103 protein-coding genes and 1 riboswitch (1 of these 104 running past the window's edge) are annotated in these 115343 nt (G+C 46.5%); of the genes, 12 read left to right on the forward strand and 91 right to left on the reverse strand.

The genetic code is table 11. The features are described from left to right. Positions 1–270 precede the first annotated feature (270 nt). Together ISALK_RS07100 and ISALK_RS07105 are read left to right on the forward strand one after the other, a co-directional pair. Positions 271–1596, forward strand: coding sequence for a DUF1576 domain-containing protein (locus tag ISALK_RS07100; RefSeq protein WP_160720633.1), 1326 nt, complete (start codon positions 271–273; stop codon positions 1594–1596). 1 nt (position 1597) lies between these two features. After that, positions 1598–1939, forward strand: a complete 342-nt coding sequence (locus ISALK_RS07105; protein WP_160720635.1) for a hypothetical protein — start codon at positions 1598–1600, stop codon at positions 1937–1939. Between the two features lie 95 nt (positions 1940–2034). Here the strand turns inward: ISALK_RS07105 and ISALK_RS07110 are convergent, their stop codons facing one another. Further along, positions 2035–2748, reverse strand: coding sequence for a transglutaminase domain-containing protein (locus tag ISALK_RS07110; RefSeq protein ID WP_160720637.1), 714 nt, complete (start codon positions 2746–2748; stop codon positions 2035–2037). A gap of 316 nt (positions 2749–3064) precedes the next feature. Here ISALK_RS07110 and ISALK_RS07115 point away from each other — a divergent pair, with 316 nt between their 5' ends. The 6 genes from ISALK_RS07115 to ISALK_RS07140 all read left to right on the forward strand — a co-directional run bounded on the left by ISALK_RS07115 (position 3065) and on the right by ISALK_RS07140 (position 11751). Beyond that, entirely contained in the window at positions 3065–4243 is a 1179-nt protein-coding gene (locus ISALK_RS07115; RefSeq protein WP_160720639.1) for an acetyl-CoA C-acetyltransferase, read from the forward strand. 227 nt (positions 4244–4470) lie between these two features. Further along, positions 4471–5862 (forward strand): sigma-54 interaction domain-containing protein, encoded by a 1392-nt coding sequence (locus tag ISALK_RS07120; RefSeq protein ID WP_160720641.1) that lies wholly within the window; start codon positions 4471–4473, stop codon positions 5860–5862. A 461-nt stretch (positions 5863–6323) separates the two neighbouring features. Further along, positions 6324–7886: an acyl CoA:acetate/3-ketoacid CoA transferase gene (locus tag ISALK_RS07125; protein WP_160720643.1), complete on the forward strand. Its 1563-nt coding sequence runs from the start codon at positions 6324–6326 to the stop codon at positions 7884–7886. Between the two features lie 162 nt (positions 7887–8048). Beyond that, positions 8049–9332, forward strand: a complete 1284-nt coding sequence (locus ISALK_RS07130; protein WP_160720645.1) for a GntP family permease — start codon at positions 8049–8051, stop codon at positions 9330–9332. A gap of 394 nt (positions 9333–9726) precedes the next feature. Further along, positions 9727–10464, forward strand: a complete 738-nt coding sequence (gene fabG, locus ISALK_RS07135) for a 3-oxoacyl-[acyl-carrier-protein] reductase (RefSeq protein WP_160720648.1) — start codon at positions 9727–9729, stop codon at positions 10462–10464. A gap of 336 nt (positions 10465–10800) precedes the next feature. After that, positions 10801–11751: a nucleoside recognition family protein gene (locus ISALK_RS07140; protein WP_160720652.1), complete on the forward strand. Its 951-nt coding sequence runs from the start codon at positions 10801–10803 to the stop codon at positions 11749–11751. Between the two features lie 147 nt (positions 11752–11898). Here ISALK_RS07140 and ISALK_RS07145 read toward each other — a convergent pair whose 3' ends face one another. The 12 genes from ISALK_RS07145 to ISALK_RS07200 all read right to left on the reverse strand — a co-directional run bounded on the left by ISALK_RS07145 (position 11899) and on the right by ISALK_RS07200 (position 28835). Continuing rightward, on the reverse strand, positions 11899–12981 hold the full coding sequence (locus tag ISALK_RS07145) for a potassium channel family protein (protein ID WP_160720656.1): 1083 nt from the start codon (positions 12979–12981) through the stop codon (positions 11899–11901). A gap of 115 nt (positions 12982–13096) precedes the next feature. Beyond that, positions 13097–14347 (reverse strand): DUF1015 domain-containing protein, encoded by a 1251-nt coding sequence (locus ISALK_RS07150; protein WP_160720659.1) that lies wholly within the window; start codon positions 14345–14347, stop codon positions 13097–13099. 148 nt (positions 14348–14495) lie between these two features. Then, positions 14496–15410 (reverse strand): D-2-hydroxyacid dehydrogenase, encoded by a 915-nt coding sequence (locus tag ISALK_RS07155; RefSeq protein WP_160720661.1) that lies wholly within the window; start codon positions 15408–15410, stop codon positions 14496–14498. Positions 15411–15470: 60 nt separating this feature from the next. Next, entirely contained in the window at positions 15471–16541 is a 1071-nt protein-coding gene (locus ISALK_RS07160) for a pyridoxal-phosphate-dependent aminotransferase family protein (RefSeq protein ID WP_160720664.1), read from the reverse strand. Between the two features lie 276 nt (positions 16542–16817). After that, positions 16818–17543 (reverse strand): amino acid ABC transporter ATP-binding protein, encoded by a 726-nt coding sequence (locus tag ISALK_RS07165; RefSeq protein WP_160720946.1) that lies wholly within the window; start codon positions 17541–17543, stop codon positions 16818–16820. Between the two features lie 55 nt (positions 17544–17598). Continuing rightward, a complete protein-coding gene (locus tag ISALK_RS07170) occupies positions 17599–18288 on the reverse strand; it encodes an amino acid ABC transporter permease (protein ID WP_236660310.1) in 690 nt (229 codons plus the stop codon). An 11-nt stretch (positions 18289–18299) separates the two neighbouring features. Then, complete coding sequence (locus ISALK_RS07175) at positions 18300–19145, reverse strand: transporter substrate-binding domain-containing protein (RefSeq protein ID WP_160720668.1); 846 nt, start codon at positions 19143–19145, stop codon at positions 18300–18302. A 539-nt stretch (positions 19146–19684) separates the two neighbouring features. Continuing rightward, complete coding sequence (locus ISALK_RS07180; protein WP_160720671.1) at positions 19685–21256, reverse strand: GNAT family N-acetyltransferase; 1572 nt, start codon at positions 21254–21256, stop codon at positions 19685–19687. Positions 21257–21333: 77 nt separating this feature from the next. Next, on the reverse strand, positions 21334–22140 hold the full coding sequence (locus tag ISALK_RS07185; protein ID WP_160720675.1) for a transposase: 807 nt from the start codon (positions 22138–22140) through the stop codon (positions 21334–21336). A gap of 177 nt (positions 22141–22317) precedes the next feature. Beyond that, on the reverse strand, positions 22318–24555 hold the full coding sequence (locus ISALK_RS07190) for a methyl-accepting chemotaxis protein (RefSeq protein WP_160720677.1): 2238 nt from the start codon (positions 24553–24555) through the stop codon (positions 22318–22320). A 192-nt stretch (positions 24556–24747) separates the two neighbouring features. Further along, positions 24748–25383: a nitroreductase family protein gene (locus ISALK_RS07195; protein WP_160720680.1), complete on the reverse strand. Its 636-nt coding sequence runs from the start codon at positions 25381–25383 to the stop codon at positions 24748–24750. Positions 25384–26606: 1223 nt separating this feature from the next. Continuing rightward, the gene (locus tag ISALK_RS07200) at positions 26607–28835 is read right to left on the reverse strand and encodes a bifunctional diguanylate cyclase/phosphodiesterase (RefSeq protein ID WP_160720683.1); all 2229 of its coding nucleotides are present in this window, start codon (positions 28833–28835) and stop codon (positions 26607–26609) included. A 789-nt stretch (positions 28836–29624) separates the two neighbouring features. Between ISALK_RS07200 and ISALK_RS07205 the strand changes: the two genes are divergently transcribed. Continuing rightward, complete coding sequence (locus tag ISALK_RS07205) at positions 29625–31367, forward strand: ABC transporter ATP-binding protein (protein ID WP_236660311.1); 1743 nt, start codon at positions 29625–29627, stop codon at positions 31365–31367. A gap of 164 nt (positions 31368–31531) precedes the next feature. Here ISALK_RS07205 and ISALK_RS07210 read toward each other — a convergent pair whose 3' ends face one another. The 35 genes from ISALK_RS07210 to metK all read right to left on the reverse strand — a co-directional run bounded on the left by ISALK_RS07210 (position 31532) and on the right by metK (position 69462). Beyond that, positions 31532–33526, reverse strand: coding sequence for a bifunctional diguanylate cyclase/phosphohydrolase (locus ISALK_RS07210; RefSeq protein WP_160720686.1), 1995 nt, complete (start codon positions 33524–33526; stop codon positions 31532–31534). 166 nt (positions 33527–33692) lie between these two features. After that, complete coding sequence (locus ISALK_RS07215) at positions 33693–34010, reverse strand: flagellar protein FlaG (RefSeq protein ID WP_160720688.1); 318 nt, start codon at positions 34008–34010, stop codon at positions 33693–33695. Between the two features lie 64 nt (positions 34011–34074). Continuing rightward, complete coding sequence (locus ISALK_RS07220) at positions 34075–34437, reverse strand: DUF8042 domain-containing protein (protein WP_160720690.1); 363 nt, start codon at positions 34435–34437, stop codon at positions 34075–34077. A 32-nt stretch (positions 34438–34469) separates the two neighbouring features. Then, positions 34470–34784: a DUF4234 domain-containing protein gene (locus ISALK_RS07225; protein ID WP_201756866.1), complete on the reverse strand. Its 315-nt coding sequence runs from the start codon at positions 34782–34784 to the stop codon at positions 34470–34472. A gap of 309 nt (positions 34785–35093) precedes the next feature. Beyond that, entirely contained in the window at positions 35094–35282 is a 189-nt protein-coding gene (locus ISALK_RS07230; protein WP_160720694.1) for a YjfB family protein, read from the reverse strand. A 223-nt stretch (positions 35283–35505) separates the two neighbouring features. Further along, entirely contained in the window at positions 35506–36192 is a 687-nt protein-coding gene (locus ISALK_RS07235) for an MgtC/SapB family protein (RefSeq protein WP_160720696.1), read from the reverse strand. Between the two features lie 264 nt (positions 36193–36456). Continuing rightward, the gene (locus ISALK_RS07240) at positions 36457–36855 is read right to left on the reverse strand and encodes a DUF1667 domain-containing protein (protein ID WP_160720698.1); all 399 of its coding nucleotides are present in this window, start codon (positions 36853–36855) and stop codon (positions 36457–36459) included. Beyond that, a complete protein-coding gene (locus tag ISALK_RS07245; RefSeq protein ID WP_442786242.1) occupies positions 36855–38123 on the reverse strand; it encodes an NAD(P)/FAD-dependent oxidoreductase in 1269 nt (422 codons plus the stop codon). Before ISALK_RS07245 ends, ISALK_RS07240 begins: the two co-directional genes overlap by 1 nt. Positions 38124–38162: 39 nt before the next feature. Beyond that, positions 38163–39605 carry an NAD(P)/FAD-dependent oxidoreductase gene (locus ISALK_RS07250; RefSeq protein WP_160720702.1) on the reverse strand — a complete coding sequence of 481 codons (1443 nt, stop codon included), beginning with the start codon at positions 39603–39605 and terminating at the stop codon, positions 38163–38165. Between the two features lie 360 nt (positions 39606–39965). Then, complete coding sequence (locus ISALK_RS07255; protein ID WP_160720704.1) at positions 39966–40532, reverse strand: glycerol-3-phosphate responsive antiterminator; 567 nt, start codon at positions 40530–40532, stop codon at positions 39966–39968. Positions 40533–40612: 80 nt separating this feature from the next. Then, the gene (locus ISALK_RS07260) at positions 40613–41401 is read right to left on the reverse strand and encodes an HAD-IIA family hydrolase (protein ID WP_371723695.1); all 789 of its coding nucleotides are present in this window, start codon (positions 41399–41401) and stop codon (positions 40613–40615) included. Between the two features lie 237 nt (positions 41402–41638). Continuing rightward, positions 41639–42355, reverse strand: coding sequence for a glycerophosphodiester phosphodiesterase (locus ISALK_RS07265; RefSeq protein ID WP_160720706.1), 717 nt, complete (start codon positions 42353–42355; stop codon positions 41639–41641). A 335-nt stretch (positions 42356–42690) separates the two neighbouring features. Next, positions 42691–43974 (reverse strand): TRAP transporter large permease, encoded by a 1284-nt coding sequence (locus ISALK_RS07270; RefSeq protein WP_160720708.1) that lies wholly within the window; start codon positions 43972–43974, stop codon positions 42691–42693. A 109-nt stretch (positions 43975–44083) separates the two neighbouring features. Continuing rightward, entirely contained in the window at positions 44084–44596 is a 513-nt protein-coding gene (locus ISALK_RS07275) for a TRAP transporter small permease (protein ID WP_236660312.1), read from the reverse strand. Between the two features lie 98 nt (positions 44597–44694). Then, entirely contained in the window at positions 44695–45723 is a 1029-nt protein-coding gene (locus ISALK_RS07280; protein WP_245394411.1) for a C4-dicarboxylate TRAP transporter substrate-binding protein, read from the reverse strand. Positions 45724–46040: 317 nt separating this feature from the next. After that, on the reverse strand, positions 46041–46433 hold the full coding sequence (locus ISALK_RS07285) for a DUF8042 domain-containing protein (RefSeq protein ID WP_160720710.1): 393 nt from the start codon (positions 46431–46433) through the stop codon (positions 46041–46043). 288 nt (positions 46434–46721) lie between these two features. Then, on the reverse strand, positions 46722–48527 hold the full coding sequence (locus ISALK_RS07290; RefSeq protein WP_160720712.1) for a bifunctional diguanylate cyclase/phosphodiesterase: 1806 nt from the start codon (positions 48525–48527) through the stop codon (positions 46722–46724). 199 nt (positions 48528–48726) lie between these two features. Beyond that, complete coding sequence (locus ISALK_RS15055; RefSeq protein ID WP_236660313.1) at positions 48727–49146, reverse strand: cytochrome b5 domain-containing protein; 420 nt, start codon at positions 49144–49146, stop codon at positions 48727–48729. A 522-nt stretch (positions 49147–49668) separates the two neighbouring features. Next, entirely contained in the window at positions 49669–51909 is a 2241-nt protein-coding gene (locus ISALK_RS07300; RefSeq protein ID WP_160720714.1) for a sugar-transfer associated ATP-grasp domain-containing protein, read from the reverse strand. Between the two features lie 858 nt (positions 51910–52767). Then, positions 52768–53709: a flagellin Hag gene (gene hag / locus ISALK_RS07305; RefSeq protein WP_160720716.1), complete on the reverse strand. Its 942-nt coding sequence runs from the start codon at positions 53707–53709 to the stop codon at positions 52768–52770. Positions 53710–54066: 357 nt separating this feature from the next. Beyond that, a complete protein-coding gene (csrA, locus tag ISALK_RS07310; protein ID WP_160720718.1) occupies positions 54067–54291 on the reverse strand; it encodes a carbon storage regulator CsrA in 225 nt (74 codons plus the stop codon). Next, the gene (gene fliW, locus ISALK_RS07315) at positions 54291–54779 is read right to left on the reverse strand and encodes a flagellar assembly protein FliW (RefSeq protein WP_160720720.1); all 489 of its coding nucleotides are present in this window, start codon (positions 54777–54779) and stop codon (positions 54291–54293) included. Before fliW ends, csrA begins: the two co-directional genes overlap by 1 nt. A 105-nt stretch (positions 54780–54884) precedes the next feature. Further along, positions 54885–55448 carry a DUF6470 family protein gene (locus ISALK_RS07320; RefSeq protein ID WP_160720722.1) on the reverse strand — a complete coding sequence of 188 codons (564 nt, stop codon included), beginning with the start codon at positions 55446–55448 and terminating at the stop codon, positions 54885–54887. A 33-nt stretch (positions 55449–55481) separates the two neighbouring features. Continuing rightward, complete coding sequence (gene flgL, locus ISALK_RS07325; protein WP_160720724.1) at positions 55482–57143, reverse strand: flagellar hook-associated protein FlgL; 1662 nt, start codon at positions 57141–57143, stop codon at positions 55482–55484. A gap of 10 nt (positions 57144–57153) precedes the next feature. Continuing rightward, positions 57154–58722, reverse strand: a complete 1569-nt coding sequence (flgK, locus tag ISALK_RS07330; RefSeq protein WP_160720726.1) for a flagellar hook-associated protein FlgK — start codon at positions 58720–58722, stop codon at positions 57154–57156. A 17-nt stretch (positions 58723–58739) separates the two neighbouring features. Next, on the reverse strand, positions 58740–59243 hold the full coding sequence (locus ISALK_RS07335; protein WP_160720728.1) for a flagellar protein FlgN: 504 nt from the start codon (positions 59241–59243) through the stop codon (positions 58740–58742). 22 nt (positions 59244–59265) lie between these two features. Continuing rightward, entirely contained in the window at positions 59266–59559 is a 294-nt protein-coding gene (gene flgM / locus ISALK_RS07340; protein WP_160720730.1) for a flagellar biosynthesis anti-sigma factor FlgM, read from the reverse strand. 137 nt (positions 59560–59696) lie between these two features. After that, the gene (locus ISALK_RS07345) at positions 59697–60113 is read right to left on the reverse strand and encodes a TIGR03826 family flagellar region protein (RefSeq protein ID WP_160720732.1); all 417 of its coding nucleotides are present in this window, start codon (positions 60111–60113) and stop codon (positions 59697–59699) included. A 148-nt stretch (positions 60114–60261) separates the two neighbouring features. Beyond that, complete coding sequence (locus ISALK_RS15345; protein ID WP_160720734.1) at positions 60262–61221, reverse strand: ComFC family protein; 960 nt, start codon at positions 61219–61221, stop codon at positions 60262–60264. A gap of 125 nt (positions 61222–61346) precedes the next feature. After that, the gene (recD2, locus tag ISALK_RS07355) at positions 61347–63578 is read right to left on the reverse strand and encodes an SF1B family DNA helicase RecD2 (RefSeq protein ID WP_160720736.1); all 2232 of its coding nucleotides are present in this window, start codon (positions 63576–63578) and stop codon (positions 61347–61349) included. A 162-nt stretch (positions 63579–63740) separates the two neighbouring features. Beyond that, entirely contained in the window at positions 63741–64652 is a 912-nt protein-coding gene (gene cysK / locus ISALK_RS07360) for a cysteine synthase A (protein ID WP_160720740.1), read from the reverse strand. Positions 64653–64925: 273 nt separating this feature from the next. Beyond that, positions 64926–65942, reverse strand: coding sequence for an ABC transporter substrate-binding protein (locus tag ISALK_RS07365; protein WP_160720743.1), 1017 nt, complete (start codon positions 65940–65942; stop codon positions 64926–64928). A 240-nt stretch (positions 65943–66182) separates the two neighbouring features. Further along, positions 66183–66935 (reverse strand): ABC transporter permease, encoded by a 753-nt coding sequence (locus ISALK_RS07370; RefSeq protein WP_160720746.1) that lies wholly within the window; start codon positions 66933–66935, stop codon positions 66183–66185. Then, positions 66868–67755: an ABC transporter ATP-binding protein gene (locus ISALK_RS07375; protein ID WP_160720748.1), complete on the reverse strand. Its 888-nt coding sequence runs from the start codon at positions 67753–67755 to the stop codon at positions 66868–66870. Before ISALK_RS07375 ends, ISALK_RS07370 begins: the two co-directional genes overlap by 68 nt. Before the next feature lie 504 nt (positions 67756–68259). Beyond that, positions 68260–69462, reverse strand: a complete 1203-nt coding sequence (gene metK / locus ISALK_RS07380) for a methionine adenosyltransferase (protein ID WP_160720751.1) — start codon at positions 69460–69462, stop codon at positions 68260–68262. Positions 69463–69716: 254 nt separating this feature from the next. Next, positions 69717–69813, reverse strand: a riboswitch (SAM riboswitch). Positions 69814–70075: 262 nt separating this feature from the next. On the opposite strand from metK, the gene ISALK_RS07385 reads away from it, so the two are divergent. After that, positions 70076–70279 (forward strand): aspartyl-phosphate phosphatase Spo0E family protein, encoded by a 204-nt coding sequence (locus ISALK_RS07385; protein WP_160720754.1) that lies wholly within the window; start codon positions 70076–70078, stop codon positions 70277–70279. Between the two features lie 203 nt (positions 70280–70482). Here ISALK_RS07385 and ISALK_RS07390 read toward each other — a convergent pair whose 3' ends face one another. The 8 genes from ISALK_RS07390 to ISALK_RS07425 all read right to left on the reverse strand — a co-directional run bounded on the left by ISALK_RS07390 (position 70483) and on the right by ISALK_RS07425 (position 78388). Further along, complete coding sequence (locus tag ISALK_RS07390; protein WP_160720757.1) at positions 70483–71469, reverse strand: AEC family transporter; 987 nt, start codon at positions 71467–71469, stop codon at positions 70483–70485. 254 nt (positions 71470–71723) lie between these two features. Beyond that, the gene (gene fabZ / locus ISALK_RS07395) at positions 71724–72152 is read right to left on the reverse strand and encodes a 3-hydroxyacyl-ACP dehydratase FabZ (RefSeq protein WP_160720761.1); all 429 of its coding nucleotides are present in this window, start codon (positions 72150–72152) and stop codon (positions 71724–71726) included. A 16-nt stretch (positions 72153–72168) separates the two neighbouring features. Further along, the gene (locus tag ISALK_RS15545) at positions 72169–72567 is read right to left on the reverse strand and encodes a rod-binding protein (RefSeq protein ID WP_160720764.1); all 399 of its coding nucleotides are present in this window, start codon (positions 72565–72567) and stop codon (positions 72169–72171) included. Positions 72568–72606: 39 nt separating this feature from the next. Next, positions 72607–73404: a flagellar basal-body rod protein FlgG gene (flgG, locus tag ISALK_RS07405; protein ID WP_160720766.1), complete on the reverse strand. Its 798-nt coding sequence runs from the start codon at positions 73402–73404 to the stop codon at positions 72607–72609. Between the two features lie 397 nt (positions 73405–73801). Next, positions 73802–74887 (reverse strand): flagellar hook-basal body protein, encoded by a 1086-nt coding sequence (locus tag ISALK_RS07410; RefSeq protein ID WP_160720769.1) that lies wholly within the window; start codon positions 74885–74887, stop codon positions 73802–73804. A gap of 110 nt (positions 74888–74997) precedes the next feature. After that, the gene (locus ISALK_RS07415) at positions 74998–76026 is read right to left on the reverse strand and encodes a rod shape-determining protein (protein WP_160720772.1); all 1029 of its coding nucleotides are present in this window, start codon (positions 76024–76026) and stop codon (positions 74998–75000) included. 150 nt (positions 76027–76176) lie between these two features. Further along, a complete protein-coding gene (gene murA, locus ISALK_RS07420; protein ID WP_160720774.1) occupies positions 76177–77442 on the reverse strand; it encodes a UDP-N-acetylglucosamine 1-carboxyvinyltransferase in 1266 nt (421 codons plus the stop codon). A 379-nt stretch (positions 77443–77821) separates the two neighbouring features. After that, positions 77822–78388, reverse strand: a complete 567-nt coding sequence (locus tag ISALK_RS07425) for a DUF1694 domain-containing protein (protein ID WP_160720776.1) — start codon at positions 78386–78388, stop codon at positions 77822–77824. 187 nt (positions 78389–78575) lie between these two features. Here ISALK_RS07425 and ISALK_RS07430 point away from each other — a divergent pair, with 187 nt between their 5' ends. Further along, positions 78576–79004, forward strand: a complete 429-nt coding sequence (locus ISALK_RS07430) for a NusG domain II-containing protein (protein ID WP_236660314.1) — start codon at positions 78576–78578, stop codon at positions 79002–79004. 480 nt (positions 79005–79484) lie between these two features. On the opposite strand, the gene atpC is transcribed toward ISALK_RS07430, so the two are convergent. From atpC to kal, 26 genes are all read right to left on the reverse strand, one after another. Continuing rightward, positions 79485–79898, reverse strand: coding sequence for an ATP synthase F1 subunit epsilon (gene atpC, locus ISALK_RS07435; protein WP_160720778.1), 414 nt, complete (start codon positions 79896–79898; stop codon positions 79485–79487). Positions 79899–79906: 8 nt separating this feature from the next. Next, positions 79907–81301, reverse strand: coding sequence for a F0F1 ATP synthase subunit beta (atpD, locus tag ISALK_RS07440; RefSeq protein ID WP_160720780.1), 1395 nt, complete (start codon positions 81299–81301; stop codon positions 79907–79909). A 30-nt stretch (positions 81302–81331) separates the two neighbouring features. Beyond that, complete coding sequence (atpG, locus tag ISALK_RS07445; RefSeq protein WP_236660315.1) at positions 81332–82195, reverse strand: ATP synthase F1 subunit gamma; 864 nt, start codon at positions 82193–82195, stop codon at positions 81332–81334. A gap of 31 nt (positions 82196–82226) precedes the next feature. Beyond that, entirely contained in the window at positions 82227–83738 is a 1512-nt protein-coding gene (atpA, locus tag ISALK_RS07450) for a F0F1 ATP synthase subunit alpha (RefSeq protein ID WP_160720782.1), read from the reverse strand. Between the two features lie 18 nt (positions 83739–83756). Then, positions 83757–84299, reverse strand: a complete 543-nt coding sequence (locus ISALK_RS07455; protein ID WP_160720784.1) for a F0F1 ATP synthase subunit delta — start codon at positions 84297–84299, stop codon at positions 83757–83759. Further along, complete coding sequence (gene atpF / locus ISALK_RS07460; RefSeq protein WP_160720786.1) at positions 84287–84790, reverse strand: F0F1 ATP synthase subunit B; 504 nt, start codon at positions 84788–84790, stop codon at positions 84287–84289. The genes ISALK_RS07455 and atpF overlap by 13 nt, the downstream gene beginning before the upstream one ends. 59 nt (positions 84791–84849) lie before the next feature. After that, entirely contained in the window at positions 84850–85116 is a 267-nt protein-coding gene (gene atpE / locus ISALK_RS07465) for an ATP synthase F0 subunit C (protein WP_160720788.1), read from the reverse strand. A 287-nt stretch (positions 85117–85403) separates the two neighbouring features. After that, positions 85404–85949, reverse strand: coding sequence for an ATP synthase F0 subunit C (atpE, locus tag ISALK_RS07470; protein ID WP_236660316.1), 546 nt, complete (start codon positions 85947–85949; stop codon positions 85404–85406). A gap of 28 nt (positions 85950–85977) precedes the next feature. After that, positions 85978–86679, reverse strand: a complete 702-nt coding sequence (atpB, locus tag ISALK_RS07475) for a F0F1 ATP synthase subunit A (protein WP_160720790.1) — start codon at positions 86677–86679, stop codon at positions 85978–85980. Between the two features lie 24 nt (positions 86680–86703). Next, complete coding sequence (locus ISALK_RS07480) at positions 86704–87117, reverse strand: ATP synthase subunit I (protein WP_160720792.1); 414 nt, start codon at positions 87115–87117, stop codon at positions 86704–86706. Next, positions 87117–87383, reverse strand: a complete 267-nt coding sequence (locus ISALK_RS07485) for an AtpZ/AtpI family protein (RefSeq protein ID WP_160720794.1) — start codon at positions 87381–87383, stop codon at positions 87117–87119. Before ISALK_RS07485 ends, ISALK_RS07480 begins: the two co-directional genes overlap by 1 nt. A gap of 625 nt (positions 87384–88008) precedes the next feature. Beyond that, positions 88009–88479, reverse strand: a complete 471-nt coding sequence (locus tag ISALK_RS07490) for a deoxycytidylate deaminase (RefSeq protein ID WP_160720796.1) — start codon at positions 88477–88479, stop codon at positions 88009–88011. Positions 88480–88659: 180 nt separating this feature from the next. After that, positions 88660–89289, reverse strand: coding sequence for a uracil phosphoribosyltransferase (upp, locus tag ISALK_RS07495; RefSeq protein ID WP_160720798.1), 630 nt, complete (start codon positions 89287–89289; stop codon positions 88660–88662). 75 nt (positions 89290–89364) lie between these two features. Next, positions 89365–89820 carry a ribose 5-phosphate isomerase B gene (gene rpiB / locus ISALK_RS07500; protein WP_160720800.1) on the reverse strand — a complete coding sequence of 152 codons (456 nt, stop codon included), beginning with the start codon at positions 89818–89820 and terminating at the stop codon, positions 89365–89367. 51 nt (positions 89821–89871) lie between these two features. Further along, positions 89872–90402 carry a low molecular weight protein arginine phosphatase gene (locus ISALK_RS07505; protein ID WP_160720802.1) on the reverse strand — a complete coding sequence of 177 codons (531 nt, stop codon included), beginning with the start codon at positions 90400–90402 and terminating at the stop codon, positions 89872–89874. Further along, entirely contained in the window at positions 90399–91697 is a 1299-nt protein-coding gene (locus ISALK_RS07510) for an L-threonylcarbamoyladenylate synthase (protein ID WP_160720804.1), read from the reverse strand. The genes ISALK_RS07505 and ISALK_RS07510 overlap by 4 nt, the downstream gene beginning before the upstream one ends. A gap of 282 nt (positions 91698–91979) precedes the next feature. After that, positions 91980–93053: a peptide chain release factor 1 gene (prfA, locus tag ISALK_RS07515; protein ID WP_160720806.1), complete on the reverse strand. Its 1074-nt coding sequence runs from the start codon at positions 93051–93053 to the stop codon at positions 91980–91982. Between the two features lie 73 nt (positions 93054–93126). Further along, positions 93127–94056 carry a peptide chain release factor N(5)-glutamine methyltransferase gene (prmC, locus tag ISALK_RS07520; protein ID WP_160720808.1) on the reverse strand — a complete coding sequence of 310 codons (930 nt, stop codon included), beginning with the start codon at positions 94054–94056 and terminating at the stop codon, positions 93127–93129. A gap of 85 nt (positions 94057–94141) precedes the next feature. Next, a complete protein-coding gene (locus ISALK_RS07525) occupies positions 94142–94480 on the reverse strand; it encodes a DsrE family protein (RefSeq protein WP_160720810.1) in 339 nt (112 codons plus the stop codon). A gap of 221 nt (positions 94481–94701) precedes the next feature. Continuing rightward, on the reverse strand, positions 94702–95280 hold the full coding sequence (locus ISALK_RS07530) for a thymidine kinase (RefSeq protein ID WP_371723732.1): 579 nt from the start codon (positions 95278–95280) through the stop codon (positions 94702–94704). A gap of 108 nt (positions 95281–95388) precedes the next feature. Further along, positions 95389–95613, reverse strand: coding sequence for a 50S ribosomal protein L31 (rpmE, locus tag ISALK_RS07535; protein WP_160720814.1), 225 nt, complete (start codon positions 95611–95613; stop codon positions 95389–95391). Between the two features lie 135 nt (positions 95614–95748). After that, positions 95749–97407, reverse strand: coding sequence for a transcription termination factor Rho (gene rho / locus ISALK_RS07540; protein ID WP_160720816.1), 1659 nt, complete (start codon positions 97405–97407; stop codon positions 95749–95751). 111 nt (positions 97408–97518) lie between these two features. Next, positions 97519–98487 (reverse strand): class II fructose-bisphosphatase, encoded by a 969-nt coding sequence (glpX, locus tag ISALK_RS07545; protein WP_160720818.1) that lies wholly within the window; start codon positions 98485–98487, stop codon positions 97519–97521. A 663-nt stretch (positions 98488–99150) separates the two neighbouring features. Continuing rightward, on the reverse strand, positions 99151–99792 hold the full coding sequence (gene fsa, locus ISALK_RS07550; protein WP_160720820.1) for a fructose-6-phosphate aldolase: 642 nt from the start codon (positions 99790–99792) through the stop codon (positions 99151–99153). A 168-nt stretch (positions 99793–99960) separates the two neighbouring features. Further along, entirely contained in the window at positions 99961–100773 is an 813-nt protein-coding gene (gene kce, locus ISALK_RS07555) for a 3-keto-5-aminohexanoate cleavage enzyme (RefSeq protein ID WP_160720822.1), read from the reverse strand. Between the two features lie 153 nt (positions 100774–100926). Next, positions 100927–101307, reverse strand: a complete 381-nt coding sequence (gene kal / locus ISALK_RS07560) for a 3-aminobutyryl-CoA ammonia lyase (protein ID WP_160720824.1) — start codon at positions 101305–101307, stop codon at positions 100927–100929. A 474-nt stretch (positions 101308–101781) separates the two neighbouring features. Here kal and ISALK_RS07565 point away from each other — a divergent pair, with 474 nt between their 5' ends. Continuing rightward, a complete protein-coding gene (locus tag ISALK_RS07565) occupies positions 101782–103194 on the forward strand; it encodes a sodium-dependent transporter (RefSeq protein WP_160720826.1) in 1413 nt (470 codons plus the stop codon). 254 nt (positions 103195–103448) lie between these two features. Here the strand turns inward: ISALK_RS07565 and ISALK_RS07570 are convergent, their stop codons facing one another. The 9 genes from ISALK_RS07570 to ISALK_RS07610 form a co-directional block, all read right to left on the reverse strand. Beyond that, a complete protein-coding gene (locus ISALK_RS07570) occupies positions 103449–104777 on the reverse strand; it encodes a hypothetical protein (RefSeq protein ID WP_160720828.1) in 1329 nt (442 codons plus the stop codon). Positions 104778–105321: 544 nt separating this feature from the next. After that, positions 105322–106125, reverse strand: a complete 804-nt coding sequence (locus tag ISALK_RS07575) for a hypothetical protein (RefSeq protein ID WP_160720830.1) — start codon at positions 106123–106125, stop codon at positions 105322–105324. A gap of 220 nt (positions 106126–106345) precedes the next feature. Then, entirely contained in the window at positions 106346–107275 is a 930-nt protein-coding gene (locus ISALK_RS07580) for an N-acetylmuramoyl-L-alanine amidase family protein (RefSeq protein WP_160720832.1), read from the reverse strand. A gap of 178 nt (positions 107276–107453) precedes the next feature. Further along, on the reverse strand, positions 107454–108320 hold the full coding sequence (locus tag ISALK_RS07585) for a transposase (protein ID WP_160720834.1): 867 nt from the start codon (positions 108318–108320) through the stop codon (positions 107454–107456). 179 nt (positions 108321–108499) lie between these two features. Continuing rightward, positions 108500–109672, reverse strand: a complete 1173-nt coding sequence (gene iadA, locus ISALK_RS07590; RefSeq protein ID WP_160720836.1) for a beta-aspartyl-peptidase — start codon at positions 109670–109672, stop codon at positions 108500–108502. 189 nt (positions 109673–109861) lie between these two features. After that, on the reverse strand, positions 109862–110788 hold the full coding sequence (locus ISALK_RS07595; protein ID WP_160720838.1) for a pseudouridine-5'-phosphate glycosidase: 927 nt from the start codon (positions 110786–110788) through the stop codon (positions 109862–109864). 46 nt (positions 110789–110834) lie between these two features. Next, complete coding sequence (locus ISALK_RS07600) at positions 110835–112049, reverse strand: AbrB family transcriptional regulator (RefSeq protein WP_160720840.1); 1215 nt, start codon at positions 112047–112049, stop codon at positions 110835–110837. 256 nt (positions 112050–112305) lie between these two features. Further along, positions 112306–113277: a sensor domain-containing diguanylate cyclase gene (locus tag ISALK_RS07605; protein WP_160720842.1), complete on the reverse strand. Its 972-nt coding sequence runs from the start codon at positions 113275–113277 to the stop codon at positions 112306–112308. Between the two features lie 836 nt (positions 113278–114113). Continuing rightward, a protein-coding gene (locus ISALK_RS07610; RefSeq protein WP_160720844.1) for a uracil-xanthine permease family protein crosses the window boundary here: on the reverse strand, positions 114114–115343 show its 3' portion. It continues 60 nt past the right edge of the window; the window shows 1230 of its 1290 coding nt (coding positions 61–1290); its start codon lies off the right edge, out of view — the gene reads right to left on this strand; the stop codon is at positions 114114–114116.

A 115343-nucleotide genomic window follows, 5' to 3' on the forward strand; every position in this document is an offset into this window, starting at 1 on the left:
AAGAAATTTCACAAAACAGCTGCTAATAATACTCAAAAGTATGTAAGGTTAAATTAGACCTCTGGATTTGTAAGACTAAATTAGACAGTTTTATAAATAGGGGTCTAATTTACTTTTACAATTAAACTACGGCTTATAAAACCTTTTTTTCTCAAAGAATTATAGACAGCGCTTTATTTCATGATATAATTGTAATGAAATTCTGTACATCGATAAATCTGGAAAACCCATAGAATTGTTTGACAAATATTTCATAAAGGGTGATTACCATTGTCTAATTCCAGTGTAGTACATGCGGTCCGGGAAAATCTCTCGGAACCGAAAGAAGAATCACAAGAAGAAGTTGAGACCGTTATACCGGTCTCCGATGATACCAAATACTATGTTATCCTCGGTTATGCCATCGCCATTTTACTTTCAAGCCTGATATTTAACACCCCGATGGAAATCCTCCGAGGCATGCAGGCCATCATCGTGGCGCCCAGTATTCTGGTGTCGGACTATTTTGAAATTGCCAACATCGGCAGCGCTCTGTTTAACAGCGGCCTGTTAATGATTGTGGCCATCGGAATCGCAAGAAAAAACGAAGTAAACATGAACGGCCCCTTGATGGCGGCGATTTTAACCATCGGAGGTTTCGCTCTTTTTGGTAAAAACCTCTACAACATTCTACCGATTTTATTCGGCGTCTTTTTATACAGCCGGGTGCAAAAAGAGAAGTACAACAAGTTTATTCTTCCCGCGTTTTTCGGAACGGCCCTTGGACCCCTGGTCTCCCAGGTTTCCTTCGGCTATGACTTTCCCCTTATCCAGGGAATTTTACTGGCGGTGACCTTTGGAACCCTGGCAGGGTTCGTCCTTCCATCCCTGGCGGCCCACTTTGTTCGGTTTCATCAAGGGTTTAACCTTTATAATATCGGTTTCACCTGTGGAGTCACCGGAATGGTTTTTATGGCGGTATTTAGGGCCTTCGGCTATGACCACGAGGGCGTGCTTTTTGTATCCTCGGGGAACAACCCCGCATTTTCCCTTTATTTAGGCCTGCTGTTTACCTCTTTCATCGTGGTGGGGCTTTACTTCAATCGTTGGAGGTTTAAGGGATATAAAAATCTTTTAACCCATGCGGGACAACTGGTTACCGACTTTGTTACCATCAGCGGCTTCGGCATAACCATGATCAATATGGGAATCCTGGGACTGATCTCTACCTTATATGTGGTTATGGTAAACGGCGAGCTGAACGGCCCTATTATCGGTGGAATTTTTACCATTGTAGGCTTCGGGGCTTTCGGTAAACACACGAAAAACATTTTACCGATTTTTGTGGGAATCTACCTAGCCACCCTGTTTAATATCTGGGATGTGAATTCTACCGGCGCTTTGCTGGGAGCTTTATTCGGAACCACCTTAGCCCCTATCTCGGGACGCTTCGGCTGGCCCTACGGAGTGCTGGCAGGGTTCTTACACATGGCCATGGTCATGAACGTCGGCGCGGTTCACGGAGGGATGAACCTTTACAACAACGGATTCTCCGGAGGATTTGTGGCCGCTTTTCTTGTGGCGATTATTACATCATTAAAAAAGGAAGTGATTTAGGATGAATGAAGTTCAGCAAAAACTGATTCGGGTGTTAAATGAACTGCTGCATTATTATTTTGATCTGCATATGGAAGATATCTCAATTGAAATTCTTCAGGGAAAGACCGAATCCTCCATTATCATGTCCGGCTACCCCTCTATTGTGGACCGGGAGGAGTTAAAGGCCCTTTCGAAAAAACTGAACAAACCCCGCCAAGAGGAATTAGAGGAATACTATTGGAATCTGGTGGGCACCGTGGATTCCAGTGAGCAGATGAACCTGGTCAGTATGCTGATCGACTCCGCCAATGTGGAACTGGATAACGGAAAGCTTACCCTCCAAGTCTATCGAAGACATTAGAGCGACAGAAGAACGGCACAAAAAAGGCCGAAAATCCAAGGACATTCAGCTGTCTCCGGATTTTCGGGCTTTTCTTTGTTTTGTTGTGGTTTCGTCTAAGCTTCGTTCGTTTGGGTATTTTCCTCTGAACTCTCTCGGGACTCCTTCAAGGTTGCTTTTAGTTGATTACTGAAAACAAGAGCTTTGCCTCGAAATCTGTAAGCCCCCTGCTCTTTAGCTGTTACAAACGCGGATATAAACAGGGATAGGGGCGGTCCCATCAACAGCAGTCCCTTACGGTGGCCGGGCATGGCATCCCAAAATCCCGCTCTTAGCGTATCATAAGTATCTTGTAAACTCTCCCTCGGAATCTGCAGACTCACCCCTTCATCTCCCTGGACTAAAAACGCATTTTCCACGGATTCCATGGAGCTCTCTTCCTTCCCTTCGTAGGTGATCCAAAAATGACTCAGGGAAAAACTTCTTTCATAGGGGATATCCAGGGCCTCAAAAATAGAGGCCAAGACCACAAATCGGCTTTTGCAGTCTCCCCGCCCGCGGGCTAAGACTTCCTCTACCCGGGGAAAATAGAAAGGAACCCCGTAACTTTGCCAGTCGTACTGATAGGGTACGATTTCCCTAAGGACATACGCTTCAATCTCCCCCGGGGTTTCCGGCAACTCCTCCAACAAATGACTTACGGCATCGGGGTTAATGACAGGCTTTACTATTCTTGCACCGCTTACTCCTAAACGGTAAGGATTCGGATACAGTACGAATAATGTCCACAAACTTACGAAAACCACAACAACTGCAATCCTTTTCTTCATCTTGCATTCTCCTCGATGTATTTTTCTTTACTCTATATAATTATATCATTATAGTAGGTTTTATGAAATGATATCTTTTGTTATTTTTATAATTTTTTGACAAAATTTGATTTAAGAAACTTTCCCCGAAGTCATTAGGTTTTCTATTATTACCAAAAATTTTGTTTTTATTCTTTTTTTAAATCATTAATATCTGCCGGCGAAATGGGTATCAATAGAAAAGTTGATGTTTTACATTTGATTTTTGGCACAATATTTGCAAGAATATTCAATAGGAAGAAAATCATTAGAATATAATAAAAGGAGGAATTTGTTTATGAAAGAAGTTGTAATTGTCAGTGCCGTAAGAACCCCCATCGGAAATTTCGGAGGTGCCCTTAAGGGAGTGAGTGCTCCGGATCTAGGCTCCATCGCCATTAAGGAAGCTTTAAGCCGGGCCAAAGTGGCTCCGGATCTTGTAGACGAAGTATATATGGGTTGCATTCTGCAGGCCGGTCTAGGCCAGGGGGTTGCCCGACAGGCTTCGGTAAATGCCGGTATTCCCGTCGAAAAACCCGCTACAACCATTAACATGCTTTGCGGATCCGGTCTTCGAACCGTCTCCATGGCGGCCCAAACCATTTTAACCGGCGACAACGACATCGTGGTAGCCGGCGGAACGGAAAACATGTCCCAAGCCCCTTACGTATCGGATAAAACCCGTTGGGGAGCGAAAATGGGAGATATTAAAATGGTGGATACCATGATCAACGACGCCTTAACCGACTCCTTTAATCAGTACCATATGGGTGTGACCGCAGAAAACCTGGCAGCGAAATACGACATTACCCGGGACGAGCAGGACGCCTTTGCCGCCGCCTCACAAAACAAAGCGGAAAAAGCTCGTGCGGAAGGAAAGTTCAAGGAGGAAATTGTTCCCGTGACCATTCCTCAGCGTAAGAAAGACGACATCATCTTTGATGCCGATGAATTTATTAAGCCGGGAATTACGGCGGACAAACTTGGTAAGCTTCGACCGGCCTTTAAAAAAGACGGTAGCGTAACCGCAGGCAATGCCTCCGGAATCAATGACGGCGCCGCAGCGGTTGTGGTCATGTCTAAGGAAAAGGCTGACGAACTGGGTCTTACGCCCCTGGCAACCATCGTATCCTACGGTAACTCCGGTGTGGATCCTTCCATTATGGGCATCGGTCCCGTAAATGCAACCAAAAGTGCCCTGGAAAAAGGCAAGTTGACTCTGGAGGATATGGACCTGATTGAAGCCAACGAAGCCTTCGCAGCCCAAGCCTTAGCCGTGGGTAAAGAGCTTCAGTGGGTAGATGAAAAAGTCAACGTGAACGGCGGCGCCATCGCTCTGGGTCACCCGGTTGGCGCAAGCGGTGCAAGAATTCTTGTTACCCTGCTTCATGAAATGAAAAAACAAAAGAGCACCTACGGCCTGGCCACCCTTTGCATCGGTGGAGGCATGGGAACCAGCTTAATTGTAAAAATGTAGAATCTTCGGTAGCATTGTACAGTAACTGAACAAAGTTTTTACTAAATTGAAAAAGTTTGATATAATAAAGTGGATAGAGTTCTCTCTATCCGCTTTTTTATCGTTACTTGTTTCCTATCAGGGGTTTTAAGTTAAGTGTTTTTATTTACAATGAAACCGCTGCACATTCCATTACACTGCTATTTACAGTATGCAATACAAATATAAAAGATCACGAGGTGAGAATTATGAACACAGAATCATTCCAAAATCCCGATAAAGACCTTAACGAAATGCTGGATTTGTACCGTAATATTTTCAATCATATCTTTAACTGGGTAGTGGTTGTGGACACCGAGGGGTATGTCATCCTGCTAAACAAAGCCTACTGCGACTTTTTAGGGGTCAAACAGGAAGAAGCTCTGGGCAAACATGTAACCGAGGTCATTGAAAACACTCGGATGCACATCGTAGTGAAAAACCAGAGGGAAGAAATCGGTGAGTTTCAAAAAATCAAAGGAAACACCATGGTGGCCAATCGGATTCCCATTTTTAAAAACAACAAACTCATTGGCGCGGTGGGTACCGTGGTATTTAAGGATTTGGTGGAAATGGAATCCTACGTAAAACGTGTACGGGACATGGAAAAAGAACTTCAGTTTTATCAAGAAGAGTTTAAGAAAATGACCACAGGCTACACTTTAGAGGACATCATTGGCGACAGCCCGGAGATTGAGTACGTAAAAAAAATGATCCAAAAAGTTGCCAATACCAAGTCCAATGTTCTTTTAGAGGGCGAATCCGGCACAGGGAAAGAACTTGTGGCCCAGGCCATCCATCACCTAAGTCCCCGGGGAGATTTCCCCTTAATCAAAGTCAACTGCGCCGCCATTCCCGGCGAGCTTTTGGAATCGGAACTTTTCGGTTATGAACACGGAGCCTTTACAGGATCGAAAAAAGGGGGCAAGCTGGGAAAACTGGAAATGGCCAACAACAGTACGATTTTACTGGACGAAATCGGGGATATGCCAATAAATATGCAGGTAAAACTCCTCCGGGCCATTCAGGAAAAAGAAATTGAGCGTGTAGGGGGGGTTCGAAGCAAAAAGTTGGACTTTCGCATCATCGCCTCCAGTAATAAAAACTTGAAAGAGCTGGTGGCGAAGCAGCAGTTTCGAGAAGACCTGTATTACCGCTTGAACGTAGTGAAAATAACCCTTCCCCCCTTACGCAAACGAGACAGCGACATCGAAATCATTGCCCGATATTTAATTAAAAAGCTTTCCAAGGACCTGGGTCTCGGAGTTACCGAGGTAACCCCCAAAGCTCTGTGGGTGCTAAAGAAGTACAGCTGGCCGGGAAACATCCGCGAGCTTTCCAATGTCATTGAACGGGCACTGAATTTAATGGACAGCGAAGGAAGAATCGATACCGACCATCTTCCCCCTTATCTCCGGGAAAGTTCTTCGCCACTGGGATTGGACCAGGGCCTAGGCCTAAAGGAGCAGGTCCAAAAGGTGGAGCGGGATTCCATTAAACGAGCCTTGAATAAAACCAAACACAATAAATTAGAAGCCGCTAAAATACTGGGAATCAGCCGCACCAGTCTTTATAAGAAAATTGAAGAGTACGGTCTTTAACAGTTGCGTGTAAACATTTTGTTCATTGTTCATTTTGTTTACACGTTTTTTTGTTGTTTCTTTTACCCCTCCAAAGCCCTTGATCCGAAGGGATTTCCGGATTTGTTTTATTAATTTTCTGATAATTTCGGTATTTTGTGTTCACTTTCTGTTCATTCCGTTAATAATATTTCATAGTTTCCCGACGAATAATATTGAGTTGAGCAACATTTGGAAAGGAAAAGCTATCATTGTAATGATTTTTTTTCGAATTATATAAGATTTTCTTATTATTTAAACAGTTCCCATGAATCCTGGGGTTCTTGTTTTTTTATTTTTGTATTTTAGTCATTTTACTAATGTTTTTTGATTTTTCTCCTTTTTTTTTGATCAAAATTAAATATTGGCACGGCCCTTGCTTCTTATTATAATGTCAAACAATTCTACAATTAAATTATTAATAATTTTTAGGAGGTATATCAATGCCCAAATTTACAAGCGCAAAAGAAGCAGTATCTTGTATTGAGTCCAACTCCACCCTGGCAACCGCCGGATTTGTGGGGAATGCCGTGCCCGAAGAACTGGAAATTGCATTGGAAGAGCATTTTCTGGAAACCGGTCAACCCCAGAACCTGACCTTGGTTTACGCCGCGGGACAAGGGGACGGCAAAGAGCGGGGCCTAAACCATTTAGGTCACGAGGGACTGTTAAAACGAGTGGTTGGCGGCCACTGGGGTCTTGTTCCGAAGATCCAGAAGCTTGCCCTGGCGGATAAGGTGGAAGCCTATAACTTCCCCCAAGGAACCATCTCTCATTTATTTAGAGATATCGCCGCTAACAAACCGGGAACCATCACCAAGGTGGGGCTTAAAACCTTTGTGGACCCTCGATTGGATGGCGGTAAACTCAACGACTGCACCAAGGAGGATTTAGTGGAATTAATGGAAATCCACGGGGAAGAATACTTAATGTACAAAGCCTTTCCCATCGATTATGCCTTAATTCGAGGAACCTACGCCGATGAATACGGGAATGTCACCATGGAAAAAGAAGCCGGTTCCCTCGAAGTATTATCCATTGCACAAGCTGTTAAAAATTCCGGAGGAAAAGTCATTGTTCAAGTGGAGCAGGTAGTTAAAGGCGGTACCCTTGACCCTCGACTGGTAAAAGTACCCGGGATTTATACAGACTTCATTGTAGAGACGGTGGATATGAAAAATCATATGCAAACCTTCGCCGAGCAATACAATGAAAGTTATACAGGCAACATTCAGGTACCGGTGACCTCCGTAAAGCCTATGGCACTGGATCCACGTAAGATCATTGCAAGAAGAGCCGCTATGGAGTTGATTCCCCAAGCGATTGTAAACTTAGGAATCGGAATGCCTGAAGGGGTAGCCTCTGTGGCGAACGAAGAAGGTGTAGGGGAAGAAATGATCCTCACCGTAGAGCCCGGCCCGATTGGTGGAGTACCCGCAGGCGGTTTAAGCTTTGGGGCTGCAACCAATCCCCAGGCGATTATTGATCAGCCGAACCAATTTGACTTTTATGACGGCGGCGGACTGGACGTAGCCTTCCTAGGCCTTGCCCAGTGCGACCGAATCGGGAATATTAATGTAAGTAAGTTCGGACCCAAGATTGCCGGTGCCGGCGGCTTCATTAACATTACCCAGAATGCGAAAAAAGTTATTTTCTGCGGAACCTTTACCGCCGGTGGCTTCAAAGCCGAAGCAGCGGACGGAGAATTAAAGATTACCCAGGAAGGCAAAGCGAAAAAGTTTGTACAGGATGTAGAGCATGTTACCTTTAGCGGCGAGTTTGCCGTCGAGTCAAACCAGCCGGTGGTCTACATCACGGAACGAGCCGTCTTTGAACTGAAGGATGACGGCTTAGTACTGACAGAAATTGCACCGGGAGTAGACCTTCAAGAGGATATTCTTGCTTATATGGACTTTAAGCCGGTGATCGCAGAAGATCTGAAGGAAATGGACAGCCGGATTTTCAAGCCGGAAAAAATGAACTTAACACTTAGCAATACCCTGTAAATCAGTCCCGCCGGGGAAATTCATCTTCTCCGGCGGGGAAATTCCCACGATGTTTCTAAAGTTTTTATAGACACCTGTGTAAATTTATAAACTATCAAAGGATTTTTAATTTTTTAGGTCTAAATCCCATTAGACCGAACACAAACTTAAGGAGGAAAATTTATGATTGGTATTATTATTGGTCTTGCGTTACTCATGTTTTTAGCCTACAAAGGGCTCTCCATCATCTGGATTGCACCTCTTTGTGCCCTGGTGGTTGCAATTACCGGAGGCTTAGATTTATTACCGGCCTATACGGAAGCTTATATGGGCGGTTTTGTCGGATTTACTAAGTCCTGGTTCCCCGTATTTATGCTCGGTGCGGTTTTCGGAAAAGTCATGGAAGACTCCGGCGCGGCTCAGTCCGTTGCCCAGTGGTTAACCTCGAAATTCGGTAAAAAAGCGGCGATCTCCGCCGTAGTTGCCGGTTGTGCCGTATTAACCTTTGGTGGAATTTCTTTATTCGTAGTTGTATTTGCCATGTATCCCATCGCTCTTTCTCTCTTTAGAGAAGCGAATATCACTAGAAAATTGATCCCCGGTACCATCGCTCTTGGTTCCTTTACCTTTACCATGACAGCCATTCCCGGAACGCCTCAGATTCAAAACCTGATCCCCATGGAGTATTATGGAACTTCGGCAACGGCCGCTCCCATCATGGGAATTGTGGGTGCCATCATCATGTGCGGTGGAGGAATTTTCTTCCTGGAAATGCGAAGAAAGAAGTATAACGCCCTTGGAGATGTTTACGACGAACCCAAGGATAAGGCTCCGGAAATAGATCTTTCGAAACTTCCCAATCCGGCCCTTTCAGCACTGCCCCTGCTTACCGTTATTTCTTTACTGAATATTTTCGACTTAGACATTATCGTTGCTTTACTTGCAGGTATTTTATTAGGCGTAGCCTTGAATATCCCTCGAATTGAAAGCATTAAAACCACCTTAAACCAAGGAGCTTCCAGTTCCGTAATTGCGATTATCAACACTTCCGCTGCCGTTGGTTTCGGTACAGTGGTACGAGCGGTGCCGGGATTTGAAACCTTGACGGAGTTGGTAATGGGTATTCAAGGAAGTCCGTTGATTTCTCAAGCCGTATCCGTTAACATCCTTGCAGGAGCCACAGGTTCCGCCTCCGGTGGTATGGGCATTGCCCTGGCTGCCTTAGGCGATCAGTATCTACAAATTGCTCAAGCAACCGGTATTCCGCCGGAAGCCTTCCATAGAATTGCTTCCATGTCCTCCGGTGGACTGGATACCCTGCCTCATAACGGCGCGGTTCTTACCTTGCTTGCAGTAACTGCTATGACCCATAAGGATTCTTACAAGGAAATCTTTGTAGTAGGTTCTTTAATTCCTATCGCTGCTGTAATTGCCGGAATCATTTTAGGATCCATCGGATTGGTTTAGATTCTACCACCCTCCGTATGAAATACTGATTAGTTAACTATTATTATTTTGAAAGAAGGGTATAAACTATCCCAGGACACTATTTAATACAATCAGTATACTGGCAGGCATCCTTGACACCGGTAGACATAGCGACAGCATCCAGGTTTAGTAGACACCCGTAGACATAGCGACAGCATCCGATACAGTAAACATCCTCAGATCCGATACAGTAGTCACAGTAGAAATACAAATACAAAAATGACAACAGTTCTAAAGTAGGCAGCCCAGGGGGACGGTTCCCCTGGGAGCCTGATAAACTTTCCGGGCAAAAAAGATTTATTGCCCGTTGTAACGAGGTTGACAAAGGAGAACCGTCCTCTTTTGCCCAAATAATATTAGGAGGTATGTATTTATGAGATTAAAAGGAAAAGTAGCCATGGTAACAGGGTCCAGCCGAGGTATTGGAAACGCAGTTGCAAAGAAATATTTAGAAGAAGGGGCCAAAGTAGTCCTGATCGACCGCGATGAAGAAGGCGTTAAAAAGTCCATTGAAGAAATGAAGCAGTACGGCGATGCGGTAGGATACGCTATGGACGTAACTGACCGGGCTCGGGTTCAGGAAGTATTTGAAACCGTAGTAAAAGAGCACGGTACCCTGGACATCCTGGTAAACAATGCTGGAATTACACAAGATGCCCAGCTTTATAAGATGAAGGAAGAGCAGTGGGACGCAGTAATTAACGTAAACCTAAAAGGCGTATTCAATTGCGCTCAGGAAGCGGTAAAAATTATGCGTGACAAGAAAACCGGTTCCATTATTAACATCTCCTCCGTTGTAGGCCTTTACGGAAACTTCGGTCAGGTAAACTATGCCGCAACAAAATCCGGTGTCATCGGTATGACGAAGACTATGGCTAAAGAAGTTGGCCGAAAGAACGTTACGGTAAATGCTGTAGCTCCCGGATTCATTATGACGGAAATGACTCAAAAAATGCCCGACAATGTATTGGACATGATGCGTGAAAAAGCACCCCTAGGACGACTAGGTGAGCCTGAAGATATCGCAAATGCTTGCTTATTCTTAGCTTCCGACGAAGCTCGATTCGTAACGGGAACAGTGCTTTCTGTAGACGGCGGCGTAGTACTATAAGCCATCCCCTAAGATGAATCGGTTGAAACCTTTAACTATTGCATTTTACTAACCTTCAACCGAAAACCGATACAAACAACACAACAAGTTTATACAAATAATGCAACAAGTTTATACAGATAACGCAACAATTGGGCGGTTGCAATGAATGACCGCATTTCCAGGTAAAACATATGGAAAAGGCAAATAGATCCCCCTTCTATTTGCCTTTTAATTTGTCGGCTTTCATTTGTCGGTTTTTATTTGCCTCTTCTATTTGCCGCTTTTTATTGTATTTTGGGCAAATATTTGCTATATTAATAAAGATACGCAACGACTAGAAAAGGTGGTGCTCCCTTGCAACAGGTAATTGATATGATTTTAGATTCCGGTGCCCGAGGCATCGATTTATCCCTGTACTTAATAATGCCCATCATGGTAACCATGATGGCGATCATGAAGGTTTTGGAGGAAAAAAACGTTTTAAATAAAGTCGCCGTGGTTTTTTCCCCCCTGCTGCTGATTTTCGGTCTTCCGGGCCTGGGAGTTTTTGCCTTGATCCAAATTCTTTTTATTTCCTTCGCCGCCCCGGTGGCCACGTTGAAGGTTATGGAAATGCGCCCTTCTATCAGCGACGCCAGAATTGCTGCTACTTTGGCCGCGATTCTCGTTATGGCCCAGGCCAATGCCACCTTCCCCTTAGCGGCGGTGGGGCTAAACCTTCCGATCAATATCCTGACTTCTATTCCCGCAGGGCTTTTGGCAAGTTTTATTGCCTTTAAAATGTGTGTGAAGCTGGACCTCCACCATCCTGCAAAGGAAGATCCTTCCGAATCCGAGGAAGAGGAAGATACCGGAAAGCAAAAAAAGAAGTTCATTCCTCTGCTTTTCAAAGGCGGAGAAGAGGGACTACAAATCACATTGAAATCCATTCCGCCATTGATCCTGGCAATTTTAATGGTTAATATCTTTGAAATGGCAGGGATTATCGACATACTGGAAACGATTATGGCACCGCTCTTAACCCTAATCGGTATTCCAAGCATCGCGGTCCTTCCCATCGTTACCAAGTTTATCGCGGGGGGCACCGCCATGATGGCCATTATCCTGGATATTATGGAAGAAGGTCTGATGACCGTCTCGGAGTTAAACCGCATGGCGGGCTTTACCATGAATCCCCTGGATCCCGTGGGACTTGCGGTACTCATGGCCACAGGCCCCCGGGTGGCCAAGGTGGCGCGACCGGCGATAATCGCCGCAGTGATCGGTATTGTTTTTCGAGGATTCCTTCATATTCTCATTTTTTAGTTTAGCCGAAGGAATCATTCCCATCCCCCTTACAAACCCTATATGAGATTTTTTCCCCTTAAAAAAAACGGCTGACCTTAAAGGGTCGCCGTCTTTTTATTAAGTGTTTTACTTAATGAATTGAACTGAAACACGATCTTTGAGCCTTTACTCCTCCTGAGTTTCGCTTTCCTTCGCATTTTTTCGAGCATCCTCCAATCCTTTTAACGGGTCTCTTTTCCCGTCATCACAGGCAATCTCTCTTAACTCATTTACCTGATCTTCCTTACCAAGGACAATCATCGAGTCTCCCATTTCCAATATTTCATCGGAGCTGGGGTTCAGTCTCGGTTGAAATTCTCCGGTTTTTCGAATGGCCAATACAATTAACCCCGTCCGCTCAGGAATTTTCGCCTCTTTTAGACTCTGTCCCTTTAAACTGGAGCCTTCACAGATTACCACATCTTCCAAGTCCAGCACCACGTCCCCGGCATGGGTAATGATATCCAAAAAAGAAATAATAGAAGGCCGGATCACAAAGGAGGCCATACGCATCCCGCCGATCACATTAGGGGAGATGGTGTTATTGGCTCCTGCTTTTTTGAGTTTTTCTCGGGACGTGCTTTCCACCGACCTGGAAACAATATAAAGCTTGGGATTCATCTGTCTTGCGGTAAGCACAGCAAACACATTGGCAGAGTCCTTCGGTAGGCTTGAAACCAGGCCCTTGGCTTTATAAATCTGTGCTTTTTCCAAATCCTCTTCATGGGTTCCGTCTCCTTGAATCACCAGAACCCCTCGTTCTTCCAGTTCTTTTACGATCCGCTCCCTAATTTCGATGACTACAAAGTCCACTTTACTGTTTTCAAATTGTTTAATCACACTTTGTCCTGTTTCTCCTGCGCCGCAAAGTATGTAGTGATCTTTTAATTCTTTGATCTGTTTATCCATCTTCCGCCTCCTCCAGGATTCTTTAAATGTCCCCTCTAACAACAGGCCTACCGCAGAGGTCACAGCATAACCCACGGTACCGAGGCCCATAACAATGATCAGCATGGAAAAATATTTTGCCTGATCCGTCATCTCTCCCACTTCGGTATACCCTACCGTGGATATGGTTATTACCGTCATATACAGGGCGTCCACAAAGCTTACATCCAGTAACATCTGATAACCAATGGTCCCGAAGGTCAGCACCATCACAATTATAACAATAACAATCATCAGTTTTTGTTGTTCTTTTAAGAGCAATCAGCTCACCTCTTCTCCTGATTCATTCTAGTAATATTCTTACCACAAATCCCATGGATATAAACAAAAAGAAAGTGTACCACAGGGTCCGACCCCCTGGTACATTTTTGATTTATTACTCTTCCAGTAAATAAACGAATAAACCGCTTCTGAGTTTCGGCTCGAACCAGGTGGACTTCGGGGGCATTACTTCCCCGGCATCGGAAATGGCAAACAGGTCCTCAATCGGGGTGGGATACATGGAAAAGGCTACTTTCATATCTTCGTTGACCCGTTTTTCCAAGGCCTTCAATCCCCGGATCCCGCCGACAAAATCAATGCGCTTATCGGTTCTCGGATCTTCTATACCCAGTAGGGGCTTTAAGAGATTTTCCTGTAAAATACTGACGTCTAAACGCTTAATAGGATCCGAGTCATCTACAATGGCATCCTTCGCGGTAAGTTTGTACCACTGATTCTCCAGATACATTCCGAATTCGTGGAGTTTTTCCGGCCTGTAAGGCTCTTTGCCGGAGGATTTTTCCAGATCGAAATTCTCCTTGATTTTATCGAGGAACGCCTCCCGGCTATGGCCGTTTAGGTCTTTAACCACCCGGTTATAATCCATAATCAACAGCTCATCATGGGGGAAAATCACCGCCATCATGTAGTTAAAGGGTTCCTCTCCGGTGTAATCGGGATTCAGCTCCCGTCTTGAAAGCCCCACCTTGGTGGCGGAGGCCGTTCGGTGATGGCCATCGGCGATGTAGAGATTCGGGACCTGTTCAAATAGATCTTCCAGGGTCTCTACCACCCCTTTTTCATCCACCACCCACAATTGATGACGAATTTGATCCTCGGAAACAAAATCATACTCGGTATCATTTTTATCGATCCACTCTTCGATGATCTCGTTAATCTTATCTTGAGACCGATAGGCGAAAAATACAGGCTCGGTGTTGGCATTGGTTACATCAAAATGATTGATTCGATCCTCTTCTTTTTCCGGCCGGGTATGCTCATGCTTTTTGATCACATCACTCAGATAGTCGTCAATGGACGCTCTTGCTACGATTCCCGTCTGGGCTCTGCCATCCATAATTTGTCGGTAAATATAGTATTTCGGCTCCTGATCCTTCAACAGCACCCCCCGGCCCATCATGTCCATTAAGTTTTCTCTGGCTTTCGCGTATACTTGGTGGTCATAGGGACTGATATCTTCATCCAAATCAATTTCCGAACGACTGACATGCAAGAAACTGTTCGGTTTGTCCTTTGCCATCTCCGCTGCTTCCTCCCGGTTCATAACGTCATAGGGGAGAGCGGATACCTCCTCTACCTCCTCAGGCTTTGGTCTAACCGCCGCAAAGGGTTTTACTACTGCCATAAGATTCCCTCCTTTTATTCTTTGGATTTTCTTGAAATTTCCTAAGGATTCGCTTCAGATTCTTTTTTCATTCCTATCATATTCTTTTCCCATTCCCATCACATTCTTTTCCCATTATTTCCGATTCCCTCCGATCTCTCCGGAAATCCTACAGATCGAAAAATTCTTTTGCGATTTTGATAATCTCTTCCCCGATTTTTTCCTGGGCTTCCGTGGTGGCCGCGCCGATATGGGGACTGAGGGAGATCTTTTCATGATTGTAGATTTCCTCTTTTTCCAGAGGTTCGTCTTCAAAGACATCCAGGGCTGCCGCTGCAACTTTTCCGCTGTCCAACGCCTTTAACAGAGCATCCTCCGACAGCACGCCGCCTCTTGCGCAATTGATGACATAAACCCCGTCCTTCATCATATCAAAGGCCTTCTCATCGAGAATCGCCCCCACCTTAGGATTGTAGGGAGCATGGATACTGATAACATCTGCGTTTTTTAACAGCGCTTCCTTTGAAAGATACTGATAATGTTCATAGCCTTCCACGGGACCGGATCTTTTGGTATAAGCGACTTTCATCCCGATACCATAGGCTTTTTCCGCCGCAGCCCGGCCCATCCGACCGAAACCGATAATTCCCAGGGTCTTTCCTTCAAGCTCCATACCGGTGTATTGTTTTTTCATCCACTTTCCCTTCCGCATGGTCACATTGGACTGATGGAGATGTCTGGCAAGACTCAGCATATGTCCCAGAACCAGCTCTCCAACCGCGGTGGTACTGGCATCGGGAGTGTTTTTCACCGTTATGCCCTTCTCTTCTGCAAAAGCTTTATCTATATTATCAATCCCAACCCCTGCACGGATAATCAGTTTCAGCTTTCCGCTTTCTAAAGCGCTCTTTAGCACCTCTTTCCTTAACTTCGTAGCGGAACGGACAATAATCCCGTCGAAATCCTTGATTTTCTCCTTCAGCGCCTCAGGATCGTAGTGCTCTTCCGTCACCTCAATATTCAGATCCTTCAGGGCCTGTACCGATTGGTCGTCGATTTTGTCATTGGCTAGTATTTTAATCATCTAATTCGCCTCCGTTTTCCAGTGTGTTTGTCTGCTGTTTTTCCTTCTACCCCGTTGCCTTTACTCCATTAGCTCCTCGATAAGGGCTAACAGCTCTTTCACTTCCTCCATGGTAGTATCTGCCATGTGGGCAATTCTGAAGGTCTTTTCCTTTAAGTCTCCATATCCGTTAGAAATCGCATAACCCCGCTCTCCCAGCTTCCGGTTTAGCTCCTTCACATTGATGCCCCGGGTGTTCCTTACTGTGGTTAGCGTGTTGGATGCATAGGGTTCTTCCGCAAACAGTTCAAAATGTTCCTTCGCCCAAGAGCGTACATGATCCGCCATTTCCCGGTGGCGATTGAATCGGTTCTCCAGCCCCTCCCGGTTCAGGATCTTGTCCAATTGATAATCCAGGGCGTACATATGGGAAATTGACGGGGTGGATGGGTACTGGTAGTCCTTTTTCTGAATCGTATCATAAAGGCTCAGCAAATCTAGATAGAATCCCCGGTGTTCCACTTCCCTCGCCCGTTCCATCGCCTTTTTCGAGAAGGATGCAATCGCCATTCCCGGCGGCAGTCCCAGGCATTTTTGCGTTGAGGTGATGCCGATATCAACTCCCCATTCATCAAAGGGGATTTTCACGCCTCCCAGGGAGCTTACCGTATCCAGAGCAAAAACCACATCGGGATATTTTCTAATCACCTTGGATATTTCCTTTACGGGATTCATAATCCCTGTGGAAGTTTCATTATGGGTGATGGTGACCAGGTCATACTTCCCCGAAGCCAGGGCTTCCTCTACCATTTCCGGTGTGGTGTGTTTTCCCATGGGGGATTGGAATAAATCCGCCGGCACGTTGTTGCCCTTAGCCATCTTGTACCACCGATCCCCGAAGGCTCCGACGGAAAAAATCGCCGCCCGTTTTTTCGTGCAGGATTGGACCGCCCCTTCCATAAGTCCGCTTCCCGAAGTGGTGGAGAGTAAAATCTCCTCTTCGGTATACATTACCTTTCGCATTTTATCAGAAATTCGTCGTTGCAGCTCCGATGCGTCCTTGGTTCTATGGCCGATCATCTGGGTACCCATTTTTTCCAATACGTCCGGAGATACCGTTACCGGTCCCGGAATAAACAATTTCTTTTTCATTTGCTTTTCCTCCTTCTGTTTTTTGCTCGTCAGATTTTTGTTGGATTTTGTCTGCTTTCTGTATGTTATACCTACCGCGGGGAACCTTAACTCCTCCGTGGATAATAATCTAAATCTTCTAATAATCTTTATTTACCCATAAATGACTGTTTTAAAATATACTTTAGCAGTTCTTTTCAACGCCGGTACTCAAAAAGTGTACCAGGGGGTCGGACCCTGTGGTACAAAAAAAGTGTACCAAGGGGTCCGACCCCCTGGTACACTTTTTTTAACCTTTTAAAATTGTATTTCTCCGAGAAAAGCCTGTAACCTTGGGTTTTTCGGGTTTTCGAATAATTCCGACGGGGTTCCGGTCTCCTCAATAACACCGTCGTTTAAATAAATCACTTTATCCGCAACTTCCCGGGCAAAGCCCATTTCATGGGTGACGATGATCATCGTCATGCCGTCCTGGGCTAAGTCTTTCATAACGCCCAGCACCTCGCCCACCAGCTCCGGATCCAGGGCCGAAGTGGGCTCGTCGAAGAGCATGACCTTCGGCTCCATGGCCAGGGCTCGGGCGATGGCTACCCGCTGCTGCTGTCCTCCGGAGAGCATGGCGGGGTATTCCTCTTCCTTATCCGATAGGCCGACTTTTTCCAAAAGCTTTAATGCCAGCGCTCTGGCCTCTTCCTTTTCCATCCCCTTGACGGTAACCGGACCCTCCATCACATTTTCGATGGCGGTTTTATGGGGAAACAGATGAAAACGCTGAAATACCATTCCCACTTTTTGACGCATGGCATTGATAGCCTGAGGGGTCTCTTCCACCTTTTCCCCTTCGATCAGAATATCTCCTCGATTCTTTTTCTCCAGATAATTAATGCACCGTAGAAGGGTACTTTTTCCCGAACCGCTGGAGCCGATCATACAAACCACTTCCCCCTCCTCCACGGTCATGTTGATTCCCTTCAATACTTCCAGTTCTCCGAAGTATTTGTGAAGATTTTTCGTTTCAATCATGGGGGTGGACTTACTCGGGTTTTGATGCTGATCCCGGGTCCCCTTTTCTATAATTTTATCGCTCATATACTTTCAACCTCTTTTCTAATCTTAGCAGTGCTTTGCTCAGAATCGTTGTAATCAGCATGTAGTACAGTCCCGCCACAAAGAATATGGGCCAGGGATTAAAGGTTGCCGCTACAAACTGTCGCGTAAGCATTAAGGTCTCCGTAATGGTGATGGCACTGGCCAGGGATGAGTCTTTAATCGCAATGATAAACTGATTTCCCAAAGAGGGGACCGATCGTTTAAATGCCTGGGGCAAGGTGATCCGCTTCATGGCCTGCCATTTGTTCATCCCCAGAGAAATCGCCGCTTCCCGCTGGCCGCCGTCAATGGATTCGATGGCTCCACGGAAGATCTCGCTGATATAGGCCCCGCTGTGAAAAGCCAGACCGATGGCAGCGGAGATAAAAGGGGAAAAAGTGATTCCGATCTCCGGCAAAGCGTTGAAAATAAAGATCAACTGCAGCAGTAAGGGGGTTCCCCGTACAATGCTGATATACACATCGATGACTTTTTCCAGGGGTTTGATTTTCGTCATTTTAAACAAGGTGGCGGTCAGTCCGAAGACGGTTCCCAACACAATGGATAACACCGATAACTGCAAGGTCATCATAACCCCGGGAATAAAACGGGGGATATAGATAAAGACTACTTCAAAAAACTCCTGCATATTTTGTATGAACTCACTGATTAACTCCAAGTTCTGTCCTCCTATTGTTGATCTTCCAAGATATCAGTACCAAACCATTTTTCACTGATTTCTGAATAGGTTCCGTCAGCTTTGATGGTTTCTAAGGCTTCGTTTATGGCTTCCTGTAGATCATCGTCATCCTGACGAAGGGCAATGGCAATATCTTCCACGTACAGAGGATCTCCGATGGGCTTTAAGGGCATGTCATATTCATCGATGGCATTAAGACCGACCAATACCCCGGTAATCATCCCGTCGGCTCTTCCTTGATCCACGGCCCGCATATTGTCTACATCGCTTTCAAACTGTAGGATATCCCCTACATTGTCCACTTCTTCCGTTAAGTAATTGTGAAAGGTGGTTCCTGTTACAACGCCTACATCGGGATTGTCATAATCCGCTAAGTCTTCCTCCGTGGCATCTTCCAGTCCAAAGAACTGGGCACCGTCATAGTAATAGGGATCGGAGAAATTCACCTGTTCCAAACGATCCTCGGTGATCGCCATGGATCCGATGATACTGTCAAATCGTCCGTTGTTCAATCCGGTAATCAGTCCGTCCCAAGTCAAGGTTACGCCAACAGCCTCTACGCCCAATTCTTCGGCGATGGCTCCGGCAATATCAATATCAAACCCTACAAGTTCTCCTGTGTCGTCGATAAAGTTAAAGGGGGGATAGGCTCCCGTCATGGCAAAAGTGAATTCTCCCCGTTCCTGTATCGCCTCTAAGGTGCTTCCCTCCAGAACCTCTTCTGCTTCATCTCCTGATAGTTCCTCTCCTTCAACCACGTCTCCTTCTTCTTCACCGCATCCGATAAAAAACAGGGCGGATAAAATCATAATAAGTACCATTATTTTCTTTAACATTATAAAACCTCCTAGTTTTGTTTTTGAAAACTGATTTGAAAACTGATTTGAAAACTGATTTAAAAACCGTCGTAGCGGGTAGCGATCCCACTTTGCTACTTTTCGTTTGTGGCGGTTCTTTTTGCTACAGTTTTCTTGTGCGCTGTTATCTGCCGCGTTGCTTACTGCGTATTTCTAAGATTTTATTATATAAACACTTTACCCCGCTGCAGTATTTTCAGAAACAGATGCTATATATCATACCCTAAGTCGGAAGTTTTGGCAAGGGCTTATTTTTATATCCTGTTTCAAAATCCACTGTTTTTTGTATTCATTTTAATTATGTAAGTTTTACCTCCGAGCCCCTCACCACTCCCAAAATCATTATTTAACAAGGTTTTGCAGAGCACTTTCCCTTTGTCGGATCCTGATTATTCCTCTAGGTTTTTTAAATCAATTTATTAAAATCTTTGTTTTTCAGCCTGTTAAAAAAAACCATAACATTTTCAGCCGCTATCATTTGTGTACCAGGGGGTCGGACCCTGTGGTACACTTTTTTTCTAATCTAAAGTTCTATAAAACACGATTTCTTCGTCTTTGACCCTGAAACCTGCTTTTTGATACAACCTCAGGGCTTTTTCGTTTTCTCCCGCCACTAATAAAGATACCTTTTCATAACCCCTTGCTGCTAATTGCTGCTCTACCTCTTGCAACATCCATAGGCCCATGCCTTTTCCTCTGTATTTAGGCCGAATGCCGATATCAAAGAAGTAAGCGGTTTTTGTGTTGCTCTTTAATTGTACCGCAAGCCCTCCGGCCACTTCCCCCTCGCCCTTTTCTGTGTCTAAAAACCACATGCCTATCGAGGGATCTTTCAGGACCTCCTCCAGGGCCCCAGCCCCGGAGAGGTCATTAAAGCACTCCTGGGAAAGCACTTGATAGGCCTTCTCTCTTTCAGGGGTTGCTTTGGTCACCTCTACCATTTTCTCCACCCCTTGAGGCTTCCCGGCAATTTGCTCGCTGTTTTGCAACTGCTTTTCCATCTCCCAGGAATAAAGCCCCACTGAGAAACCCTGCTTCTCCAAAAATTTCACCCCGCCGGGTATCCGGTTTTTCCCGTAGGCCTCCAGCTTTTCGATGTTCTTTCCCCGGGCCCGGCGAATGCCTTCTTTGTAGAGTTTCGTGCCAAAGCCCCGGCGGCGCACCTTCGGATGGATGGCCACATTAAGATTCATCGCCCGGGAATCCTGGGTGTTGATCATCCCGGTAAAAACCCCTACCAAATCCCCTAAGTAATAACCCACCAAGATGATGTGTTCTCCATCTTCCAGAACTTTTCGGTACCAGCGGGAGTCTACCCCATAGCCCAAGTCATCCGCATCGTTCAGTATTTTTATGAGCTCTTGAAATGCCTCTTCATCCTCCAGGGTGATCCCTCGAAGGGTAAACTCTCCACGGCTTTCCTTTACGCCGGCGGGGGATTTACCAGGGTCCTCTTGATGCTGTATTCTAAGAGGCTGGAAACTTTCAATGTAAAAATCTTCATAGGTCTTTAGGGCTTCATTATTATATCCTGCAAAGCTGATCCGATTCTCCTTCGCCGCCTCATAGTCATTTGTTGAGTCTCCGATCAATAGCGTGGTTTTCTTATCATATTGATAGCTGGTCAAAATTCCATCAATTATTTCTTCCTTTACCCTGGGAGAGCCTTCAATGGTTTTAAAATAGGGGGTAAGCTTTAGTCGATTGCAAATATACTGCAGCTCCTTTTCATCGGCACCGGAAGCGATGTGTAAATGATAATTCCCGTGATGCTTTTTGATAAAGTTTACCGCATCCTCAATTAAGTATGCTTCGTTGTCCAGTTCCGTCCGCATTTGCTTTGAGAACCGCTCGGCATATTCCACTACGCTTTCTTCAGTGATCTCCTCTCCCAGGAGCTCCTCAAAGAAATAACGGATTTTCATATAGCGGCTCATCCCCCCATTCTCATGATGAAAGGCCACAAGCTTTTCCACTTTATCCTTCGGGTACTCACTAAACACCCGCCGAAGACCGTTCCCCTTGATATCCATGGAATTTAATATCACGCCGTCAAAATCGAAAATGATGGTGTCGAATTTTTCTAGCATTTTTAGTCCTCCTCATTTTTGTACCAGGGGGTCGGACCCTCTGGTACACTTTTTCTTCTCTAGGGATTTTTATTTTTTCAAGCCCTTTGCACCGTACTTCGGTGTATGCCTGTTAACCGGGCAATTTGGCGAATGGGCAAGCCCTCTTTTTTGAGCCTCGCTAAATAGTTCTTTCTCTGTATTTTATCAGAGTCCTTGATCACAGTACAACTGGGAATTCCAAATAGCGAGCAAATCAACAGTCCCGCCTCTTCATCGGTGAAAGGCCGCTCATACTCTTCTTCAATGTCCATGGGCTCATCCTCTTTCGGAATCGCTTCCACGTCCCGGTGAAACTCTTTAAAGCGTTCCAAGCCCAGCTGCCCCTCGATCGCAAATAAATCCAACATAAAGCCGGTTTCCGTTAGAAGTATCCCGTGATGAATCGGGGCCTTTCGATCCTCTGTGTACAGATATTCCCGGTAGCTGCTCCAGCGGTAGTCTTTACAGTGTACTTTGATTTTAGCCTTCACCGGATTTTGGTGGATGTAGCGAAGAACCGTCAGGAGATACCGTGCGTCATCAATGGGCTGGCTTCGATACCGTCCCTGAAAAAGGTGGCCTACCCGGTCGTATCGCCGGTTATACCAGTACACATAACTGGAACCGATACGCTTCATAACTACGCTTAACGGTTCGTCTTTCTCCTCGATCAGGATATGTACATGGTTATTCATAATACAGTAGGCATGGACCGCAAACCCGCTTTTCTCTTTTGCCTCTTGTAACACCTCTAAAAACCTTCGATAATCCAATTCATCGTGAAATATTACCTGTTTGTTGATACCCCTTAGGATGACGTGGTACATTCCTGTACTGCTTTTCCTCCTTAGACTTCTTGGCATATTCCTCCTCCTTTCATTTTTAAACCGCTTCTTGGGATAACGGAAAAAACGTTGAAAAGATTATGTAAAAACACCGGGGTTGAATGATAAAAAAGTGTACCAGGGGGTCCGACCCCCTGGTGCACTTTTTGCTTTTAGGAGTCTTTCCCTGATACACTTAATTTTACCATGGTTTAATTATATTTGGAAACGTTTTCCGCTTTTTAATAAACTTTGAGAGAGCCGGGTTAAATCCTCGGCGGTGGAGGCGATTTCCTGGGAGGAGGCGGTTAACTCTTCTGAGGAAGCCGCCACTTCCTCGGTAGCCTCGGCGTTGTCTCCCGCAACCTTTGCGACTTTCTCAACCCGCCGGTTCATTTCCTCCTTGGCATCGTCCATTACCCTTAGCTCTTGATTGACGCTGTCCATATAGGGCGGGATCGCCTGAATGCCTTCAATGATTTCTTTGAAGGTGCTCCGGGTGTTTTCCACCCGGCGGCCCTGCTCCTCGATGGAATCCTCCACCTTCGAGGAGGTGTTCTCCACCGCTTGGGTCTCCCGGTGGATCTCCTCCGTCAACCTTTGGATTTTCTCCGTGGACTGCCCCGAAGCCTCCGCAAGCTTTCGAACTTCCTCCGCCACTACGGCAAACCCGCGACCGGATTCTCCCGCCCGGGCCGCTTCAATAGCGGCGTTTAATGCCAGAAGATTCGTCTGATCAGAGATTCCCTGAATCATCTCAGAAATCCCCCGGATCTCCTCTACGGAGGCATTCAGGCTCCCGATTTTTTCCTTCACTTCCCCAAAGGCGGTCTTTACCGAAGTCAGCGAGGCTACGAGATGGTCCACCTCTTCCCTGCCGGCACCGGCTTTTCCCTCGGCTCCGTCGGTCTTGGCCTGCACTAAAGCGATGGCTTTTTCCACCCCTTCGGTGATCTTCTTAAAAGAGGCCAGGGTAGCTTCCATCTCTCCGGTGTCACTTCGCTGAGCATCCGCCCCTTCCGCCACTTGATTCATCGAGGAGGCAAGTTCCTCCGAGGAGGCGGACATTTGCTGAGAGGTCGCCGCTAAGGACTCGGAGCCTTCTCCAAGACGCCGGGCTCCCGAGAGCATTTCCTCAATCGTCTCTTTGATCGCTTTTTGCATGGCTTCTATGGACCGGGCAATCCCCCCGAACTCATCTCGCTTATTTAGGAATTTTTCCGGCACATGGTGATTAAAGTTTCCCTTTGCCAGCTGATCCAAATGATCCTTCGATCGTTTCACACTGTCAATCACATAGCGGGAGGTCATCACCAAAAGGCCTGCAATGATAAGAAACGCCACTATACCCACCAGGGCAATGTTCGTTACGTTATCCCTGATCCCGTGATTTACCCGTTCCATGGAAAGGGCAAGATTTAAGTAGCCTCCCATGCCCTCCACTTCATCCATTGGTAGAAAAATTTCATATCCCGGAGTGTCCTCTTCCCCATAGGTTATTTCCTGGGAATACACTCCCCGGGAGTTTAGCGCATCCGCCGGGACCGCTGTGGCAAGTTCTTCAGATCCCGCCGATGCTTCTGGCGCAACCTCGGCCTCCCCGTTGTCCGGACCGCCGTTGTCACCGTTATCACCGTCGTCACCTGCTCCGTCCTCCGAGCCCGCGACTTCTTCCTCAGCCTCTCCATTAGTATCCTCCGAGGCTATGTCCTCTCCGCTTCCTTGCTCATCAATCCCATCGGTATGGGCAAGAACAGCTCCCTCTTCATCAATGTAGGAAGCGTATAAAATATTCTCTTCTCTGCTTAAGCGCTCTAGGGTGCTCTCGATGGAAAAGCGCTCCGACAGCTCATATACCTGGTTCGCCGTGAGGCCGATCTGCACCGCTCCGCCGGCAGGAATGCTTATGTAACCAAATTTGTAATAATCGTCATCGGTAATTCCCTGACGCATTTCTTCCATTAACTCTCCACTGGGTTCCTCTTGCACCAAAAAGGATCCATGCTCCGGGGGCGCCTGTATTCCCAAGTTCTCTTCCACATGGGTGGTGTAAATCACTTCCCCGTCCTCGGAGATAATGTTGATCACCTCGATATCCAGCGCCTGGGCTAAATCCGAAAGATGTTCGTTGGATATCTCTTCAACATCCATTAAGGCAAGTCTTGCAGAGATTCGGATATGGTCTTCCAACATATCGTTAACCGTATCCATGGAATCCTCGGCCATGGCGATCTGGTGCTGGGCCTGGGTTCCTAAATCCAGTGCGTTTTCCCGGGTTTCTTCGATGAAGCTGTCCCGAATCACATAGGATGATGTTACGGTAATTCCTACGATGGCCAACAACACTAAAATCAGGGGAAGCACGGTTATTCGAAACCGAATGGAAACGCCCCCTTTCAGTCTACTTTTTGTTGCTTTTGAGTCCTTGCTTTTTTCCGGTGATTGTCTGTTCATCTTGTCCTCCTTGACTTTGTCTTTTTAATGTCAAATTACTCACAAGTCCCAGTATACCATATACTGTAGGAGGTACAAGTCTTTTCCTTTTAGTCGATATATTTGAAATCTTACCCTATATTTAGGCAATTCGAAGGATTCTTTATTGAAAAAGTGTACCAGGGGGTCCGACCCCCTGGTACACTTTTTTTCCTACTCGATTATATCCAAAACTTCCTCTAAGGGCTTTCTTTTCGGTGACCACAGCTCTTTTTCCTCGGGAACTCCCAGGGGTGTCATCGCCGCTAAATAATACCCTTCCTTTTGAAAGCCTACAACTTCCTGAATTTCCTCGGCCGCAAAGTTGGGCCCCGTCATCCAACAGGTACCGTAACCCAGATTCGCTGCGGCCAGCAACAGATTTTCCATGGCCGCCGCCACGTTCTGTATGCCGGGATTATGCTTTTCCAATTCCCGAATCTCTTCCTCCGATGCACCTTTTGCCCGAAGAAGATCCGCACCTGTCGTAGGGTACGGCCCGGCAAACACCAACACCGTCACCGGCGCCTTTGTGAAAAATGAATAAAAGGGCAGATACTTTAAAAATTCCTTGGATTTCTCCTCCGGCAGTCCGGCGACCAATTCCTTTCCTTTCTTTTCAATAGCCCTGCTCATTTTCTCGATGACCTCCCGGTTCTTTACCACGACAAAATGCCAGTTCTGTCGGTTTTTTCCGGAGGGGGCGTAGGTTGCGGCGTTAATGATCTCTTTAATGTCTTCATTGGGTACCGGTGCCTCCTTGAATTTTCGTACACTGTGTCTTTTGTAGATAAAATCTAAGGGTTCCATGTAAATCCTCCTTTGAATAAAGTCTTTTAGTGGACCGGCAAGGTCCCGACTGCATATTTTTCCTTTCTTTTTCCGGCCTTTTTCCACTCAAGGAACCAGGGCTGAGCAAGGAAACAATCGATGGCAATCATGGTTTTATAACGGTCTAGCTTTTCTATACCCGAAATTCCGCTACCGTAAAACAAAAACCACCCTTCTTTTGGAAAAGTGGTTTCTTTATAGCTTTCACCGAATGGTTATTTCTTTATTATGTGCCGCCGCTAGGATGTTTCCGTTCATTTCAATGGGCCTTACTTATAAATCATGTTTTAAAGCAATACCGGCAATGCTAAATTATATTGCTGAGGTTAGAAACACCACGGCGAAAAACATCACCCATGCTGCAGTCAATTTTCTCATATGGCAGTCCCTCCTTACAAAGTTCTTTTGAATACTAATCAATTTCTGTAATATTTCGGATTTTTAAGATCATTTAAATACTTGGATTTTTGACATTTTTGCATTTTGTATTACTGCGCTTTGCGTTTTGCGTACTACCCCTGTCTATCTGCGTTCTTGCCTATTACCGTATTTTCTATTGCAAGGTCTTCCTTCTCTTTGCTACGTATAGATATTGCCGTTGTTGTTTTTTTTGCTGTTGTTGTTGTCGCAGGCGCTGTCACTGCTGTTGCTTTCAAAGCCGTTTTCGCTGTCGTTGTTGTCAAAATATTTCATCGATTGTTAAACTTTTATCTAATTACAAAAATAATTATACCGAAAATCCCGGCAATTGTCAATTGAACTTGTCCATCTTTCCCTAGGAACCCCTACCTAAAAGCATAAAAAAAAGGGACTGCCTCTCTGTCCCTTCACGCTTATACTCCTACTCGCAATTTTCCAAAAGACCAGCTCCCGCCAGACTATACAGTTTTCAGCTTTCCTCCAGTGCTACAGTACTAACCCCTCTCCAATAGGGATTAGCAAGCGAGATGACAAAACTCCGTGCCGCTGTCATCCTCTGTCATCTGCTCTTCCCGCCTTTTCATCCTCCACCCAGCGCCATAATCCTAATCCCTCTCCAATAGGGATTAGCAAGCGGGATGACAAAAACTCCGTCCCGCTGTCATCCTTTTCATCTGCTCTTCCCGCCTTTTCGCTCTCCGCCCAGCGCCATAATCCTAACCCCTCTCCAAAAGGGATTAGCAAGCGGGATGACAAAAACTCCGTCCCGCTGTCATCCTCTGTTATCTATACTTTTCCATGATTTCCTCGCAGCGCTTCGGCAAGCGGGGTTTGGAGACCAGATATCCCTGGTAGTGGCTGCAGTCCAGTTCTTTAAGAGCCTCAAGATGCTCCCGGGTCTCCACCCCCTCCGCAATGATTCTAAGATTCAGGGCTTTGGCCATCTGGATGATGGTGGTGGTTACGGTGCGGGCGTTCTCATCAATCAACATATTTTGGATAAAGGACCGGTCAATCTTCAAGGTATCCACCGGAAAATTAGTAAAGTAGGATAGAGAGGAATAGCCGGTCCCGAAATCATCAATGGAGAAGGTCACGCCGATTTTTTTCAGCGCCGTCATCAACTCCACTTTCTGATCCGTGTGAATCATGGCTACGGTTTCGGTGATTTCTATATTTAGCAGCTTCGGATCCATCTGGCTCTCCTTGAGACTTTCCGATACGGTTTCAAGAATTTTCGAGTCCGCCATTTGCAGCGCGGAAAAATTCACCGCCATGATCAGGGAACCATAACCTTGTTCTATCCACTGCTGATTCTGTCTACAGGCCTCCGTTAATGTCCACTCTCCCAATTCAAAAATCAGTCCGCTTTTTTCCGCCAGATCAATAATCCGCGGCACGGAAACCCTGCCATACACCGGGTTTTTCCAGCGAAGAAGGGCCTCATGGCCGATTACGGTATCCCCCGCCACGGAAAGAATCGGCTGATACACCAGGTACAGCTCATTCTTGGCAATCGCATAAAAGAGGGCCTCTTCCATTTGCTGTTCTTCCAGGATTTCCTCCTTAAACCGTTTGTTATAGAACTCGAACCCGTTTCCTCCGGATCGTTTGACTTTTTGCTTTGCCACGGTCACTTCTTTGATCTCTTCTTGCAGTTCCGTTGTAGGATGGTTGATGGCGGTGATTCCAATGCTGGTTTTTAAACGGTACTGAACCCCTTTTAAGTAGATGGGATAATCATAAATATCCCGAAGCCTTTGCAACCGCTTCGTAAAATCCTTTTTGCTTTGGCTTTGCAGATACAAAATCATCTCGTCCCCGTAATAACGGCCGATGAGCTCTTCTTTTTTAATAAAATTATTCAAACGACCGGCTACAACCTGTAAGGCTTGATCTCCGGACCCCTGGCCGCCGATGCTGTCGATCCGCTTAAAATCATCGATGGAAACCAAAAGAAGGTAATGATTCCCCGGCCGATGTTTTTTCTTGAACATTTGTCTGAGTTCCACCACAAAACTGTTCTGATTGTACAGATCTGTTACAGGATCCCGAAAGGTTAACTGTTTAATTTGATTGAGCATGGTATTAAAGGCGGCACCTGTTTTTCCAAACTCATTAGGATAGTCTTCTTCCGCCTCCACACTGAGATTGCCCTCTGCGGCGCTTTCAAACACGGACTTCAAAGCCAGTACCGGTTTCGCTAAGGTGTCGGCATAGAAGTATGCAAAAATCGTTATTAACAGGATTCCAAAAAGCAGCATCCCCAGGATGTATTCTATAATGGCGTAATACTCTGCATAGGCCACATCCGCCGAAACACTCATCACCATTTTCCAACCCGGTCTTCCCTCGATCTCCGTATATACTCCAAGATACTTTTCCCCATCAGGATCGGTATACTCCAAAGAGCCGCCGTCCTTATCCAATACCTCCATCTGATGAGCCTCCTCCGGCATCCACCGGGATATATGATCTGCCAGGCCGATCTCCTCCGAGGGATGACTGACGACCATGCCCTCTTGATCAATGATATAGGCATAGCAAGATTCCTCGGTTTTTATACCTGCCAGCAAATCCTCAATAAAGGCCATGGACACCACCGCATTAACCAGTCCCACCTTCTCCCGGGACCCATTGTGAACACTGTAGGCAATGGTCATAATAGGAACATCCTCTTCTATGTAAGGACTGTGAAAGGGTTCTGACAGCACGTGAGATTCGTCGTATATAAAAATCCGTTCAAACTGCTCCTGATCGGAGATGTCGATAAAAGCGTCATAGGTGGTCCAGGCATTTCCCTGGGCATCGGAAACCGTCATGTTTCGAATCTTATCGGAGATCATCAGATGGGGCAGATACTCCCGAATTTCTTCCATATCCATGGACTGCACGGTCGGAGAGTTGGCCGCTACCTCGACAATATCTTCGATCCCCTTTAATTCTTTGGAAAGTTCATCGGCTCGAGCCTCCGCCACCTGCTGCTGGTTTTGCTGAATTAACTCCGGCATATAGGATAACTGTTGAAAAATTGTGTATCCAAGGATTCCAAAAAGAATCAGGGCAAAAAACATTAAAATAACGATCATCTGTGCTTTGATGGTTTTGATTTTGTTCCCCTCCTTTCTGGCTATCTTTTATGCCTTTATGTAGTCCCCGCTTTATCATGGATCCGACCTTAGCCAATCCGGTGTCGATCCGATACGGATTTTATCAATTGCTTATTTTGGATTGCAAAATATTTCAAATTATTACCTATTATATTGATTCGACATATTTTTTAAAATTCCTGCTTTGACTGAAGTATTTTTCAGGGTCTTTTTCACCCAATAGGCGATAAATTCTTTAGTCCTCCGAAATATTTTCTACCTTTTAGTAGGAATATTTGATATAATCGATATAGCCTTTTTCGATAACTTCGATAACTTAACAGCGTAACTACTGCTATAAAACCAGTATAACAAACGCTAGCGTTAAATGCGATGGATCTGCTGCGATTGAGCTGTGGCGGTCGTGCTGTGGCGATTGAGCTGTGGCAATCGTGCTGTGGCGATCGTGCCGTGGCGATATTGCTGTGGCGATTGAGCTGTGGCGGTCGAACTGTGGCGGTCGAGCTGTGGCTATCGTGCTGTGGCGGTCGAGCTGTGGCTATCGTGCTGTGGCGGTCGAACTGTGGCTATCGTGCTGTGGCGGTCGAACTGTGGCTATCGTGCTGTGGCGGTCGAACTGTGGCTATCGTGCTGTGGCGATAAAATGGTTGTGTTAAACACTCAGCCTAAATTTAAAGGAGGTAATAACCCTTGGTACTACGTAAATTTATTCGCTATTATAAACCCCATAAAAAGCTGTTTATTCTCAGCTTTAGCTGTTCCTTTTTTATGGCCATGCTGGATCTGATCTTTCCCTTTGTAGTCAGCCGAATGATCGACGACATTTTGCCCTCAAGAAACTTAGATCTGATTTTCATGGTGGCGGGAGGGATGCTGGTGGTCTATCTGCTCCGCTACATCCTACAGTACACCGTGGATTACTGGGGCCATGTGCTGGGCACCCGCATGGAGCACGATATGCGCCGGGATCTGTTTAACCATGTAAACCGGCTATCCTTTAACTACTTTGACAATACCAAAACCGGCCATGTGATGAGCCGATTGGTCAATGACCTCCACGAGATTTCCGAACTTGCCCACCACGGTCCCGAGGATATTTTCATCGCCTCGGTGACCCTCCTGGGATCCTTTATTATTCTATTGAACATTCACTGGCCCCTGGCCCTGATCACCTTCGCCATTGTACCGATTATGCTGATTTTTGCGGTGCTGAAAAACAAACGGATGCGACGGGCGTTTATGGAAATGCGGATAAAAATCGCCGATGTGAACGCCCAGGCCGAGGACAGTATCTCCGGCGTCCGGGTGGTGAAGTCCTTTGCCAATGAGCATTTTGAAGAAGAAAAATTCGCCGTGGGAAATAAAAACTTTAAGGATGCCCGGGAAGGGGCCTTTAAGGTGATGGCTGAATTTTTCGCCGGGATTCATTTGTTTTCCAATCTGATTCATCTGTCGGTGCTGGTTGCCGGTGGGATTTTCATCTATAACGGCCAGATGCAAACGGGACAGCTGGTGGGCTTTCTATTGTACGTGTCCATGTTTATGCAGCCCATCCGCCGGATTACCGCACTGATTGAGAACTACCAAAAAGGCATGTCCGGTTTTCAGCGATTCTTCGATACCCTTAAAATCAATCCCGATATCCAGGATAAAAAGGACGCCCTGGAGATGCAAAACGTTTACGGGGATATTGAATTTGACCGGGTAACCTTCAATTACGGCTCCGACCAAAAGGTCCTTGAAGATATCAACCTTCGAATCCGTCCTGGGGAAACCCTGGCCATTGTGGGAAGATCCGGCGGCGGAAAAACCACGCTTTGTAATCTGATTCCCCGGTTCTACGAAGTGGAAAAAGGGGCGATTACAATTGACGGCAAGGATATCCGGGAGTTTACCCAAAAATCTCTCCGGGAAAATATCGGCATCGTGCAGCAGGACGTGTTTTTATTCTCCGGAAGCGTCAAGGATAACATCACCTACGGAAACATCGAAGCCACCGAGGAGGAGATTATCGACGCCGCAAAAAAAGCCCATGCCTATGATTTTATTATGAATCTCCAAAGCGGCTTTAACACCTATATCGGCGAGCGAGGAGTCAAACTCTCCGGTGGACAGAAGCAGCGCCTGGCCATTGCCCGGATTTTCTTAAAGAATCCGGCGATTTTACTGCTGGACGAGGCCACCTCGGCCCTGGACAACGAGACGGAACGGATCATCCAAAAAGCCCTTCGGGAGCTGTCCAAGGACCGAACCACCATTGCCATCGCCCACCGCCTGTCCACCATTAAGGACGCCGACCGGATCATTGTTCTGACCGAAGAGGGGATTATCGAAGAAGGCTCCCACGATGCCTTGATGGCGAAAAACGGGGAGTACCGAAAGCTCTATGAGTCCCAGTTTCGAGAGGATTTCATTCCCAGTGTTACCGGGTAACCTTCCGAAATATGCAGTGCGTCGGAACAAAAATGTACCAAGGGGTCTGACCCTATGGTACATTTTTGCTTTGGCTCTCAGCAGTCTACTCCGTAAAAAAACTCCCTTCCCAGGGAGTTCTTTTACGCCAATAACAATGGATGTATAAGTAATTTTTCGACCGCTCAGCGCCGAGTATTTTCAATGAATAACCGGACCAGCTCCGGATCAAACTGACTGCCGGCGCAGCGTTGCAGCTCTTTAAGGGCTGCTTCTTTTGTTTTTGCGCCCCGGTAGGGTCGATCTGCGGTCATAGCCTCATAGGCATCGGCAATGTTGATGATACGGGATTCCAGTGGGATTTCTTCCTTTTTCAGACCCTGAGGATAGCCTTTTCCGTCCCAGCGTTCATGATGATAGAGAACTATTTCTGACATATCCGCATACTCCTCTAAGGATTTCAGTATTTGGTAACCGATCTCCGGATGCTGGCGCACCACTTCATACTCTTCCTCTGTGAGCTTATCAGCTTTATTCAAGATCTCCGGGGATACCATGACCTTTCCGATATCGTGTAGATAGGATACCCGCTTCAGCTTTTCCAAATCCCTAGGCTTCATCCCCAGGCTACGGCCGATTTTTCCCGTATACTCCCCGACTCTCAGGGAATGGATCTCCTCTTTTTTGTGTTTTTCCTCAATGCTTTGCAGGATCATGTCGATGGTTTCAGTGCGCAGGGCGCCCCCGTTTTGGCGTTTGTTTTTGTACATTCTTTTTTCCGCAATGCTTTTGATATTTCCCATCTGTTCCTGGACCTTTGTCTTTACCGCAAATCCCAGGGCAATGGAAACCATTACCGGCTCCATCTTTGCTTTGGAAATTTCTTCTTGAATCCTTTTTGCAATGTTATCTGCCTGCTCTTTTGAGGTTCTCGGAAGCAGGATGCTGAACTCGTCTCCCCCTACCCGGGCCACGGTGTCCTGTTCTCGGCAGTTGTTCTTTAGGATTTTCGCCACAAGCTTTAACAGCTCATCCCCTTTTTCATGACCGAAGGCGTCGTTGTTCAGTTTCAAACCGTTAAGATCCATATAAAAGTAGGCCAGGGGGAGATTTTCTTCCCGGTCCAGGTGTTTTTCCATGGATTCCATATATCGCCGGTTATACAGACCGGTTAAGTCGTCATGGATGCTTAAATACTCGATTTTTTTCTGCCGCCGGACATTCTCGGTGAAGTCGTTGATATAGCCATGCCATACCACACTGCCGTCGGCAAGCTTTTCCGGCCGGGCAGAGCCTTTTAGCCACCTTTCCCCTTTCGTTGGCAGTACCACCCGGTACTCCACCTCCCAGATGCTTAGCTGGGCAGCGGATTTTTCAATGGTTCCCTTCACCCGTTGGAAATCTTCGGGATGAATATGGGAAAACACCACCGGAGGATTCCTTCGAACCTCCTCAGGGCTGACTTCACAGAGTTCCTGAACCCCGTCACTGATAAAAAGAAATTCCAGCTCTCCTGCATTTTTCAGCCTTGCTTGAAAAAAAGCTCCCGGCACCTGTTGGGACAGCCTTGTAAAAAGACGGTTCTGCTCCGATAGCTGTTTTTCCACTTTTTGCCGCTCCAACACCATGCCTACCTGGTTGCTGAAGATCTCGGCGATCTCCTGTTGATCAAAACTCTCTCCCTCGCCCATAAACACCGTAAAGTCTCCAAGGGTTTTTTCCTTATTCATGATTTTAATGACCACGGTCTCGCCGATATTCAAACGCTTAGCGGCTTTTTTTACCAGGTTTCTGGAAAGGACGCCTCCCGCAAGGTCCGCCACAGAGGAAAAACGGGTGGTGGTTTTTCCCCGCATCTTTTGCTCCCGGGCCTCATCATGGTTCCATGTCATTCTTCCGCAGCAGAGCCCCGCCAGTTTCACCCCTAGCTGAATCAATTCTTCATCCCCGGCGATGGCCTCCGTGGTAAAGTTCTCTCCCCGATCATCATAGAGATTGAAGGCCGCAAACTTTCCCCGGGAGATTTCCAGGAAGTCCTCGGTGATTTTGGGGAAATCCAATTCTTTATTCTGCAGCTGTATAAAATCCCGGGAATAGGCCAGTACTTTTTCCAAGGATCTCTTTTTCGCCTCCAGGGCGCTGTTTTTTCCGTGATTTGAATCGTCATCTTTTCTGTTCATTATTTTCCTCCAGTAGTCATTCCCTTACAGTAATCATTCATCCCTTCAACAATTCCTTCAACATCATTTATCCCCATTGACGGTCCTCCGGTACAAATGCTTCTTTCTCCCAGGGAAAAATCATAAAATACCCGAAAAAGCACAAGCTAACCTGCGCTTCCGCCGGCTACACTTTCTGATCAAAAACATCTCCTAGGGTTCTTTCAATGCCCCTTTGCACCCGGATCCGCCGGTCCACTTCTGCATCGGATATGGCTTTATTCACCACGTCCCCGGTTTTGTTGTCCACCACATGGACCACGTTTTTCTTTAATTCTTTATTGTAAGTATACTGAATCCGGTGATTTTTCCGGAGACGATAGCCTTGATTCTCTTTTCCATCGTCCACCTGCTTCGGGGCAAGTTTTGGAATCTTTCCCCGGATCAACTCTTTGAGTCCCTGTTTATAACCATCATAAGACAACGGTTTATGGTCGATTTTCAAGATAAACCCCTCCCTTGTTATGGATCAGCCTTTAAATAATTATCGGCATTTTTTCTGAAGTTTTTTAGGGGGTTTCCAGGACTTTTTCCACGGCTTCCTTCCACCGGGCAAAGGCGGGCTCCAGTTCCAGATTGAAAAAATTAAAAAGCTTTTGTTTGGTGAACTGTCCCTGCTCTGTGATCAGTCTTTGCACTTTGTTCTCAAGCTTCTCTGTGGTCCGCTGCAGGATGGTTTTCCGTTTCGTATCCAGGGATTCCATCTCCGGTTCCAGGGCCAGCATCACGTTCTTATAGGGCATCACCACATCCAGCAGGGGCTCTAAGGTATCCTCCTTTTCTAAATACAGGAGTTTCTCTCCGATGCTGTAAAAAGCCTGTTCCATATTCTTCAGTAGATTCTCTATGTACCTTCTTACCTCTTCATTCATATTCATCCTCCTCCCGGAAAACTTCTGTTTTGTTATCGTAACCCATTTACCTGGCTTTGCATAATAAAGGGATTGATCCAGCTTAAGACAAACAGACTCAGCAAAAGATATAAAAGGGAAAAATCCTCCCCCCCCAGCTTCGCAATTCTCTTCCCTGCAAGAAACTGCCACACAATGTAGTAAATACCAAAGGTTATGATGGTTACAAAAAGATGCCCGAGACCGCCAAATCCTTCTCCCGTATGCTCTTTCAGTTCCGATTGAAAGGCCACATACCAATATATTTCATAAATTCCCAAGGTAATAATCGTTAATAAAATCATCATGCCGATTGATCTTTTTTTCATCACTCATCGCCTTCTTTCTCTTCTCTCGTATCAATGTAAAGATTATTGTTCGGTTATTTATCTGTTGCAAAAATATTCGAACAGAGGTTAACTCTAAAAACATGCTTTAATCCTACCATAATTTTTTGCTTTATCAAAATAATTTGGACCCTCGCTTTCTAAGTTCTGTTTTGCTTTGTTTTTTTATTAGCTTTTCATGATGTTTTTATCCTTTTTTTAAGCTGTACACATGATATTTTAATCCATTTTTCAAGCCGTACATCAGAAAAATGGCGCAGCCTTATCGGCCACACCATTTTGCTTTCTTCCCTAAAGCTGGATATCAATATTTCCTCCCACATGGGGATTTACCGACTGTTCCATGGTTTTTGAGGCGGAGTCCATCAGTTTTTCCAGTCCTCCCCCTTGGGTATCCATGGCCATCTTCATTACCGACGTGCTGACTTCATTTTGGAGTTTCATCTGACTGAGTCCCATTGATAGGGCTGCGATATCCATTGTTGATCCCTCCTTTTACTGCTGTGCGGACTACTGCTCGCTTTGTAGCAGGGTCCTTCCGCTGCAATTTTCATAGACTTTCAGGACTCTTTTTTGCGCCTTGGTTTCGCCTATACTTATATTATCGGCAGATTGGGTAATTTTTTCAACCGGTTTTCCTGGGTCTACCGAAAAAGTGTACCACTGGGTCCGACCCCCTGGTACACTTTTCTTTCCCTGTGTGCTAAAAATCACTTTCCCAGGATGCGTGGTTGATCCCGCGGATCGCCATGATTTCAATGAAGAAGCGATCATTAAAGAACTTTGAGGGGAGCTTCACCCGAAAACGGACCACAATATCCCGCTGATCCTCGGACAGGTCCTGGTCCGATACCACCCGGATATCCTTGATCACGATGTTGTATTTTCCCATAACCTGGCCCAGTTCTCCCAGGAGCCCCGGGCGCTCCTTGGCAAAGATCACCAGCTCTTTGTATTTTACTTTGAAGAGTCGGTTTTCCGTGGCATTCAGCCCTTTCAGGGTGAACAGTACGATTAAGGTGGTGGCGATCCCACCGGAGTAGTATCCGTTGCCGATGGCAAGGCCGATGCCGCCGCATACCCAAATGCTGGCGGCGGTGGTCAGACCGCTGATATTATTCCCGGTTCTAAGAATCGTTCCCGCCCCGAGAAAACCGATACCGCTTACCACCTGTGCTGCCAAACGGGCAGGGTCTCCCCCGTCACCTCCGGGGCCATAGCCCTGGAATCCGTACATGGAAATAATCATAATCAAGGTTGAGCCCAGGGTTACCAGCACATGGGTTCGAAGGCCGGCAGGACGATTGTTGACTTCCCGCTCCACCCCGACTACCCCTCCCGCCAATGCGGATAGGACCAGCCGTAAAATCAGTTCACCGGTACTTAACATATTCTTCTACCGCCTTTCCGTTGCGCTGATCTTGCTACAGAAGTTAGTGCTGAGATCCATGGTAATCCCGCTGTAAAGATCTCTATTAAGATTCACTACTGTTATCAGCAGTAATCTTTGCGCTACTATTTACACTAATTTACACTCATATTATACTCATGTTTATGCTATGCTTCCCGCTATGCTTTTGATGGAATTTGCCGTTATTAAGGTTCCTTTTGCTCTCGATGGCTTTTATACAAACCCTAAAGAGTACCGGTGATTTCAGCTGACTTTTTGAGATCGATAGGAGGATACCTCTTCCATACTTCGGGTGGCCACCAAATCCACTCCCGTATCTAATAGATTTTTGATGATGACCTGACCCACCGTTGCCGGTGCGTTGACCTCTACCCTATTGATCGCTTCCATGGCTTCCATCATCAGCTCCTTGGGGATGGCCCCCTTTGTGGTTACCGGCAGTCTCGGCAGACTCCCCTCGGTGATTTTCACCGTGGTGGTTAACACCCGGGTGGGGTTGGTCATCTCCTTCACGCCATAAACCTTCCCCCGAAGGCATTGATTGCCGCTGACGGTGTAACCCTCTTCCGACTGTCCGTCCTTAACAACCTCTATATGACAGCCCACAGGGCATACAATACAAATCATTTCTTTTTTATCCATTATGCACCCTCCTCTTGAACCAATTCAATGGTCAGATTTTCCATAGTGTTTCGGTCCATATTTTCAAAGTCCAGTACCAGGTTTTCCATCTCTCCGGGGGCCACGTGTCGTCGTTTAACACTTCGAAGCACTGTGTCTCCGCTTTTCGCCACCAGTTTTACGTTTTGATAGACGCCGTCCACCCGCATCATAAATTCCGTCTTACCCATAAGGTTCTCCGGTCGGATCTCCTGGGGCACCACATAGCGAACGCCGTTGATTCCCTGAACGGAAATCTTATTGTCACCATTTTGCAGTTTTCCCGCTACGTAGTTGGCGGCATTTCTTCCGGCCTTCCGGCTTTCCTCGGTGACCCAGTCCACCAAGTCATGAACATGGACCACGTTTCCACAGGCAAAAACGCCCTCCACGCTAGTCTCCATGGCTTCGTTTACCCGGGGCCCGGCGGTAAGGTTATCCAAGGTAATCCCGGCGGATTTTGACAATTCGTTTTCCGGGATGAGGCCCACGGAAAGAAGCAAAGTATCACATTCGAACCGCTTCTCCGTTCCGGGAATCGGCTTGTAGCGCTGATCCACCTGTGCGATGGTTACCGCCTCTACCCGGTCCTTTCCTTCAATATCCACCACGGTGTGCTGCAGATGAAGGGGGATATCATAATCCTCCAGGCACTGAACGATGTTTCGGTTCAGGCCTCCGGAAAAAGGCATCAGCTCCGCCACCCCTAAAACCTCGGCCCCTTCTAAGGTAAGCCTTCGCGCCATGATCAGGCCGATGTCCCCGGAGCCCAGAATCAGAACCCGTTTTCCGGTCATATACCCTTCCATGTTCACAAACCGTTGGGCGGTACCGGCGGTCATTACCCCCGCCGGCCGGGTTCCGGGAATCCGAATGGCTCCCCGGGTCCGTTCCCGGCATCCCATGGCGAGAATTACCGCCTTCGCCCGGATGTTTAAGATCCCCTCTTCCTGGTTCATGGCCCGAACAATTTTTTCATCGGAGACTTCCAGTACCATGGTATCCAGTTTGTATTCAATGCCCATATCCTTCAACTCTTGAATAAACCGCTCCGCATATTCCGGGCCGGTGAGCTCCTCTTTGAATACATGTAGGCCGAATCCGTTATGAATGCATTGCTGCAGGATCCCTCCCAGTTCCAGATCCCGCTCTAAAACCAGGATATCCTTCGCTCCGTTTTTCTTCGCTTCAATGGCCGCCGCAAGCCCCGCAGGCCCGCCGCCGATGACCACAATCTCATAATTTAACACGGTCATTCCTCCTTTTTGTCAACATTTTAAGATTTCCCTTTATTTCGTCTCCTCGGTTAACACGTAGGATCCTTTGCCGTCCTTTAGCACTTCGTTCATTTCCACGTCCAGCTCCCGGGCTAAAATTTCCATTACCCGGGGGGCGCAAAAGCCTCCCTGGCAGCGGCCGGATCCCGGTCTTGCCCGACGCTTCACCCCGTCTAAGGTCGTGGCTCCGGCATTTCGTTTGATCACGTCCACGATTTCTCCTTCGGTGATGTTTTCACACCGGCAGATGACCCGCCCGAAGGTGGAGTCCTTTTCAATTAGGGCTTTCTGTTCCTTAGTGCTGAGATCCATAAAGTGAATCGACGGTTTGCGTTTCGGCTGAAAGTCCGGTTTTTCTCTAAGAACTATCCCGGCAGTTTCTCCGGCCTCCGCTACCAGTTCCTCCACATATTCAGCGGTGGCCGGTGCCGCCGTCAGTCCCGGGGAATCGATTCCCGCCACATTGATAAAGTCCGGCTTCCCCTCAGCGGACTCAATGATAAAGTCCTTCGTGGCAACCTTCGCCCGAATTCCGCTAAAAGAGGTAATCACTTCCTGAAATCCGATTTGTTTTAAGGTTTCCCGGGCGTGATCGTTAATTGCGGTCAATCCGCTAAAGGTGGTCTGGGTCCCCTCTTTATCCTCTGCATCTTCGGCGGTAGGACCCAGCAACAGATTTCCGTGTACCGTGGGTAGGATTACCGTACCCTTCCCCGCTGCTGAGGGACAGCCGAATACCACGGTATTTACCATATCCCCCACGGATTTATCAAATAAATTGTACTCTCCCCGGTTCGGGATGATTTCAAAGCTTTTTTCGTTTACCATTTGATCGATCTGATCCGCATACACCCCGGCGCAGTTGATGACTAGTTTCGTGGTATACTCCTCGCCCCCCGCGGTTAAACGGTAACCTTGATCCCGCTGATCGATGGCGGTGACAGGGCTGTTCAGTCGTAGATCCACTCCATTTTCCACCCCGTTTTCCGCCAGGGCAATGGCCAGCTCCCAGGGGCCTACAATCCCTCCGGTTTTCGCATACAGGGCGCCCTGTACCTCATCGCTGAGATTTTCCTCCAAGGCCAGTACTTCCTCCCGTCGAAGAATCTCCATTTCCGGTACGCCGTTGGCGAGCCCCCGCTGGTATAGCTTCTGAAGCGTTGCCGCCTCTTCATCGTTAAAGGCGGTAACTAAGGACCCGATCCGCTTAAAGGGTACATCCAAATCCCTGCAGATGTTATCATACATGGCATTTCCCTTAACATTAAACTTCGCCTTCAGTGTTCCTTCCAAGGCGTCATATCCCGCATGGACAATGGCACTGTTGGCCTTCGTGGTTCCATTGGCCACGTCGTTTTCCTTATCCAGCAGTAAAATATTCAAGTCATACTTTGACAGTTCCCTTGCAATAAAGGTTCCGGTGATCCCGGCTCCAATAACGGTTATATCGTACATTGTGACTCCTCCTTTGATTTAATGATGCCATTAAAAAAACCGTGCAACAAAAACCTATGTTTTTCATAGATTCTGTGCACGGCTCTCCTGTTCTCGCCTGGGTTATTCAGTTTTAGTGCTGTTTTAAATACTCTTGTAAGTCCCTTTAGTACATACTCTTTTGCAGTCTATGCCGCTCATGCAGTTTATGCCCTTCCTGCAGTTCATGCCCTTCATACAGTTCATGTCCTTCCTGCAGTTCATGTCCTTCCTGCAGTTCATGAAATTTATCCCCTTCCTGCAGTTTATAAAAAGGGGTTTTGATACCATCCTTTTACTGTACAGGATTCTTGCAAAAGTGATTCTTGCAAAAGTGGTTTTCTATAAATCCCACAGACGGGCCTTCCCCGTGGATGCGGCAATGGCGCCGGCCTCCAGAGCTTCCATGATGTCCTGTTTCGTGCTGATTAAGCCTCCGGCGATGATCGGTATGGATAGCTCCTTCGTAATCCGCTTGATGATCGTAGGCATCACCCCGGGCATAACCTCGATCATATCCGGTTTATTGGCTTTCACACTGACCAGAGCGGTTTCATAGGATTTGTTATCGATCAGAAAAAAACGTTGAATCGTAAAGATGCCGCACTGTTTGGCGTGTTTAATATGACTGTTCCGGGTACTGATGATCCCATCGGGCTTCAGGGTGGTAGCCACATATTCCACAGCCTTCTGGTCCCGTCCGATCCCATCTAAAAAGTCCATATGAATGACGGCCAGTTTCCCCGAGTTTCGGATTTTTACCACCATCTCCTCCGCGTTCATGATATCGGCGCACATTAAAATAATCATGCCCACGTTGGAATTTACGGCGGCGTCCACATCTCCGATATTTTGCACCGCAGCGATTACCGGATTACTTTCGATGTGATTGTAGATGTTCTCCTTCATTTGATCATCCCTTTGTGAGTAAGTTTATATAAACATTATATCTTCCCTCGGGAAAAAAACAAGGGCCGGTGTACTGGACTTTACAGACCTTCCATCATTTCTTTTACCGAGGGGTAGGCGAAGGTTGCCCGAATGGGGCTTGCTCCGTAGTCCTCCTTTTTCGTCTCTCCGGAGAAAACGATGGCCGAGGCGATGCCGGCGTTGTTACCGGTTTGAACATCGGTGTATAATCGATCCCCCACCATAACCATATCCTCTTTCTCCCTACCGAATTTTAGAGCGACGCTCTCCACTACCTGTTTGTTGGGCTTTCCCATAACCTTCGGGGTCTTTCCCGTGGCCGCCTCAATCATCGCCGCCATGGCCCCGGCATCGGGCATAAACTCGTTGTTGGGCAGGGGGCAGACAAAGTCGGGATGGGTGGCAATGTAGTCCACGCCCCGGGCAATGTACTCGCAGGCGCCCCAGATCTTTTCATAGGTCAGGGTGGTATCGAAGCCCAGAACCACGTAGTCCACCTTCTTTTTTCGCTGTTTTTCGATCACAAATCCCGCCCGGATAAATTCCTCTTCCAGGGCCTCGGTTCCCAGAAGGTATACCCTGGCTCCCGGTTTTTCCTTTTCAAGATACAGGGTGGTAGCTTCCCCGGAGGTAAAGACCTCATCCTCCGTGGCTTCAATCCCCAGACCCCTGAGCTTTTTTACATAAGCTTTTGCACTTTTGGAAGAATTATTGGTCAGAAAAACGTAGTCCTTGCCCCGGCTTTTTAAGGCGGCTAAAAACTCCTTGGCCCCATCAATCAGTTCATCCCCTAAATAAATGGTTCCGTCCATATCTAAAAGAAACAGATTTTTCTCTTGTAAGGTCACGGTATTTGTCCTCCTTTTTCCGGTGAAACTTCCCCAGTGAAATTTTCCCAGTTGAATTTATTCGGTGAGACTTAATCGGTGCAACTTATTCGGTGCAACTTATTCACTGCAATTTATTCGGTGAAACTTATTTGGTGAAACTTAATTGGCGCGACTTTCCCATCGCAACTTTTTAATCGAAGTCTTTCCTCGGTCTTTTTCGAAAAACCACAGAGGATCCTGCCCCCTGTGGCTTCTTTATTTCAGATGCCTAATCATATACGAGGGATAATTGGTGATAATTCCGTCAACCCCTATTGCCTGTAGACGCGTAGCATGTTTCAGGTCATTTACTGTCCAGGAATACACCGCTAATCCCCTTTTTTTCGCGGCGGCCACAAGGTCTTTATCAATATAATCCTTGGACGGATGAAAACTCTTTATGTGCTTTCCATCATACTCTGTTTCGGGGAGTTCCGCAAGGTATCCCTCGAACATCATAGCCGAGTCCATCCCGCCACTGATCTCCATAAACTTTTTGATACGAAGATTGTTAAAGGAGGAAACCAGGGTGTTCTCCCTGCGCTTACAATCCTCAATTACCCGAAACACTTCCCTTTCTATCGGCCGATGATCATAGCCTTGAATTTTTATCTCCATGTTCAGCAGTAAGTCCTTGGGAAAGTGCCGGAAAACCTCCTTCAGGGTGGGGACCGTTTCCCCTTTAAACTCCGGGGAGAACCAGTTTCCTGCATCAAGCTCTTTAATCTCCTGCAACGTAAGGTTCTTTACCTCTCCGGTTCCGCTGGTAGTCCGGTCAACGGTCCAGTCATGGATTACCACAACCTCCCGGTCCTTCGTTAGCTGCACATCAAATTCAATTCCATCACATCCCTGCCGATAGGCAAGATCCATAGAGGCCAGGGTGTTTTCCGGGGCATAACCCGCGGCGCCTCGATGCCCGATAATTATCACAGTATCCATCCTCTCTGTTGCGATCATTAGTATTTCCATACCGTTTTTGCATACTTGTATTACACTGTAGCTTGTTACTACGACTTTATACTATTGTTTGCGTCACTATTTTACATTGTTAGTTTGCCCTACTATTTTGCATTGTCAATTTGCATTGTTATTTTGCACTGCTATTTTGCCTTACTATTTTGCCCTACTATTTTGCTCTACTATTTTGCGTCACTATTTTGCCCTACTATTTTGCGTCACTATTTTGCATTGTTAGTGTGCGTTACTATTTAGCATTGCCATTTTGCTTTATTGTTTTGCACTAATTTTTTCACACTACCGTCCCCTTAGTAAACCAGGTTTGGCAAGAACATTATCAGCCCCGGCCAGTAGGTCACAATAATCAAAGCGATGATCAAAGCAATAATAAAGGGGTAAATTTCCCTTATAAAATCCAGCAAAGGAATGTTGGTTATGCTACAGGTGGTAAACATCATGGACCCGAAGGGAGGGGTGATCCCGCCGATCATAATATTTACGATGACGATAACCCCAAAGTGAATGGGATCTACGCCCATGGGCACCACGACGGGTACCAATAACGGCGCTAAGATAATTAAGGCGGCGCCCCCTTCCAGGAACATTCCCAGGAAGAGCAGCAACACATTAATAACCATCAGCATCAAAATTTTGTTCTGGGTAATATCTAAGAGACCGGAAGATATGGCCTGGGGAATTTGCTCCCAACTCATATAATAACCGAAGACCGAAGCCGCTACAATAATCAGCATTACGGAACTGGTTCCATACACGGTGTCCTTAATGATTTGGGGAAAATGCTTGATTTTCAACTCCTTATAGATGAAAAAGCCCACCAAAGTACAGAAAAGCACCGCAATGGCTCCGGCTTCTGTGGGGGTGAACATGCCGATTCGAAGCCCTGCAATGATTCCGAAGGGCAAAAACAAGGCCCAGATCGATTCCACGAACTGCTTTAAAATCTCTAGGAGGGTTGCCCGCTTTGCCCGGGAGGGTTTATAATTTCTTCGTTTCGATATAATGCCAACGGTGAGCATTAATGCTGCCATCATAATCAGCGCGGGAACGTAGCCCGCAACAAACATTCTACCCACACTTACATTGGCAATCAGAGCATAAATAATCAGGTTGATTCCCGGGGGAATCACCGGTGCGATGGAGGAAGAAGCTGCGGTGATCGCCGCGGAAAAAGACCGGCTAAAACCTCTTTTCTCCATTTCCGGCACCATAATCTTTGACTGCATGGCCGCATCCGCATTGGCGGATCCGGAAATTCCTCCCATTAAGGTGGAGAGTACCACGTTTACCTGGGCCAAGCCTCCGGTAAGATGACCGGTTAACACATCCGCCATCTTCATCAGTTTGGAACTGATCCCCGAGTAATTCATAATCGTTCCCGCCATAATGAAAAAGGGAATGGCCAACAGGGGAAAGGAAGCCGTGCTGGTGATAAAGTTCTGTAAAATCAGATCCGGCGGACTCCCTGTGTTCATAAACACAAAGTAGCTAAGCGCCGCAGCCAGTAATGCGAAGGCAATGGGTATGCCGGTAAAGTATAATAAAAAAACTACTGCCACTGGTAAATAAGACATTTCTATAATCACTCCTACCTAAAGGTCTATTATACTAGCCAAGAGGACTCCCTCCTCAAAACCCCACTTCGAAATTCGAAAAATTAAGTGGTGTAAGTTGTGGGAGTCTTCATTTCAGATCAACACTCTCTATTTGCTCCAAGTCTTTGCTAACTTCCTCCTTCTTCATCACCATCTTGATATTCGATACCAAAAATATAAGGGAATGGATGGTCATAAGCCCAAAGCCTACTAATACCGCACTGCTGACATAGGCCGAAGAAATTCCCAGCACCGGGGTGGGCTTTCCGAAGGATTCCTGAACGAAAGTCAAGGATAAAAGGGTAATGTACCCGTTTATTATCAACATCATAAGATTCACAAAGGATCGAACATATTTTTTAACTTTCATCGGGGCCACCTTGGTTAAAAGATCGATCCCGATATGCATATTGTGTTTATAACAGGCACTGGCTCCGATAAAGACACTCCATACAAAACTATATGTAGCCACTTCCTCCGCCCAGTAAAATCCGGTGTTAAAAAAGTACCGCATAATCACTCTCGAAATAACGATTAAAATGGTAATACTAATAAAGGTTCCGCTTACAATTTCTTCAAAATTTCTAATAAACTTTTTCAAGCTCTTCACCACTCCTTAAAAAAGATAAAGCGGGAACTGTTTCAAGACCGCATACACAATTCCCACTTGTCTTTCAATCCTCCATTACCTCGGATTCTTTAGTTACCCTGTCGAATCTCTTCTAATTCCTCTTGAAGCATATCAAAGATTCCCGGTGTAAGTCCCGGAAACTCATCGTAGATATGAGCCGTCGCCTCTACAAAGGCTTCCGTATCCACTTCATTAAACTCCACACCATGACCCTCAAGCTCCGCTACCACATCCGCGTGCTCATTTTCAAGGATCTCCACCATTTCAACCGCACCGTAATCAAATTCCTCTTGAATAATTACCTGGTATTCTTCAGGAATGCTGTCCCACACATCTGTAGAGATGTATACGCCGGCGGCACCTAAAAAGTGTCGGGTTAAGGCCACGTTTTGTTTCACTTCGTAAATGCTGTTTCCGATATTGGTAAATTCCGATCCTTCAATACCGTCTACAACCCCTTGCTGCATAGCAGAGATGGTCTCTCCCCAAGGCAGAGGATCTGCAATCGCCCCCATGGCGTTTAAGGTATCTACGAACAGTTGACTTCCCGGCACTCGAATTCGAAGTCCTTCCAAGTCTTCCGGGGTTTCAATTACTTCGTCGGTAATAACGTTTCTAAATCCGAATACATAGTCCAAGGAAAGAATTTTAATGCCCTCTTCCTCCGCTTTTTCCTTCATATCCGCTACCAGTTCGGTATCCGTCATCTGCACATACTCATCATAGGAGTTATAAAGCATAGGCCCTACCATAGCGGTAAAGTCCGGTACATAATCTCCGATGTAGGAAGGGTCCTCTACGGAAATAAAGTCCGCTCCACGAACCACCTGCTCAACGCCGTCTTTGTACACCGCAATTTGACCTTGAGGGAAGGTTTGGATGTCAATGGCTCCATCGGTTTCCTCCCGAATTCGGTCCGCTACTAAATCCATGGATTTCGTTAACTGTTCTTCCGGGGAAAATACGTGACTCAGTCGTAAGGTCAGTTCAAAATCTTCCGCCTCGGCGGTTTCATCGTCGCCACACCCTACAAAAGCTAGCATTGCAACGATCATTACTACAATTCCTGCCAAAACTTTCTTGTTCCGTTTTTTCATTATCTTTCCTCCTTATAATTTGAATAAATCCTTTAATTCGCGCAAAAAAACATCAACTATAAAACACCAGAAGCAAAGCTCGCTGTGTGTTAATATAGTTGACACTCCGGATCTCCTGTCATAACTATAGGTATGTATGGGTTTTTCTGCACTAAAACAATAGTATCACAGGGGTATTATTAAGTAAAGGAGTTTATGCAATGTTAAGATATTTTAACAATACCCATCCATCCTTTGATTTGACTAAGTTTTAACGATGTCGGGCTAAGTTTCAACGATCTGCAAAAGTAGCTTTCAACAAGCCCTGGCCGCCGCCCTTAGGAGGCAGTCAGGGGTCGCAGATTTTCTTCCAGCTCCTCTTTCCACTGGATAAAGGCAGGATATAAAGAATCCTCCATCAATGCATGGGCCTCAGCGCCTTGGTTGTTTTCATACTCCTCCACCATTTCAGCGAAGGCTTCTTTCAGGCGGTCATGCTTTTTCATATATCCCGGGGCTTCCAGCTTATTCAACAGGGGCAGGATGGATTCCTCCACCCCTTCAAAGGCTTCGATTACGTTTCCGAGCATCCCGATGCAGGCCTCCGACTGTCCTTTCTGTAGCTTTTCCCGGGTGTAGTCCATTCCCTGCTCCATGGTGGATAGCAGTTCTAATACATGGTTCAATACGGCGATTTCTTCGTTGTTAAAGTTTTCAATTCGTGGGTCCATCAACACACCTGCTTTCTGAATTATTTGCCCTTCGTTTATCTTCCGGGTATAGGCTAGGCGGCTACCCTATTATAGGCACCGGGTTTATCCAGTTAATTAATACTTAGGGTTCCATAGCTAATGCATGCAACGGGTTTATATAGTAAATACATGGAGCGATACTATGCAGTCATTACATACACCGGGTTTATCCAGTCAATACAAATACTTGCTATCTGTTATAATTCTTGACAGTGGGAAATACTACGCTAATTCGGCCTTTCCCTATTTTAGTAGAAATCCACTCCATTACTGGGTTGTAGACAATGAGGTGTGACTCAAATACCTCCGTCCCCTTATGCTTTTCTCTGGACGGCCGTGGAGGTAGCCCTGGATGTAGTTGCAATGCATTTTTTCGAGGATCACCTGCTGGGTTTCCCGTTCCACCCCTTCGGCGATAACCTCGGTTTCCAGGTTATGGCAGAGGGTGATGATGGCCTTTACGATAAACTGCTGCCGTTCGCTGCAGTCGATGTCGTTGATAAAACTTCGGTCTAGCTTTACCCGATCAAAGGGAAGCTGATTCAGATAGTTTAGGGAGGAGTAGCCGGTGCCGAAATCGTCTAAGGCCAGGCGATATCCGAGGGCTTTTAGTTGCTCTAACACTTCCACCGCCCGATTCATGCAGTTCATCACCGCGGTTTCCGTGATTTCTAACTCGATTTCCTCGGGGAAAATTTCGTAGCGCCGACCCAAATCCCTCAGGGTCTCAATCAGGTTGATTTCGATCAATCCCCGTCCAGAAAGGTTAATGGAGATAAACTCCGGCATCACTTCTTCCTTTTTCCACTGAGCGCATTGCCGGTGGACCTCCTCTAATATCCAGCGTTCAATAGCCACAATTTGCTTTGACTCCTCGGCCACAGGAATGAACTCTCCCGGGGACACAAAGCCCCGAAAGGGATGGTTCCATCGAATGAGGGCCTCTAGGCCTTGAATCATACCCTGAGGAACCTCCACAATGGGCTGATAGACCATATGAAACTCCTCGTTCTCAATCCCTTTTTTGATCTGCTGCATCTGATCAATCAAGCGGTAAGCCTTTTCGCTCATCTCTTCCTTATAAAACATGCATTGATTTTTGCCGTTTTTCTTCGCACTATAAAGGGCAATGTTGGCCCGCTGAATTAAGGAATCATAATCCATACCATTCTTCGGATAAATGGCCACCCCCACCGTGCAGGTCAGGGACAGATCCTTTGCTCTTCCGAACTTGGTCTTTCCGAAGGTTTTAATATACCTTTGAATTTTTTCCCGAAGAACAGCCTCATTCCAGTAATTTTCCAGAATGATAACAAATTCATCGGCACTGACCCGGGCTACAAATACTTTAGACCCCAGCACTACCCGAAGAAAATCCGCCATCTCCCGAAGCACTTGATTGCCCTCTTCATAGCCTCGGGTGTTGTTAATGTAGCTGAAATGATCGATATCCACATAGATAAATGCAAGGGAGGTTTCCTCCCAACTTTCGTAGCCGTTTATGATGTCGGTAAAATGGTTTCTCGCCTTCTGTCCATTGGGGAGTTCTGTTAAGGCATCGTAATAAGCCATTTTAAAGAGCTTATCATTCAGCTCCACCTGCTGGGTGATATCCGTATGGGATCCTGCCAGTTGGATAATGTTCCCCTCTTCGTCGGTTTTTCCCACCCCCCGGCTGTAAATCCAGTGGTATTTATCATTCTTTCCCTTTATCCGGAAGGTGTTCTCATAAATCCCCTCGCCGTGTTTTAAAAAGCTTTCAATATTTTCATTTACCAAGGCAATGTCCTCGGGATGTATTAAATCCTTCCAACTGTCCACAGACTCCTCCCCCAGCTTGATTTCCTTAGGGATGATTTCCATATCCTGAAACGTCACCTGGTAAATATCTTTTTTCAAATCCCAAAACCATAAGCCATCCTTGGCTCCTTCTAGCATCATCTTAAATGCATGGTAATCCTTTACCCATTGTTTTTTCAAAGTATCTACGACCTTTCTGCCTTCGCCCCGGGGCTTATTGTGTTTTATACCGGCTGATTTCAAGGAACCTTTTGCAGTTTTCCATTTTATCACTTTCCATAACTCCAAGCAATGAAACGTCTAGCACATTTGCCTTTGAAAGGGAATCCAATCAGGTCTTAAATGTTATCAATTATTATCGACACTATCCGACAAAATCTTTAGCTTTTCGAAGAAATTCCTTCACGTTTAGGACACTTTCCCATAAAAAAAACCCCTTTTCAGAGGCCTTTTTCCTAACTGCAACTAATAACTACTCTTCAATTCTTCCGATGGCTTCAAAACGATCCAGCACACTTCTACCATGGGGAGAGTCACCCAATATCTCATCAGTTAAGTCTTGACCCGCCTGGTTGCCGTTATGATTTCCTCCCTCCCATCGAGGGGAATCCGTAACATCGTACACGATGCCCTCTACCAAAACATAGGCATTAGCGCCGTCCCGACCGTCATTATCCGACAGCTCTTCCAGGGTCATCACTGGAAGGTCTTCTTCCGCGGCCTCATCCTCCACAGCTTCATCCTCACCGGGTTCTTCTGCACCGTTTTCTTCTGCACCGTTTTCTTCTCCGTTCTCATATCCATACCCACCGTTATCACCATTTCCGCAAGCAGATAATACCAATACCATCATTAGTACCAATAATAAAACAATGATCCTTCTTTTTTTCATGGTAAACTCCTCCTTCGATTTATTCAATCAATAGTATTTTTTATATTTAATTGATATTTACCCCGAGGAAGGGATTTGTAACAGAGCCTTAAGTTTTATCTAGCAAAAACCTCGGGAGTCAACCATGATCCCTCTGCAATTTCCATAGCGGCCTTTGGCGGAAACTCCACCACCTTCCTTCCGGAGTCGGCCATAATAATCGAAAAACTTTTGGTCCCGGTTCTTCCCTCAGTTCCATAAGAAATCTGGGAATCCTAGTGGCTACCATTTTTTCTAAGGCGTCATGGTGTTTTGCACACTGGCCTTAGCAATGTTTCGGTTTCCGAAGCAGTTCGAGTTTTCCAAATTTCCTATTGCACTTTGGCAAAACTTTAGCATAATTAACTGCCTAAAAAAATCGGAAGTAAAAAAATCAAAGGAGTGATACAATGTCAAAGGGTGAAAATTCTATGATCATCCTTTTCTCGCTGGTTTTTCACATGTTCAAGTACGTCTTCTGTTATATTTCCAAAAACGTATTTCTTAATTATTTATATTTTCTTTCTTATTTTTCATGTATTCCAGTAATTCTTCTGTAAATTCTCCAAAAAAAGGTGTTTCAGACCTCATCTGATACGCCCATAAATTCCCCCAAAAGTTTAGTTCAAGAAAAATTGGTTGACCATCTACGCCAACAACGATATCCCAACAAATATAATCATGATGAAGGACCTCTTTATGTAGATCCCTAACAAACTTTTTAAATTGTTCATAATTAGGTACTTTTGCATGGTCAGCAAAACAGTAATTTGTTGTTGGATGATGGGTATAAACATTAGCTTTTTTATCCATAGCGTAATTTAAAAACTCCCCAGAATTACTAATACCACAACTCACTGCCCCAGAAGCATCATTATCCTTTATATCATTTCCTGCTCCAAATCGAGCAACTGTTAAAAGATTTTTTATTTCATGTTTCCATCGATAGGTTACCATTCTCAATGTATTCACAGAAGCTGGGTGGGGTTTCGCCATTACTGAATGCTGTTCAACTACTTCTTGAATAATAAAATCGGATCCCCATTCCTTTTCAATCTCTGCCATTTTTACGATTTTCCCTCCAAGATATATATGTCCACCTTGAATCACTAGTTTGGCTATCCCTATTCCATCGTTAGTAGTACTAGGCTTTATGATCAAATCTTTCTTAGAAGCTGTTACTATTTTATAAGCTTCTTCTTGGTCAAGGCAATTATTGCTAGCATCAAAGTATTTGCTACAAACCCTTTTTAATACATTTTTAGGGGACCGGGATGTGGGTATCAATTTATCATAGATGTTTTTATCTCTGTAACCAATGCTTTCCATTCCTTTATGGTTTGAAAGTGGTATAATTTCTCCTCTCATTATCCTATGAGGAATTAACCTAGGTTCTTTCTTCCCCGTAAGATTCATATAAGCTAGATGGAATCCAGGATCAATCTTTCTATTGTAATGTTTTTGCCAGTATTCCTTAACACCATTAACAAAAGCCTCATCTGTTTTATTTAGTAACCCTGCATTATAAAACTTTACATTAAGACGATCTTTAAGATTAACACCAAGCTTTTTAAATGCTTCTTCTTTTTCTGGATCTAGGTTGTCACATAATAAATCTGCTTCTATGGCTCTTTCCCTACCATTATTAGTAAAAAACGAGGTGAATACCTGCTTTGCCACTTCCCGAGTATACTTTTTACTCTTGACCATTCCCCACTTATTAATGTCTTTAATATCCACAACTTTTGGTGCATTTTTCTCATTCAACAAGTGACAACGTATTTTTTTATATCCTCCCACAGCAAGTGCCGCTACCCGGTGATGTCCTTCGCATACGACAAAACGATAATCTTCTTTTGATTTAAGCAAGTAGCCTTTGATATAATCATTGCTGAATGTCTCAGGATGATACCCTATTTCCTGTACTAGTTTATAGTGATTCCACAAACCCTCTCTCGTTACATCTCCGACCTTATCGGTACAGAGGCCAAAGAAAGGATATTCCCTTACTTTTATCTGATTATATCTTTTAGAAAATGCATAATCCCCCCAGGGCATACTAATCCAAGAGTGAGCTATCGGTTCTAAATTTTTCCTTATTTCTCCAAAGAGCACTTCTTGTAAATTCTTTGGTCGAAATAATCTGAAAAAATTGTATAGGGCTGATCCTATATATTTTGATTCCGGATTTTCGATCCTTTCTCTGATCGTTTCTATATAGGGGTTCCATCCTTTTTTACCATAGTTGAAATTATAAAAATCTACGCATTTATCAATCTCCACATCCAGAACCAAAGAGTCTTTTGTTGCCTCTTTTCCAACGGGATACTTGTTTACTGGCTCGTCTTCTTTATTTTCAAACGCCTTTACACGTGCGTTGAGTAGATCTTTCAGGCTTTTAATTGCAGTTTCCGCCTCATTCTTTTCTTTATTATTCCCGGTTAAATAGTAGGCTTTTGTGTAGAGATCTAATGCGTACAAGGATCTATCTTGTCCCTCTACTAAAAAAGCAAGGTTCATAACCATATCAAAGTTACCAGGATGTAATTCTATACCTTCCAACAGTATTTTTTCCGCCTTATCCTGTTCTCCTTGCCCAACCTTAATCATACTTTTAAGATTGAAAATATCCGGATCATCTTGTTGTGCTTCCTCATATTTTCGAAGTATTTTTTCGGCTTCCTTTATGTTTCCTTGATGAATAAATTTCAAAATGCCATCTTTAATTTTTCTTTCTCTTTCCATTTTTTCACCCCTAATAAATTTATTATGTAGATTCTAAACTTTTTAATGCACATTCCAATATTAAATCAGTTTCTGATACAAATTCTGTAAGTGTATATCAGGAAAATGAGGTCTGATCTCTTATATGTTACTATGTATTAAATATTCAATCATAATACGCTAAATATACCGACTGGATACCGATTAAAAAGCATTAACATCAAGACTAAGCTGTCGCTTACTTTCTCTTTCCGTTTATTGACCCACAAACCCAATAAAAAAAGGTATGCCCTTTTAAAAGCATTCAGCCTCAAAAAAATTCTAAGGACGAAGTGCATATAGGTCTAGATGAATTAGTTTGCTTATTCTTTTATTAATGGTCATCATATTTAAAAGAGCCAGAGGAAATAATCCCCTGACCCTTTTTTAGCTTTTTCACAATTAACTTAACCTAGGATGTATAAGCTAATCCGTTTAAAAGACTGATGTTTTTAATTAACCTAATAATTGAAGTACTGATTGAGGTGCTTGGTTTGCTTGCGGACCATCAAATAGCTTTCACTACTTGCCAGACTATATCTTCAACCGATGAATAATTCACCGCTTGTCGGGCACTTCGGACCACCTCTGATCCTATGGATTTCATAACCTAGCAAAATATAGTATTCCTCTTTGCCTTACGGTCGTATATCCTAGTCGTTGAACCTTCTCCAACCTTTCGGTACAGGAGCTTGGCTGCTGATTATCCAATCCACACTTTTTTTGACCTGTCACGTTTATTCTTTCGAATTCCGTTGTAGGAAGCATAGCTTTAGGAAGTTCCAGCAATTCACCCGATATCACTTAAGAGTTACCCCTTAAGGGACCCTTCAAATAATGCTACCCTAGTAATTGAAGTATAGACTGAGGGGCGTTATTCGCTTGAGCCAACATCGCATTAGAAGCTTGTTGTAGAATGTTTTGCTTGGTCATTTCCATCATTTCTTGGGCCATATCTACGTCTCTGATTCGAGATTCTGCTGCTTGTAAGTTCTCTCCAGCGTTATCTAAGTTTGAAATTGTGTGCTCTAGTCGATTTTGGTTGGCTCCAAGTTCGGATCGTTGAGAAGATACTTGTCCAATTGCATTATCAATTGCTTCTAGTTGGTTATCAAAATGCATCGCTTTAGGATCACCATCATCTTCAAATGCACGGAAATCACCATCTGTTACTTTAATATCATCAATTGAAAGTTCAAGGTCATCATCACCGTCATTTAACGTTCCCAGTGCTTCAGTGCTCATATTCCCAATATTTATTGCTAAGTTCTGATCTCCATTTGCACCAATTTGCAGAATCACTGATTCAGCGTCATCCTCTCCGATATTATCTCCTTCACTATCAAAGCCACCCACTGGAGCAAAAGTTCCATCCATCAAATTTTTGCCGTTGAATTCAGTACGTGCCGCGATACCATCTATCTCTTCTGTTAGTTCATTTATTTCATTCTGGATAGCTTCTAAATCAGCCTCTGCATTTGTCTCATTACCAGCTTGCACTGTTAATTCACGCATACGTTGTAGAATATTATGGGTTTCGTCAAGTGCACCCTCAGCGGTTTGAATCATAGAAATACCATCTTGAGAGTTTCTAGAAGCTTGGTTAAGTCCTCGAATTTGTCCTCTCATCTTTTCACTGATAGAAAGTCCCGCTGCGTCGTCTCCCGCTCGGTTGATTCGCATACCGGAAGATAGTTTTTCCATTGAGTTAGCACCTGCTTGTTGTGCATTACCCAACTGACGATGGGTGTTCATTGCCATTAGATTGTTATTAATTCTCATTTGTAATTCCTCCTTGAAATTTTTGTTTTTGGCATCCTTGCCAATTTGCTTGGATGTTTAGGCTCCCGCCCCTTGTAGGGTTTTACCGGTAAAAGATTGATGCCGAACCTATACCCTTGGGTAGGTGATACAGGGATGTTACTTTTTGTTTCTTCCTTAAGTACTTTGTGTTTTCCGTCTAGACGTAATGCTTTAAGAAATGAACTCTTCCACCCCGTGGCCATCGGTTGGGTAAGAGGTTTTTCCTTGCTTATTAATAATTATCGGTATAATCCCTAGGGACTTTAGGGGTAATGCTAATTTTTTTCGTAGTTTTTTACTATGTTGCTGATGTAGCTTCTTCAATGATCCCCTGTTTTACTTTTTAAACAGATCCTTCAGACTTTCTAAGTCCTTCCCATCACTGGCGGCCTCTTTGTTCTCGGCCTCAATTTCCATGTAAATTTCCTTACGGAAAATGTCTACGTCTCTGGGAGCGTCGATGCCGAGTTTCACTTTGCCGTCCTCAATGCCCAGGACCTTAATTTCTATATCCTTTCCCAGCATAATGCTTTCATCCAGCTTTCTTGTAAGAATTAACATTATACCCCTCCTTCGGATGCTTCTTTGGGGGATGCTTGGGCGTTATTTTGACTTTCCCTTAACTCCTTAAGCACTTGATGGCGCTTTCCGTAGGGGCTGTTCTCCAGGGCCACCTGCTTTCCCAGTTTTTCCTCGTTGTTGATCACAATCGGCGCCGAAAGGTTGGCGGTCATCTCCTCCACCTTTTCCGGTACCCGGACGATGGTCCAAAGGGAAATCTGCTCTTTATCCTCGATGTTCAGTTTCTCCAAAGCCCCCTTCGGTAAGTGAATGTCGTAGTCCGGTCGAAAAATAAAGGGGTTCATAATCACAAAGGCCAACTCCCCCTTCTTTACCGCCTGCAGCCAGTGAAAGGGTAAGTTCTCGTCAGGATTTTGAATGATGGTAAACTCCGTTTCCTCTTCAAAACCGGGGATGCCGTCGGGAAAGGTGATGATGTTTTCCTCATCTACTTCAATGGTTCCAAAGTGCTTGGTTTCTAGCTTCATGGTCTACCTCCTTAGTTTTCATACTTTCTATTTTATATCCCTTATTTCTGGTAATTAAACATGCTATTTCGGCGCTCATCTCAGGACTTCAGTTTCTTTACTGCCTTAGCCTATCAAACGATTCAGTCGCGCTCCGGTGTAGTTGACTTCGAAGTAGCCTTTTTCCAGCAGATAGGTTTGGTGGTTCCCCCGCTGAAACTGCATATTTAGGGGCTGGTTATTGGCGGAAACCGTTACCTCCCCCGCTTGCAGATTCACATCGGTCCGCCCCCGGTGTAGGTCCACCTTGACCATGGATTTTGGCATCAGTTCCACATTGTAGCCCCGCTCCTTATTAAACTTCTTTCCCTTGGCGATTTGTTCCACGGAGCCCCCTTTATGATGGTCCCGAAGCTGCTCCCCTTCCCGGACAATCCGGGCGGTTCCCCGAGCGGCAGCTTGCCGTCCTTTCCCGGCGTATTCATAGGCAAGGCCCATGGGGTTTTTGACGCCGATTTCTTCCTTGGGGGCGCTTTGATCTAATACCACGCTGGGCTGTTGAATATCCAACTCCAACCTCGGCTGACGGCTTTGGATGTCCACTCGTGGGCTGGGGTTTTGAATATTAAAATTTCCGATTTCGGAGTTGATCCCGATTTGGGATAGTTTAAAATCAATGGTTAGACTCATGTTTTCACCCTCTTAGAAAAAAGACTTTTTGAGTTACCTCAAAAAGTCGATTAGTGTTGGCTGAACAATCCTTGCCCCCACAGAAAGGGAGGCTCGGTATACGTTTTCTTCGTTCATTAGCTTGGTGATGGTCTCCGCCATATCCACGTCCTCCACATTGGAGAGCTGTTCCCGGAAATTGATGGTATCCGTCTCGATACGGTCCCGTACCAAGGTCCCCCGGTTTACCCGTGCCCCTAGGGTGGACCTTGCGGTTAAGGCCACATCCAAGAAGCGATCAAAGTCATCCAAATCTTCACTGAGGGCTTCCTGATTCCCCTCTAACAAATTTTTCTCTACCCGGTCCAGCATCTGCATCACCCCGGGCTTTTTCGGACTAGCGGAAAAAGCGATTTTCTTTTGGTAGCCCGTTTCTTTATTCTCCTGTAGGTTGTCGCTGCTTACCCCGGTGGTTTCAAAATTAAAGTTTTCCAATCGGTAAATGCGTTTCCCTTCGTATAGAAAGGAGTTTTCGTTACCGTTTAGGAAGTTTTCAATGTTTTCAGGATTGATATCCTCTTCGGCGCCGGGATTTGCCTTAAGCATTTGCTGTTGGATGAAGGCTTGGTTCATATCTTGAAGGCGGTCATTATGTTCTTCAGCATCCTCCTCGGACATTTCACTTGGGGCAGGGTTTGTTACAAGTTGAATGATCCCTTGAATATCCTCCATCGCACCAAAGGTCTCGCCTTTTGATAGATCCTCTAAATCCAAGTCCGGAATATCAAAAACAGTATACTGTTCCTCACCATCTTCATCTAACGATCGATAACCTAAAGTGCTTGTAAACGAAACAGGAGTTTGTTCTGCGTCTTCCGATAAATCACTTGTATCCGATATTTCTTCACCATTAACTATTGGGGTAAAATCTTCGCCGTCTTCATCAACAAAAGATCCCCCTTTGTATCTTATTTCATTACCAGCATCATCCTGTAAAGTGTTCCCCTCTCCATCTATAAAATTCGCCTCAGTGACCTCAATATTGAGTGTCATTCCCATTAATTCTACGGTCGATGCATTACCTTCTCCTAATTCCTCCGGCAAACTCATGGTCTCCGACCACTCCGTCAAGGCTCCCTGATCCTCAAACATCTCCAGCCCGGTGAGGTTAATGGGAATCGTCTCATTCATCCCGATGGCGTACTTGATTTGATCATCAATCAGTCCCGAATCCTCCAGGAGTTTTTGATGAACGGCATCGTTATAGGACCCGTCATCATTTAACAGGTGCTTGTCAATCTCTTTTCCTGAGAAAATATGTTTTCCCCCGTGGCTGGTATTTCCGAGGCCGATGATATGCTCTTTGATTTCACTGATTTCCTGTTGAATTTTCTTGGTCTCCGACTGGGTTAAGGATCCGTTGGCCGCCTGTACCGTCAGCTCTCTTGAACGCTGTAGGGCGTCTACGTATTGGTTGGCCACGGACTCCGTGGTGTTCATCCAGGATAGGGCGTCCTCGGCGGCGGAGTGGTTTTGGTCCAACTGCCGGGTATGAGATTTTAACTGCATGATCCGGGTGGTGCCGATGGGATCGTCGGAGGGTCGGTGAATTCGTTTCCCTGTGGCGATTTGGTTTTGTCGCTGATCCATGTTCATCAGATTTCGGTTCAGGTTTCGATTCATATTGTTGATCATCATATTATTGGTTATACGCATGGTTTCCCTCCTATCTTCCTACGGTGCCCAGTCTATTTATGACCACGTCCAACATTTCGTCCATAGTGGTCATCATTCTCGCCGAGGCGTTGTAGGCGTGTTGAAATTTAATCATATTGGACATTTCCTCATCCATGGAAACCCCCATAATGGATTCCCGTTTATAATCCAGCATGCCCACCAGGCCTTCCTGATTGTCCCGGTTTCGATTGGCTTCCTTGGCGTCCACACCCAGGTTTCCGATCAGGGCTTTCATAAAGTCCTCGGGTTTTCCCTCCTGAAACATTGTTCGGTCGTTTCGCATCTGTCCGATCTGCTCGGCGATGGAGGCGTCCCCCTGACTGCCGTCGAGAGAGGTGGCGATGCGGTTTAAGTCCTCGTCCACATCGGCGGATATGCTGATGTTTCGGGCGTTAATTTCTTTGTAGTTGACTTCTCCGTCCTCATAGAGATCAATGGAATTTTCATTATCCCGGGTAAACATTAAATAACCGGCGCCGTCCTCTTGAACGGGATTGCCGTTCTCATCCTCTAACACATCACTTCCCAGTCCGTACCCCCGGCTATGTAGTTCATTAACTTCCTTGGCGAAGGTTTGGGCGAAGGTGTTCAGTTCTTTCATATAGTAGGGATAGCCCTTCTCTCCGGCGCTGTCCCCATCCCGTAGGTCCACTAGGGCTTGCAGCTCCCCGCCCAAATCCCCGGTCAGCTCTTCTCTTCCCGCCCAGGTCAGTTGGGTAATGGGAATTTCCGCCTCGGGATTATCGCCATCGTAAATATCGGAGTAGGTCTCTTCGGTTTCAATGGCATAGGCTGTATCGTGGTCCACTAAGGGGCGTCCGTTGATCTCGATCATCATTTTCTTTCCCGCACCCTCTTCGCTGCCCACGATCTTTTCGGTGTACTCAGACACCCGGACATCCGCCAGTTTCGACAGTTCATCCAGCATTACGTTTCGATCGTCTCGAAGGTCATTGGCATTGGATCCGTCGGATTCCAGGGTATAGATCTGTTTGTTGAGCCGTGAAATTCCTTTGGTCAAATCATTGATCTCCGTTACCGTGTTGTTGATTTCATCATCGGTATTCCGGACGTTTTGCTCCATTTGACTGTACAGATGATTCAGAGTCTTGGTAAAGGCAATGGCCTCTTCCCGGACCTGGGCCCGTACGGTGATGTCGCTGTCCCCGGGATTTTTCGCCAGGGTATCCACGGCGTAGAAAAAGTCGTCCATCACCTCGGTAATCCCCGTATCCGAGGGCTCGTTTAGGATCATCTCCAGCATCTCCAGGCCTTCGGCTCGGGCCCCCCAGTAACCGAGATCCGTGTTTTCCTGACGGAGCTGATGGTCGATGAATTCGTTTCGGATTTGCTGGATTTCCTTGGTGTCCACCCCGGTACCCAGCATCCCCTGGCCCCCCTGCAGTTTCATGGAAATGCTGGAGCTTTGCTCCAGTCGTTGCCTAGAGTAGCCTTCGGTATTGGCATTGGCGATGTTATGTCCGGTAATATCTAAAGCCCGTTGGGAAGAAAAAAGTCCCGACCGGGCCGCGTTAAATCCTAGAAAGGTTGATCGCATGGTGATTCCTCGCTTTCTTAAATTTTCATATCCAGTATGCTTTTATTGGATTTGCTTCGCTCCGAGGCCTTTTCGGTGTAGTCGTTGTTTTGGGGCCCTTCCTGTTGAATGGAGGCAATCAGCTCTTTATTAAAATCGATGTACTCCAAACTCTTTTTGATCAGGGATTCGTTTTCCTCGTTGACTTCCTTCAGCGCTTTTATGGTGTCTAAAATCTCATCCCGAAGGCCGTCGATTTCCTTTCCTTCTTCCTCATCGATAAATAACAGGAGTTCCGAGACGTTATCCACTTCCCGAATGTTTAGCTCCTTGGAGGCGTTGGTGAAGATCGACCGGCGGATTTTTTCGAAGGTGCCCATATGCTTAATAAACACCTGCTCTTTTTGGGTCAGCGCTTCAATTTCCTTTACCTTTCCCTTAACAATGAGGTCCTGTTTTTCCTTGGAAAGCTTTAGGACCCCATCGTACATTTCCTTTTCTTTTATCAAACTCGCTTTTAACTGTTCTAAGGACTTTGCCAACGTTATTCACCTCAAAATGGATTTAGATTTTTTGATCGATTTTTCCCTGCCGGATCATTTTATCCAACACTTCCTTGCCGGAAACTTCATAGGAACCGGAGCGGATTTGTTCTTGATACTTGGTAACCTTATCTTCTCGAATGTCGGGAAGCTTTTGAAAGGCTTTCATGGCTACTTGAAAGTCCCGGGCTTTTTCCGAAAGTTCCAGTTGATCTTTTTTCTGGGTTACTTTTTCGCTCTTTTGGGTTTTATCGGTCTTTTGATTATCATATAGTTTTAAGGCTTTCATGACGTTGGGATTATTGTGTATTTTCATGAAAAAAACACCTCCACTTTCCCGAATTTTACGTTCTTACTACTACTATCGGTAGAGTGTTGGTGCTTCTTTAGTTTATTTGATAATTTTTAAGAAGTTTTTACTTCTCGATTCATAGCCTCGACTCTTAGCCTCGCCTAGTTTTTCTTATGGCGCTCGGCGGCAAACATCCGGTTGTTTTTTACTGCTTCCTTGGCTTTCTTTTCTTCCTTCTCCTTCGGGGTCAGGGCTTTTTGGAACCCTTTTTTGATGGCATCGGCGCATGCAGAGCAGTATCGTCCGCTGGTAATGGATACCCCGCACCGTTCACAGTCTAGGAAGGTGTTGTCCGATTCCCGAATTTCGATCCGGTCCTCCCGTAAAAACTGTAGAATTAAGCGTTCGCTGACACCGGTTTCCTCATGTACATCATTCACCGAAGCGCCCGGATGATCGTAGAGGTAATCCTTGACTTTTCGATAGGCCGCTTCGGGATCCTCTCGACACCTTGAGCAAAATTCGTTGCCGTCGTCGCCAAAAGCTCTGCCGCATTTTTTACAATTGATCAGATCCATGATGACTCCTCCATTCTTTTGTCCTTATTTTGAATAATCACGCTTCATGGGATGCCTTATTTCCTACCATCGTTTCATTGCTTCCATTGAGGGGTCTTGATTTATTTAGTTATATACCATTTGTTTCACCGATCTAAACAGTTAATCCTTATCCCAGTACCACCCGAGCGATGCTGATCATGGTGATCCGAGCCGATCCCTGCTTTTTTATAACCGCCGCAATGGATTTTGCCGTAGCTCCTGTAGTATATATATCGTCAATTAACAGAATATGATTAGCTTGGATTCGACTTTTTTCGATAAAAAAGGCGTCTTCCACGTTTTGTGATCGCTGGGATTTTGAGAGCTGATTCATGGTTTGGGTGTTTTTCACGCGGGATAGGGCTTTGCTGTCATAGGGAATTTGCAGTTCTTGGGAGAGATACTTCGCCAGTAGGTCCGCTTGGTTGTAGCCGCGACGGCGGAGGCGTTTTTTATGTAGAGGGACGCTTAAAATAAGATCAAAGTCCCGGTCATTTGCGGTAAGCTGTTGGAGTTTTTCCGCCATCATCATTGCGAAAATTCGGGCAAGATAGGTTTTATCGCTGTATTTAAAGGCGTAAATCGCCCCTTTGATCGGTTTTTCATAGAGGCACAGGGAAAGATTCCGGTCCAGAGGAGAATCTTCTATGCATTCGCCGCAGCGGTTCTTCGGTCGGGGCAGGGGGCGAAGGATTTCTTCTTCGTAATGAACGGTTTCTAAGAGACTCTCCTGCAGGGGAATGGAGCATTTTTCACAGTAGGGGGCCTCGATCCAGGGGATTTCGTCGATGCATTTCGGGCATAGGTAGGCTTCGAAGGAATGGCGGCCTTTATCCTCAGATAGGATTTTTCCGTCTTCTTCCTTTGCCATACTTCCCTCCGTTCCCAAACTTTTTACAGTTGGTAAACTTTCTTTCGCACTAAAACTTCCTTCCTTTGTCATACTTCCTTCCCTTTCCCAAAGGGGTCTTTTACAGATATGACAGGAGAGGTTCATGGGAAACAGCAACTCCATAAAGGCCTCCCGGTATCGATTGAATAGGGACTTCTCCCTTCCTGCTTTCTTCAACTCCTGGTTCTCAGCCACTACACCGACCTCCTGATCCTCTGTTTTTTTGTAAGGCCCTTTTATGGAGGCCTCGCCTATTTACAAACCCTTAGTCATTTACAAGTCTTTAGCCTTTTACAAGCCCTACCCTTTTTGTAGCTCCCTTACCCTTTTACGACCTCCCGGTACTTGGACAGCCTTCTGCCCAGGCCCGAGTGGCGGGTTATGATTTTATCGTTGTCAATCATCATTCTAAGAAACTTCTCCTCACCGATCAGGACCACCAGCTCCTTGGCTCGGGTGACGGCGGTGTAAAAGAGATTTCGGGTAAGAAGCATCGGCGGGCCCCAGGTGACGGGCATGACGATCACCGAGAACTCACTGCCCTGGGATTTATGCACGGTGGTGGCGTAGGCGAGATCCAACTCGTCCAGCTTCGTAAAGTCGTATACCACTTCTTTGTTGTCATCAAAGTGTACTTCAAGCTCCTCGCTTTCCCGGTCAATCCTTACGATGTATCCCATATCTCCGTTAAATACGCCTTCTCCTTTATACTCAAAGGCGCTAGAGTCGTGGTTGACCCACTTCAGGGAATAATTGTTTCGAATCTGCATCACCTTATCCCCCTCCCGAAAGATCTTATCCTTCATCTTCTTTTCCTTCTTCTCGCCCCGGGGCGGGTTCAGCTTTTGTTGCAGGGAGGTGTTCAGGTTCAGGGTTCCCACTTCCCCTTTTTTCATCGGGGTCAGCACTTGAATATCCGAGGTGGGGGAGTACTTGTAATGATTGGGCAGTCGGGACTTCACCACATCCAACAGGGTGTGCAGCACCTCTTCCTTCTCCCGTTTGGTGATAAAGAAAAAGTCCTTATCCTTTTTATTGAGCAGGGGATACTGTCCCTGGTTGATTTTATGGGCATTAACCACGATCATGCTCTCCTTGGCCTGGCGAAAGATTTCATTGAGTTTTACCACTTTCACCACGCCGCTGTCGATGATATCCCGAAGCACATTGCCGGGGCCTACCGAGGGGAGCTGATCAATATCTCCCACCAGAACTACCCGGGTGCCTTTTTGCACCGCTTTTAGGAAGCTGTTCATCAACGTGATATCAATCATCGAGGCCTCATCAATAATCAGCACGTCGGACTCTAGGGGATTGTCTTCATCCCGGTTAAACATCATGCCTAAGTTATCATCTTCGCTGTAGCCGATTTCCAGCAGTCGGTGGATGGTTTTCGCCTCCATCCCCGAGGTCTCGGTCATCCGCTTCGAGGCTCTTCCCGTGGGCGCCCCCAGAGTTACGGTCATCTCCAGTTTTTCAAAGAGTTTAATCAGGGTATTGAGGGTGGTGGTCTTTCCCGTACCGGGGCCTCCGGTGATGACCAGCATCCCGTTTTGAACCCCTTCCTTTACCGCCTCTTTTTGATTGCTGGCTAAATCGAGATCCTCTTCCTCTTCGATGTCGGCGATCTCTTCTTCAAGGTTAATGGTCACCTCTTCCAGCTCCGCTTCCGAGAGTTCAATCACCTTTTTCGCCACGCCGGTCTCTGCATAGTAATAGGCCATGGCGTAGACGATCAGCTCGTCATCCAGACGTTCCAGCTGCAGTTTTCCGTTTAAGGCCAGGGTTTCGATGGCGGCTTCGATCCGCTCCTCCTTCGACCCCAGTAGGCCCTTGGTCTCCCGCACCAGCTGCGCCTTTGGCGCATAAGTATGCCCCTCCATATGGATCCGGTTTAAGATATAATTCGTCCCCGCATGGAGGCGGTACTCCGAATCCCTTGCTATGCCCATAGAGCTTGCAATGCCGTCGGCCACTTTAAAGCCGATGCCGTAGATGTCCTCCGCCAGGCGGTAGGGATTCTCCTGAATCATGGGGATCGCCTGCTCCTTATATTTTTTATAGATCTTCACCGCCAGGTTCGGGGTGACGCCGTATTTCGACAGGAACAGAATAATTTCCCGGAGCTGATTCTGGGCCTTGAAGGACTCAATAATCTGCTGGGCCTTTTTCTTACCCACACCGGATACTTCCCGGAGACGCTCCGGCTCTTTTTCAATCACTTCTAAGGACTCGGTTCCGAACTGGTCCACAATCCGCTCCGCCATCTTTCGGCCGATCCCTTTGATTACGCCGGAGGCCAGGTAATGAAGAATACTATCCTCTGTCGTCGGGGCGGAAGGCCGGTATTCCTTGACTTCCAGTTGTTCTCCGTAGGTATCGTGAAATTTAATGTCGCCTTTTACCTTGACGTACTCCCCTTCTCTTACCGTGGGCAAATACCCCACCACGGTGATCTCTTCATCGTCGTTGGTCTCTAAGACCCCCACCGTATATCCGTTGGATTCATTTTGAAAAATTACGTCCCGCAGTCTTCCTTCCAGCTCTAACACAGCCTCACCCCCTGGTTTTTTATTATTTCATTATTATATCATGAAAACATTTGTACGTTAAGAGAAGATCAAGGATGAAAGATGACAGCGGGACGGAGTTTTTGTCATCCCCCAATTATTGGAGGGTGTCAAAAACTCCGTCCCGCTGTCATCTCTGTGTTCTTAAAACAGATCCATACTGAGGTAGCGCTCCCCGGTGTCGGGGAGCATGGCCAGGACCTTTTGATCCGGTCCCAGGGTATTCGCCTTCTCCAGGGCCATGTATACGGCTGCGCCGGCGGAGACCCCTGCAAGGATCCCCTCCTGCTGTCCCAGCTGTTTGGTGGTTTCAATAGCCTCTTCATCGGTGATGTGAAGAATTTCGTCGTAGATATTTCTATCCAGGGTTTCGGGAATGAATCCCGGGCCGGTGCCCACGATTTTATGGGGGCCCGGTTCCCCTCCGGCGATCACCGGGGAGGCCTTGGCCTCGACGACGTAGATTTTTAAATCCGGATAATGCTTACGAAGCACTTTTCCCGTACCGCTGATGGTCCCCCCGGTGCCGGCAGTAGCCACGAAAGCGTCCAAGCCTTCGGGAAAGTCCTCTAGAATTTCCTTCGCCGTGGTGGTTTCATGGATCTTCGGGTTATCGGGGTTTGCAAATTGATTCGGCATATAACTTCCCGGGATTTCCTCGAGGAGTTCCTTTGCCTTATCGATACTTCCGCTCATCCGCAGTTCCTCCGGGGTCAGGTGGACCTCGGCGCCGTAGGCCTTTAGGATGCTGATCCGCTCCTTCGTAGCGTTTCCCGGCATGATAATGATCAACCGGTAACCCTTTGCCGCCGCCACCATAGCCATACCGATCCCCGTATTTCCCGAGGTGGGCTCAATAATGGTCCCCTTCGGTTTTAAGTCTCCCCGCTTTTCCGCCTCCTCGATCATATTCAGGGCCGGCCGGTCCTTGATGGACCCCGAAGGGTTAAAGGACTCAACTTTTACATAAACCTTCGCCCCTTTCGGATTCGGCAGGTTTTGCAGTTGAACCACCGGGGTTTTTCCCACCAGCTCCGTAATGCTTTGATAAATCATAGAATTGCCTCCTTTTTTTCATTATCCGCTCTTGATGCCCAAGTTTTCTAAGAGCTTATCATTTCCACATTTCCATTTCCTGTTGATTTTAGCTGTATCATTCAAGAAAAAGGCCTTAAAGTGCCCTGTTACATTAAGCAGCCTTTAAGACCTTCCTCTCCTTGTCGCACTATGCTGTTATTTATACCCGGGAATTTTAGTATTAACGAGATTTACCGAGATTTTAATTCTGCCTTCGCTAAATGTCAGGGCTGTATGCTAACCGGTTACTGTTTACCGCTCCCAGAATATATCCTGAAGATCCCGGTCGCTGTCTACAAAGCCGAGATCCGTTAACAACTCCGCAAATTCCGTTACCACCTGCTGATCCAAATCCGGGGTGAAGACCACTCGGTTCAGTGAACTTTTCAGGGTATCAAATTCCAGCTCCTGATCCGTAATTCTTTTGATCTCTGATTGAAGGATTTCGATGCTTTCCTCTTCATTTTCATTCACAAAGGCTACACTCTCTTCATGGGCCTTTAGAAAGGCTTCTACAATATCAGGATTTTCTTCCACAAAGTCCCGTCGGGCGGCGATCACCGTTGCCGGCACTTCCCCTTCCCAGGGTACCTCGTCAAATTCCACAACGACTTCCCCTACTCCTTGGGCTTCCATCATGCTGGCCCAGGGTTCAGACACCAAAGCGCCGTCAATTTGCCCTTGCTCCATCATACCGATGTTTGTCGCCGGGCGTTGGGGAAGCCGTTTGACGGTTCCTCCGTTTTCCTCCACGGCCATTCCCTCTTCATCAAGCATTTTTCGAAGGAGTAAATCGTGGGTGCAACCGGTGGAGGCGGTGGCGATGGTAAGTCCCGCTAAATCTTCCGGCCCGTTATATTCCAGCCCTTCCCGAAGAACCAGCACATTTCCTGCATTCGTGGAGTTCCCAAGAATGACCACTTCTCCCCCCTGCAGGTACCGGTTCAGTACCGGTCCGGGGCCCACAAATCCAATATCAATTTGCCCCGTGGACAGGGAGTCCATAAATAAGGATCCGTTGGGAAAGGTCATTTCCTTTACGTTGTAATCTTCCAGTGCGTCTTGATAAATCCCTTCACTCATACCCACAATACCGCCGGCATGGGATAGATTGGGAAAGTATCCGATATTCACTTCTTCCTTCGAGGCGGCTCCGATCTCGCAACCGGCCAACACCCCTAGTAATAAAACTGCTATAATTCCGAGTAAAACTTTGTTTCTTACCGCTTTCTTTTTAAAGCTTGTGTTCTTGCCGTTTGCTTGAATCATGTTTTGCCTCCTTATCCTTTGGGATATATATTTTTTGTAGCATTGTTACCTTTATTAATGTGCTTCTTTCGCGTTTCAGTGTGCTTCTTTTGCGTTTTAGTGCGCCTCTTTTGCGTTTTAGTGCGCCTCTTTTGCGTTTTAGTGCGCCTCTTTCGGGGCTCATACTTATCCGGAGTGAAATCTGGTATTCATAGTGCCGGGGTAGATTTTTTCTAACGCATTGCTACGGATTCTGCTTTCCTATAGCAGTCCCCACTGCTGGTAAATTCGGTTCTCCAAGCGCTTAAAGACAAATCCGTCGGAGATCATTCCCGTTGCGGCGATGATAAACATGACCGCCATGACGGTACTCATATTACCCATGTCCCGGCCCCACATCAATACTTGCCCAAGACCTTGTCCCGTACCGATGATCTCCGCCGCCATCAGGGCTCTCCAGCAGAATGCCCAGGCGAGACGCATTCCCGTAATCATACTGGGAATGGCCGCCGGCAGGATCACTTTCGTAAAGATTTTCCCTCCCCCGAAGCCAAGGTTTCTTCCGCACTGAATCAGCACCGGGTCCACCCCTTTAATGCCGGCGGTGGTACTCATAATCATATTCCAAAGACCGCCGATCACGACCACAAAAATCATGGCCGCCTCTCCCATACTGAACCATAAAAGGGCTAAGGGGAGCCAAACGACACTGGGTACTGACTGCAGCGGTAGGATTACAACGCCCAGGGTTTCTTCCAGGGACTTAAACCGTCCCATCAATACCCCGATGATCGTTCCAAGAATCACTGCAATCACATATCCGATAAATAATCGTCGAAGGCTGTTCAGAAGCGCCGGCACATAGTTCCCTTCGCTAAAGCCTCGAATTAAAGTCTCTATCACCTGCACCGGTCCGGGAAACATAAAATCCGGCCAAATGCCGAGTCTAAATACCGTCTCCCATAGTATAATCAGGGCCGCTAAAAACGCCACTCGCTTCCACAGGGTAGCCATCGCCAAATTCCTCCTTCCTTCGTTTTTCAATTTCATCCTTTAGTGATTCCATGATGACTTTTTCCATCTCCACGAGATTGGGGTCCGTCACCTTTCTCGGATGAGCGTAGGGAATCGGGATATCTTTGATGATTTTCCCCGGCTGACTCCCCATAACCAGTACCCGGTCCGAAAGCTTGACCGCTTCCCGAATATTGTGGGTAACGAAGACGATGGTTTTTTTCGTATCCATCCAAATTCGCTGCAATTCTTCATGCAGGACCATTTTGGTCTGCTCATCCAATGCGGAGAAGGGCTCGTCCATTAACAGGACTTCCGGATCCATGGCAAGGCTTCTGGCAATGGATACCCGCTGTTTCATCCCTCCGGATAACTGGTGAGGAAATTTATCTCTGAATCGGTAAAGGTGGACTTTTTTCATCAGTTCCTCTACCCGCTCTTCTTTTTCTTCGTCGCTGAATTTATCTTTTTTTGATTTTTTACTCTTCCCATCCCCCAACCGATCTTGGGATTTTTTATCGGCTTTCACATTGGAAAGACCAAAGGCAATATTATCTTTCACATTGAGCCAGGGAAAAAGAGCTCCGCTTTGAAAGACCAGTATACGGTCCGTCCCGGGAGCTTTTACTTCCCGGTCCTTCATAAGGATCTTGCCGCCGCTCACGCTTTCCAGTCCCGCAATCATATGAATCAGGGTGGATTTTCCGCAACCGGAGGGACCGAGGATTGAGAGAAACTCCCCTTTATTTACGGTTATATTCAAGCCTTCCAGGACTTTTTCCTGTCCGAAACTTTTGTGCAGATTTTGAATCTCCAACATGTATATTCACCTCATTGAATGAATTCCTTGTTTAATCCCGACTAAATTTATAGGTTTAATTAATAAGTAAAACCATTGTAATGCACGAATCCCGATAAGTCAAGTATGAATTATATATTTTAATCCCGTGTTAATTACCCTGGTTTAGCAACAAAAAAAGGACAGCGGACGAAGAAAAAGGACAGCGGGACGGAGCAATTGTCTTCCCCCTATTTCTTCAGGGAAAACCCTTTCTCTGTCTCGCTGTCCTTGGCTCTTTTTATCTTTACCCATATTCACTATCTTCTATTTTACGATCACAGGTACTTTATACCGCGAGGATTTTGGGAAGACAACGTCTCTCTGCATCCTCTTCGGTGTTCTTTTGGAGGGGACAGTGAGTTCGTCTCCGTGTCCGCGGGCACTAGCGGACAATTACTCCGTCCCCGTGTCTTTCGCTGTTCTTTTTGCCGTTAGGCTATGATCCTAATTCCTTTCCGGAAGGGATTAGTAAGCGGCGGACAGTTACTCCGTCCCGCTGTCCTCTAAAGCCTTTTTCAGTATTTCCGCTTTGTCCGTACGTTCCCAGGGAAGGTCCAAATCGTCCCTTCCGAAGTGCCCGTAGGCTGCGGTTTGCTCATAGATTGGTTTTTTCAGGTCCAGGTTTTCGATGATGGCCCGGGGACGAAGATCAAAGTGCTCGGCGATCAGTTCTTCGATTCGGGATTCCGCAATCTTGCCGGTGCCGAAGGTCTCTACCATAATGGATACCGGGTTGGCTACACCAATGGCGTAGGCAATTTCGATTTCGCATTTATCCGCAAGGCCGGCGGCGACGATGTTTTTCGCCACGTAGCGGGCGGCGTAGCTTCCGGAACGGTCCACTTTGGTGGCGTCCTTCCCGGAGAAGGCACCGCCGCCGTGGCGGGAAAAGCCGCCGTAGGTGTCTACGATGATCTTCCGTCCTGTAAGGCCGGCATCTCCTAGAGGTCCGCCGATAACAAATCGCCCCGTGGGATTGATTAAAAACTTGGTGTTGTCATCTAAGAGTTCCACCGGCACCACTTTTCGTACAACATCCCGAATCAGGTCCTCGCGAATCTGCTTTAGGGGCACGTCTTCGTGATGCTGGGTGGAAACCACCACGGTATGAATTCTTTTGGGCTGATCGTCTTCATATTCCACCGTCACCTGGGTCTTTCCGTCGGGACGGAGGTAATTTAGCTTTCCGGTTTTACGAACCTCGGCTAAGCGTTTGGCCAGCTTATGGGATAGGGAAATCGGCAGGGGCATCAACTCTTCCGTTTCATTGGATGCGTATCCGAACATGATTCCCTGGTCTCCCGCCCCCATGGATTCATATAAATCTTCCTTGGTCAGGTTTTCCCGGTGCTCAAAAGCCTCGTTAACCCCCATGGCAATATCCGGGGATTGTTCGTCAATGGAGGTCAATACGGCGCAGGTTTCCGCATCAAATCCGTACTTCGCCCGGGTGTAGCCGATCCGTTCGATGGTTTTTCGAGCGATTTTCGGGATATCCACATAGCAGGTGGTGGTGATCTCCCCCATTAAAAGCACCAATCCCGTAGTCACCGCAACCTCGCAGGCCACCCGGGCCTCGGGGTCTTGCTTTAATATGGCGTCCAGTACCGCATCGGAAATTTGGTCACAAATTTTATCGGGATGCCCCTCCGTAACAGACTCCGATGTAAATAATCGTTTATACATAGTCTTCCTCCTCCTATGCCGTGCTTCTTAAGCGCAATCATTACTACCCTTTATACCGAAACACAGCCTTTTGAATTTTTATATGGATGCTTCAGATACCTTCCAGGGGATTATAGTTCTTTTCTCATATTTTTTTAACTTTTTTTCGACAATTTATACTACTTTTGTCTTATTCCCCAAGGAAATATTACCAAAATTCCCTGAGAAAAGTTTCCAAACATGAAAAAAGCCTCTTCTAAGAAGAGGGTCCACTCTCCTTATCTCCCAGAAATCATTCTGCAGGAATTAGCACCATACTTCTATGGTTGCCGGGTTTCAAAGGGCCTGTCCCTCCACCGCTCTGGATAAGGTAATCTTTTATGAAACTGTTTTACTATTATACCATAAACATTCCGTGGTTTCCAACTGATTTTGCATTTTTTCTAAGAATTGTTCTCATCCCGCCCCTGAAGTTTTGTCGAAAATTGTCAAATATTGAATGAACAGGAACCTTGACCGGAAAGTCTCCCTTGTGTATACTTAATACAAGAAATATTGTTATTAAATGGATAGGTATATTTATCAGGATGATTTCTATCCTTACAAGACGCAGCACCAAAAGGAGGCGCTTCCTTTGTTAAAGCATTTAGCAATTCCAACGAAAACCGGCATCGCAGAATTATCCACCAAGGATTTGAAGCTGGAAATCCGACGATTAAAAGTTGCCCTGCATCAATACTTAACCGAAAACGGAACAAAGGAAGAGGTTTATTTCCTTAGCTGCAGAATCGATGAATTGATTGTAGAGTATCAAAAAAGAACCCAACACTTAAATTAGTGCTTTTATTTGTCAACCTAACGCTCGGCGGTCCCGGGCGTTTTTTTATGCCCTTCTTTTCATCCTGCACCCAGCAACATACACGCCCTCAACCTAGCAGGATACAGGACCTCAGCCCAGTAGGATATAGACTCTCAGCCTAGCAGCATACAGGCCTTCAACCCAGTAGCATATAGACTCTCCATCCCGCAGGATACAGGACCTCAACCCAGTAACATATAGGCGATGATCGGAAGGGTCACCCCGGAACATAGAGTGGTAAAGAAAACCCCCTTTGCCGCAAAGTCCGCATCCCCTTCATACATTACCGCAAAAACCACGGCATTGGCCGCTGCGGGCATGGAGAATATCAGCACCGGCACCTTTAATAAAAAACCTTCCACCCCCAGCAGGGTTAAGAGACCGAATAAAAATGCAGGGATCAAAATCAGCCGCAGAAAGACCAATCCGTACAGGGCTTTTTCCCGGAATACACTGCCCAGGGCCACCCGGGAAAGATTGGCTCCGATGATTATCATGGCCAGGGGCGTGGTTGCCTCTCCCAGGATGTCCATGGATCGAAATAGGGGTCCGGGAATTTCTATGGACAGGAGGAACAGGGTAAAACCGGTGAAGGTCGCCACAATACCGGGGTTGATCAGGACTTTCAGCCGCCGGAGTTTTCCTTTAAAAGATTTCTCTTCCCCAGGGGAGGCGTCAAGGGGTCCCTTTCCGTCCTCGGAATCCCCGGAATTCTTTCGCGTCATCAGATAAACCCCCAGGCTCATCATTAAAAAGTTAAAGGGAATATTGAAAAGGGCGGTATAAAACACCCCTTCGTCTCCGAATATGGAGGCCATCACCGGATAGCCCATATAACCCACATTCCCAAAAATGATCAAAAATTGCAGGGCATTGGCCCTCGCCCCGGTAAAGCCACTGAATTTCACAATCCCATAGGAAAGGGCTATCATCAGGGCATACATACCGATGCCCACCAGAAACATGTAGGCGCTGTCCCACAAAACTTCCACGGAAAAGTCAAATTGCATGGATTTAATGATCATGGCGGGCAAGGTCACTTTAATCACAAAAACGCTTAAGGTTTTTACAAAGTGTTGATCCAAAAGCTTTAGACGGGATGCTCCCCAGCCCACGGCAATCAGAATAAAAAGCGATAGAATCTGATAGAAGGTTGTAAAAAAATCCATAATATCCCTCCCTTTCGGTTATATCATATCATATTTCTCCCCGGGATTCTTTCCAAAAAAAACTATAGACCCTTATAAAAAAGGCCTATAGAAGGAGGAGATAGGTCGTTCCTTATCAAAAAGTCTGTAGCTCGCTTGTTAAAAATTCCACTGTATATATTTTTACATATATAATCGTTATTTATAATTATAACATACTTTGAAAGCTTTTATCAGTTATAACAAGAAAAAATCTTTAAATTGACCGGATTTTTTTATCGATCCACCAGCGCAAAGGATAACTGACAGGAACAGGCTAATTCCCCCTCCACCATAGCTTTTCCTTCCGCTTTTCCGATGCCCCTTCGAAAGGAGGTGATCTCCACATGGAGCTCTAACACGTCTCCCGGAACCACTTGCCTTCGAAACTTACATTTATCAATGCCGGTAAATACTCCCAGCTTGTTTTGATCCCCTTCAATGGTGCAGGTAAGTCCCGCCACCTGGGCTAAGGCTTCCACCATGAGTACCCCGGGCATCAAGGGTTTTTCCGGAAAATGCCCTTGGAAAAATGGCTCATTGGCGGTCACGTTTTTAATGCCCACCGCTTTTTTCCCCGGCTCCAAATCCCGAATCTTATCCACCAGCAAAAAAGGATAGCGATGGGGCAGTACTTCTTTGATTTGTAAAATATCCAGTTCCATAAATTTTTCCTCCTTCTTACTCCTGATCTTTGTTGGCTTTTCTATCCCCTTCTAAGGGCGAGGTCTCCTGAACCGATGCCGCTGCATCATCATAGCCGTGTTGTTGACTCAATTGCTGATAAAGCTCCTTGGCAAGGCCGACACCCCCGTTTTGGGAGATGTCCTCCGCCATTTTTTCATCCTGCATTTCTTCGTAGATTCCCCGTCCGAAGCTTTTTTCCACCAGTCCTCCGTCGGGAACCGTGTTTCTCATATTCTTAAACATCATCGTTAAAAAGATGGCTTCAAAATCCTCCGTGGCCTTTTTCAGAGCCTCCTGCTCTCCCTGTTGGTCCTCGGCAGCCACATTTTGCAACCGCTTTTCAACGGATTTCGTCCCTTGATCCGGTATATAGGGTTGATAATTAATTTCCACTGCATCCCTCCGTTCCAAATCTTTCTTTACAGTTACTGCCTATCGTCGCATATTGTTGGCGATTCCCATCATCTCGTCGGAGGTCTGTACCGCCTTGGAGCTGGTTTCATAGGCCCGCTGGGCGGTGATCATCCGTGTCATTTCATCCACAGCCTGGACGTTGGAAGCCTCTAAAAAGCTTTGCCGAACCGAAAGTCCTTGAGGACCTTCCTGGACCGGGGCTTCTCCCCCCGAGGCCACTGTGGCGGCGTAGTTGTTTCCCCCTTGGGCCTCCAAGCCTTCAGGATTGATAAAGTCCACCAGTTTCAGGGTTGCCACGTCCACGGTAGCCCCGTTTTCATCCACACCCTGGATCAAGCCGTTTTCCTGAACGATGATTTCCCGGAGATCCCCGGGGATAAAGATCGGATCATCGTTTTCGTCCAGCACCGAATAACCGTTGGCGGTTACCAGTCGGTTCACATCCCCTTCGGCGCTGTACTTAAAGCTTCCGTCCCGGGTATATAACGGCTCTCCGTCCGGTGAGCCGATCCCGAAAAATCCCCGGCCGTCCAGGGCCAGATCAAAGGGATTTTCCGTTCGCTCCAAGGTTCCTTGGGTGAAAAAACGACTGACGGAGGAGGGGCGCACGCCGTGGCCCACTTCCAGTCCGTTGGGCTCCCCTTCCCCCGCTTCATTGACATTGGCGCCTCGCAGGTTGGCATAGAGCAAGTCCTTAAATTCCGCTTTTTGCCGTTTGTATCCCGTGGTGTTGATATTGGCCAGGTTGTTGGATATTACATCGATATTGGTTTGTTGGGATTTCATCCCCGTTGCTGCCGTCGATAGCGCTCTCATATTCCATCTCCTTCTCCTAATTTTTCTCGGTTTAGCTTTTCTATGTTTTTCTTTCTTTAGCTCTTTATCTAACGCAACTTTATCTAACGCGATTTTATCTAACGCGATTTTATCTAACGCATTTTATCTAGCGCGATTTTGTCTAACGCATTTTATCTAACGCGATTTTGTCTAACTCAATTTTATTAAACTTTTCTTTTGTCTAATCCATCTCATCAGCGGAACCTGCTATAGTAGAATGACCCACTGCAAGACTCTGTTTTCTGCGTACGCGGCGATCCTGCTTTCTGCGTACAAGACGACCCTGCTTTCTGTAAGCATAGCCACCTCGTTTACTGTAAGCACGGTGACCCCGCTTATTTTCCATCGGACAATATCATTTGCCGCACAATATCACCTACCGGGCAATATCGTTTACCGCCCGTTGCAGCAACTCGTCATAGGCGGATACCACCTTTTGATTGGACTCGAAATTCCTGAAGTTGGCAATCATCTCTGCCATCTCCCGCACCGTGTTTACGTTGGACCCCTCTAAATATCCCTGAAGGACCTTTCCTTCAAAGGCGGCAAGTTCAGGGTCCTCGGCTTCGTTCATGCGGTAATAATTGTCCTGAAACTTTTCGAGAAACTCCGGGTTTTCAATGTTCACCAAACTCAGCTGGTTTACCACGGCGTCCCCGATCATGACCTGACCCTCTTCGCCGATTAAAAATTCCTGGGCTCCCGGAGTGATAGGTCCTTCTTCCCCTTGGACCAGATGCCCCTCGGTGGTGACTAACTGCCCTTCATTGTTCAGGGTGAATCCTCCGTCCCGGGTATAAAGGGTTTCCCCCTCCTCAGTGGTGATCACGAAAAATCCTTCCCCGTCCAGGGCCATATGCATGGGGCTTTCCGTGTTTTCCAGTCCCCCTTGCAGGAAGTTGGTCTCTACTTTATCCAAACGAAGGCCGCTGTTGATGGTTCCGATCACATTGGGATTTCTCGGTTGGATCAGACTATCCTGAAGATCCCCGTTGACAAATAACTGTCCCTGTTCATCAATCTCCATGTTCTCCGGGGTCATGCCCTCAATTTGAATCCGCGCTCCGTTTTGATTTAATATGTAATTTCCATTGGCGGTGTTTAACTCCCCGTTCGGGCGGCGACTGAAGGTTCGAAGATGTCCTTCTTCGTCTACGGTAAACTGAACCGACCGGTTATAACTTCGGCCGAGCTCTCCTTCCACAGAGAAAAAATCCCCTTCCGTGGACAGGGTAACCACTCCGTTTTCCATTTCCACCTCCACGGTTTGATCCCGGCCCAGAGCCCGGTTGGGAAGTTCCCCGTTGATTTTATGAAGCAGTACCTCGGGAAAGGATTCGGAAATCATCGTGTCCCGTTTAAATCCTGTGGTGTTGACATTGGCCATATTGTTCGATGTTACGTCCATTTTCCGTTCGCTTACCTGCATGGATGAGGTTGCGGTATACAGTCCTCGAAACATAAAACGCCTCCTTAAAAAGACATAAGGGCACAGAGGGAAGGGCATATACATCCCTGTTACTCCTGTGCCCGGAATAATTCATTCCCTATATTTACTTATCGGCAAAAAACCTATCTTCTTTGAGCATGTTTTGAACTTTCCATACTGTCTTCCAATAAATGAATGGATTTTAGTGCCTGTCCCGTACCCTTGGCAACGGAGGAAATGGGCTCATCAGCTAAATGTACGGGGATTCCCGTGCGCTCGGCGATCAGTTTATCCAGTCCCCAAAGCATGGCGCCGCCTCCGGTCATCATAATTCCCTGGTTGGAAATATCCGCTGACAGTTCCGGTGGAGTTTTTTCCAGCACGGAGTGCACCGCATCCGCCATGTTTAGAATCGGCTCTTCTAAGGCAGAGAGCATTTCATTGGAGCTGACCTTTAGGGTAATGGGCAGACCGGTGACCAGGTTTCTTCCCCGGACATCCATGATCTTCTCCTTCGGCCGCTCATAGGCGCCCCCGATTTCGATTTTCATGGCCTCCGCCGTACGTTCACCGATCATAATGTTATGCTTTTTCCGCATATATCGGGTAATGGCGTCGTCCAACACGTCCCCGGCAACTTTAATAGAGGTGCTGGTTACAATTCCTCCCAGGGAGATCACAGCGATGTCTGTGGTTCCCCCGCCGATGTCCACGATCATATGTCCGTTGGGCTTGGCGATGTCCAGGCCGGCACCGATGGCTGCGGCAATGGGTTCTTCAATCAGGTAGGTCATGCGGCCGCCGGCTTCATTGGTGGCGTCAATTACCGCCCGTTTTTCCACCCCGGTTACCCCGCTGGGTACACAGACAATAATTCTCGGCTTAAAGAACCATCTTTTTCCGATGGTTTTTTGAATAAAATATTTTAACATTTTTTCCGTAATTTCATAATCAGAGATTACCCCGTCTTTTAGAGGACGGATGGCAACAATATTTCCCGGGGTTCTTCCCAGCATTCTTCTTGCCTCTTCCCCCACGGCCAACACTTTATTGGTGTACTTATCAATAGCCACAACGGAAGGTTCTTGTAGAACAATTCCCTTCCCTTTTACAAAAACCAAAACACTGGCGGTTCCTAAGTCAATCCCTATATCTGCTCCTAAACCAAACATCCGATATGTTCCTCCTCATAATATATATATTTCTCCCTGCTTTCATGCTCCCAGGTGTTTTTCTTCCTTACAATTCATTTCCTCAACTACTTATTATACACTTTTTTTCATGAAAAAGAAATAGAAGATCTTTGAAGTTTTAACCTTTTCTTAGGGTTTTGGTCGATAAGCCCGGTGGATATTGGCCCCTAAATCCGTGAATTTCTTTTCAATATCTACATACCCTCGATCAATGTGTTCGATATTTTCTATTTCCGTCGGCCCGTCGGCAATCAGTCCCGCTAAAATCAGTGCGGCTCCCGCCCGAAGATCCGAGGCTTTTACCTGGGCTCCCTGGAGGGGAATGCCCCCTTCAATTACGGCGCTGCGGCCCTCGATTTTAATCCTTGCCCCCATCCGTTTCAGTTCATTAACGTGCATAAAGCGATTTTCAAAAACCGTTTCCGTTACCATGGAGGTTCCCTTAATAGCGCACAGCAGGGCCATGAACTGGGACTGCATATCCGTTGGAAAACCGGGATAGGGCAGGGTTTTAATGTCCACAGGCTTTTTCTCTTTGTTTCCGATTACCCGGACCGTGGTACCGTTTTCGATTACTTCCGCATTGCTTTCCTTCAATTTTGCAATTACAGGACGAAGATGGTCCGTAATGATGTTTTCAATCACCACATCCCCTTCCGTAATAGCGGCGGCCACCATAAAGGTCCCCGCTTCAATGCGATCGGGAATAACCCGATGGGTAAGCTCTTTTAAGGTTTTTACCCCTTTGATTTTAATGGTATCCGTACCGGCTCCCCGAACGCTGCATCCCATTTTATTTAAAAAGTTCGCAAGGTCCGTAATCTCCGGTTCCTCCGCAGCGTTTTCGATGATGGTCTCTCCTTCAGCCAACACCGCGGCCATCATAATATTTTCCGTGGCACCCACACTGGGGAAATCCAGATAGATCTTGGCACCCTCCAGCTTTTCCGCCTTGGCCTCCACAAATCCGTGACCGATATGAATTTCCGCCCCTAAGGCTTTAAATCCTTTCAAATGGAGATCAATGGGTCGTGTTCCGATGGCGCAGCCTCCGGGCATGGAGATCCGGGCCTGACCGCAACGGGCCAGTAAGGGACCCATCACCAAAAAAGATGCCCGCATTTTTCGAACCAGGTCGTAGGGGGCTTCATGGCTGGTGATCTCCTTTGCGGTAATTCTCAGGGTACCTTCTTCCAGGGTTTCCACCGTGGCTCCTAAACTCTCCAGCACTTCCGAGATCACCCCTACGTCCTTTAACGGGGGTACGTCTTCGATCACCGAAGCCTGATCATTAAGTAATGATGCGGCTAAGATCGGCAACACCGCATTTTTTGCACCGCTTATTCTTACCTTCCCTTTTAAGGGAGCACTTTTCTCTACAATAATTTTCTCCAATATTCCGCCTCGCTTTCTACTCTTTGTGCTTTTCAGCTTACATTTTGTCTGTACTTCACAGTTTTCAATTTTCAATTTGCAATTTGCAATTTCACATACGCAAAATCGACACAAAGTTTCTCTGCGTCTTTTTTGGTGATTATTTTCAATAATTTATGTTGATCAAAGATTTACATTTGTAATGTCCTGTCCTTGAAATTACCAGAAATATACCTGTTACCATTTTATCAGTAAACCAAATTAATGCAAGTTTTTTTTTGCATGAAAACCGCAGTAAACTACGCAATTCCCGGAATTGAGGAAAATATGCCTAGATTATTTGCCGTTTTCGATTCCCGTCGTTTTCAGTGCTTATTCAGTTGCTTTCCTGCTGCTTTTCCTATTGCTTTTCCTGTTGCTTTTCATGTTCCTCTTCCGGCACTCCACAGGTTTTTCCCAGCAGCTTATCCATCAGTCCCAGCTTTTTAAAATCCCCCACCCGGTCGGGAGCCGCGTTTTCAAGTTCTTCGTAGCAGTCTTTGCACAGCTTTTTATGCTCCGCATGCTGAAATTTATCGGGGAGCAGTCTCAGTTTCACCCGGATGTTTTCCCGGTTCACCGCTTCCCGGCTGACCACCACAAGACCCATAGCCTCCTCCGCCTGGGTGTGAAAGGATTTATACTCCTTATTGTATTTCCGGGCAAGACCCATGTATTTTTTTGTCCAGGGGGAAGTCAGTTTATTGTGATTGACAATCAACCGGTGGGCCTTGGCATCTTGTAAAGCTTCCTCCGCCACGGCTACTCCTTCATCATAAAACACTTCTTCCGGAGACAGCGCCACAATCACCCGCTCCCGAAATTCTCCCAGATACACTTTTTTCTCTTCCCCTTTAATTATCGGCGGTCCGTAGATCCCCCGTTGCAGGGTTTGTTCCAGTTCAGATTTTTCATTTTTATCTTTCATGTTCTTCACCTCTATAATCTACGTATTGTTTTCTCTTTTTCGGTATCTAATTTAGTCTTGCTACTGATCACCGGCAGTCGATGACTTTCTTTCCTTGCCCTCATTTTCTACGAAATGCTTCTTGTTGTCAATTGCTTTTTTCTGCTGTATAATTGGAGGGATAGAGAAATCGTTTAGGAGGATTTTAATGAAAAAGCTGCTGAAAATGATGACCCGTTGGGATTTCATCTTAATTATATTGATCGTGGTTTTAAGTGCCGCCGCCACCTTTTCCATTCCCTGGTTGCTGGCGGGAGGCGACGGGGAGGCGGAAGTCGTGGTTACCCTTCGGGGAGAAGAGATTTACCGCTTTCCCTTAGTGGAGTCCGGCCACGAAGAAATCCCCTTTGATTTCGAAGTGGATGGACAACAGTACACCGGGGTCCTGGAGATGGAAGACGGTGCCGTGCGGCTGCAGCGCCTGCCCGAGGAGATTCTGCCCCTGGGGATTCACCGGGACATGGGCTGGATCAGCCGGGAGTATGAGGTGATTGTGGCCCTGCCCATTCAGATGACGGTGACCATTGAGACCACGGAACCGGAAGAGCATGAGGACTACGATATCATCGTACAATAGAACATATCGGCGGTCAGGGAACAGCGGCCCGTGGTTTTAGGGTCCAGCGACGATCAGGGTACAGTGACCCGTGGTGTTGGCGACACAGCGGCCCGTTATGTGAAGGTGTTCGCACACAGGGCTAGTGGTTTTAAAGGGCCCAGCGGCGATCAACGAACCCCGGTTCCCAGTGCCGACGGGGAAATGAGAAGGGATTGGAAAAAGCAAACGAAAAGGCAAAAGAAAAAGCATAAAAAAAAGCATAAGAAAAAGCGTAAGGAAAGAGGAACCCCCTCAAACCTTACGCTTTTTTATTACCTTGCGCTTTTTTATTACCTTGCGCTTTTTATTGCCTTACACTTTCTGTATGCTTGAAACTTTTTTATCTACGTTTTCACGCTATAATTTCCCCTCTTATTTTACAGGGGCTGTCGATATATAATCCTTTGAACAGGAAAAGCACCGCTTAATCTTCCTCGTTATCCTTCTTCCTGTTCTTATCTACTTTTTTCGCTTTGCCAACTCGATTCGATTGACTGCCTTTCCAAGGGAGACTTGGGCCCGGGTTTCATCCACTTCGTTTTTCTTTTGGGCCTCCAGTCGTTCCTTGGCCCGTTTTTTCGCCCGTTCCGCCCGGTCCAGGTCAATCTCTTCCGGCCACTCCGCCGCATCGGTGAGGAGAATGGCTTTGGAGTCGTCCACGGTTAAAATCCCCGGAGAGATGGTGGCTTCCTGCTCATTCTCATCTCCAAAGATCAGCTTGGCCCGCCCGATTTCCACCGGGGTCACCAAGGGGGTATGCTCATGAAGAACGGCAATATCTCCCGTGGTGGTTCGAACCACAAACTTCTCCACTTCGTCATCGAAAAAAATCCGGTTCGGCGTCACGATCTCTACCTGAAATTTCTTTGCCATACGATCACCTACGCTTCCTTGGCTTTTTCCACGGCTTCATCAATGGTTCCCACAAACAGGAAGGCGGATTCCGGTAATTCGTCATGCTTTCCTTCCAGAATTTCCTTAAATCCTCGGATGGTCTCCTTCAGGGATACATATTTACCGGGCATACCGGTAAACTGCTCCGCTACAAAGAAAGGCTGGGATAAGAACCGCTGAATCCGTCGGGCTCTGGATACCGTCACCTTATCCTCATCGGACAACTCATCCATTCCGAGAATGGCAATAATATCTTGCAGTTCTTTGTACCGCTGCAGGATTTCCTGTACCTGCCGGGCCACATCGTAGTGTTCCTGACCTACAATGGCCGGGTCCAGAATACGGGAGTTGGAGTCCAGCGGGTCCACCGCGGGATAAATTCCAAGCTCGGAAATTTGCCGGGACAGTACCGTGGTGGCGTCCAAGTGGGCAAAGGTTGTTGCCGGCGCCGGGTCCGTAAGGTCATCCGCCGGTACGTAAATCGCCTGAACCGAGGTAATGGAACCTTTTTTCGTGGAAGTGATCCGCTCTTGCAGCTCTCCCATCTCTGTGGCCAGGGTGGGCTGGTAACCTACGGCACTGGGCATACGTCCAAGGAGTGCCGACACTTCCATACCCGCTTGGGTAAATCGGAAGATATTATCAATAAACAGGAGTACATCCTGTCCTTCTTCGTCTCTAAAGTGCTCCGCCATGGTAAGTCCTGTAAGGCCTACCCGCATTCTTGCTCCCGGCGGCTCATTCATCTGACCGTACACCAGGGTGGTCTTGTCAATTACTCCGGATTCGATCATTTCGTAGTATAAGTCGTTTCCTTCCCGGGTACGCTCGCCTACCCCGGCAAAAACCGAAAGTCCACCATGCTCCGTGGCGATGTTGTTGATCAGCTCCATGATCAGAACGGTTTTTCCTACTCCCGCTCCTCCAAAGAGACCAACCTTACCACCCTTGGAATAGGGGGCGATTAAGTCTACTACTTTGATGCCCGTCTCAAAGATCTCCGTGGATGTGTCCTGATCTTCAAAGGCCGGGGCCTGTCGATGAATCGGAGAAGTTTTTTCCGTCTTCGCTTCCCCTTTTTCGTCTACGGTCTCTCCCAGTACATTAAAAATTCGTCCTAAGGTTCCGGTTCCAACGGGAACTCGAATAGGATTTCCTGTATTTTTTACTTCCATTCCCCGAACCAAACCTTCGGTTGCGGTCATGGCTACGGCTCTTACGGTGTCGTTCCCGATATGCTGGGCAACCTCCGCCGTAACAACCCGGTCCTTACCTTGGATAACCACTGCGCTCAGCAGTTCCGGCAGTTTGTCGCTTTGAAAGCGGATATCCACTACCGGTCCAATGACCTGGGTAAGAACCCCTTTGTTTTCTTCGGCCATACGATCCCTCCTCTTTTTCGTCTTTAGGTATTAATTTTGAGCTTCGGCGCCCCCTACGATCTCGGAGATCTCCTGGGTGATGCTCGCCTGTCTTGCCCGGTTATATTTCAGATTTAAATCATCGATCATTTCCTCCGCATTGTCCGTGGCGCTTTCCATGGCCACCCGTCTTGCCCCCTGCTCACTGGCCGAGGCTTCGATCAAGGCACCGTAGATCATACTCTCCACGTACTTCGGTATCAAATAGCTTAGCACCTCTTCCGGCGAGGGCTCATAGGTCATAACCTCATCCCGGTCCTCCTGGATCTCCTCGGGGATTTCCTTTTGGTCCAGGGGAAGCAGCTTAATCAGCTTCGGCTTATGGGTGATCGTAGAGACAAATTCCGTATATACCAGATTTACTTCATCGATCATTTCATTTTTATACAGTTCCATGGCAAGCTTTCCAATGCTTTTGGCATCGGAAAACATGGGTTTTTCCGAAATAGAGACGAACTCTCCATCTAGATCGTAGCCCCTCTTTCGAAAGAAGGTGACCCCTTTTTGCCCGATGGCGATTACGGATGCCTCCCGATCCTCCATATGATTCAAGGCTTTTTTGATGGCGTTGGTATTGTAACCGCCGCAAAGCCCCCGGTCTCCGGTAATGACGATGTATCCGGTCTTTTTCACTTCCCGTTGATCAATATAGGGATTTTGTAGTTCCTTGGTGTGGGGGAGAATGCCTTGGATGGCCTCTTCAATTTTTTCGAAGTAGGGTCGGTTTTCCTCCACCCGCTGTCTTGCCCGTCGAAGTTTTGCTGAAGATACCAACTCCATGGCCTTTGTAATCTGTTTGGTACTATCCACACTTTTTATTCTTCGCTTTATATCTTGCATTCCTGCTCCAGCCAAATCGATTCACCTCCTATTACAAAGACCGGGTTTATTCCTGGTTAAAATCCTTTTTAAACTCTTCAATGGCATCCTTCAGTTTGGCTTCCATTTCATTGGAAAGGGCGCCCTTTTCTCTAATTTCATTGCCCACTTCCGGATAAGTTTCCTTCATAAACTTCAGGTATCCCGCTTCGAATTCTTGAACTTTATTGATTTCAATATCCGTCAGATATTTTTTGGTTACGGCATAAATAATCAGCACTTGGTCTTCTACACTCATGGGCTGATATTGTCCTTGTTTTAGGACTTCCATGATTCGCTCTCCCTGAGAAAGTCGACTCTGGGTTTCCTGGTCCAGTTCGGAACCGAACTGAGCAAAGGCTGCAAGCTCCCGGTATTGGGCAAGCTCTAATCGAAGGGTACCCGCAACCTTCTTCATGCCTTTAATTTGAGCCGATCCCCCAACCCGTGATACGGAAATTCCGGGGTTTACCGCCGGTCGTACTCCCGAGTAGAAAAGCTCGGACTCAAGGAAAATCTGTCCGTCGGTAATGGAAATTACATTGGTGGGGATATAGGCCGATACGTCTCCCGCCTGGGTTTCAATAATCGGCAGGGCCGTTAGGGATCCGCCCCCTAAATCATCATTCAGTTTTGCTGCCCGTTCCAGCAGTCTACTGTGTAAGTAGAATACGTCTCCGGGATAGGCTTCCCGACCCGGTGGTCGTCTAAGCAGCAAAGACATGGCTCGGTAAGCCACCGCATGCTTGGATAAGTCATCATAAATGACCAGTACGTGCTTGCCGTTTTCCATAAACTCTTCACCCATGGCACAACCGGCGTAGGGGGCTAAGTATTGCAGCGGCGGCATTTCACTGGCGCTGGCGGAAACGATGGTGGTATACTCCATGGCACCGTTCTTTTCCAACACGTCTTGAATCTGGGCTACCGTGGATTTCTTCTGGCCGATGGCCACATATATACAGATTACATCCGTATCCTTCTGGTTGATAATGGTATCAATTCCGATGGCGGTTTTACCCGTCTGTCGGTCTCCGATGATGAGCTCCCGCTGTCCCCGTCCGATGGGAATCATGGAGTCAATGGATTTTAGTCCCGTTTGCAGTGGTTCTTCTACGGATTTTCTCGCAATAATTCCCGGGGCTACCCGTTCCACGTCCCGGTATTTATCGGTGTTAATAGGACCTTTCCCATCCAAGGGCTGTCCTAGGGAATTTACTACTCTTCCCAGCATGGCTTCTCCTACGGGAACTTCCACAATTCTTCCCGTACTTTTTACTGTGTCACCTTCTTTGATATGTTCGTCCGATCCTAAAAGCACACACCCAACGTTGTCTTCCTCTAAGTTTAGCGTCATGCCGAAAATTTCTCCCGGAAATTCCAGAAGCTCTCCCGCCATACACTTTTCCAAACCATGAATTCTAGCAATACCGTCTCCTACTTGGATGACGGTTCCTACATCCTTGGTTTCCAGTTGATCTTCATATCGTTGGATCTGTTCTTTTATGACTGAACTGATCTCTTCAGGTCTGAGACTCATGTTTCAATCACCCCTATCCTATATTATTACTTCTTTTAATCGGTCCTCGATCTCTGTCAGCCGTCTTTTCAGTGTTCCGTCAATGATCTTATCGCCCATTTGGATAAACACTCCACCGATAATCGATGGATCGACTTCATTGGCTAAGGATACCGTTTTTCCTGAAGTTTTCGTCAGTTTTTCCGTTAGTTCTGTGATTTGTTCCTTGGTCATGGAAACCGCCGTGGTTGCCACCGCTTGGATGGTGTTGTTGTTACGGGCCAGAAGTTTATGATACTCCTCGCTGATTTCCTTCAAGGCGCTGCTTCGGTTTTTATCCACTAATACATAGATAAAGTTTAAGGTCTCCTGGGTAAGGTGCTTTTCAAAGATGTTTTTCATGATCTCTTTTTTCTCCACCGGCTTGATCAGGGGAGATTTCAGGGCCTTAAACAGCTCTTCATGTTCCTCTAAGGCTTGGTTAACAAAGGAGAGTTCCTCTCCGGTTTTGTCTAAGGTTTTTCCTTCTAAGGCAACTTCAAACAATGCACTGGAATAACGCTTGGCAACTAATTCTTCCATTTAACATCCCCCACCTCGTTAATAAATTCTTGAATGTGGTTTTCATGGGATTTTTCGTCCAGTTCCTTTTCCAGTACCTTAGAAGCTGCAAGCATGGCGATGTTTGAGGTTTGATCCTTCAGTTCGTTGATCATCTTTTGTCGTTCCCGACTCATTTCCTTTTCCGCCCGATCCTTGATCTTTTCCGCTTCATCCCGGGCTTCCTTGATGATTTCCGATTTTCGGGATTCCCCGGACCGTGTGGCCTTTTGAATGATTTCGTTTCGCTCGTCCCGAATGTTTTGCATTTTGCTTTCGTATTGCTCCTTTAAGCGTCCCGCCTCTTCCCGGGTTTCTTCCGCTTCATCCAGGGCATTTTGTATCTTATTTTTCCGACCTTCCAGGTGATCCGTTACCGGCTTGAACAGGAAGTGCCGAAGAAGCAAAAATATGATTAAAAAGTTCACCAGATTAAAAAATAAACTTAAATTCAGTTCTACTAATCCCTGCATCTAAAATGCCTCCTTTCCACAAGAGTAGTTTGGGGGCGGGGCCCCCTTTTTGTCTACGATTAAAGCATTCCAAGTAATGGATTAACGAATAGTAGAACAAGGGCAATGATTAGACCATAGATTCCGGTTGTCTCCGCTACCGCGGCACCCAGTAACATGGTTCGTACGATATCTCCCTGTGCTTCCGGTTGTCGTCCAACACTTTCTGCCCCTTTACCGGCGGCATAACCCTGTCCGATTCCGGCTCCGATTCCTGCGATCATTGCAAGACCTGCTCCAATTGCTGATGCTGCCAATATTAACGCTTCACTAGTAATACCTTCCATGATTTCTTCCTCCTTTGATTTTATCGTTTTTTTTCTTGCCTTTCCTTGCTTGATGGTGCTTTTGCGTTGGTGCTTTTGCACCGCTGTTTTTGCAGTGCTGTTTTTGCACCGCTGTTTTTGCAGTGCTGTTTTTGCACCGCTGTTTTGCGTTAGTGCTTTGTTGCTGTTGCTTTTTTGCTTTATAAGCTTTTAATCGGCTTTTTCAGCCGTGAAACAGCATGTTTCTGATCCCCTGGGGCCTTTAGTTCTGTTGCCCTTGGGTCTTTGGGTCCTTGGGTCTTTGCCCCTTATACAAAGGGATTGATAAACATCAATACCAGGGCCACAATCAGGGCGTAAATCCCTGTGGTTTGTGCCACGGCCTGTCCAAGAAACATGGTCCGGACAATCGCAGGCTGAAGTTTCGGTCGTTTTCCTACGGCTTCCGTACCCTTAGATGCGGCGTATCCTTGGCCGATGCCTGCACCGATCCCGGCGATCATGGAAAGTCCTGCTCCGATGGCCGAGGCCGCCAGTACCAAACCGGTGCCTTCCACTCCGATTAACGGGTTCATAAATAATAATATCAATGCTACAACCAAAGCAAGTATTCCCGAGGTCTCCGCCACTGCTGATCCTAAAAGCATAACCAGGGTCGACTTTTTAGAGTTCTTCTGATTGTAACTCACAGCTTCGGCCCCTTTTCCTGCGGCCAGACCCTGACCGATTCCGGGACCAATTCCGGCGATCATGGCAAACCCTGCACCGATGGCGGAACCCGCCAGTATTAAGGCGTTTCGCTCAAAGGACATCAACCATTCTAAAAAATCAATAATGAAGTTACTGGATTCCAAATTTTCACCTCCTCAAAAGCTGTGAACCCTAATCCATAGCCATTCCTATAAATACCATCGTTAACATTACGAAAATAAAACTTTGCAGTACCCCGGCAAAAATATCAAAGTACGCATGAAGAAAAATCGGTACTCCTGCCTGGAAAATCGGAAAAGCATCTAAACCAATCATTCCACTCACTGCTGAAAGTCCTTGATAGGCCAGAGTCATAATAACCACCCCGCCGATGATGTTTCCGAATAAACGGAAGGATAAGGACACCGGGTTTGCGATTTCCCCAACAATATTCATCGGCAGCATCACGGGTATCGGTTCAGCAAAGCTTTTTAAGTACCCGCCGATCCCTTTTCGTTTCGAGCCGTAGTAATGGGTCATCACAAAGGTAAGAGCGGCCAGGGCAAAGGTCATGTTCAAATCCGCCGTCGGCGGTCGCACCCCCACCAGCCCGACAATATTGGCCACGGTTAAAAATAGAAACAGACTGCCCATATAAGGGGCGAAGGCCATCTTATCCTTTCCCATGGTTTGGGCAACGAGATCGTTGAGAGATTCCACAATCATTTCGATAACGTTTTGAGCACCCTTGGGTACATTGTCAAAATTGCGGACAAAGATGATGGAAAGCCCCACCAGTATCGCCCCGATGATCCATGTAATTACAATGGTTTCCGTAAAGGGTACTCCGCCGAATATCGGTATTTCAAACAAAATTCTTGATCCAAAATCCATGGTGTTCCTCCTTTCTTGAAGTAATTAATCTTTTTTTCTGATAAATACATTTCTTAAAAAAGCTTTATCTTCAAACAGCTGGGTCGCAAGGATTACCGGTTTAATCAGCAGCAATCCTATAATCGTCCCGAATGGATGCAAATGATCCGCTGTCAGGGAAGCATAAACCACAATTCCAATAATAATGTAGCGAAGAATGTAGCGGCTGACGGTAAATATTTGGGCCCTTCGCATAGACATGGTCACCGCTTTGTCCAGGGTAAGGTACAGCAGTCGCATGTTCAGCACCGCGATGACACTGCCGAAGATCAACCCTAGTATAAAGGGAAGCCGCTCTTCGATAAAAATACTGCCCAGGATAATGAACAGGATATTGCCGATAATCATTCCTTTGATAATTTTAATAAAGTCCTGCTTAATCTGTGCCCGGGGATCCATCAGTCATCACGTCCTTTTCGTTTCGGAAGATCCCTTGTGCCGATTTTGTAGAGATTTCGAAAAGCCGCCAGGGTTCCGATGACCACCATGATAAATAAAAACAGAGGACCGGTACCCAGACGTTCATCCAGCCATCTTCCGGCAAACAGGGTCAAGGCAATGGGGACGATCATGGCTACACCCAGGTATGTAAGCAGTGCTAAATTCTCGAAAATACTTTTCTTGTTTCCCATGGTCCACCCCGATTCAATAAATATACAATGCATCTAAAAAACATCCTCTCTATTATAACACAGAAACCCGGGTTTGTTTAAGGGATGTACGTTAAATAAATATCGAATTTATAATATTTAATTAATTTTTTTATTTAAACATTTTTTTATGTTCATTTTTACCGCGTTGTGTTCAACCTATTGACAGATGCTGGGTTGAAAAGTTTTTCTTTTTGGATTTGTTATTGTTAATTTATTAACCATTGTATATTCTTTAAGTTAACATTGCAACTTTTTTTACGAATTTCAATTTTTCTGTTATCTAAAGATGACAGCGGGACGGAGTTTTTGTCATCTTTTGTAGATGACAGCGGGACGGAGTTTTTGTCATCTTTTCGTGACGATACCGCCCCGGATGACAGCAGGACGGCAGGCTGCGTAAAAACGCTGATGTTATAATTATCAACAGCTATATATAGTTGAACATTAAATCATGGATTCAACATATAGTATGTAAAATTTGTAACAAAACAGTTTTTACGCAACCTGACGGAGTTTTTGTCATCTTTTCATGACGATACCGCCCCTACAGAAATACAAAAAAACCCGGGAATATCAGGACCTCCTTTCGGAAGGAACTCCCTTTATCCCGGGACTTAAGTTTTTCATAGTGGTACCGCTACTTCGCTGCCACACCTTTTTGCTCTAAATCTTCATAACGCTCCAAAACAATACCCGCTTCCGTGAACATATTATCCGACAAGCGATCGGGATAATCCCCTTTGAAAACCACTTTTTCAACCCCGGCATTGATAATCATTTTTGCACATACCACACAGGGTTTGTGGGTTACATATAAATGGGCCCCTTCGATTTTCACTCCATGCATTGCGGCCTGAATAATGGAATTTTGCTCCGCATGCAGTCCCCGACAGAGTTCATGACGCTCTCCCGAAGGCACATTCAAATCGTTTCTCATACAGCCGATTTCATTGCAGTGGCGAAGCCCCTTTGGGGAACCGTTATAGCCCGTGGCCAAAATCTTTTTGTTCAGGACTAAAAGTGCCCCCACCTGTCGTCGCATACAAGTGGACCTTCTTTTGACGGTTTCTGCGATATCCATATAATATTCATTCCAAGACGGTCTCATAATTTCACCTCTTATTTAAATTACCATAGTTTGCAGCGGGCTCCCGGAAGAAAGGTGACAGAGACTCCGCTCCGCTGTCATCCGTTGCGTCTAGCTCCCAGGAGGAGGATGACAAAAACTCCGTCCCCATGTCATCTTTCTTCCGGGAGGGAGATGACAAAAACTCCGTCCCGCTGTCATCTATTTGGTGCCGAAAAGTCGATCGCCGGCGTCGCCGAGGCCCGGTACAATGTAGGCGTGATCGTCTAATTTTTCGTCGATGGAAGCCACGTAAATGTCCACATCGGGATGGGTCTCTTTTAAAACTTCAATGCCTTCCGGGGAAGCAATCAGGCAGACAAATTTGATGTTCATGGCCCCTTTGTCCTTTAAAAATTTGATGGCGGCTTTGGCGGATCCACCGGTGGCAAGCATGGGATCCAAGACAATCAATTGCCGTTCGCTGACATCGGAAGGAAGCTTGCAGTAATACTCCACCGGCTCTAAGGTTTGGGGATCCCGGTAAAGACCTACATGACCTACCTTGGCCGCAGGGATCAGTTGAAGAATGCCGTCCACCATGCCGAGGCCTGCCCGTAGAATTGGAACAATGCCCAGTTTTCTTCCGGTTAAGGTTTTGGACATGGTTTTTCCCATAGGGGTTTCAATTTCAATGTCTCTTAGCTGTAAATCCCGGGTTACTTCATAACCCATTAACATGGACATTTCCCGTACCAGATCCCGAAAATCCTTGGATCCCGTCGTCACGTCCCTAAGAAAAGTTAATTTGTGTTGAATCAACGGATGATCTATTACCACCACTTTGCTCATAGTTATACCTCCAGAATTTGTGTTTTGGTTATTTGTTATTCCTTTTGTTACCTTTGCCTGCTTCTTTTTCTGATCTTAGTTTTCCTTTTCCACCTCTTTAATTTTATCCACCCGCTTTTTATGTCGACCGCCTTCAAATTCTGTATGCAGCCAGATATCCACGATCTCCTGGGCCAGTCCTTTTCCGACGACCCGCTCGCCCATGGCCAGGACATTGGTGTCGTTATGCTGCCGGGTGGCCTTTGCGGAAAAACAGTCATGCACCAGTCCGCAGCGGACTCCTTTTACTTTATTGGCAACGATGGATACGCCGATGCCGGTTCCGCAGATAACAATCCCTTTATCAAATTTGTGCTCTGCTACCGCCTTAGCCACAGGATAGGCAAAATCCGGATAGTCACAGGAAGATTTGTCATAGGTTCCGAAATCCTCCACTTGATAACCTTGGTGCTCTAGATGATTCTTGATAAACTCCTTTAGCTCGAATCCTCCATGATCACCGCCGATGGCAATTTTTTCACTCTTCGTCATTATTACACCTCCGCTTTTCATTTAAACCCTTCTTAGTATTATACCGAAGTTTTAGCATTTTTCTAGAATTTTTTCCAGCAAAAGCTCAATTTCTTCATAGATCTCCTGAAAACTCAGTTCATATACTTCCACGGAGCCTCCGTAGGGATCGCTGATATCCAAGATGTCATAAGTGTCTTCCACATTTTCACCGTCTTTGTCCTCTTCCTCCCGGTTCTCGGAACTTTCCTTGCAATCCGCGGTGTACTCCTTTAATGTGAATAGTTTGTCCCGGTAGTAACCGGCTTGCTTTCGGTCTTCGATCATTATTTTATGGCCTTCCGTCATGGTCAGGATTAAATCCGCTTCCTCTAACAACTGGTCGTCCACATAGGTGGCCCCGTTTTCATCCAGGGGGATGCCGCCGTTTTCCAAAGCAAATTGGGTCTCGATGGTGGGAGGTTCCCCTTCCTGAGCAAAGAGCCCCGCGGAGCTTACTTCAAAGTCCTGCCCACGCCCTTCTTCTTCCAGTAAATCCTTCAAAATCGCTTCCGCCATTACACTCCGGCAGGTGTTTCCCGTACATACAAACAGTATTTTCATGATCGATCCTCCTCATCCACATACAGTATGTTTTGTCCCGCAGCCTTGGATAAACGGTTCATAATAGCGTAACCTATCTCCCGGTCCTCTAAGGCTTCCGCTAAAATAATCCCTACATCGGTTTGATCAAAATCTCTGAGGATGGCAAAAAGGTTCGCCGCCATTTTCTCCACCCTTTTTTCACTGCCCAGGGTTCGGATGCAGGGTCCCTCCGGGAAACCCTTTTCTCTTGAAACCGTGGTCCCGCTTTCGCTGTTCTTTTCGGTATCTACAGGCTTGGTTTTTGCAGCAGAACTTTTACCATAAACCCCTTCGTAGTATTCCAAATTTTCATCCACTGTAATAATACCCACTTTTTCTCCCGATTCCCGGTAAGACTTTTCCAGTTCCTTGACCCTGTTTAACACATTTTTCCGCTTTCCCCGAAGAATCAACACCTTGGCCTTCGGGGCATAATGGGTGTACTTCATACCCGGGGACCGGACTTTTCCCGGGAAATCTCCCGACGCCTTTGAGGACTGTCCCCGGTCGATAACATCCAGATGCTGATCCCGGCGGATCGGGCCGATGACCTCCCGGATCATTTTCTGGGTGATGCCCCCGGGCCGAAGGAGCATCGGGGGTTCCACGGTCATATCAATGACCGTGGATTCTATGCCCACGGCGCAGCTGCCGCCGTCAATGATCCCGTGGATCTTTCCCTCCAGGTCCTCCCATACATGCTCGGCCCTGGTGGGGCTGGGCTTTCCCGAAGCATTGGCGCTGGGCGCCACTAAGGGAACGCCGCTGATTTCGATTAAGGCCTTGGCCACGGGATGGTCCGGCATGCGCAGGGCCACGGTGTCCCCCCCGGCGGTAACAATGTGGGGGATGATATCCCGTTTTTTGAAAATCATGGTCAAAGGCCCCGGCCAAAAGGCCTCCATCAGTTTGATCGCCTTTTCCGGGACCGACTGCACCAGTTCAAACACCTCTTCCATCCTTGTGATGTGAACGATCAACGGATTATCCGAAGGTCTTCCCTTGGCGGCGAAGATCTTTTCGATTCCTGCGGGGTCCAAGGCGCTGGCCCCCAGGCCGTACACGGTTTCCGTGGGAAAGGCCACCACCCCGGATTTTTCAATCATTTGCCCGAAGGGGTACAGTGCAAACAGCAAATCCTCCTTGGAACCGTGGGGATCCACCGTGGTCATTACCGTATGGATTTTTTCGGTCTCTTTCTCTACCTCTAGGGAATTATTAAATTTTTTTTGTTGCTTCATTTTTTTTTGTTGCTTCGAATTTTTCTGATCCATTTTTTTCACCCGATATCCATTTTTTTCTCCGGTGCATTTTTTTCACCTGATATCCATTTTTTCTCCGGTGCATTTTTTTCACCTGATATCCATTTTTTCTCCGGTGCATTTTTTTCACCTGATATCCATTTTTTCTCCGGTGCATTTTCCTCACCGGCAGGATTCCGTATTCTGCGCCGTCACCTTTTGGCTTTCCCAAGGCTTTCCGCCGCCGAGCCATGCCTTAAGTCGAAAAAATTCGCAAAAAAAGCTGAGGTTCTCTCAACTTTTTGAACTGCACGATTAGTCTTGTATTTCCTTTAGTTTCTCCGCTTGCTCCGAAGTACGAAGGGCATCGATCATCTCATAAATATCCCCGTCCATAAAAGCATCCAGTTTATAAATGGTTTTGTTAATTCGATGGTCCGTAATCCGTCCCTGGGGGAAGTTATAGGTTCGGATCCGATCGCTCCGGTCTCCCGATCCTACTTGGGATTTTCGATCCGCGGCGATTTCATCCTCCTGCTTTTGCACCATATCATCCAGCACCCGGGCCTTTAGAATCTTCAGGGCCTTGTCCTTGTTCTTCAGCTGGGACTTCTCATCCTGACAGGAAGAAACCACACCGGTGGGAATATGGGTAATACGAACCGCGGAATCCGTGGTGTTTACACTTTGTCCACCGTGACCGGAGGCCCTAAATACATCGATCCGCAGATCATTAGGGGAAATTTCCAACTCCACGTCATCCACTTCCGGCAGTACCGCCACCGTTGCCGCCGAGGTATGAATTCGTCCGCTGGACTCCGTTTCCGGAACCCGCTGTACCCGGTGACCGCCGCTTTCATATTTCATCAGGGAATAGGCTTCGCTCCCCTTTACCATAAATACCACTTCTTTATAACCGCCGGATTCCGATTCACTTAAATTCAAAATCTCCACTTTCCAGCCTTGACGCTCGGCAAATCGGGAGTACATTCGAAATAAGTCCCCGGCAAAGATGGCGGCTTCGTCCCCGCCGGCACCGGAACGGACTTCCACAATCACATTTTTCTCGTCGTTGGGATCCTTGGGAATCAGCATCATTTTCAGCTCTTCTTCCAAGGCTTCCTTTTGGGCTTCCAGATCTTTTATTTCTTCCTTGGCCATTTCCTTTAATTCTTCATCGGCCCCGCGATCATCAATGATCTCCTTGGCCTCCTCATAATCTTCCTTGACGGAAGTATATTCTTTATACTTGGTAATAATCGGCTCCAGACCTGCATGTTCCTTAACCAGTTTTTGCCATCTTTTCTGATCGTTAACCACCTCGGGGTCACTGATTATCTGGCCTAAATCCTCATATTTTTGTTTTACCGAATCTAACTTATCCAGCATTCTGCTTACACCTCATCCTTAAATTTGGCTTTTTCCAAAAGCCCGTATATTCACTACCTTTTATTATATCATATTAACGCTTGCCAATCACTACCCGATCCCGATTTTCTAAATCCTTCAGTATATAGGCCCCGGTAAAGCCCGCCTGTTCTACGATTCTTCTTACGCTGATGCCTTGGTCCCATCCGATTTCAAAAATAAGGTAGCCATCCTTCTTGAGATAGGCCGGGGCCTCTTCCGCAATCTTCCGGTAATAATACAGTCCCTGGTCCTTGGCAAACAGGGCCTCCTCCGGCTCATGATCCTTAACTTCCCTATCTAAGCCATCCTTCCCCTCATAGGGAATGTAGGGGGGATTGGATATAATCAGATCAAACTCTCGTTCTTCCGGTTTCAGCCCCCGGTTTACGGGCTCAAATAAACTTCCCCGGAAAAGCCCTAAGCGATGGGCCACTTGATGTTTTTCGGCATTAATTTCCGTGACGGTGAGAGGGGTATCGGAAACATCCGTCCCCACCATATATAAATTCTTTACATAATGCAGCAGACTTACGGCAATGGCACCGCTTCCCACACCGATATCCAGAGCTCGAAGCTCCCCGATCCGGGAGGCTTTTTCCACTTCCGTGATCTCCGCTTTTTGAAAGCCTTTTTTCTCTGCGATCTTTTTTAAAATTTCAATCCCGGCTTCCACCACTACTTCCGTATCTCCCCGGGGGATTAAGACCCCTTTTTCCACATGAAGCTCAAGGCCCATGAACTCTTTTTTCCCGGTGATATAATGCAGGGGCTCTTCCTTTTTTCGCCGTCGGATCCAGGATTTATAGGCCTCCAGCTGTTCCGGTTCCACTTCCCGTTCGGGATACACATGCAGTACTACCCGTTCGGCGTTCAATACCTCCATCAAAAGCACCTCGGCGTCAAGATCCGGGGTTCGAAGTTTGGTTTCCCGCAGTTGGCTTTTTCCCCATTGTAACAGTTCACCAATCCTTTGTTTTTCCATAAAAATACCCCTTTCCTTCTGAAAGATCGGCTGAAAAACCGATGGACACCGGCAATTTCATCGCAGCTGCTTTCCCAGCGCCTGTTTACATCGTAATCACACGATAACCTTCCTTAATATATCTGCTCATGGAGGGATGTCCTTTGATTTCTCCGGAAATCGGGATCCCCGTGGTTTCATTGTATTCTAAAACCCCCATCTTAGCGGAACAGGCCTTACAGATGGAATCGAACAGTCCCCGGTCCTTTGCCTGTTTGTATAGCTCATTTCCCGACTCTTCCAATTCCTTAAGGAGTTTCACCGCTTCTCCTTCCATAACGATTTTTGCCTCCATGTTTTGATCCGCCATATCCAAAGCATTGATTAACACATGGGCAAAACATAAAAGCTCTCCTTTAAAAGCGAAAAATACTACTTTTTCCATATACATTGCCTCCCTTTCATTCTATATAGATTCCCTACTGTTTCCTCTGCGTGGATCTTGGGTGGTTCTTGAGTGGTTCTTATCTGGATCTTGGGTGGTTCTTGAGTGGTTCTTGAGTGGTTCTTATCTGGATCTTGGATGATTCTTTTCCTGTTATTTACCCGTTTTTGGCGGTTCATTTTATAAATACCATTCTAAATGAATCTTAAACGTATACGGGCTTAATCCCGGAGTACTTCGTGGCATTTCCGGCACCGGGCTTCATAGCTTTCCTTGGCACCGACCAGCACTACGGGGTCCGAGGCTTTCGCCGGCCGTCCGTTGACGATTCGCTGGGTTCTGGTAGCGGGACGCTTACATTTCATACACACCGCCGTCAGCTTGGAGACGTGCTCCGCTACAGCCATGATCTCCGGCACGATATGAAAGGGCTTTCCTTTAAAGTCCATATCCAACCCCGATACGATGACCCGTTTGCCGGAGTCCGCAACTTCCTGACAAAATTCCACCACTTCCTTGGGAAAGAACTGGATTTCATCAATGGACATTACATCAAATTTTTCCTGTTGTACGATTTTTTTCATTTCCTCAATGGATTCCACCACAAAGCAGTCCGCTTCCTTGCCGTTATGGGAGACAATAGAGCTGCCGTTGTAACGGTTGTCAATCTTCGGCTTAAAGGAAAGGACCTTTAGCTCCGCAATTTTCGCCCGATTGATTCGCCGAATCAGCTCCTCGGTTTTTCCTGCATACATGGGCCCTACGATGACCTCTATACTTGCACTGTTGGCATATTCCATTACATCCACCATGTGTTTTCTCCCCCTGAATTATGTATTTAAGTAGCAAAAAATCAAGGCTAGAAGTGCTTTCCAACCTTGATTTATATTTGAGATTCAATTTTGTGTCTATTCTTCCTCTTTTTTCTCTTCGGTCTGAACACCGAATTTTTTGTTGAACTTCTCCACTCGTCCACCTTTTTCCAAGGACTTTTGCTTTCCGGTATAGAACGGATGACAAGCTGAACAGATTTCAACTTTGATCTCATCCTTTGTGGATTTAGTTGTAAAGTTGTTTCCGCAAGCACAGGATACGTCTACCGCTTTGTACTCTGGATGTATATCTTTTGCCATATATTTCACCTCTTTCTTCTTATTCGAATATTGCTTGAAAGTATTATGAAAATACTCAATTACGCATACTCCTGAGATTAACTACTACATTATAGCATAGTCCTTGGAGATATGGCAAGGATTAGATTCCGATATTTATTGCAATTTTTTACGGATCACCTGGACAAATTCCCGGTTGTTCTTGGTTTTCACCAGGGTGCTGATGATTTTTTCCGTGGTATCCTGAACACTGTTGCTGCTCATGGCCCGCCGGATACTGAACATGGCTTCCAATTCCTCGGGGGTAAGGAGTAAATCCTCCCGTCTCGTTCCCGATCGGTTGATATCCACCGCAGGAAATACCCGTTTTTCCGACAGTTTCCGGTCCAGATGCAGTTCCATATTCCCGGTTCCTTTAAATTCCTCGAAGATCACATCATCCATACGGCTACCGGTTTCCACCAAGGCAGTACCGATAATCGTCAGAGAGCCGCCTTCTTCTAAGTTTCTGGCGGCGCCGAAGAATTTTTTCGGCATATGCAGCGCTCCGGGGTCCAAACCTCCCGACAGGGTTCTTCCCGTTGGGGGAATGGTGAGGTTGTAGGCTCTCGCCAGCCGGGTGATGCTGTCCATTAAAATCACCACGTCTTTTTTCTGTTCCACCAAACGCTGGGCCCGATTCAGCACCATTTCCGCCACCTTGATATGATGACTGGGCAGCTCGTCAAAGGTGGAATACACCACTTCCCCGTCAATGGACCGCTTCATATCCGTTACCTCTTCCGGCCGTTCATCAATTAACAGCACGATGATTTCGCTTTCGGGATAGTTCATGGCCACGCTTTTGGCGATCTGTTTTAACAGGATGGTTTTCCCGGCCTTCGGCGGCGCCACGATCATGCCCCGCTGTCCTTTTCCGATGGGAGCGATCAAATCGATCAGCCGGGTGGCCAGTTGATTGCTGGCAAGCTCCAAATTGATACGCTTATTGGGATAAATCGGCGTTAGCTGATCAAAATCCCACCGTTTGTTGGCGATTTCCGGATCCAGGTCATTGATTTTTTTAACATATAACAAGGCGTTATACTTCTCCCCACTTTTGGCCTTCCGGGTGATCCCTGTGATTTTATCCCCGGTTCGCATTTTAAACCGGCGGATCTGGGAAGGGGAAATGTAAATATCGTCGTCGCTGGATAGATAATTATTCATACGTAAAAAACCATAGCCGTCCATATGAATGTCTAGGATACCGTTGGCAACATTCACTTCTTTATCCTGGGAAATTTCGCTTTGCAAATGGGTGGGGAGTCCTTCTTCTCGAGAGGTTTTTTCCTGTTTTTCCTTCGGGTTTACTGCCGGTTCATGGTCTGTTTCGTTGGTTTTTGCTGTGTTGGTTTTTGTTGCGGCGTTTGGAGTGTTGCTTGCGGTGCGATTTGTTGCCGTGTTTTTCGGTGCGGCGCTGCCTGCGGTTTTATTTGCACTGTCGCTTACGGTGTTGCTTGCAGTATTATTTGCGGTGCTTTTCGCTGTGGTGCCGCCTGCTGTGTTGTTTGTACTGTCGCTGTCGGTGCGATTTGTTGCCGTGCTCTTCGCTGTGGTCCCCCCTGCTGTCCCGCCTGTGGTGTTAATCCCACCGTCGCCATCGACGTTGCTTGCCGCGCTTTCCCCGGGTTTTTCCTCTTTTTCCAGGGGCTTTCCCTGTATAAGATCTACCAATTCATGCTTTTTATAACGGTAATAATTTTTGATCCCCAGGGTTTTGGCAATCTCCTTTAAATCCGTCAGTTTCTTTTTTTCCAGTTCTTTTACGTCCAATGTATTCCCGCTGTCAAAGGTTCTTTGGCAACGGAGTCCACCTCCTTTAAGGCTTAGAATGGAGATAGAGGAAGTTCGCCTCCCTCTATCCTTTAATAAATATAATCAATACTAATATGCATAATCCGGTTTGGTTCGGAGTTTATGGGTAGCTTCCACAAATCGGATGGTTCCCGTTTCCGAACGCATAACAATGGAGTGAGTTTTTGCAGTGTCATCTCCGGCATATACCACACCTTTTAGCATATCCCCATGGGTGATTCCCGTGGCAACAAAATAGGCTTCGTTTCCTTTTACCAGATCGTCCATATACAGCACCTGATCCGTATCAAGGCCCAATCGGTCGCATTGCTGTTTTTGCTCTTCCGTGGAACAAACCAGTTTTCCTTGGATCTCTCCACCCATACACTTCATGGCAGCTGCGGTGATGACCCCTTCCGGAGCCCCGCCGACTCCCATTAAGATATCCACGCCGGTACCTTCAACGGCTGTGGCTAAGGCGCTGGCAATATCCCCGTCCTGAAACAGCTTGACTCGGGCGCCGGCATCGATGCACTGTTGAATCAGATCCTTATGTCTTGGCCGGTCAATCACCGTTACGGTTAGATCCTCAATACTTTTGTTTAAGGCTTTGGCCACATTTTGGAGATTCTTTTCCACAGGCCAGTTGATGTCGATCTTTCCCCGGGCTTTGGGCCCTACTGCAATTTTATCCATATAATAGGATGGGGCATTTAACAGACATCCCTTGGGCGCCATAGCAATAACCGCAATGGCATTGGGGGTACCGTTGGCCACAGAGGTGGTGCCTTCCACAGGATCCACGGCAATATCCACTTCCATATCCGCTTCTTCCCAGGCCCCCACTTGCTCTCCGATGTAGAGCATGGGGGCTTCATCCTTTTCCCCTTCTCCAATGATTACCGTCCCTTTGATATCGATGGTATCAAACATCTTTCGCATGCCGTCCACACCGGCCTGATCCGCCGCTTCCTTATCCCTTCGTCCCATCCATCGGGCAGCTCCTAACGCCGCACCTTCGGTTACTCTCACAAGATTGATTGCTAAATTACGATCCATTTATAACACTCCTCTGCTTTGGTAAATTCCCTTAGAATTTTGATCTTCTGTATGTAAAACCCTGTTGCCCGGCGGACACTTACTTTCCTCATTATAGCCCTTTTTTCGTTGAAAATCAAGGAATATGTCAGTTCCATTTCCAATGTACCATACTATTTGCCATAGATCTTTAATTAGGATAGGTCTTAGTGTGGAATCAGCTATAACATAAGGAGAAGCTCTTCGGGAAAATGCTTGAAGCAAGCTCCCTGAAAAGCTCTCAGTGCAAAACCCTGCAAAGGTAGAGGTTCCTCAGCACGAAATCGACCCTTTTTAGCACGAAATCGATCCCCCTTAGCATGAAATCGATCCTCCTTAGCATAATGAAGCTTTACAGCGCAAACTGCAGAGAGGCAGGGCCCCTCTGCAGTTTGTTTCTCTCAGTTTTCGCTTTTTCACTGGCTTTTTCACTGGCTTTTCACTGGCTTTTTCGCCGACTTTTTCAATGGCTTTTTCAATGGCTTTTTCAATGGCTTTTCACTGGCTTTTTCGCCGACTTCTCTGTGCCACTAGCTTGTTTGCCTTTGCAGGCTTATTTGCGCTGGCCAGCGTAGTTGCCTTCACTGGATTTTATACCTTAAGCAACTTTCTTTTTTTGCTGACTTTCCCTTTGATTTTCCCTTTTTAAAAAGCTTCATTCCAATCCGCTAGAAATTTTTCAATCCCGATATCCGTTAAGGGGTGATCCGTCATCATTTTCAAAACCTTAAAGGGCACCGTGGACACATGGGACCCCGCTAAGGCGGCATCGGTCACATGTAGCGGATGACGAATGCTTGCGGCGATGGTTTGGGTGTCGTATCCATGGATATTAAAAATACTGATGATCTCCTCTACAAGATCCATCCCCGTACTTCCGATATCATCCACCCGTCCTAGGAAGGGACTGACATAAGTGGCCCCCGCTTTGGCGGCAAGCAGGGCCTGGTTTGCAGAGAATACCAGGGTTACATTTACTTTAATTCCCTTTTCCGAGAAGATTTTGGTAGCCTTCAGCCCCTCCTTGGTCATGGGAACCTTCACCACAATATTATCATGGATTTTTGCCAGTTCCTCTCCTTCTTCCACCATCTTTTCCGCATCCAGGGCGATGACCTCGGCACTGATGGGACCGTCTACAATCTCTACAATCTCTTTGATGACCTCTTGAAAATCCCGGCCTTCCTTGGCAATCAGCGAGGGATTTGTGGTTACCCCGTCTAAAATTCCCCAACTGGCCGCTTCTTTAATTTCGTCAATATTTGCGGTATCAATAAATAGCTTCATTTTTTTGCCTCCTTGGTACTTTTTTTACTACGGTTTTTTGCTGCAGTTTTTTACTACGATTTTTTGCCGCGGTTTTTGTTACGGTATTAGCTACGGTTTTTTATTGCTGTTTTTGCTACGGTTTTTGCTACGGTATTAGCTACTGTTTTTTTACTACGGTTTTTGCTGCTATTTCAGTCCCAGGATCTCCCGAGCTTCCTCGGGGGTAGCCACTTCCCGGCCCAACTCCTTGGCAATCCTTACGATCCGTTCCACCAGCTCCGCATTGGATTTTGCCAGCACCCCTTTTTCATAATAGACGTTGTCTTCAAAACCAACCCGTACATGGCCGCCGAGAATAATGGCCAGGGTGGCCAAAGGCAGCTCGTGTCGACCGATTCCCGCCACCGTCCAGGTGGAGCCTTCCGGAATTTTATCCGCCATAAACATCAGATCCTCGGGATTTCCCGGTGCCGCCCCGGGGACCCCTAAAACAAAATCAAAATGAAGGGGCTCCTTTAGCAGTCCTTTTTTTAACAGCTTTTTGGCATTTTCAATCATACCCCGCTCAAAGATCTCCAGCTCCGGCTTTACACCCAGCTCCTGCATTCTTTTTGCGAACTTTTCCATGTACTCTTCGGTATTCATAAAAACATCAGGCCCGAAATTTGCGGTACCGCAGCTCAGGGTCGCCATCTCCGGCTTTAACTCCACCGGTTGCAGACGTTCTTCCGGACTGTGCCACACCGCACCCCCGGTGGAGGGCTGAAATATCACATCGCATTTTTCCTCGAGCTTTTCCTTGATCCGACCATAGGTGTCCTTATCCTGGGTCGGGGAGCCGTCGGCTTCCCTTGCATGCACGTGGACAATGGACGCTCCACTTTTATAGCACTGATAAGCGTCCTCGGCAATTTCCTCGGGGGAGATGGCCAGGGCCGGTTGAATATCCTTGGTTACCTCCGCTCCGGTGATCGCCGCGGTAATGATTAATTTTTCCATAATAATCGACCTCCTTCTTTTGCTATTCATCTTCGTTCTTATTCTCATTTTTTATGTTTTGTTCTTATTTCTTATTAATTTCCTATTAGTTTATTTCTTATTAATTTCCGCTTATTTCTTATTAATTTCCGCTTATTTCTTATTAATTTCCCCTTATTTACGCTGTTTATCCTTAGGTACCACACAGGTTCCCCTAGCTTCGCATACGATTTCCGGAGTCTCCAACACATCACAGGCGGAGTCATTGATATCCGGTCGCGGATGTATCACTTTTTTTGCGGTGAACTTCATCTTCCGGGAACTGTTACCGGTTTCAACGATTTCCCCTTCCGCTTCAATATAGTCCCCGGCATACACCGGCGCCTTAAATTCCACGCTTTCATAGGCTACAAACAGACCTTCATCCCCATCGTTACGGATCAATAGTTCCGTGGCCACATCTCCGAAAAACTCCAGCATTTTGGCTCCGTCCACTAAGTTCCCGCCGTAATGGGCGTCATTGGCTCCCATGCGTACTCGAATCATTGCTTTCATTGTTCAAAACCCCTTTCATTAATTAGTTTATTCTTTCTGCTTTCATTATAGGCTATTTTACAGGGAAGTGCCACCATGGAAAAGGGAATTTTTCTTCCAGGCAGAAGTTATTTCTTTCTTTTCGTTAATAAATTCACACAATTGACGGCGCTTTTAAAATATTGCAGGATGTTTTTCTCATGGCACCCTTATTCTTTCCCGGCAACTCTTCGATCTAGGTATTTTTGTTCATATTAATTATTTTTTCAGTCTCAATAAAGTAAATAATCTATTAATATTCCTTGATTTATAGGACCTTAATAGGGTATAATCATATAAATCCCATTAAGTTTACTGATTTTACAGATTCTTTAAACATTTGAATCTGCAGTATCATTTAGAAAGGATTTTAGGAGGTGATCAGAAAACAAATATATGTAAAAGTTTTGTCGGTTTTCGGCAAAAATCTAATTTTATAAGGAGGGAACAAATTTTATGGAAGTAAAACGAGAAAATTGGGGCTCCCGCGTCGGTTTTGTATTAGCCGCAGCAGGATCCGCCGTAGGACTGGGAAACATTTGGCGTTTTCCGTATCTCACCGGTGAAAACGGTGGTAGTGCATTTATTCTTATCTACTTGATGTTCATTGTATTAATCGGGGTCAACGTTATGATTGCAGAGTTTGCCCTGGGTCGTAGTACCGGCCTTGCGGCTGTAGGAGCCATTAAAACCTACTCCCATCGATTCACCTTTGTTGGTGCCATGGGAGTACTGTCTGCATTCTTAATCATGGGCTTTTATCCCGTAGTTGGAGGATGGTCCCTGGCCTATGTTCTGGAATCGGTTACCGGCCTTTATGCCCAAAGTCCCGAGGCCATTGATGAAACCTTCGGTGCCTTTATCACCGGAGCCACCCAGCCACTGTTCTGGATGCTTATTTTCTTAGCAATGAACATCCTGATTGTTGCCAAGGGTATTAAAGGCGGAATTGAAAAAGCCGCGAAGGTGCTAATGCCTACATTATTCATTCTTTTAATATTCATCGCATTTCGAAGTGTTACTCTTGACGGCGCAGGGGATGGATTGGCTTTCCTTTTCCAGCCGGACTTTTCCCAAGTAACCGGTCAAACTTTCTTAGCCGCTTTGGGACAAGCCTTTTTCTCCCTTAGTTTAGGAATGGGAGCCATGATCACCTACGGTTCTTACCTAAGTAAGAAAGAAACCCTTCCAGGAAACGCAGGGATTGTTACTGCACTGGATGTTGGAGTTGCACTCCTTGCTGGTGTTGCAATGTTCCCGGCACTTTTCGCCTTCGGTCTTGAACCTGCACAGGGACCTGGACTGGTATTCGTTGTAATCCCCATGGTTTTTGCTGAAATGGGCGGACTGGGTACACTGTTTGGACTTCTCTTCTTCGTTGCGTTATCCGTGGCAGCGCTAACCTCTTCCGTATCCTTAATGGAGGTTGTAGTTTCCTATTTAATTGACCAACGGGATGTGCAGCGTAAGAAAGCAGTATACGGAACCGGTATTGTAATGGCTTTAATGTCGATTCTCGCCTCTTTATCCATGGGCGTATTCGATCCGCTACCAGTGTTTGAAGTCGGCTTCTTCGACTTATTCGATATCCTGTCCGACAAGGTATTCCTTGGTCTTGGTGGAATGTTCATCGCCATCGTTACCGGTTGGATTGTGGATAAGGAAGTTCTCAGAAAAGAGCTTACCAATGACGGAACCACAAAGTTCGGATTATTTGAAGCTTGGCACTTCCTGATCAAATGGATTATTCCACCGGCAATCTTTATCGTTGCCATCTTTGGAATTATCGACATCGAGCAAACCACAGTTATGCTCTTTGGTATTGCCATCGTTGCAGTATTGGCGATCTTCTCGAAAAAGCTTCACTAAGAAAGCCTATCATTCCGGGGGCGGTTTCCCCCGGGGGAATATAAAAAAAGCAGCGGTTCCGGGATGTCCCGGAACCGCTGCTTTTTTTATGGCTTTCACGGCTTTAGCCTTAGCTTTAGCTCCAAAAAAGTGTACCAGGGGGTCGGACCCCCTGGTACACTTTTAAAGAGTTTTTTGATAAAATAGAATATTTTAGACCACGTTTTATCCTAAAGGCAATTCGTGTAACCTTCAGCATAAAAGGGTGACTAAACTTATGCAACGCCTGACATGCCCAGGACTTTTCTTTTCGCCACAAATAAGAAGCTGCACTCCACCATCTCGGCGATGACCATGGCGCTGGCCCCGATCAAGGCCGGGTTCCGGGGTCCGATAAAGGTTCCCAGGAGCACCGTAAGGACCAAGGTGACAAGGTTCACCATCTTACCTACACTGACAAACTTTGTGCTTTGTCGCTTCATAAACAGTCCCCACAGGTACTGGCGAATCACAAAGAAGATCGGCAGCGCCGCCATAATTTTTAATACATCCGCCGCCATGGTGCTGACCACCTCACTGGTTCCCACAACCTCACTTAATACAAAATGCCCCAAAGGGGTAAACCCTAGGACTCCGATGATTAAGGAAAGACTGCCTCCAATCACTGCGGCAAATCGTTTTACTGATTGATAGCGCTCGGGATGATCTTTTTCCTTCAAAAAGTTGATCGGCACCTGATGAAACATCATCAAGGGGGCTAGAGCCAACACGCCGACGGACCAGCCCACCGCAAAAGCGGATATGGCAATTTCCGGTGCCACGGTTCGGGCGAGACCCGCATTGATAATCGGTCTTGCGGCAGTTCGAAGGGCGGCGGTTAAAAGCAGAGGTATAAAAAACATCATAATCAGACGATTATTCATCTCTTGCCGTCCCTCTTCGAGGTCTCCATTCTTTTGGCTTCGCTCTTCAACGGCCTTTGGAATATCTCTTTGACTTCGATTCATGATAATCGTAACCGTACTGGCTTCAATGAACAGGGCGATGGCAAATATTCCCGGGGCATAATAGGATCCCGGTAAAAAAGTGAAGTAATCCGCCAAGAGCACCATAATTGCCACAAAGATTACCCGGATAAAGGTTCCGATGGTAACCACGGGAGTCATCCTGAGTTTTATGGCTACCCCTTGATAAAAGTCCCTAATCGAGACAAATAAGGGGAAAAACACCAGGATTTTCAGCATGGTTTCCGCTTCGTCCAGTACCGCTCCTTCTACACCGATTAAGGTGTTCATAATCCAACGGGAGAGCCCCGTAAAGGCAAAGATAACAAACAGCCCGACGATTAAAAAGCCCATCAAGGCCACAAAGCGTCGAACTTTGTAATAACTTTTTGCGTCAGTGGTCAAAGAGGTGACCGTATGTTTGATCATAGATACCGGATTTTGAATCATTTGCAAAATACTTTTGGTTACGGCAAAGGCGGAAATTAAAACCTCGGGATTTGGAAACCGGGCCAAAGCCGCATTAAATAAAGAATGGGTCAAGGCAATCATCGCCTGGGTGGCGCCTAAGGGCAGGAAAAATTTCAACTGCTCCATCATAGGAATGCCGTTTTCCTCTCGGACCCGGGCTTTTTCTCTGGACTCTTCCCGTCTAACCGATATATTATCGATAGTATCAACATCCTTTCTGTTGTTACTGTGTTTCTTACAGCTGAAACTGCAGTGAAACTGCACAATTTGATTCTATCTAAATGGAGAGCGTCCCCCACTTCAGTGCGGAAATTTTCAACCAAGATGGAGCTGCAAAACTTATGCGGAGCAGGCAGTTTACGGTGTAGCCGGTATAGCAACTGTCCTTCTCCGCTGATGTAAAGCCCATTGGTTTTTTATCCCCATACAATACTTCGCCAATCTAAATAGTTTCTAAAATTATTATACCACAAAGTCTTTCGCCTTTCAAAGGATTTTAAAAAACGCTCCAAAGAGGTAAGCCTCTCTAAAGCGTTTCGAGATAAAATTGCTTATCTGAATGGCACTGCTGAGGTTTGCTGAGGTTTGCTGCATTTTTCCCCGGTCCTCCCGGTCCCAAACCCCAAACCCCAAGGAACCCTTTCCTAATTCTTAAGAAAACTACTTTTCGTTCTTAGGAAAAACTTCCGTATCGATCTCGCCGGTCCATATACAGATCTACGAAAACCATGGTAGCGATCACCGAGAGTACCAGCAGCAACAGTAAGCTGATAATCCAGCCTGCCGCTCCGAAGGTGTTGATGATCCACTGATACAGAAAGGATAGATCCACAGCCACATTGACTCCTGCTTCCTGTCCGTTCCCTACTGCCCCGGCGGGATCCAGTAAATCCCCCGCGGTGATGAAACCGGCAAAAATATTCAAGCCCAGAACCACCCAGAAGTTGGCTTTCACAAAGGAAATACTGTCTCCATAGGCGCTGGCCACATCAATATCATCCACCACCAGAATCGTATCCCAAAGGGTAACAAACACCAGGGCCACGGCTAAGGCAATCGTTGCAAGGATAATTAAAAAAACACTTCCGGTCCTTGCCAAAACATAAACCAGGGGAACAAAAACCAGCAGCACACAAACGATCAGAAACATGCTTCCCCCAAAAACTTTGAACCCGAAATGTTTCATTCCTTCAAAGTAATCTGCCACTTCCACCGGCTCCTCTTCATCGGGATCGTAGACTTTCTTGATCATATAGATTTTTCCTGCCAGCATAAAAGATGCCACAAGCCCCATAATCGCCACCAGGGAAATTATTGTGAACAAGCTTGTCCGAGGCCCTCCCAGAGCCCCGCCGAAGGTCATAATCAGCAGCATCCCCGTCAACAGCACTTCCATTACCCCGGCAAATAATAATATCCGGTTGTTGAATAATATCTTAAAACTGTCTCCTATGTACTGAAATAATCCTTTTTGCATGCCCTACCGCCCCCTGTAGTTTTTATATCCTGTACATTGTATCATAATTTTTTATTTATTGACAATTCTATTTGATGGCAGGATGACAGGGATGACAGCGGGACGGAGTTTTTGTCATCTCTCAACTTTTTCGAGGCACAATCCCTCCTGGAAAACAAAGGCGGAAACCGGTGCGATCCACCCTGCTCAAAGCATAAGTAAAGAAACCAGTGGCGATGCACTACATTCCTTTTTCACTGTGATCTACTAGGAACTTATATACCGTATCCGCGATAGCTTCTGCCCGTTGCTGCTGCGTAATCGGATCAATGATTCCTTCCAACTCCTCTAAATTGGTCATAAATCCTGCCTCAACCAAAACTGCCGGATGCACACTCCGTCTTGCTACAAAATAAGGGGCATCAATGGCTCCGCGATTCCATAATCCGGTCTCGGCCAAAGCCTCCGCTAATTCTTCTGCTAAAATCCCGCTGAGCACCGCTTCTTCAGAAGGGTTTTCTTCAAAGGGTTCTAAAGAATCATGGGTGGGATTGGAGAATGCTTCATTTCCCTCAGCATCGTAGTAGACATAGTTTTTCCGCCCTTCCTCATTCCCCACTTCTCCGATCAATTCATAGACCTGTTCTCCATCCTCCGTACGTAAATAGGCGCTGTCTACAGAAATCAGCGGTCGATAAGTACTGTAAAACACGGTAACCCCTCTTGCTTCTGCATGTATACTGCCATCGTGATGAATGCTCAGGAACAAATCCGCCTCCATCCCGTTGGCGATTTTCATACGCTTTGAAAGACTTAAATCATAATCCTCGGAGTAGTGCCGGGTATACTCCAGGGTGATTCCCCGATCCTCCAGTTCCTTTGCAACTTTTTCCGTCAGTTGATTGTTCAGATCCTTCTCATCATATCCAAAGGCCTGTCTCCCAGTCTCCGTGCCGCCATGTCCTGGATCCAGGATCACCACGAAATCTCTTTTCTCTTGATCCTCTTCTCCGGCTCCCCCGATTACATTTTCCGCCCCCTTGCCAACATCTTCTTCCACTATGATCGGAGCTGCCACACTTTCTTCCTCCCCCTGGCATCCCACACCAAATACTATCATCAATCCCAAGATCATAATCCCTATCCATCGAACTCCCAGTGTTTTTTTCATTTTCTTCGCTCCATTTCTTATTGGTGAGTAACAAGGATGACAGCGGGACGGAGTTTTTGTCATCTTTTTGGAAACTGTCCGCCTCAATATCTCCGTTAATTTTCATAGGTACAACATCCAGGACCCAGATTCTAAAAAACACCTCTAAAAAGATCTCAAAATAACCCCTAGAAACCTTCTATTTAAGAGCTTTTTGAATCACACCTCTTCCAATCCCCAAGGCCTTTTCCATTTGCCGGATACTGGCTCCCGTTTCTTCCTTGAATTTTTTAATCCTGGCATTCCTGTCGGTTATGGAAATCCCCTGCAACTCCTGAAATCTCCGATTGCATTCCATGAAATTTTTGATTCCTTTTTCCGTGATCCTCTTCTTATCGATGAAATCCATGCATGGATCCTCCAAGGATTCCTGATGAAATCGCCGATATTCCTCTTTATTGGAAAATCGATGCCACAAAGGATTGTCGTCGAAGTCATCATCCACGTATACGGGGTTTTTTCTGAGATACTCGCCGTAGCTGCTCCAGGGATAGTCTCCAATTTCATTTACCAGCCCGGCCTTCAAAGGATTCTGATGGATGTAGCGAAAAACCGTATACAGATAGCCTTGATCATTTACCGCTTCGCTTTTGAACCGCCCTTGAAACAAGTGTCCCACCCGGTCATGGGTGGAATTGTGGTACTTTGCATAGCCAACGTTGATCCGCCTTACGGTGTTTCCGATCTCTTCGCCCCCCTCTTTCAATAGGAGATGGACGTGATTTTGCATCATACAGTAGGCCAGGACCTTCCCGTCACTTTTTGCTTTAGCTCTTTGCAGTTGAATCAGAAACTGCTTATGATCTTGATTCTGCAGGAATATGAAGCGTTTGTCAATACCTCTCATCATAATATGGTAAATTCCGGTACTGCTTTTCACTCTGGCATTTCTTGGCACACCGATCCCCTCCTTGGTTTGTTTGGAGATTGCGTTTTCCCAATCTCTGTTGGTCTCTCCCATCCAATGGGCTGTTTTCTGTAACCGTTGAATTTGGATAGATGACAAAAACTCCGTCCCGCCGTCACCTCAAACGTTGAATTTGGGTAGATGACAAAAACTCCGTCCCGCTGTCATCTGCCTCTTAATTATAATATGATTTAAGAGAAAAAAGGTCGCCGGGGAAGCGACATCGAATAAAAAAACACCCTAGAGAATGAATCTCTAGAGTGCCAGCTTCTGTTAACCTACTTTTCAAAGGTTCCTTTAATTGCAATTTCTTTTTCCCGGATCATCACTTGGTTCATGGCGATGACGGTGTCAATTTCCAGGGATTCATGATCCAAAAGAACCAAATCCCCGTCGAAACCTTTTTTGATTTCTCCTTTGTTTTTAAGCTTAAGAATGGTTGCAGGGTTTTTCGTAATGACGGCCAGGGCCGTGGCAAGGTCTAAGCCTTCGCTGAGCACTGCGTCCCGCACCTCTTCATACAACGAGGTTACTCGGCCCACTTGCAGTCCGATGTAATTCCCCTGCCGGTCAAAATCCGGAAGGCTTCCCTGCCCGTCGGAGCTAAAGGTGATCTGCTCCAGTTTGATTCCCAATTTCAGGGCTCTTACCAAGGCCTTGGAGCACTTCCTTTCTCCCTCTTCCAAAAACCTCTTCGTTGTGGAGGTGGTAAAATCCATTAGTCCCCCTTTTTTTCCGTAGGCGATGGCCTTTTGAAACAGCTCCTCATCCCGGTTCATATGGGTGGGAAGAAACTGAGTCGGCGGGATTTCCGTTTTGTCGATGATTTTTTCAAGATACTCCAGCCCCCGCTCTCCGCTTCCGAGATGGATATTGACCACACCGGCTTTTCCCGACAGGATGCCGCCGACCCGGGCCTCCGCCGTCAGCCTTTCCAGCTCTTCTATTGTTGGCTGAGAGGACCGGTGGTCCGACAGGGCGATTTCTCCGACGCCGATGATTTTATCGATCAGAATCAAATCCTCCTGGATGGATCCCGTGGTGGTTCGAACCGGCACTTGATAGGAGCCGGTATAGCAGTAGGCGGAGACTCCTTCTTCTTCGAGGCCCCGGGCTTTGGCTATTAGGGATTTCATATCCCGGGTAAACCCGTCGGTTCCAAGACAACCCACCACGGTGGTTACACCGCCTTTGGTTATATCCGTCAGCATAATTTCCGGGGTCCGGGTTTTAAATCCCCCTTCTCCGCCGCCTCCCAACAGATGTACATGGGAGTCGATAAATCCCGGCACAACCTTCTTTTCGGTAGCATCAATCACTTTGACCTCCAGGCCCTCGGGGGTCGGAATGCTCTTTCCAATCATGGCGATTTTTGTGCCCGCAAGTAAAATATCCTGCTTTCCTAAGTAATCCGGTCCGTAAACTTCTCCGTTTTTTATCAGGGTTAGCATTTTCTCACTCCATTTCCTAAATAGTTTTAACGTTGCTATACTAAAGTGTCAGAGGCGCCATCAGGCGGCAGAAAAGATGACCGGGCTGACAGCGGGACGGCAGATGACAGGAGATGACAGCGGGACGGAGTTTTTGTCATCTTTTTATTTTTAGATGACAAAAACTCCGTCCCGCTGTCATCCCATCCTTTAGCGGTACAAAATATCATTCAATTCCTTGGCCAGGGCGGCGCCGACTTTGGCGTTATTATACAGCAGGGCCCCGTTGCTTTTAATCCAGGCGTCCCCTACATTGCTTTTGATCCGGTTATGAAGATAAGCGGTCCAGGCCTTTCCCTGAATGTTCTCCTTTTTACCTTCCATGAAGCCTTCCTCCACGCTGCGGTCGATCAGGTCCTGGTCCAGAGCGTCCTCTATCGGAATCGGATTCGCCGCCACGACACCCCCCTTTAAGCCCAGGGCCCATTTAAATTTAATGGCCAGGGCCAGCTCCTTCTCGTCTTCCACGAAAGTGTTTACGCCGTAGCCGCTTTTTGCGGTGTAAAAAGCGGGAAACTCCGAAGTTCCGTAGCCGATTACCGGCACCCCTTTGCTCTCCAGGACCTCTAAGGTTCGACCGATGTCCTGGGTAGGTTTTACCCCGGCGCAGACCACGGCCACGTTGGTCCGGCTCAGCTCCTCTAAGTCAGCGGAAACATCGAAGGTGGTTTCCGCGCCGCAGTGCACCCCGCCGATGGCGCCGGTGACGAAGACTTTGATCTTTGCCAGGTCCGCCAGCACCATGGTGGCGGCCACAGTGGTGGCGCCGTGCTCTTCCCGAGCAAGGATCATCGGGATGTCCCGGCGGCTGGCTTTTTTAATCTCCCGGGACTCTCCCAAAAACTCCAGCTCTTCTTTGGTGAGGCCGATTTTAATTCGCCCCTTGATAATCGCTATGGTTGCAGGTACCGCCCCCTGGGATTCGATAATCCCTCCTACTTTTTTTACAATCTCTATATTCTCCGGGTACGGGAGATTATGGGAAAGGATGGTGGATTCCAAGGCCACCACAGGCTTCCCGTCCAATAAAGCATTTTTTACATCCTTTGCGTATTCCAAATATCGATCAATTCTCATCAAATCACCCTTTCAACCCATGGTATTTTCTCTATACTTACCCCGACTAACCCATTAAAATCATAAAAGCAAAGGGAACCACCAACTTAATCGACATGATCCGACCCAGATGAAGCATCGACACGATAAAGGGGTTTTTATCATATTTGATCGCCAGGGTACTCATCACCGTAAAGCCTGCCGGCGCCGCGGCTAAAAAGCAGGTGGGAAAGTCCCAGTCCGTAATCTTTTCAAGAAGCTTCGCCACCAAAATAGAGGTTCCGAATACCACCACCGTAGACAGTACCACCGGCAGTATCAGCTCTCCCGAGGTCAGCATATCCATGGTTTCACTGGAAAAATTGTCGGATATGGTAATGGCAATCCCGATCAGCAAAAATTCGAAGGTAAAGGAGGATGGGGCCTTGATTCTGACTCCGTAAATGGAAGCCACCGCTATAAAAACCATGGCTCCCACCATTCCCCCCGCCGGCACTCCGAAGTTGTAAAACACGTAACCCCCCAGAGCCGCAAGGCCAATAGACACTCCCCGGATTTTAAAACTGTAAACAAACTTTTCTTTACTGGAAAATAAGGCTTTGAGTTTTTGACGGAACCGTTTAATGTCCCGAATATAGGGTTCCATAAAGGTAGGGGTTTTCCTCCGAACACCACTGTCGCTGCTCTGTGGTACCGCTACGCTTTTGGACTGATCCGCAGAAGTCTTCCCGCCTTCTTTTACAACGGTATCCACCAGGGTTTTTCTTCCCCTTACCATGAAGCGCTTAAAAATAACGGGAAACAAAAACATCGTAGCCATCATCCGAACCGTATGCATAATCACCACAACCGTAATATCCGCCGACGTTTCCATGGATAAAATAGTCATCTCCGGAAGCCCGCCCATACTGGATGAGAGGATCGACGTAAAAAGGTCCAACTCCGTAACCCGGTGCAGACCGTAACCAAACCCGAAAACGATGAGCATGGTCCAGATAATAATTACAATCGCCGGTTTCAGTAAAGATTTTAAATCCTTCACCGTCTCCTTGGTGATTTTCGATCCGATAAAGATCCCCAAAATAATTTGCACAATGGGGGAGATAAAACCGGGGGCATAGGGAATATCCACCTCTAAAATTCTAAGGGTTCCGATAAACACCATGGTCCCTAAAATCCCCGGTACAGGGAGTTTTAAAAAAGAAAACACCAACCATCCCGCCACACCGATGGAAAAAAGAAGCAGGGTATCGGCGATAATTTGTATCCATCCTTCGATCATTCTTTGGTCTCCTTTTCTTATGTTTGAACCTCTCCTTTGAACCTCTCGCGTCTGAGATCCCAAAGTTCTTCATGATATATTAAACTGAGATTTGCCAATTCAAATTGTTTTTTGTAGTTTTGCCGTGTTCTTCGCTTTCCTAAATAGTATAACATATCCCTTCCGGTTTTTTCTCTTTTCACCCATCAAAAAAACCCAAAAAGGTTTTTCCTCCTTGGGTCTTCTGCTTATGTTGAAACCTCAATCGTATATCCCGCTACACCGCTTTTTTTCGTTCGCTTTTTCTCCGGTACATGTTTCGGTCTGCCTTTTCCATCGCTTCCTCAATGCTTCCTACAGGATCCATTACGGTATGGGAGCCCAAGGAAATCCCGCAGTTTACACCCTTTTTTCCCAGGGAGGCGGCTTCCTTTTCAATGCGCGCCATTACGATTTCCACTTCCTTTTCCTGGGTTTTCGGCAACAGCATCACAAACTCATCCCCGCCTATTCGGCATACCAAATCTCCCTTGCGGCAATTGTTTTTTAGCACCCTGCCCACGACTCCTAAAATCCAGTCTCCCCGTAGATGGCCATAGTTATCATTGATTTTTTTCAGATCATCGATATCCCCCACAATAATACTTAAGGGATAGTTTTCCTTTTCCAGATACTTAGGCACCTGTTCTTCGAAATATCCTCTATTATAAAGCCCCGTTAATACGTCTTTAAACCGAAGGCTCCTTAGGCGATTTTCCGTTCGTTTTCGCTCGGTGATATCCTGGCAGCTGATCACGGCTCCGGTGCTTTCTCCCTTTCCATCGTAGAGATGCTTTACTTGGGCGGAAAGATATACGTAGTAACCATCCTTATGTAAAAAACGCCCTTCAATTTTTCGGTGATCTTCCCTGCCCTGCTGAAACCTTTTTAATACCGTATCTTTATCCTCCGGATGTATATAGTCTAAAATGGCTTTTCCCTTAATTTCCTGATCTCTGTAGCCCAAAAACCGGGTGATGGAGGGGGTGATATATTGAACCTTCCCCTTTTCATCCAGTATCAAAATCAAGTCCATTACATTTTCCGCAATGGTTTTCATCCAGCGAATCTCCTGATTCTCCTGTCCCCTTCGCAGATGATTTCGTTCAAACCTGTAGGCCAAAATAACGATAAACACCCCTGTCATAACAACGATCATAAACCACTGTAAATCCCGATTCCCTAAAGATACACTTACGATTTCCCCCATTGGTCTCCTCCTAACATAAACTTATTTTTATGTCGAAATTCAAACCATCCCCCGGTTGTTTTGCTTTTTATTCCCTTAATAAAGTTTTATCAGTTGTTTATTACCGACTGTCAAACGCCTAGTGCAACTGTATACTGCAAACTGTATGCTGCCAGCCCTCTAATGCCAGCCCTCTAATGCCAGCCGCCTAATGCCAGCCGTCATCCGTCTATCATACTAGCCAAGAGGGCTCCCTTCTCAAACGTTAAAGCGTTTAGGCGGGAGTCTTCATTCCTGCCTTTACTCCTAGCGCCGTCCTCCTTTATAGAGTATAGGTCTAAAGTCACATTTTCTCTATTATATCATAGGAAACTCCTAACAAGTAGTGCTTCATCCTATTTTTTTGATTATTTTTCCCATTTCCCGGATCCCTTTCCCTAGGACGGGTTCTAGGCAACGTATTGAGCGCCCTCTCCTTCAGAAAAAAATCTTATTTCGAAGACAGTATAAAAAAGAAAAGAGGACACGCTATTGATGCTCGTGTCCTCCTGTTTTCGGTTTTCATTGTATTTCGTTTTGCCTATATATTGGTTTTCATTGCATTTCGTTTTTCATTGCATTTCAGTTTTTTATAGCATTTCAGTTTTTTATAGCATTTGGTTTTTTTATAGCATTTGGGTTTTCATCGGGACATAGTTTCTTCGTCCCTTAACTCCGTTTTTAGGGATTCCCAACTTAAAGATGACAAAAAATCCGTCCCGCTGTCATACAAGATGACAAAAAATCCGTCCCGCTGTCATACAAGATGACAAAAAGTCCGTCCCGCTGTCATCTTCCCGCTGTCATCCGGTGTCCGCTTACTCTGTGGCGCTGTTGGCGGTTGGGGCTTCCCCTCGGTTTAAGACGGCGTTTAAAGCGACGCCTAGGATGGCGGCCAGGCTCAGACCGGTGATTTGCACCCCTTCGGTTACTGGGATGCCGATTACGATTCCCGTGTAGGTTTCAAGGTAGCTGGTTCCAAGGCCTAATAGTAGGATGCTGGCAATGACCACAAGGTTTTTCTTTTGAAAGGCCACGTCTTTATTTTTCTTTAAGGTTTTTACTCCGACCAAGGCGATCATGCTGAAGAGCATCAGACTGATGCCTCCCATTACCGCTACAGGGATGGAGGTCAGTACGCCGCCGACTTTGGCTACAAATCCTAGAATGATGGCGAAGACTGCGGCGATTCGAAGCACCGCCGGGTCGTAGTTTTTGGTGATGGCCAATACGCCGGTGTTCTCACCATAGGTGGTGTTCGCCGGTCCGCCGATCATGCTTGCGAACAAGGTGGCGATGCCGTCTCCCAGTAAGGTCCGGTTCAGTCCCGGATCTTTGATGAAGTTCTTACCCACCACTTCTCCGTTGGTGGTGATGTCTCCGATGTGCTCCATAAATACCGCCAGTACCACCGGTGCGATAATCAGTATGGCGCCGATGTCAAACTTCGGTGCTCTGAAGTTGGGCATTTGTAAAAGACTTGCTTCCGTGATTACGGCGGTATCCACGGCGCCCCAGGCTAAGGCTACAATGTATCCTGTAGCTACGGCGATTAAAATCGATAATTGCTTGGAGAATCCTTTTCCGAACTTCGTTACCACCAAGGCGGTTCCTAAGGTCAGGGCCGCCAGGCTGAGGCCTGCGGAGGCCATATCGATGGCCACGGGAATTAAGCTCAGGCCGATGACAATGATCATCGGTCCCACCACCTGGGCCGGTAGGTATTTTCGAATTCTTCCGATGCCGATTTTTTTAATCAGCAGGGACAGGATCACGTAAATGCCTCCCGCCACCATCAGCCCTCCCTGGGCATAGGCTAAATCTCCATAGGTGCTTGCCACATAAAGGATCACGGGGATGAAGGCGAAAGAAGACCCTAAAAAAACCGGTACCTTTCCCTTTGTTACCAAATGAAATAACAAAGTTCCTGATCCAGCTGCGATAAGTGCTACTGACGGGTCAAATCCGGTAATCATGGGAACTAAAATCGTTGCTCCGAACATTGCAATTAAATGCTGCAGTCCTAAAATCACCCGTTTCATATTCTG

It is taken from the genome of Isachenkonia alkalipeptolytica (genome assembly GCF_009910325.1).
In the GTDB taxonomy this organism is placed as follows: domain Bacteria; phylum Bacillota; class Clostridia; order Peptostreptococcales; family T1SED10-28; genus Isachenkonia; species Isachenkonia alkalipeptolytica.

Bases quoted from the DNA above. Each gene is read 5' to 3' on its own strand.
- ISALK_RS07105 (WP_160720635.1), top strand. From the start codon at position 1,598: ATGAATGAAGTTCAGCAAAAACTGATTCGGGTGTTAAATGAACTGCTG.
- ISALK_RS07110 (WP_160720637.1), bottom strand. From the start codon at position 2,748: ATGAAGAAAAGGATTGCAGTTGTTGTGGTTTTCGTAAGTTTGTGGACA.
- ISALK_RS07115 (WP_160720639.1), top strand. From the start codon at position 3,065: ATGAAAGAAGTTGTAATTGTCAGTGCCGTAAGAACCCCCATCGGAAAT.
- ISALK_RS07120 (WP_160720641.1), top strand. From the start codon at position 4,471: ATGAACACAGAATCATTCCAAAATCCCGATAAAGACCTTAACGAAATG.
- ISALK_RS07125 (WP_160720643.1), top strand. From the start codon at position 6,324: ATGCCCAAATTTACAAGCGCAAAAGAAGCAGTATCTTGTATTGAGTCC.
- ISALK_RS07130 (WP_160720645.1), top strand. From the start codon at position 8,049: ATGATTGGTATTATTATTGGTCTTGCGTTACTCATGTTTTTAGCCTAC.
- fabG (WP_160720648.1), top strand. From the start codon at position 9,727: ATGAGATTAAAAGGAAAAGTAGCCATGGTAACAGGGTCCAGCCGAGGT.
- ISALK_RS07150 (WP_160720659.1), bottom strand. From the start codon at position 14,347: ATGGCAGTAGTAAAACCCTTTGCGGCGGTTAGACCAAAGCCTGAGGAG.
- ISALK_RS07155 (WP_160720661.1), bottom strand. From the start codon at position 15,410: ATGATTAAAATACTAGCCAATGACAAAATCGACGACCAATCGGTACAG.
- ISALK_RS07160 (WP_160720664.1), bottom strand. From the start codon at position 16,541: ATGAAAAAGAAATTGTTTATTCCGGGACCGGTAACGGTATCTCCGGAC.
- ISALK_RS07165 (WP_160720946.1), bottom strand. From the start codon at position 17,543: ATGATTGAAACGAAAAATCTTCACAAATACTTCGGAGAACTGGAAGTA.
- ISALK_RS07175 (WP_160720668.1), bottom strand. From the start codon at position 19,145: ATGTTAAAGAAAATAATGGTACTTATTATGATTTTATCCGCCCTGTTT.
- ISALK_RS07180 (WP_160720671.1), bottom strand. From the start codon at position 21,256: ATGCTAGAAAAATTCGACACCATCATTTTCGATTTTGACGGCGTGATA.
- ISALK_RS07185 (WP_160720675.1), bottom strand. From the start codon at position 22,140: ATGCCAAGAAGTCTAAGGAGGAAAAGCAGTACAGGAATGTACCACGTC.
- ISALK_RS07190 (WP_160720677.1), bottom strand. From the start codon at position 24,555: ATGAACAGACAATCACCGGAAAAAAGCAAGGACTCAAAAGCAACAAAA.
- ISALK_RS07195 (WP_160720680.1), bottom strand. From the start codon at position 25,383: ATGGAACCCTTAGATTTTATCTACAAAAGACACAGTGTACGAAAATTC.
- ISALK_RS07200 (WP_160720683.1), bottom strand. From the start codon at position 28,835: ATGCCGGAGTTAATTCAGCAAAACCAGCAGCAGGTGGCGGAGGCTCGA.
- ISALK_RS07210 (WP_160720686.1), bottom strand. From the start codon at position 33,526: ATGAACAGAAAAGATGACGATTCAAATCACGGAAAAAACAGCGCCCTG.
- ISALK_RS07220 (WP_160720690.1), bottom strand. From the start codon at position 34,437: ATGAATGAAGAGGTAAGAAGGTACATAGAGAATCTACTGAAGAATATG.
- ISALK_RS07225 (WP_201756866.1), bottom strand. From the start codon at position 34,784: ATGAAAAAAAGATCAATCGGCATGATGATTTTATTAACGATTATTACC.
- ISALK_RS07230 (WP_160720694.1), bottom strand. From the start codon at position 35,282: ATGGATATCGCAGCCCTATCAATGGGACTCAGTCAGATGAAACTCCAA.
- ISALK_RS07235 (WP_160720696.1), bottom strand. From the start codon at position 36,192: ATGTTAAGTACCGGTGAACTGATTTTACGGCTGGTCCTATCCGCATTG.
- ISALK_RS07240 (WP_160720698.1), bottom strand. From the start codon at position 36,855: ATGGATAAAAAAGAAATGATTTGTATTGTATGCCCTGTGGGCTGTCAT.
- ISALK_RS07250 (WP_160720702.1), bottom strand. From the start codon at position 39,605: ATGTACGATATAACCGTTATTGGAGCCGGGATCACCGGAACCTTTATT.
- ISALK_RS07255 (WP_160720704.1), bottom strand. From the start codon at position 40,532: ATGAAGGAGAACATCTACAATCACATCGAAAGTAATCCGGTAATCGCT.
- ISALK_RS07270 (WP_160720708.1), bottom strand. From the start codon at position 43,974: ATGTCTTATTTACCAGTGGCAGTAGTTTTTTTATTATACTTTACCGGC.
- ISALK_RS07280 (WP_245394411.1), bottom strand. From the start codon at position 45,723: ATGAAAAAACGGAACAAGAAAGTTTTGGCAGGAATTGTAGTAATGATC.
- ISALK_RS07285 (WP_160720710.1), bottom strand. From the start codon at position 46,433: ATGGACCCACGAATTGAAAACTTTAACAACGAAGAAATCGCCGTATTG.
- ISALK_RS15055 (WP_236660313.1), bottom strand. From the start codon at position 49,146: ATGAAAAAAAGAAGGATCATTGTTTTATTATTGGTACTAATGATGGTA.
- ISALK_RS07300 (WP_160720714.1), bottom strand. From the start codon at position 51,909: ATGGAAAGAGAAAGAAAAATTAAAGATGGCATTTTGAAATTTATTCAT.
- hag (WP_160720716.1), bottom strand. From the start codon at position 53,709: ATGAGAATTAATAACAATCTAATGGCAATGAACACCCATCGTCAGTTG.
- csrA (WP_160720718.1), bottom strand. From the start codon at position 54,291: ATGTTAATTCTTACAAGAAAGCTGGATGAAAGCATTATGCTGGGAAAG.
- fliW (WP_160720720.1), bottom strand. From the start codon at position 54,779: ATGAAGCTAGAAACCAAGCACTTTGGAACCATTGAAGTAGATGAGGAA.
- ISALK_RS07320 (WP_160720722.1), bottom strand. From the start codon at position 55,448: ATGAGTCTAACCATTGATTTTAAACTATCCCAAATCGGGATCAACTCC.
- flgL (WP_160720724.1), bottom strand. From the start codon at position 57,143: ATGCGTATAACCAATAATATGATGATCAACAATATGAATCGAAACCTG.
- flgK (WP_160720726.1), bottom strand. From the start codon at position 58,722: ATGCGATCAACCTTTCTAGGATTTAACGCGGCCCGGTCGGGACTTTTT.
- flgM (WP_160720730.1), bottom strand. From the start codon at position 59,559: ATGAAAATACACAATAATCCCAACGTCATGAAAGCCTTAAAACTATAT.
- ISALK_RS07345 (WP_160720732.1), bottom strand. From the start codon at position 60,113: ATGGATCTGATCAATTGTAAAAAATGCGGCAGAGCTTTTGGCGACGAC.
- cysK (WP_160720740.1), bottom strand. From the start codon at position 64,652: ATGATTTATCAAAGCATTACGGAGCTGGTGGGAAAAACCCCGGTGGTT.
- ISALK_RS07365 (WP_160720743.1), bottom strand. From the start codon at position 65,942: ATGATTCAAGCAAACGGCAAGAACACAAGCTTTAAAAAGAAAGCGGTA.
- ISALK_RS07370 (WP_160720746.1), bottom strand. From the start codon at position 66,935: ATGGCTACCCTGTGGAAGCGAGTGGCGTTTTTAGCGGCCCTGATTATA.
- ISALK_RS07375 (WP_160720748.1), bottom strand. From the start codon at position 67,755: ATGTTGGAGATTCAAAATCTGCACAAAAGTTTCGGACAGGAAAAAGTC.
- metK (WP_160720751.1), bottom strand. From the start codon at position 69,462: ATGTATAAACGATTATTTACATCGGAGTCTGTTACGGAGGGGCATCCC.
- ISALK_RS07390 (WP_160720757.1), bottom strand. From the start codon at position 71,469: ATGGATTTTTTTACAACCTTCTATCAGATTCTATCGCTTTTTATTCTG.
- fabZ (WP_160720761.1), bottom strand. From the start codon at position 72,152: ATGGAACTGGATATTTTACAAATCAAAGAAGTACTGCCCCATCGCTAT.
- flgG (WP_160720766.1), bottom strand. From the start codon at position 73,404: ATGAGAGCGCTATCGACGGCAGCAACGGGGATGAAATCCCAACAAACC.
- ISALK_RS07410 (WP_160720769.1), bottom strand. From the start codon at position 74,887: ATGTTTCGAGGACTGTATACCGCAACCTCATCCATGCAGGTAAGCGAA.
- ISALK_RS07415 (WP_160720772.1), bottom strand. From the start codon at position 76,026: ATGTTTGGTTTAGGAGCAGATATAGGGATTGACTTAGGAACCGCCAGT.
- ISALK_RS07425 (WP_160720776.1), bottom strand. From the start codon at position 78,388: ATGAAAGATAAAAATGAAAAATCTGAACTGGAACAAACCCTGCAACGG.
- ISALK_RS07430 (WP_236660314.1), top strand. From the start codon at position 78,576: ATGAAAAAGCTGCTGAAAATGATGACCCGTTGGGATTTCATCTTAATT.
- atpC (WP_160720778.1), bottom strand. From the start codon at position 79,898: ATGGCAAAGAAATTTCAGGTAGAGATCGTGACGCCGAACCGGATTTTT.
- atpD (WP_160720780.1), bottom strand. From the start codon at position 81,301: ATGGCCGAAGAAAACAAAGGGGTTCTTACCCAGGTCATTGGACCGGTA.
- atpA (WP_160720782.1), bottom strand. From the start codon at position 83,738: ATGAGTCTCAGACCTGAAGAGATCAGTTCAGTCATAAAAGAACAGATC.
- ISALK_RS07455 (WP_160720784.1), bottom strand. From the start codon at position 84,299: ATGGAAGAATTAGTTGCCAAGCGTTATTCCAGTGCATTGTTTGAAGTT.
- atpF (WP_160720786.1), bottom strand. From the start codon at position 84,790: ATGCAGGGATTAGTAGAACTGAATTTAAGTTTATTTTTTAATCTGGTG.
- atpE (WP_160720788.1), bottom strand. From the start codon at position 85,116: ATGGAAGGTATTACTAGTGAAGCGTTAATATTGGCAGCATCAGCAATT.
- atpB (WP_160720790.1), bottom strand. From the start codon at position 86,679: ATGGATTTTGGATCAAGAATTTTGTTTGAAATACCGATATTCGGCGGA.
- ISALK_RS07480 (WP_160720792.1), bottom strand. From the start codon at position 87,117: ATGGATCCCCGGGCACAGATTAAGCAGGACTTTATTAAAATTATCAAA.
- ISALK_RS07485 (WP_160720794.1), bottom strand. From the start codon at position 87,383: ATGCATTGTATATTTATTGAATCGGGGTGGACCATGGGAAACAAGAAA.
- ISALK_RS07490 (WP_160720796.1), bottom strand. From the start codon at position 88,479: ATGAGACCGTCTTGGAATGAATATTATATGGATATCGCAGAAACCGTC.
- upp (WP_160720798.1), bottom strand. From the start codon at position 89,289: ATGAGCAAAGTGGTGGTAATAGATCATCCGTTGATTCAACACAAATTA.
- rpiB (WP_160720800.1), bottom strand. From the start codon at position 89,820: ATGACGAAGAGTGAAAAAATTGCCATCGGCGGTGATCATGGAGGATTC.
- ISALK_RS07505 (WP_160720802.1), bottom strand. From the start codon at position 90,402: ATGAAAATACTGTTTGTATGTACGGGAAACACCTGCCGGAGTGTAATG.
- ISALK_RS07510 (WP_160720804.1), bottom strand. From the start codon at position 91,697: ATGGATCAGAAAAATTCGAAGCAACAAAAAAAAATGAAGCAACAAAAA.
- prfA (WP_160720806.1), bottom strand. From the start codon at position 93,053: ATGCTGGATAAGTTAGATTCGGTAAAACAAAAATATGAGGATTTAGGC.
- prmC (WP_160720808.1), bottom strand. From the start codon at position 94,056: ATGGAAAAACAAAGGATTGGTGAACTGTTACAATGGGGAAAAAGCCAA.
- ISALK_RS07525 (WP_160720810.1), bottom strand. From the start codon at position 94,480: ATGGAAAAAGTAGTATTTTTCGCTTTTAAAGGAGAGCTTTTATGTTTT.
- ISALK_RS07530 (WP_371723732.1), bottom strand. From the start codon at position 95,280: ATGGAATATGCCAACAGTGCAAGTATAGAGGTCATCGTAGGGCCCATG.
- rpmE (WP_160720814.1), bottom strand. From the start codon at position 95,613: ATGGCAAAAGATATACATCCAGAGTACAAAGCGGTAGACGTATCCTGT.
- glpX (WP_160720818.1), bottom strand. From the start codon at position 98,487: ATGGATCGTAATTTAGCAATCAATCTTGTGAGAGTAACCGAAGGTGCG.
- fsa (WP_160720820.1), bottom strand. From the start codon at position 99,792: ATGAAGCTATTTATTGATACCGCAAATATTGACGAAATTAAAGAAGCG.
- kce (WP_160720822.1), bottom strand. From the start codon at position 100,773: ATGGAAAAATTAATCATTACCGCGGCGATCACCGGAGCGGAGGTAACC.
- kal (WP_160720824.1), bottom strand. From the start codon at position 101,307: ATGAAAGCAATGATTCGAGTACGCATGGGAGCCAATGACGCCCATTAC.
- ISALK_RS07565 (WP_160720826.1), top strand. From the start codon at position 101,782: ATGGAAGTAAAACGAGAAAATTGGGGCTCCCGCGTCGGTTTTGTATTA.
- ISALK_RS07570 (WP_160720828.1), bottom strand. From the start codon at position 104,777: ATGATGGAGCAGTTGAAATTTTTCCTGCCCTTAGGCGCCACCCAGGCG.
- ISALK_RS07575 (WP_160720830.1), bottom strand. From the start codon at position 106,125: ATGCAAAAAGGATTATTTCAGTACATAGGAGACAGTTTTAAGATATTA.
- ISALK_RS07580 (WP_160720832.1), bottom strand. From the start codon at position 107,275: ATGAAAAAAACACTGGGAGTTCGATGGATAGGGATTATGATCTTGGGA.
- iadA (WP_160720836.1), bottom strand. From the start codon at position 109,672: ATGCTAACCCTGATAAAAAACGGAGAAGTTTACGGACCGGATTACTTA.
- ISALK_RS07595 (WP_160720838.1), bottom strand. From the start codon at position 110,788: ATGAGAATTGATCGATATTTGGAATACGCAAAGGATGTAAAAAATGCT.
- ISALK_RS07600 (WP_160720840.1), bottom strand. From the start codon at position 112,049: ATGATCGAAGGATGGATACAAATTATCGCCGATACCCTGCTTCTTTTT.
- ISALK_RS07605 (WP_160720842.1), bottom strand. From the start codon at position 113,277: ATGGGGGAAATCGTAAGTGTATCTTTAGGGAATCGGGATTTACAGTGG.